We start from the raw sequence: 115,343 nt of genomic DNA, 5'->3' as shown, positions 1-115,343 counted from the left end.
CATCACCAATGTGCAGCCTGATTTTTTCGCTCATACCTGCTGATTCAAAGTTATTTAGCAGCATGGTTTCCATCTCGGCATTCACTTCCAGCGTATCCAGCTTTCCTCCTTCAACAAGGCCTTCGGCAAGGCAAATTGCAGAGTAACCTGTAAAGGCCCCTATCTCTAAAATCCGCTCTGGGCTGATCATTTTGCTCAGCATACTTAACACCCGCCCCTGGTAATGGCCCGAAAGCATATTCGGTTTTAGCACCTTTAAATAAGTTTCGCGATTGATCTTTTTTAGCGCTTCGGGTTCCGATTCGCAATGGGCATCGAGGTAAGCCTGCAATTTTGGATCTAAAATTTCCATAGTGCAAAAATACGGAAGAGAGTCAAGAATCGAGAATCAGGAATCAAGAGGTGGACGCACTATGATTGTCAACTCCCGCATTGTTATATTAACGATAGTGAAATATCTTCCTCGTTTTTTGTTTTGAACCAGAATTTAAGGAATGTGAGAATTCTCAGAATAAATTTTTCTTATCTTCACAATATCGTACTGTCTTTATAAATATCATTTCTTGTGGCGTCAACTATTTAATTATAGTCCGGCCATTGCTTTGTCTTCACTACAAAGCCATCAATTCATTTTCACAAATTTTATAAAGACAATCCTTATGGATCAGCAATACAAAGTCGCCTTATTGGGCGCAACCGGTAAAGCCGGAAAATATATTCTACAAGAACTGCTAAACAGAGGTTATAAGGTAAAAGCACTCGTCCGGAAGCCTTACGAGTATACCATAACTCATCCGTTATTAGAAATTTTACACGGAGATATCAAAAACCAGGAAACGGCACACACGCTGATCGACGGTTGTAATGTGATAATATCTGCCATTGGCCCGAGGAAAGATGAGCCTCTAATTTCAAGCTTATCTACGCAAAATATCTTAAACGCCATGCAAGAGTTTAGCATCAAACGTTACATAACCCTGGCCGGACTAAACCTCGACATTCCCGGCGATTATAAAAGTGAAGCCAACAAAGCCAAGTCCGACTGGATGCGCCAGAATTTTCCTGATGCTGTAGCCGACCGCCAAAAAGCTTATGATATTTTGGTGGAAAGCGAGGTGGATTGGACCATGATCCGCGTCCCTTGGATAGAACAAACCGATGAACGGAGGGGAATAAAGGTTGATTTATACGATTGCCCCGGCGAAAAAATCAGCACTACGGATTTGGCTGATTTTGTGATTAGGGAAATCGAAGATAGAACTTTTTTAAGAGAGTCTCCATTTGTGGTGAGCAGTTAGTATGCTTTTATCTATAATAACGAAGCAGTCTAATTAGACTGCTTCGTTATTTGGTTTTTCTTTTCTTTACATGCATTAATAAATAATTCACCTAATTCAGTAAGTACGTTTTCAGTATTTGAATCTATTCCCACATCTAAATCAACAGTAAGATAAGCCCTATCTTTTTCGCTATCATTAGGAATTTCCAAGGTTTGGCTTTCGGCATAAAATTCTCTAATTTCTTTAACTACGCCAAGCCGGATTAAATTAGATAATTCAAAATCCTTAATACTATTCGTCGGAATCTCTTGAGCCGCTTTAATATTTCTTTCCAATGTTGACTCTTTAAACTGAAGCATTGTTAATTCATGTTCGTTGTGCCTCAACTCTCGCTTAAGGTCGTCGTATTTTTTATACGCTGATAGACTTTCCGGTGAAAGTTTAGTTGAATAACGCGCCTTCGTTTTTTCAAGTTGACTTATATTGCTAACAGGATTATCTAGAAGCTTCGCTTTTAAAGCTGATATAGTTTTTTGCAAATCTGCTTCTATCGTTAGCTTATTAGTTCTATAATAATTGAGTTCGTTAGTCAATCGAATAACATTTTGTGTTTTAGTGTCAAAAACGCTTTCCAATATTAAAAACTCTGTTCTTGATAGCTGACTTAAAATATATGGAAATACATGATTTTCGATATTCTGTTCGGAGTCAACCATGTTAGATAATAATATTGACCACTTTTCTTCTAAAACTTCATCTTCTTCGATCCCAGAATAATCAAGCATAGGGCAAAGTAGTTTTAAGGAGATATGTTTAGGATTTATACCATTCTCTTCAATTATTTTTTTTGCCTTATTAAGCATTTTTATTTGCCCTTTAAATTTAAAAAAGCTCATTTGATCTTTTATCAATAAACCAGCTTCTTCCACTGCTGGCGAAATAAGTTTGGATAAAAGACTTCTTGCTGCATCAAAGGCTTTTTCAAGTACAGTAGACGTAATATCTATTTTCTTTAATGATGGCAAATCACTCATAGCCAAATATACTTAATATGGTTTACTAATCTTTCGATCGGCCAAGATGACATAAGGCCGGAAATGGGGATATATAAGCCTCATTTAAGTTCATTTTCTACAAATACGCCTTCCGCTCCAACCACGATTGCAGCAGTATCGTAGCCGAAATGTTATCAACCAAACCCTTATTTTGCCTTGCCTTTTTGTTGATGCCGCTTTGCAAAATAACGGCGGAGGCCATTTTCGAGGTAAAGCGTTCGTCCACCATATCAATCGGTATTTCCGGGAAGGTTTTGGTTAGCAGATTCACAAATCCCTTTACATGATGGGCTGATTGCGATGGGGTATTATCCATTTGCTTGGGTTCACCAACCACAAAACGTTCTACCTGCTCGGTTTGCAGGTATTTTTTCAGGTAATCAATAATATGCAAGGGGTGGATAGTGTCCAAACTATTAGCAATCATTTGCAAAGGATCTGTTACCGCAATACCGATACGCTTGGTACCATAATCAAAAGCCATTACTCTCATGGTAGATTTGAGATATGAGATTTGAGATATGAGTCCAAGCTCAATCCATCATACCTTAAATAAGATTTGAGATATGGGAGATGAGATTTGAGGCTGGCTCAATCTATCATACCTGCTTCAAAGATAGGCTTATCCATGCGATGTCTCAAATCTCATATCTAACATCTAAAATCTATTTATTACCTTGCACCAATGCAGTTTAAAGAAATAGTTGGACAAGCTGCCGTAAAACAACGGTTGATTAACTCGGTAAAAGAGAACCGGGTTAGTCATGCGCAACTATTTTTGGGGCCGGAAGGCTCGGGAGCTTTGCCTTTGGCCGTCGCCTATGCCCAGTATGTATCATGCGAAGATCAACAGCCTGATGACTCGTGCGGGGTGTGCGCATCGTGTCGGAAGTATCAGAAACTGATGCACCCCGATCTGCATTTTTCTTACCCATTTTTTGCCAAGCATAAAGATGATAACGCCCTTACTTTTATTGAGCAATGGCGCGACGCATTTTTGGCCAACCCTTATTTAAACCTCGATGTGTGGCGTGGTTACCTGGATGCCGAAAACAAACAGGCTAACATTAATATTGCCGAATGCCATCAGATCATCAAAAAGCTGAGTTTTAAACCCTTCGAGTCTGAATATAAGATTCTGATTCTTTGGCTTCCCGAATACCTGGATAAAACCGGTAACGCGTTGCTAAAAATCATCGAAGAACCTCAGCCCAATACATTGTTTTTACTGGTAGCCCAAAATCAGGACCAGATCCTCAATACCATTTTGTCGCGTACTCAGCTTATCAAAGTTCCGTGCTTAAATTACGACGAGGTGAGAGATTACCTGATAGATCATGGCCAACCCAAAAGCTTGGCCGAACAAGCGGCCTACCTGAGTAATGGTAACTTAACCGAAGCCATCCAGATTTTACAGCAGGACACCGACAACCACCATGGCTTGTTTGTGCAATGGTTGCGTATCTGTTTTGGTAACAAGGGTTTAGAGGCCATGAAACTGGTTGACCAATTGGCCAAAATGGGCCGTGAGAACCAAAAGAATTTTTTACGATACGGCATTAGTTTTTTACGCGAGTGCTGCCTGTTACAAGCTGGGGTGCCAAATTTGGTACACCTGCCGCCTGACGAGCTGGAGACGGCCCGGAAAATGGCTGCTGTAATACCCGTAAATTATGCAGAAGCAATAAGCGCCGAATTAGAAAAAGCGCACTATCATATAGAACGCAATGCGAACCCTAAAATTTTGTTTTTAGATGTATCTTTGCAGATTATTAAAATTTTATTTTTTAAAACGATCCCCCGGGGGACTCAATATATAAACAACTAATATGGGATGTGGAAGTTGCTCAACTGGAGGCGGATGTTCTCCTGCGGGCTGCAAAAGTAATGGCTCATGCCTAACCAATGGCTGCAGCAAACTGGATGTTTACGATTGGCTGTCGCATATGGACATGCCCAACAATTACCGCGTATTTCCAATAGTTGAGATCAAATTTAAAGGTTCGCGCAAGGACTTTTACCTCAATACCGACAATATATATTTAGAAGCCGGCGAGCTGGTAGTTACCGAAACTGCCACCGGAGGTTTTGATATAGGCCACGTATCTGTAACCGGCGAGTTGGTTAGGATGCAGATGACCAAACGCCGGGTAAACGAAGCCGACGTTACCAAAAAAATATTCCGCAAAGCTACTTCTGCGGATGTTGATAAGTGGAAAGCCGCCAAAGACCTGGAGTGGGAAACCATGCACAAAGCCCGTAAATTGGCTTTAGAGCTGGGCCTGCAAATGAAGATAAGTGATGTGGATTATCAGGGCGATAAAAGTAAAGCCACTTTTTATTATACCGCAGAAGGCCGCGTAGACTTTCGCGAACTGATTAAACGCATGGCCGAATCTTTTCGCATCCGTATCGAAATGCGCCAGATTGGTATGCGCCAGGAGGCAAGCCGACTTGGTGGTATTGGCTCTTGTGGCCGTGAGCTGTGTTGCTCTACGTGGTTAACCGATTTTAAAACGGTTTCTACAGCGGCGGCACGTTACCAGAATTTATCCTTAAACACATTGAAATTAGCCGGCCAATGCGGTAAGCTAAAATGCTGTTTAAACTACGAGCTGGATACTTATATGGATGCCCTGAAACACATCCCTGATAATGTGAACGTGCTTAAAACAGAAAAAGGCGATGCCCGTTTGCAAAAAACAGACATCTTTAAAAAAATGATGTGGTTTAGTTATCCGGGTGAAGAAAACTGGGTGCCGTTGCCTATTAACCGCGTTAAAGAAATTCAGCAATTAAACCGCGATGGGGTAAAACCAGAGGATCTCGGCGAAATTATTGAAGTAGAAACCAAACCGGTAAAAGTATTGGATTACGAAAACGTAGTTGGTCAGGATAGTTTAACCCGATTAGACGAACGTAACCGCAATAGAAATAATCGTAACAACAGAAATAAAAAACCAAATCAGCCGAACGGTAACCAGCCGCAACAACGCAACAGTAACCAACCAAGGCCACAGCAAAACGCCGGCCCTAAAGATGGTGTAGTTGCTAAACCGCAACAACAGTCGGCTCCTAACGCCGAAGGTGCTAAGCCAGAAGGGCATAGGAATAACCGGCGCAATAACCGCAGGCACAGGCCAAACCGCGGAGGCGGAGGTCAGGGCGGAGGCAACAACAATGGTCCGGCTAATGCACAATAAATAACCCGCAATATTTAGCAGATGAAAATGGCCGTTTACACCCGGTGTTTATTAGCAATAGCTTTTGTTTTTGCAGCCCTCACAAGCTGTACTGATCCCAAATCTGTTTTCGATCAAAACACCGAGATCGCTAACAGAAACTGGTCGTACGTAAATAAAATTAAGTACGATGTAAAGATCGACGACCCCTCGGTTTTGTATAATTTATACCTGAACATCCGGGTGACCGGCGATTATAAATACGCCAACATGTTTGTGCTTATCAGCCAGAAAGATGGCGCTCACCCTAAACCAAAAGTGGTGCGCTACGAATTTAAACTAGCCAATCCCGATGGCGAATGGCTAGGACAAGGCACGGGTAATATTTACGCTTATCAAACGCCGTTTAAAACGCAATACAAATTTCCGGCAGCCGGTACATATCATTTCGAGATTGAACAAAATATGCGCGATAACCCGCTTCACGAGGTTAGCGATATTGGTTTAAGGGTGGAAAAGGTGCAATAAGCGTTTTTTACTCAACCTTTTGTCATTTCTACGATAGGAGAAATCTTCTGCTCTGTGATCGTACTGTAATACAGTATTTCTTCTATCGTCGAAGTGATAACTGTACTATTTAGTTACAGAACCCTTTCTCATTTCATACGTTATTCCTAAAATCTATCGTATGAAAAAGCTCTTCCATCTATTTATAACCACAGCCATAATTTCTTTATCCGCCTGCAATGGCGCCACTCAAAAAACCGGTGGCGAAGCACGTGACTCCAGCGCAAGCCATGGTAATTCCGGTCCAGCTGATAGCAGCATGGCTACGGAATCGGGTTCGCCAGTGGGTGCTTCCACTTCGGGGAGCGATACCAGCACCAATGGAAAATCGACTGCTAATCCAACTGTGGATAGTGGCAAAACTAATAAGCCGTAAGTATCATCTAGCCCCAACTCCCCACTGCGAGGTACAGCCTGTCCCGATGGGTATAGGGAAAGCAATCTCGTAGCTATGTATATCGAATAGATTTACGACGAGATTGCTTCGTACCTCGCAATGACACATCAAATAGAATAACTAATATTTTTATTAAATACTATTTTTAACTACATTCGTTTGCTAAAATTTTTATCAAATGGGTTTAATTGCTTTAGTTGTTTCGGGTGTGCTGTTTATCATTGCTGTTATTTTATTTATTAAAGCGCAGCAGTCAGATAAAGGTATTTCTAATGAAGAACTTATCCGTTTGCAGGACGAAAATAACGGCCTTAGGATAAACCTTGCACGATCGGAAGAAAAATCGCTTTGGATTAATACCGAAAAGGAAAACATTACCTCTATTTATAAAGATGAACAGGCCCGACTAACGCATGATCTTTTACAAGAACGCGAAAAATTAGCCCAGGCTTTGCAGACTATTGAGCGAGCGCAAGCCTACCAGCAATCGCAACAAGAAAAATTACAGGAACAGAAAGCTGAAGTAGAACAAACCCGCCTGCATTTTCAACGCGAGTTTGAAAACATCGCCGAAAAACTGTTAAAAGAGAAATCGAAAGAATTTACAGATGTAAACCGCCATAACCTCGATGTGTTGCTTAACCCACTGAAAGAAAACATCAAAGCTTTTGAGGATAAGGTAGAAAAGGTTTACCATGCCGAAGCAGCGGAGCGTAATACTTTAAAAGGAGTAATTACACAGCTAATGGAGCTGAATAAACAAATAAGCAATGAAGCGCAAAACTTAACCAAAGCACTTAAGGGAGATAATAAAAAGCAAGGCAACTGGGGCGAATTTATTCTGGAAAAAGTGCTGGAACGATCGGGCTTAACTAAAGATCGCGAGTATCGAATGCAGGCCAGTTATCAGTCTGCCGATGGAAACCGCTATCAACCCGACGCGATTATAGACCTCCCAGACGATAAACATCTTATTATTGATGCCAAGGTATCACTTATTGCTTATGAACGCCTGGTGAACGCCGAAACCGAAGAAGAACGCAAATTATACGCCCGCGCACATGTCGAATCTTTACGAAATCATGTGATGGGCCTATCTGCCAAAAATTATCACGATCTGGGTAAGCTCAACTCCCCGGATTTTGTGATGCTGTTTGTACCGATAGAATCTTCTTTCAGCTTTGCGGTGCAAATAGATGCCGATCTGTTTAGCGATGCCTGGGACAGGAGGGTGGTTATTGTTAGCCCTTCAACCTTATTGGCAACTCTGCGCACCATTGCCAGCATGTGGAAACAGGAAAATCAAAACCGCAACGTGTTAGAAATTGCCCGTCTCAGCGGAGAGATGTATGATAAGTTTGTTGGCTTTGTAAACGATCTGGAAGGTATTGGCAAAAGCATCAAATCAACCCAGGATCATTACGATAAAGCATTTAATAAACTGGTTGATGGCCGGGGAAATTTAACGGTTACTGCTGATAAGATTAAAAAGCTAGGGGCCAAAGCAAATAAGCAATTAAGCCCCCCGACCCCCTGAAGGGGGAGGAAGGGAATAAAGAAAGAGTCAAGATTTAAAAAGAAAGGATGAGAAAATTTTCTCATCCTTTCTTTTTAATATTAAATTCGAATTTTCCCTCCCCCTTCAGGGGGTTGGGGGGTTACGTAAAAGCGTTCCAACCCTGCGCAGTCAACGCATGCACTGAACCACCTTTGGAAATCAGGTTTTTGCCGGCGTTGGGTTCTGTAATGTAACCGATAATACTTACATCCACATCATGTTTAATTTTATCGTAGTCTGCTTGCTTAATAGTGAAAAGCAGTTCGTAATCTTCGCCGCCGCTTAGCGCGCACACCGTTGGGTCGAGGCCAAATTCGCGAGCGGTTTCAAATGTCATCGGGTCTATAGGTATTTTTTCTTCGTACAAATTACAGCCTTTGTTGCTTTGCTTACAGATATGCAATAATTCTGAAGCCAAACCATCTGACACGTCTATCATCGAGGTAGGTTTAATTCCTCTCGATTTTAGCAAATCAACCACATCGCGGCGAGCTTCTGGTTTCAGCTGACGCTCTACGATGTAATCTTTCCCTTCCAGGTCTGGCTGTATTTGCGGGTTTTCGAGGTAAACCAATTTTTCGCGTTCCAACAACTGCAAGCCAACATAAGCTCCGCCTAAATCGCCACTTACGCAAATTAAATCGCCTTCTTCTGCAGTATTTCTGTAAGTAATATCTTTTTCATCGGCATATCCTAAAACGGTTACGCTGATAACCAAACCTTGTTTCGATGCTGTTGTATCGCCCCCAATCAGGTCTATATTGTATTGTTCGCAGGCCAGGTAAATGCCTTCATAAAGTTCTTCAATAGCTTCCAACGGAAACTTGCTCGACATACCGATAGACACCGTGATCTGCTCAGGTATGCCATTCATGGCATAAATGTCGCTCAGGTTCACCTGTACCGATTTGTAGCCTAAGTGTTTCAAAGGCGTGTAAGCTAAATCGAAATGTATGCCTTCTAACAACATATCAGTCGATACCAACACCTTTTTATCTTTCGCATCAAGCACAGCTGCATCATCGCCAATGCCTTTAAAAGTAGTTGATTTGCCGATCACAAAATTCTTAGTCAGATGATCTATCAGGCCAAACTCACCTAATTGTTCCAGGTTAGTTCTTTCGGTATTCTCAAAAAGGTCCATTTGGCAAAAATACAAAAAGCTAATTAGCAATAGCTTATTAAAACTTTAAAAGGCAACACCAATTGTATTTTTTATGGCTTCAACAGTTTCAAATAAAAAGGGCTAATAAATATATATCCGCCCTTTTTATTTTTTAGCTAAAACGTTTTAGGTATGGAGGTAAAAATTACAATCCATATTGAGCTGATATCTCCAGCATACGTTCGATAGGTTTTACGGCACGAGCAATAATATCTGCGGGCACACTTATCTCCGGCATTTCATTTTTAAGGCACAGATAAAGCTTTTCTAAAGTGTTTCTTTTCATGTGCGGGCAATCATTACATGCACAGGTATTATTTGGCGGAGCTGGGATAAAAGTCTTGCCAGGATTATCTTTTTCCATTTGGTGTAAGATACCTGCTTCTGTAGCCACAATAAATTCTTTGGCATCGCTTTTAGTGGCGTAGTTTAAGATACCTGTTGTTGAACCAATATAGTCGGCCAGTTCCAGTATATGTTCTTCACACTCAGGATGTGCCAATATTTTAGCGTCGGGATGGCGCTCTTTTAATTTAGTAATTTTCTCTCTCGAAAATATTTCGTGCACCATACAGGCGCCATTCCACAATACCAGGTCTCGCCCGGTTTTCTCGGCCACATAACGACCAAGGTTACGGTCGGGCCCGAAAATAATCTTCTGATCTGCAGGTAAACTATTTACAATCTGTACAGCGTTGCTGGAAGTACAAACAATGTCGCTTAAAGCTTTTAGTTCGGCGGTGCAGTTTACATAAGTGATAACCAGGTGATCTGGGTAGTTTTCTTTAAACTTTTTAAACAGATGCGGTGGGCAACTATCTGCTAATGAACAACCTGCCTTAATATCGGGTAGTAAAACCTTCTTCTCGGGCGATAGGATCTTAGCAGTTTCAGCCATGAAGTGCACACCGGCAAAAACGATAATATCCGCGTCTGTTTTTGCAGCTTGTTGAGATAGGCCAAGGCTGTCGCCAATATAATCGGCAATATCTTGTATATCTCCTTCCTGGTAATAGTGTGCCAGTATAACTGCATTCTTTTCCTTTTTTAACTTTTCAATTTCATCAAAAAGATCGAGCGTCGGATCAACGTATTCGTCGGCGAAACCCTTGATATTTATTTCTTCGAAAGTATTCATTTTTGCACAGATCAATAAAAACAATAAATCTTATTAATATAAATCTTATTGTTTGTTATAGTGTTAGTAATGTGGAATGATGACCGAAAATTTCTTTTGAAAAATGAGTTATCAGCATGTTATCCACATTTATGTTAATTGTTTTGTCATTTAAAGGTCTGATTCTAAAAGCATTTTATAAAACCACATTTTTATTTAAGACCTATTTTGTTAATTATTTGTTGTGTGTATAAATGTTAACGAAACCTTAATTTCTCCTTAAAAGTTTGGGATAAGTTGTGTCGAAAAACCGTTTTTCACAGGGTTATCCACATTTCAATTATTTATTAGCTATTTATCACCGCAAAATTAACATCTTTTAATAGGGTTGTTAACACAAGTATTACTTTTACACATCTATTAGATGAATTATGACAAAAACTGTGGATTTCCTTGTTGTTGGATCGGGTATAGCCGGATTGAGTTTTGCACTTAAGGCTGCGAAACATGGTAAAGTACTGATAGTTACAAAGGCAAATGAAGACGAATCTAACACTAAGTATGCCCAGGGAGGTGTTGCAGTGGTTGTGGATAAAAAAGATGATTCTTTTGAAAAACATATAGAAGACACTTTAATTGCCGGCGACGGCCTTTGTGATCCTGTTGCTGTGGAAGCTGTGGTTACCGAAGGGCCCGCGCGTATCAGGGAAATTATTGATTACGGAACCAATTTCGATAAAACTAACGAGGGTATTTACGACCTGGCTAAAGAGGGTGGCCATTCCGAATTTCGTGTACTACACTATAAGGACATTACGGGTTTCGAAATAGAGCGCGCTTTATTAGATCAGATACATCAAAACCCTAATATTGAGATTATTACGCATTATTTTGCTGTTGATCTGATCACGCAACACCATTTGGGTGAGCTGGTGGGTAAGCAGAGTAATGATATTAAGTGCTTCGGTATCTACGCTTTAAATACGCTTACCGGTAATGTGGATAAGATATTATCTAAAGTTACGGTAATGGCCTCTGGTGGTGCTGGGCATATTTATTCGATAACTACTAATCCTACCATCGCAACCGGTGATGGTGTGGCAATGGTTTATCGTGCCAAAGGTAAAGTAAGGAATATGGAATTTATTCAATTCCACCCAACAGCGTTGTATAATCCGGGAGATTATCCTTCGTTTTTAATTTCGGAAGCGGTACGTGGTTTCGGTGGTATTTTAAAACGGTTGGATGGTACCGAGTTTATGCAGGAGTATGATGCGCGTAAATCATTAGCCCCCCGTGACATCGTTGCGCGTGCCATTGATGCTGAGATAAAAAAATCGGGGGAAGATTACGTTTACCTGGATATTCGCCATCGCAGTAAAGCCGATATACTGAGCCATTTCCCTAATATATATGCCAAGTGTTTAGATATTGGTATCGACATGACTAAGGATATGATCCCCGTTTCGCCGGCCTGTCATTACATGTGCGGTGGTATTATGGTTGATCATTGGGGCCGGTCGTCTATATTAAATTTATATGCCTGCGGCGAATGTTCTTCAACAGGTTTACACGGCGCTAACCGTTTGGCCTCAAACTCATTACTGGAAGCATTGGTATTTGCGCACCGCATTTATGAAGATGCCGTTATTCAGTTCGAAAATAATCCTATACAAGAAAATATACCCGATTGGGATGAGAAAGGTGTACAGCTTTCTAACGAAGACATCCTGGTAACACACAACCTGCGCGAAATGCAGAAGTTAATGAACGACTATGTGGGTATCGTCCGCTCCGATTTCCGTTTGGAAAGGGCCATGCGCCGCTTAGGTTTACTGCACGAAGAAACAGAGTCTTTCTATAAGCAAACCAAACTTTCGGTAAAACTTTGTGAGCTGCGTAATTTAATCCAGGTATCGTATCTGGTAGTAAAATCGGCCATGAAACGTAAAGAGAGTAGGGGATTACATTATACTACAGATTATCCGCAGCATGCGGAAGTTTTGGAGGATACAGTGCTTTAAATATGAGCGGAAAACGGGGCTCGAACCCGCGACCTTCAGTTTGGGAAACTGATGCTCTACCAGCTGAGCTATTTCCGCTTAATTCTATTGACAGTTGTCGGTTATCTGCTGTCAGTATTTAAAACTATAAATTAATTTTGTAATAACCGACAACAGATAACCGACAACACAAATAATTATGCCTTTAATACTACCTGTAAAAGATAAAAAACCATCATGGGGAAGCGATTGTTTCATTGCTGAAAACTGCACCATAGTGGGTGATGTGGTAATGGGTGATAACTGTTCAGTATGGTTTAATGCCGTTGTTAGGGGCGATGTAAATTATATCCACATTGGTAATAATACTAATATTCAGGACGGTGCGGTTATCCATGCCACTTATTTAAGAGCCGCTACAACCATTGGAAGTTATGTATCTATCGGACACAACGCTATTGTGCACGGCTGTACCCTGCACGATCATGTTTTGGTTGGTATGGGCGCTATTGTTATGGATAATGCAGTAGTGAATCCGTATGTGATTATAGGTGCCGGTTCTGTTGTGTTAGAGAATACTGTTTGCGAAACAGGTTATTTATACGCAGGTACCCCGGCCAAAAAAATAAAGCCACTTACTGAAGAGCAAATGGCTTTATTAAACAAGCTTCCCGATAATTATATCCTTTATTCGAGCTGGTTTAAGGAAGCGTAGATTCGCCCGGTATCTCAACAGCTTCTTCTGTTTCCCAGTTGGCTCTTAAGGGTATGTCTTTGTTATACAGCCATATTTTCTCTGGCTGCGTGCCTCGTTTTACCGAACCGCTATCCCAAACACCGTTTTTGTTATTATCATAAATTACCCTTATCCTGTATTTTCCGGTCAGGTAATCCTTTAAAATAATCGAGGTATTTTTACTAAAGGTTACTGTCTTCAGTATCGTTTTATTATTCGTAGCGTTAAAAATCTGCGCTATATAAGATTTTGAAGTATCAGGCACAGTTACTTTTAAAGTTAAAGTCCCGTAGTTCTCTGGCTTGTTTATCGTAAATTTCTTGATCGACTTTTTATTTTTATCACCATAAATGTCCGTAAAAGCCAATTCGTTAATGGTTAGCGCATAATTAGATTTTTGCTTCCATCGGTATTTAAGATTAATCAACTTTAAGTTTGCCGGGTCTTTTTGCATGGTAAAGTTTACCTGTACAGAGTCTTCTGTGAGCATTAATAAACCTGGGTCGAAATTATCTATGGGTAGGTTAGAGATTAACTGCAGATCTTTACCCGGTTGCAATTGGTTGTCGCCGTCGAGATTATATTTAAATTGAATATTCCGCGTAAAAGTTTCTTTTTTGCTTTTGCGTAAATAGATGGTATCTAACGGTTTTTGCTTATCAAAGAAAGCCACGCGAACAGAGTCAAACTCCATATTACGCAAATAAACCATAGCGGTATCCTTGGTAGGGCTGATGTCTACATACTTGGTTTCGTCAATTTCTTTCGGATACGTTATTTTGATGGAAGGATCGCTCAATTGCTTATTGAAAGTGAAAAAAAGCTTACCATCTCCATCAAACCGACGATCTACCAACCTAAATTTCTCTGGTGTTTGTTTAAATAACCTCAGAGATATGTTCGAAGTATCTTTTGTTAAATGAATAGGGTCTTTTAAAAAAGCGATTAGTTCCTGGTCGTTATTATAGATCTTATCCGGACTTGCTTCTTTTAATGCGTAAATACGATAGTTACCGTCGTGTAAGTTATTTAACGTAAAATTACCAGAAGAATCCGTCGACGTAAAAATCGTTGGTTTCTTTTTGCCGAAAATCGCCGTGTCCTGGCTCGCAGGTATCAACATCACTAAAGCTTCCTTCTCTTTCTCCTGGGTGTCGGTATTAGTTACCGTTCCGGATATAGCGAGTGAATCTATATGCGGACCAGTTGAAAATACATAAGTGAAATTTTTAAGCTGATTACTTTCGTTAACATCCTGTATAGCTTTCCCGAAGTTGATTACGTAAGTGGTATTCTTATGTAAGCTGTCCCTAAAATCTATCACCAAACTTTTTTGACGGATTTTATACTCCGGCGATTTTTCCATAGCCGGGCTCACTACAATCTCCGCATACTGATTAGTAAGTTTAAAATATTCGTCAAACTCGAGTGTAATACTTTTGGCTGCAAAATTCCGGGTCATATTTTCAGGAGTTGCTTTCAGCAATTTTGGCGGAGTTCGATCACGAGGTCCGCCCATTGGCCGTTGGACGCTTGCGCAGCCAAAAATTGTTAAAATGAGTAAAATCGTCAGCAAAAATTCTGGCAAAAAGGCCTGTTTTATTTTTAAGGGCATTTTAGGCGTTATAAGCTATTTTTATCTTTTTATGAATCTTGATATTAAAAGTTGAAAATAATTGATCTGAATAGATTTTTTATAATTAACTGATTATCAATATTTTAAATCTATTTTGACATGTGAATCATCAAAACTGAGATATCTGAAGGCGAAACTCCCGAAATTCGGGAAGCCTGGCCTAAAGTTCTCGGTTTTATCTTCATTAGTTTTTCACGTGCTTCTTTCGAAAGTGAAATTAACTGATGATAGTTAAACTCTGGGTTGATCTCATTGTCTTCCATTTTTTTCATACGGGCAACAATGTCCATCTCTTTTTCAAAATAGCTTTCGTATTTAATTTTGATTTCTGCTTGCTCCACGGTGTCTTGATCGTATGCCGATAACAGTTCTGCTAATGAAGTATCAGCTTTAACCAGATCATTAAAGGTTACCTGCGGGCGGCTCAATAATGCAAACATCTTTACATTTTGAGAAAGCGGACTGGTGCCTAATTCTTCCAGCAAGCCATTAACTGTACCTGGCTCTATCGATTTGCTTTTGGTATAAGCAACAATATCGTCGGATTTTTTTACCTTCTGTTTCACCTTTTCCAAACGCTCATCGTTAATCAAACCTAGTTCATGGCCGATAGGGCTCAACCTGATATCTGCATTATCCTGGCGTAATAATAAGCGGTGTTCTGCACGTGAAGTAAACATACGGTATGGCTCTTCGGTGCCTTTGGTTACCAGGTCGTCTATCAATACCCCGATATACGACTCTGATCTTTTCAGTATTAACTCATGCTTATCGTGTACTATTTGGTGTGCATTTATACCAGCTATTAAACCTTGCGATGCAGCTTCTTCATAGCCCGTAGTACCATTGATCTGCCCCGCAAAGAATAGATTTTTAATATTCTTTGTTTGCAGTGTTAGGTCTAATTGGGTAGGGGGGAAGAAGTCGTACTCTATAGCATACCCAGGTCGGAACATTTTCACGTTCTCGAATCCTGGTATTTTGGTTAGCGCACGGTACTGTACATCCTCGGGCAAAGAGGTAGAAAAACCATTTACATAGATCTCAACCGTATTGAAACCTTCCGGTTCTACAAATATCTGGTGACGGTCGCGCTCGGCAAAGCGGTTGATTTTATCTTCTATAGACGGGCAGTATCTTGGGCCTAAGCCTTTAATTCTACCGGTAAACATAGGCGACTTTTCGAACCCTTCTTTTAAGGTTTCATGTACTTCGCTATTAGTATAGGTTATCCAACAGCAGCGTTTTTCTGTTGGCCGTTCTACATCTGTGTAGGAGAAACGGCCGGGATTTTCATCACCCCATTGCTCTTCCATAACACTATAGTTTAAGCTTCTTCCGTCTACACGTGGAGGCGTACCCGTTTTCATTCTACCCGCTTCGAAGCCTAATTCAACTAATTGTTCGGTTAAACCGGTAGCTGCTTTCTCACCCGTGCGGCCACCGCCAAAACGTTTTTCGCCTATATGTATAGTTCCGTTTAAGAATGTACCGTTAGTAAGTACTACCGCTTCGGCTTCTATCTCTACCCCGATGGAGGTTTTAACACCGCAAACTTTATCGCCTTTTACAATAAGGCCGCTTACCATATCCTGCCAAAAGTCCACATTTGGAGTTTGCTCTAAAGCTAAACGCCACTCTTCTGCAAAGCGCATCCGGTCATTTTGAGCGCGTGGGCTCCACATAGCAGGGCCTTTGCTTTGATTAAGCATTCTGAACTGAATGGTAGTTTTATCTGCTATAATGCCCGAATAGCCGCCCAAAGCATCAACCTCGCGTACTATCTGACCTTTAGCCACACCACCCATTGCAGGGTTACAGCTCATCTGTGCGATGGTGCCCATGTTCATGGTTACCAATAGAACCGATGAGCCCATGTTGGCAGCAGCAGCGGCAGCTTCACAGCCCGCATGCCCCGCACCAACTACAATAACATCGTATTTCTTAAACATAACGTTGATGTTCCACGTGGAACATTGATTACAAAATTAACTCTTATCGTCTGATGTTCCACGTGGAACATTGAATAATGACAGTAGAGCGAAACTCGCCCATATAGCCTCTAGTACAATAAAAGGATAAAACTTAATTAATATAGAAGAGATGCAGCAAAGTACTGCACCCAAAAAGTTCATAAAAGTGTATATTTTACTTTGTGCAGGCAGTTTTTTATAAAGGTTGAGCAAGAATGCCACCAGTAATATAATAACGCCGCTCGAAGCTAATATGTCTGATAGTTTCATTTTAATTCTCCGATAATTCCAGCCATTTTAATGATTTCTCATCCAAGCTGCTGGTTAACTGCTGTATTTGCCTTGCCAGAGTGGCTAATTCTTCATGGTTTAATGTACCAGAGTTTAACGTGTCTGTAAGCTGTTTTACTTCAGCCTCCATAGCAGCTATCTCTTTTTCGAGGTCTTCGATGGCTTTTAACTCTTTAAAGCTTTTCTTGTTGCTCTTTGGTTCTTCCTTTTTAACAGGGGTAGGAGCGGGTGCTTTCTTAGCTTCGGCTTTGTTTTCTTCAACCTCAATTCTCCATGAAGAGTAATTGCCGTTATAGATGTTTACCTGTCCACTTCCGTCTAATATAAATAGTTGGTCAACCAGTTTATCTAACAAATACCTGTCGTGTGATACTAATAGCAACACGCCGGTATAACCCATTAAAAACTCTTCGAGTACATTCAGTGTATCGATATCCAAATCGTTGGTAGGCTCATCTAGTATCAGAAAGTTAGGGTTCTGCATCAGGATGCGCATTAATTGCAAGCGTTTCTTTTCTCCTCCGCTTAGGTTAGTTATAAAACCAAACTGCTTGGCAGGAGGAAATAAGAACTGTGTAAGTAACTGCGATGCCGTAATAGTTTTACCATCGGCCATGGTAATATATTCGGCAACATTTTTTACAATGTCAATCACACGCTCATCTTCAGCAAACGTGATACCTCCCTGGTGGAAGTAACCCATTACCGTGGTTTCGCCTTTAGCTACCTCACCAGAATCGGGTAGGATAGAGGCTGTAATTAAATTTAACAACGTAGACTTGCCGCTACCGTTTTTACCTGCAATACCAATGCGGTCGCCCTTTTTAAATACATAGTTAAAATCGTCAATTACCTTACGACCTTGGAACGATTTAGTCAGATGATCTATCTCGATAATCTTATTTCCCTGGCGCGAAGTTTTAAGGCTTAGCTGAACCTTGTCTTTACTTGTACGTTGGGTGCGTTCTTCCAGATCATAAAAAGCATCAATACGCGCTTTAGATTTGGTACCCCTTGCTTGCGGCATACGGCGCATCCACTCCAATTCTTTTTTCAATAACTGGGTGTTCTTTTGAAATGTTGATGCATCGGATGCTTCACGCTCGGCCTTTTTTTCTAAGTAATACTGGTAGTTGCCGTTGTAAGGGAAGAGCTTGCCATTGTCTATCTCGATGATCTCGTTACAAACGTTATCCAGGAAGTACCTGTCGTGCGTAACCATCACAATGGTTTTACCGCTACCGGTTAGAAGTTTTTCCAACCACTCAATGGTATCAATGTCCAAATGGTTGGTAGGCTCATCTAACAAATAAACTTCAGGGTCCTGAATCAACAGCGCGGCTAAGGCCAAACGCTTTTTCTGACCGCCCGATAGGGTATCTATCTTTTGATTTAAGTGATGGATATCTAAACGACCAAGGATCTGTTTGATCTCATATTCATAAGCCCAGGCATCAGCTTCACTTAATTCTTCGGCAAGCTTGTTAATGGCATCCATGTTCTCCGGATCATTCTCTACCAACTCTTCGTACTGTCTGATCAGCTGTTGCTGTTTATTCTCAGAGTTGAAGATGAAATCGCTGATGGTATAGTCCTTTGGAAATTTGGGATCTTGATTAAGATAACTTACATTCAGATCTTTTGCACGTACGGCTTTACCTTCAACCGGAGCTAACTCGCCAGCTAAAATTTTCAATAAGGTAGATTTACCGGCACCGTTAATACCCACTAAGGCAACGCGTCGGCCGCGGTTAATGCCTATGGTAATATTACGGAACAGCCAGCGGTCATGATAGGAATGGCCAAGGTTTTCACCTGATAAGTATGTACTCACGCTAAATTATTAATATGATCTGATGGATGAATAAATAAGCCCGTATCGGACTTTAAAGATTGTTTATACATGGCCCGGGCAACTGTAGCGCCAGGTATGCTTCTATATTTTTTTAAGCTACCTAAAAGCAGCGGGTTAATTACTTTCATAATCTTGGCTACAACCGCCTCCATTGGGCGTGATTCGGTACGCTCCCCTGTTAACGCTGATGGCCGATAGACATGCAGGCAGGGCAGGTTTAAATGCTCCAATGCCTTTTCGGCTTCGCCTTTGTTACGGGTATAAAAATTTGAACTGTTAGGATCGGCCCCAATAGATGAAACGTAGTGAAATTGCTTAATGCCATTGGCTTTGGCTATTTGGCCCAATTGTACGGGATAGTGGTATTCGATTTTACGATATACCCCTTTATCGGGTGTTTTCTTTTGGGTAGTACCTATACAACAGAACACAACATCGCCATTAAAGCTCGCAGCATGCTTATCGAGCTCATCAAAGTCGATAATAACTTCTACAAGCTTTTTATGCTCTACCGGAATTTCTTTGCGGGATATTGAAATAACTTCTTGATAATCAGACGATTCTAAAAGTAAATTCAATAGTTCTCCACCTATTAGTCCGCTTGCGCCTACTATAATAGCCTTTTTCATATAATATATACAAAAGTATGAAAAACATGTGTGGTTTAGGCTAAAGCGCTGGTTAACAAACAAAGTGTATAGCACGATGTTATATCTCCAAGTAATTTTACTATTGAAACCTAAGCGCTCCCGCGTTTGCTTTATGGGATACCGAAGCACGTATATCGCAGTGGATCAATATAATTGAACCAAAACCAAAACCGGTTTACAGTTGTAGAAAGATACTTAAAACACAAAATATTAATGGCAGAACAGGTATTAACCGGATGGAGAAAATGGCTGGTAGGAGTAGGCGACCAGGGCGTATTTTTTTCGAGGTTTGTTAAAAATATATTCTCGGGAGGCTTCGAGTGGTCGGAGTTTGTGAGGCAATGTTATGAGATAGGCTATCGCTCTATTTCTTTGGTAGGCATCACCTCTTTTATTATGGGCTTGGTGCTTATTTTACAGCTAAGACCCACTATGGTATCCTTTGGTGCGGAGAGCATGCTGCCGCATACGCTGTCGGTATCACTTATTCGTGAAATAGGGCCTGTGATAACAGCTATTATCTGTGCGGGCAGAATAGCGTCGAGCATAGGTGCCGAGCTAGGTAGTATGAAAGTAACCGAGCAAATTGATGCCATGGACGTATCGGGAGCCAACCCAGTACAATACCTGGTGGTTACACGTATACTGGCAACCAGTTTTATGGTGCCGCTATTGGCTTTAATGGGCGATGTTATCGGGCTTATTGGTGGTTATATAGCCTTGAACTTTACGGATAAAATCAGTTTTTTCCTGTACTTCAACAAGTGTATAGCCGCGTTGGATTTTACCGATTTTCTGCCTGCCTTTATTAAGACAATTTTTTTCGGCTTCGCCATTGGTTTTGTGGGTTGCTATAAAGGCTTCAACTCTAACAAAGGAACGGAGAGTGTAGGTATTGCAGCTAATTCGGCAGTGGTTACGGCTTCTTTATGGATCTTTTTTATTGATATGATCGTGGTGCAAATCAGTACCATTTTATTTTATAGCAAGTGATGGAAGAAGTAAAAGATCATATCGAAAGCAAAACCAAATCCGGCAAAAAGGGGGAAGTGGTAATTGAAGTTAAAGGACTAAAAAAAGGTTTCGGGGATAAGGAGGTGCTTAAAAACATCAATCTCACCGTTAAGCGCGGCGAAAACGTGGTGGTACTAGGCCGGTCTGGTCAGGGCAAATCTGTTACTATACAGTGCATTGTTGGCATGCTTACACCCGACGAAGGCTCTGTGAAAGTTTTTGGCGAAGAAGTTCCGGAACTGAGCGATGAAGACCTGAAAGAAATGCGTACCAAAATGGGTTTCCTGTTTCAGGGAGCGGCCTTGTTCGATTCGATGACGGTTAAAGAAAACCTCGAATTCCCGCTTACACGCGTATTAAAGTTGAAAGACCAGGCAGATATAGACAAGCGCATAGAAGAAGTCTTAGAGAGCGTAGGATTGCCTGATTCGGGTGATAAGATGCCATCGGACCTATCGGGCGGGATGCGAAAACGTATAGGTCTTGCCCGCACTCTAGTTGTAAACCCTGAAATTATGCTTTACGACGAGCCGACAACTGGCCTTGATCCTATAACCTCACGTGAGATCAGTCAGCTGATACTGGAGGTACAAAAGAAATATAAAACGGCCTCGATCATTATTACCCACGATATGGAATGCGCCAAACTAACTGCAGACCAGGTTTTGGTAATGGACGATGGCGAATATATAGCCGAAGGCACTTTTGAGGAGCTTCAGAAGAGCGATAATGAATTAGTAAAATCCTTTTTTAATGATATAAAATGAGAACCACATCTTCACAGAAAATAAAAATAGGCCTGTTTGTAGTTATCGGACTGGTTATACTATTCTTAGCCATATTTCTGATTGGCAATCAGAAAAGTATGTTCAATTCTACCTTTACCATTAGCGGTACATTTAAAAACGTTAACGGTTTAATGGTTGGTAATAATGTACGTTTTGCGGGTATTAACGTTGGTGTTGTAGAAGACATTAACATCATATCCGATAGCACAGTTAAGGTTGACCTGACGTTGAACAACAAGATAAAAAAATTCGTCAAAAAGGACGCCAAGGTGAGCATCGGCAGCGATGGTTTAATGGGTGATAAACTGATAGTAATAAGCCCCGGAGGCCTAACAAGCCACGAAGAAGTTAAAGATGGCGATGAGCTTGCGGCAGTGAACCCGTTAGATATAGACAAAATTATGGGCAAACTAACCCGGGTTGCTGATAATGCCGAAAAGATAACTGGTAGCTTGAGCAGTATATTTGATGATGTTGCCCAGGGCAAAGGTACGCTTGGTCGTTTAATACATAATGATAAAATGGCTAAGGATTTGGAAAGCACCGTGGCATCGGCTAAGACTACGGTTAAGAACGTGAATGCCAGCACCGTCACCCTGCATGAAGATTTAAAAGCAGCTCAAAGCAATTTCTTACTAAAAGGATTCTTTAAGAAAAAACAGAAAGCAAAACAGGATTCGATTAAGAAGGTACAGCAGCAAGCCAAAAAGGATTCGACCAAGAAAGCTGACGACGCAAAGAAGGCTCAGAAGGAGCAGGAAAAAGCAGATAAACAGAACTAGTAGAATAATTAAACAAAAAGGGTCCCGATAAATTTTATCGGGACCCTTTTTGCAATATAGTATTGTTATAAATTACAATGCGTTGGTAATAGCCGGATCAAGCGGGGTAGTTTGTGAACGGTAGCGATGGATCAGTTTACCGTTTTCGTCGATCAAAAATTTCTCGAAGTTCCATTTAATATCGCCTGTAAAATCAGGGTTTGGAGCAGTAGTTAAGTACTGGAATAAAGGATCAATATCTAAACCTAAAACGCTAACCTTACCGCTCATCGGGAAGGTAACGTTGAAGTTATCATGGCAAAATGTTTTGATATCCTGCTCTGTGCCAGGTTCCTGACCGCCAAAGTTGTTAGCAGGGAAACCAACTACTACCAGTTTATCTTTATATTTCTCTGATAATGTCTCCAGATCTTTGTATTGTTTGGTAAAGCCACATTTAGAAGCTGTGTTAACAATAAGGATTTTTTTGCCTTTGTATTTTGCCAATGACATTTTATCGCCATCGATACTTTTTAGTTTAAAAGTATAAATAGAGGCGGGAGCTGTTACAAACAGCAAAGCAAAAATTAGTGCTAATGTTTTCATCGTTTTTAATAGTTAGTTTGTTGGGTATTAGATTTTCTGTATTACAATTAGTAATACAAATTAAACTATTTAAAAGGTTACTTTATTCAGATAAAAGTCTTCTTTTTCGGTCATTAGCTTTTTATCTGCAGGCTTTTTATCGGCGTATCCCACCAGGTGCAGAGCCCCGTGTATAACCACCCGTTGCAGTTCGCGCATTTTGCTAACTTTAAACTTCTCGGCGTTTTCCCAAATACGCTCGATAGAGATAAAAATATCGCCTACAATTTTGCCCGGTGTTTCGGAATTATCGAAGGTTATGATATCAGTAAGGGTATCGTGATCTAAATATTGCTGATTCATTTGCAGCAGGTACTGGTCAGAGCAAAAGATGTAGTTAAGCTCTTGTAGCTTGTATCCCTCGGCCATAATAGCTTCGGTTATCCATTTCTTTAATTTCAGCTTATCTGTTAATTTAAAGCTTACATCTTCCTGAAAAAAATTGATAGCGGGCATTAGATCTTAAAGTGTAATTCAACTTCGTTGCCATTGGCATTGAAAATACATTGATCTGAGAGTTGTTTAACTATAAAAACACCACGGCCTGTTAAGTTTTCCAAGTTTGCTTCTGCGGTAGGGTCGGGCAGATTATTGTAGTCAAAACCAGCCCCCTCATCGGTTACCGTCCAGATAACACGTTTGCCTTCTATCTCAGCATTGACGATAACCTTTTTGTTTTCATCAAGCTTGTTGCCATGCACAATAGCGTTCATCACCACTTCGTTTAAGCACGTCATCATATTGGCAAAGGTGTCGTCGCTCACCTCGTAAGTATCTGCTATATCTTCAATTAAATTCTCCAACTCCACTATACTTTCCGGTTTCGACGGTAATTGTAAAGTATAAAGTTTGGTGTCTCCTACGTTGGCCTCTTGCATATTATTTACCATTTAATTGGTCAAAATATTTTTTAACTTTTTGTTTATAGTACAAATTCAGTTCCGGTGAAACAGTTTTAAGCTGTTCGGTCTGTTTTACTTTAAGCTGCTGATAATCTTGCAATGCCTTAATATAACCCGGAGGGGTGTCTTTACCTGCCTGGCTTTGACGTTGCTTATCCTGCTCACGTTCCTGTTCTGCCTTTTCAGCCTCAAGTAGTCGGGTCTGGATCTGTTGTTGTCTTTTTAATGATTCCTCACTAATACGTCTGTTTACGAGATCATTTTCGGTTTGTTCCATTTGTTTTGCAATTTTATCCAAATTGCCTGCCCCATTTTTTCCATCTTTCAGCTCATTTCTATTGTACTGTTCCAGCGCCTGCCGTATCATTTGCTGTTGCCTGGCCATACGTGCTAACTGCTCGCTTTGGCCTTGCTGACCCTGCTGTGCACTCTGCCCTTTATTGCCCTGCTGCATCTGCTCACGCATTTTTTGCATGTTATTGTTCAGCTGCTGCTGCATTTGGCTCAATTGCGCCATGCTTTGTTTTTGTTTCCCTTTGCCGCCCTTTGCATTCTTCATCGCATTCTGCAACTGGTCTAATACTTCGTTCAACATCAGTGCCAAATTATTCATGGCCGTCATGGCATACTGCTGATTTTTATTTGCCTCTGCAGTTCTTCGGTCGCCTAAGTTATCAATTGCTTTGCTAATATGATCATTAATTGAGCTAATTTCCTGATTAACTGTAGATTGTATTTGCGGAACGCGTTTACTTAACGAATATAATGTGTCTTCGGCGGTTTTTAAATTGTCTTTAATATCTTTTTGTTGCTGAGAGTAAGCTACGTAATTTGGGTCTGATGGGTTTGTTGCCTTAAACGTTTGCATCAGTTTTTCTTGCTGAAACGAACTATTTACCAAACTTTTGAGCAGCTCACGTAATTGCTGAGCGTTAACGCTTTCTTCGTCGCCCTGCTGATCTTCGCTATCTTTTTTCAATTTGCGGCCCAGTTGCTGCATTTGTTGAGCGGCTGATTGTTGTGATTTGGAAGCCTTCTTCATGTCATTCTTGCTCAACTCTTCGGCACTTTTATCCATTTGCTGGTCTATCTGCTGCTCATCTTTGGCAGTGTCGTCCATTTTGGGCTGATTTTCCATTTGCTCAGCCGATTTTTTCAGTTCATCCAAAGATTTTTTTACATCCTGAAAATCCTGCTTTATTTTGTCCTGCTGTTGTTGCAAGTCTTGTTTATTTGCGCCCTGCTGCTGTGCTTGGTCGGCCAGTTTTTGTTGCTGATCTGCCAGTTGATCTAACTGGTTAATGTTTTGATTCATTTTCTGATCAAACTCCATTTTTTTATAGAGCTCCAGCATGCGGTCGAGTTCTTTTTTCAAAGATTTGTTATCCGTTTGCATTTTGCTCAGCTCGTCGCGCGTGGCATCTTTTTGTTCCTGCTGTAACAATTGTTGTAACTGTTGCAGCATTTCTTTGGTTTGTGGGTCGAGTAGGTCTTGCAGCAATTTGTCCATCTGGTTCTGCATTTCGGTTACCTGCGGGCTTTGTTTCTGATTTTGCTGACGATTATAAGAGTTCTTTTTATTATCGTCCTGAACCTCTTTTACCAAAGCATCCAGGTCTTTCCTTTTTTGCAGTAAGTCTTCCACCTGTTTCTTTTCGTCGAAACTAAGCGAGCTTTTGTTTAGCAGGTTTTGGTTAAGGCGTTGTGCCTCACGCTCTAACTGCGCTGCCAGTTTAGCGGCCGATTCCATTTTTTGCTTAACCTGCTGGGTACCGTTATTTAGTTCGGTAGCAATTTGCTGTTCGGTTGGCATATCCAATTCACGTTCGGGAGTACGGGCGGTTTTGGGGCCTGCAACAGCATCGTTATCTGCCACCTCAAAATAGTAGCTGATATGGTCGCCCGGCTGGGCCTTCAAATCCTTAATATTCCAGAAATAAAAGAAATCGGATTCGGTACGGCCAAGATCAGCCTTAACCGGTTGTGAATACGAAATAGCCTTGCTTTTTTGGTCGGCTGATTTTACGGTATAATGAAAACGCAAAGAACTGAAGCCATGATCGTCCTGTATTTTGCCGTTGAAGTAAAGCGCTTTCATGCTAACCGAATCTTCTTTTTCTACAGCGTTTATAACAGGCATTTCATCAGCAATAACGTTGATCTGGTAAGAGGCCGAATCGGTATGGCTAACTTGCTTGCTTAATGGTTTCAATAAATAGGCCGACGGTTTGACGATACGTTCGCTGTAATTAAACTCATCATCAGCAGAAGGATCCAGCTGATGGCGGCGGCCATTTACCTCAAGTAGTAATTGATCGGCATGTTGCGTGTGCAGTTTCCAGTTAACCACTGTCCCGGCCGGAATGTTAAGATCGCCGGCATTGCTTATCGTCTCATTACGTTTGTGCAAATATGCTGGATAAGTTAGGGCAGCATCAAAATGTAATAAAGAAGGGCGGGCATTAATTACCACCAAATATTTATCGGAGGTAAATCCGCCGCCGCTTAACCTAAATGTGGTATTCTTTTGCAAATTGGTAAACTGATAGCTGAAACTGCTTACACCATGCTTTTCGAGTTTAAAAGTATGATCGTCGGTTTCGATGTAAAGCGAAGTGGGCAACTGGTCGCCTTTTAGCTTAATGTCCAATTTAAAATCGTCGCCTTGGGTAGCACTTAACTTGCCGTTAAGTACAACAAACTTAAACGGCGCAACCGGTGCAAAATATTGATTGTGTTTAATAAGCCGGCGGGTGCCTTCGGTTAAAATGGCGGGCGCAATAATTGCAAGCAACAATATCAGGGTAACAGGTATTACAACCCATTTTAATTGCTTAACATTTTCGCGGAGGTTTACCGCTGTTGGGAAACGCACCGGACGCAGTGTTTCTATCTTTTGATCGATACTTGCCTCAATGAGTTGACTATGCTGCGGGTTTTGGCTAACAAGCGCTTTAAGCTGCAGGGTGTTTAATAACTTGTCTTGCACTTCGCTAAAATGCTGGCCAATAATTTCGGCCGCTTGTTGGTGGCTTATAGTGTTGCCTAGCTTTAAATATGCCAATAGCGGTGGTAAAACCAACCGGGCTATGATTACAAGGTTAAGCAGAATGAAGCTGTAGAAAATAAGGGTGCGAAAGAAAGCCGTAAAATGACCGAGATACTCGCTTAATGTTGCAACTATATAACCCGTAAACAGAACCGCGCCCCAGAAAATTAAACCACGCAGCAATTTATTGATGTAATATCTTCGGATAAATACATCAATCTTCTCTATCAATAATTGGTAGTTGCCGCCGGGATACATGTATCGAAAAAAATAAAAATACTAAATTTTGTTAAAACGTATGGCTATACACATCAATTGTAGCTATAGCCTTTAGTTGTAAGCAGTATATTTGCAGGCTATATGAAAAACACCATTTTAATACTTGCAGCGGGTGTGGGCCTAAGTATGGCCATCGCATCATGCAAACAATCGGCAAATACAGCAGCTACAACCAACAAAAGTGTGGCGAAAAAAGATTCGGTTGTGAGAAAAGACAGCACACATTTAATTGGTGTATGGCTTGATGGAGATATTAAAACCGAAAAAGGCGAAAATGTTGCTTATGAGCTGGTGAGCCAAGGGACGAAGACTTACATACAGGTAATTACCTTTACCGAGAAAAAGCTGAATATCGACGAAAACCCTGCTATTTCGCCTTCGGCAATGGAATTAAAGAAAAGCGGCAACAAGTATATCAGCCTCGAACGCGCCAATGAAATATATATGGTAAACGCTGCAGGAGAGTTGAACATTTATGACGAAACCGGCATTATTGCTACCTGCAAAAGAATGCTATAAACTACTTTTTAAGGCTATGCTTACGAATCATTTTTCGATAGGCCAGCTTTTTAAAAATATAGGGTTTGTGTTGAAGGTTTAAGAAACGCTTAAACAGATGCTTTTTATCTGCCGACATTTGATCTTTATAAAGCAGATAAAATTTGCGGACTGTGTTGAACTCAGAGCGCATGAAGTGGCTTCGGTCTTTAATGGCGACAAGTATCTGCTTAAAAAGAGCCTTATACCGCGACTTAGGTTTTACGTCGCCGCTAACACTCGCATTATTATCATGCTTTCGATACCGCACAAGCGACTCGGCCAGATGTTCTGCCTTGCCGAAGGTTAATGATACTAAGGCCATCCAGACGTCATGGTACGAAATATCATCTGGAAAATCTGCGAACCGCCGGGCAAGCTCAGGGTTAAACAATGTTGTGCAACCACTCACAAAACTATTGAACATTAACGACTCGAGGTTAAGCTCGTAATGCTGCTGCCCGCGTTCGTTACGGAAAGAAGGATTTATTAAGGAACCGTCGGCATTAACCCAAAACAAATCGGTATGAACCATGCAGGGTATACTACTGTCGTTAATGCATTGTAACAATGCCGCAGATTTTTCGAGTTTTTCGGGCAGCCATTCATCGTCCTGATCTGATAGGGCTACATAGTTTTCAGGCGAAGCCAGGGATACTGCTTTTTTAAAATTGCGTACATACCCCAGTCTCTCTTCGTTTATAAAATATTTTAGCCTTTGCTGCTGCTGATATTTTTCTAAAATGGCAACAGTGCCGTCGGTAGAGCGGTCGTCGCAAACGATGATCTCAACTGGTTTTAGCGTTTGGTTGAGAATAGAAAGAATCTGCTGTTCCAGATACTTTGCGCCGTTATAGGTAGTCATTACCACAGAGATCCTCATCACGCTTGTACTTTAGAAAATTTAGCTTTCACAAAGTTCAGAATTTCGAAAACGAAAGGATTTCTGAAAATCAGTAGCTGTAATAGCAGATACATCAAACCACAAACAGCAACCGAGCTGGCAACCATATATATTAATGGCATAGACAGTTGACGGGCAAAATAAATAATGGGTATAAATATCAGTACTGCTATCAGGGCTTTTAAAATAAGCCACCAGTTGTAGCTGAACCTATAGTACTTTCGGATAAAATAAACATACAATAGCGTAACCACAGCTTCTGAGCAAATGTTGGCAATGGACGAACCGATAGCCTTAAAGTGCGGAACCAGTAAAATATTTAAAATAAGGCTCGTCGCCATTCCGCCCAGCACACACGAAAACATTTCGCGATTCTTACCCGCAGGCACCAACACCAGGTATAAGAACATATGCCCAAAACCGATAATTAGCGGCAGCAGCGATAAAATTTGCATACTGGTGGTGGCGGGTAAAAACTCTTTTCCCGAAAAAAGCATAATAAACTCGGGCGCTAACAAAGCGAGGCCAAATACAACGGGTATGGCAAAAAACACCAGAAAGTTAAATGTTTTGCTCAATGTGTCCTGAATTTCCTGCATGCTATCGTCGGCAAATTGCTTGGCAACTTTGGGCATCAGAATAACACCCATAGAGGTTACAAAGGGTAGGGTGATCTTACTTAATTTTACCGCTGCTGTATATAATCCTACTGTTTTACTATTTGATAAAAAGCCTAGTATAACCGTATCCATATCGGTATACATACTAGCCGCCAGCGTTGTGCCCAGTATAAAAAATAGCGGTTTAAGATGCTTGCGCAACTGCAGATTAGAAAATACAGGTTTAACCTTATCCCTGGTCATAAATAAACTGAGCACGTTGTTACCCATAAAAGAAAAGATCATGATGTAGAGATATACTCTGAAATCGCTGCGATCGCGGACAAATAAGTACAGCAGGCCCAGGCCAATTATTTTAAATAAAACCGAACGCAAAGCTATCGACCGGAACTGCTCCATACCGCTGTAAAGCCACTCGATATAAGTAAAGCCCATTAAGATCAACAAAACTGCTGCAAGGTGCATATCTCTGTTGTCAGCAAAATATGGAAACGTAAATATAACCCCCAAATAAATTACCGATAACGAAAAACAGGCCAGAAAGTGAATAGTGATCAGTTCTGAAAAGACCTGCGAACGGGCCTGGAAATCGTTTTTATGCCGGGCAATTTCCTTTAGCCCGTAAATGGGCACCCCAATATTGGCAATAATGGCAAAGTACTGTGCAAACGAAAACGCAAACTGAACTTTCCCAATCCCCTCCGGACCAATCATCCGCGAAACATAAGGGAAGCTTAATATTGGGAACAATAAATTAGCGAGTGTAAGTAATAAATTATAGAGGTAGTTTTTGGCCATGTTTCAGAATCGGCAGTATTGCTTTAACAAACTAAGCATCGAAGATAGAGTTTTAGTTTTTATTCTGCTTCAACGACGCTTTTAGCGAGCCATGATGCCAAGCTTACAACGTTGTTTTTACTCGAAAAATTATTTTAAATTAGCCCTTAGGCAACAAATCAACGAAGTATGAAACCGTTATTACCAGTGCGCTTTCTGATACCGATAGGTCTTTTGATAATTTCCGCAAGTTTTGTGGTAAAGCATTTTGCAGCCGTCCCGGATTTTGCCGACGGTTTCTTAAAAGGAATAGGCATTGGTATCCTGGTGCTGTCGTTGATCTTTTTGTCGAGGTCTAAGCAAACAGTATAAATATAAACGCCGCTTTAATTAGGATTTAGGTTTCTGCCGAAGGAGATCAATTAATATCCCTATTGCAACCCCTACGGTATAACATAACAGATCACTCCACAAAAAGCCTTCGCCCAAAACCAGTCTTCCGAAAAGGGTATGCCTCAGCTCGTTTATCCACGGGGCTTTATATAGCTGGCTAAACTCAATTGCATAGCAAAACAGCAGGCTGATAATCCCCGCAAATTTTATTGGCTTGCTGCTAAACAGGAAACGGACAATAAAGTAAACCATTAGTGCCCATAAAATATCACCAATAAACAAGGGTATAAATGTGTAATGGCGGGAGATTAAGCCGGCAAATATAGTTACTACAACAAGTACAGAATAAAGCAATCGTGTTTTGCGCACCGGGAGATTTGAGTTGTTCAAATATATGTAGGTTGACGAACAAACACGCGTTTGATTTTAGGGAAATCAACAAAAAATTATATTTGCATTATCAACTCTTTTCGGGATGTAGCGTAGCCCGGTATCGCGCCAGCATGGGGTGCTGGAGGTCGTGGGTTCGAATCCCGCCATCCCGACAAAACCTTTCTTTTACAGAAAACGTCATACTGCAAGCAAAGCCTTTCTACAATAACTTTTTTCCCTCAAACGCGCGGACGGAATTCGCTAAATACCCTCTATGATAACGGCCTATACAAAAGGGATGTATGTCCGAAAAATTGATACTTTTGACGTTTCCAATTCCAAATAACTTATGAATGTTAAATAAGTGTATTAGATTAAAAACAGGTATGCTTATTTTATGCCACTTAACCTTATAACATCGACTTCGCCATATCTATGAAATTCAGGAATGATATACAGGGCTTACGAGCAATTGCCGTATTGCTGGTTTTAATATTTCATCTAAACTCTAGTTACTTACCTGGCGGGTTTATAGGAGTAGACATCTTCTTCGTAATATCAGGGTATTTGGTATCAAGCATAATAATTGATAAAAAAGGAAAGGATTCTTTTAATTTATCCGGATTTTACATCGGAAGAGTAAAGCGAATAGTACCAGCTTATTTGTGCTTTCTGATTATTATTTTTTTGTTGGGTTGTTTTGTTTATTTCCCGATGGATATCGGCGGCTTAAGAAAAAACATCTTTTATGCTGCCATTTTTAACTCGAACAACTACCTGGCATCTCTGGATACCTACTTTGGTGCTTCAAGTAGTGAAAACCCTCTTCTTCATACCTGGACTTTGGCTATAGAGATGCAGTTTTATTTCATATTGCCTCTTTTTTTAATGCTCGTAAACAGAAAATATTATGCCCCAGTCCTTATATTTTTGATAATAGCTTTGTTTGGGTATTCCTATTATAACAGCACATTTTTAAGTAACAAAAGTGGGATGTATTTTTCCTTAGCCGCAAGGATGCCTGAATTTCTTATTGGAACACTCATGGCTGTTAAGGGGAGCTTATTAGAGGTAAAACAGCCCAGGTTTAAAAACTTATGTTCTTTAGGGGCACTAATAACTATCGTAATAACTGCACTTTTACTTAATGAGAAAAGTAATTTTCCAGGTGTTATAGTACTGGTTCCTTGTATTTCTGTAGCCTTTATATTAATCAATTCGGATAGTGTTCTTAATAAATCAATCTTATCGAATAAAGTACTGGTTTATATAGGCGAGTTATCTTATTCGATATATCTCTGGCATTGGGGTTTGATGGCTTTGTTAAGGTATTCCAATCTCAGGTATCAATTTACCTTATCGGAAGTAGCCTTGTTAATGATCGTGATTGGTGTATTTTCTTACTTGTCATATAAATACATTGAATCTTATTTCAGAAAAATACAAACTAATAACCTTATTAAAGTTATTTCTGCGTCATTGGCTATTTTGTGTATTACCGCATATCTTGCACCTAAGGTTAACAACGCAATTTATCCAATCCCCAAGAAATATAGTTACGCTACTTTTGGACTAGATTCTCACTCTGACACATTTAAATTCCCAGAAAGGTTTGGCGATTTAAATAAGAAGAAAGATTCAATTTTATTAATCGGAGATAGCTTCGCATTAATGTATAAACCGGTGTTAGATTATATCGGAAAAAGGCATGGGTTTAACTTTTTAACGGTAACAAACGATGGCACCCCGTTAATACCAGGAATTGCCCGCGAAGATTTTTCAAATAATAGTTTGTTTACCAGATACCAAAAGCTTTCTAAACAAAGCAGTGCGCTAATAAAACAAAGTAATTTGATACTTATTTCATCATCGTGGCGCCACGAAATTACCTCTCTGCCTCAGGCATTTGGTGCTTTTGCTAAATTATTGAGGCCAAATCAAACGGTGATAATTTTATCAAACTTTCCCTCACTAAATAAAAATCCGATAAAAGTTAACAGAGGCGTTGTGAGAAATGTTAGTGTGGATAATAATTACGTTTTGAAAACAAGGCAAATACCCGATGAAATTATAAGGATTTAAAAAAAATATCCTAACATACATGTAATGGATAGCATAAAATACGCGAGTTTTCGGAAAGAAATACCGTTTAACAGGCATACAATTATGTATTATGATGAAAACCATCTGAATATTTATGGAACGGAATTCTTTTCAAGAAAAATAGAAAATGAATTTGTACAACAATGGGATTCAATTTTGAAAAAGTAATTGCGCGGGGTTCCATTGTATCGCCGTTAATTTCGGAGGGGTTATTGTATTACAACACGAAGGATGCTATGATATTAATGCGCCGCATCACCGGTTGTTTATTAAAATAGCAGGTGTAACTTTTGATTATCTTCATGTAAATTAGCCAATCGAATTAATAGTATGAACTACCTTAATAAATCTATAGGCAATATTGTAAGCCTTGGAAAAGAAAAGCACGATGAGTATGTTAATGCTTCGCCATTTCCGAATATTGTAATTGATAATTTTTTTGATGAGGAAATGCTAAGTAAGGTGGCGGATGAATTTCCGGACCTTTCTAAACTAAAAGATGTAAAAGCCTACGATAATCAAAACGAAAAAAAGTTAGAGGGAAAAGGGGAGCGTCATTTTAGCGAAACAGGCAGGCTATTGGCACACTATCTTAATTCGGAGCCGGTGCTTCAGTTTTTGCAGGAGCTAACCGGAATTAAAGAAACCCTGTTGCCAGATCCATACTTCGATGGTGGTGGTTACCACGAAATTAAACCAGGAGGCCTATTGAAAGTACACGCAGATTTCAATAAGCATCAAAGCACTATGCTCGATCGCCGCATAAACCTTTTAGTGTACCTTAATAAAGACTGGGAAGAGAGTTTCGGCGGCCATTTTGAGCTTTGGGATAAGGAAATGACCAGCGCACATCGTAAAGTATTACCGATATTTAACCGGGTGGCCATTTTCTCCACAACTGATTATTCTTTTCACGGTCATCCTAATCCTTTAACTTGTCCGGAAGATCGCAGCCGGAAGTCGATGGCTTTATATTACTATACTAACGGACGTCCTAAAAGCGAGCTGAACCCAAAAGCACATGCCACGTTGTTTAAGGGCAGGGCCGGTGTTGCGAATGATGTTAGTAAAGAACCGGTAACCTTTAAAGAAATTGTGGTTGATTTGGTACCTCCTATTTTGATTAAAGCTGCGAAAAAAATATTAAGGTAACGTTTTTCGGCACCCTTATTTAGGAATTGATCAATAAAGAAGATTGTTGCATAGCGTTTCTGCCTTGAGCAATCATTCTTATTCCATATAAAGAGGTGGCTATGGCGCAGCCAGTGCTAACCAGCGCAATCACTTCAAAACCGGCAAGATGTTGTTTAATCAAGATCATGCCGGTAAAAGCTACAACACAGGTCCAGATCCCCATAAAATAATCGAACGATCTTTTGAATATGTATCCTAGTGGAAAAAAGTGAAGCCCTACAATAAGCGCCATTGCCGGAACAAAATAGTTGAAAAGCTTAATGTTGATCAGCACATTGGCAGTTAAAAATATAGCAAGGCCTTCTAAGGCGCCAATTATCATAAACCACTTATCTTTTTTCTTTTCATCCGCGCTTTTCACACCGGGAAAATCACTTGCCAAAGTTTTGGCGGCATTGCTAAATTTAAGATAGTAGCTTATAAATACCGAAACAATTACCACGAATACAATACCCAAAGCTGCGTAATCTCTGCCATTTAGGTTATACTCAGCCAAAGCAATCAATCCGGCCGTAAAAATGCTCATTAGAAATAAGCCGCCAGCCATGCTGTCGAGCGTGGTTTTTAAATTGATTGTCATTTGCGTTAGGGGTATTAGGGGTTAGAAAGTTAGGCCAATTTAACGAATAGCGGGATTCGTTTCAAAAAAATTCGAGCAGTCTACTTTTTCCGAGGGCATTGACTACCGCATAAATAAGAATAATGGTATTATTGCAACAATAACCAATTTATAAACCTGTCACAATAATTGGCGTTTTTGAGCATTATTTGGCGAGGTGTAAAACAATTACGATTGCAATGCCATGATGCAGCGCCTGTTTAACAGAACCATACCGTTCTGCTTCTTTTTCTTCTTTCTATATAACACCACTGTTCGAGGTCAGGAGCGGGTTGCTATTGACGGTAGTACCCAGGAACACGTTTTTACATTCAATGAGATACAATGGTTAGAAGATCCGCAAAGCACTTTCACCATAAACCAGGTAAAATCGGCAGCATTTGAAAAGCGGTTTCGGCAAAATACCGATCTGTATCCTAAAAACGTTAATAGCAGCTCTGTTTATTGGTGTAAGATTAAAGTTAGGCTGGATAGCTTGCCAGCCGATAAAGAAAGCCTTATCGAATTTTTTGATCAAACTACAGATGATATCAGCGCTTATATCCCGGGTAGAGATGGGTATTATAAAGAATCGAATGCCGGTGCTGCCCATAGCTTTGATAAACGACTTTTTAAGCACAAAAACTTTGAGTTTAAGCTGTTGAATAAGCAAAAGGGTGAGTATACCTATTATTTCCGGCTGAGATCGCGCGAGCGGGTAAATGTTATTATTGTTTACCGTACAGTTGCCCGCTTTATACATTATGCGTTAACTGAATACCTGTGCTACGGGATATTTTACGGCATGATTCTGATCTTCTGCCTCCACAACCTGTTAATGTTTATGGCGGTAAAAAAGCTGCAGCATCTTTTTTACGTACTATATATCTTGAGTGTTGGTTTTTATGAGTTGAGTGTGGATGGCATTGCGTTTCAATACATCTGGCCCGACTCGCCAAACTGGAACCAGTATGCCTATGGTACGTTTTTGTTTTTAATCAGCGTGTTTGCGCTGGAGTTTACCAAGGCGCTGTTGCGTGTGAAAGAGAAAGCCTTGCCGCTTTATAAACTTATTAATATTGTTATAGCGCTCCGTACGGTTTACTACCTGTATTGCTTCTTTTTCGATAAAAACCTATTCATTTATAAGTTTATTGATTTTGTGCCACTTACCATAGCCTTTGGTACCGGTATCTGGATCTGGGTTAACGGGTTTAAACCAGCCCGGTTCTTTGTGGTGGGGTATACATTTTTGTTTCTGAGTTTTTTACTGAAGTCGGCTACGGCATTGGGGGTAAATTACCTCGTTGGTCGTATTATCGGGCATTATAGCCTCAGTATTGGTTTCGTGTTCGAAATGGTATTCCTGTCATTTTCAATTGGCGACCAGGTGCGGTTGCTGCGAAAAGAAAAGGATAAAGCCCAGGAAGAAATCATCAATCAAATGGCGATAAATGTGGCACTGAAAGATTCGATAAATCGTGATCTGGAAGAACAGGTGAGGATCCGCACAGCCGAAGTGGTAAGGCAGTCTAATGAGATCATCGAACAATCTACCTTAATCGAATCGCAAAACGAAGAGTTGATGGCTCAAAACCACCAGTTGGAGATGCAAGCCGAAGAAATTTCGAGGATGAACGTGTTGCTCGAAAAAGACAACATTAAGCTTAAAACTAAGATAGAAAAGGTTACAGACGACCGGGCCATGTCTACCGAACTAAGTTTTGAAGAGTTTAGCGCAAAATATCCAGATCAGGAAACCTGCTACAAATTTTTATCCGAACTTAAATGGAGCGAAGACTACAAATGTTTGCGTTGCGAAAACACCAATTATTGCGCCGGCCGTATGCCTTACAGCAGGCGGTGCACCAAGTGTAGTTATGAAGAATCTGTTTTGCAGCGTACCATATTTCATAACAACCGTATACCTATCAATAAAGCATTTTACATCGTTTACCTGCTATACTCAAGTAAGGGAACCATCTCATCACATCAGCTTTCAGAAAAATTGGGCATCAGGCAAAGCACCTGCTGGTCTTACGCGATCCGCATTAAAAAGGTAATGCTCGAGCGTAAAAAGGAAGTTAAAAAGGGCGGGAAACAGGGATGGAGCCGACTGGTTATTGCAGAGCAGACTTCCTGAAACTTACGCCGAATAGCGTCACGCCGTTCTTAATCCGCTTTCATTCTTTATTAAAAATGGCCCCACCGGGGCCATTTTTGTATCTCCAATCTATTTTTTTTAGTTGTTCATTAAGCGTATCAAAGCGCGCTTTGCTTATTTCCTCAATTGAGTGTCCCTGGTACGCCGATGCCCATTTACAACGTTTTCGTAACTTGTGTTTTAATCGTATCAAATTACTCATAACTTATTAATTATTAGGTGTTTATGATAAATTTTTCTTGCTTTTTAGCTTAAAAGCGCGCTAAATTAGCCCTCACCAATTGATACAAAACACACCCACTTACTAAACTGTACCGGCTAAATGACAGAATAAAATTTCTGGACAGAAGCATCTGTCTATGCGATGGAATTAACCAGGTTTATTTCGCGCAATTATTTTCAGCAGTAGTCACTGCCTAACCAACAAATCAACTCTAACAACAAATTATGATCAAAAAAATTACTTTACTAATTACGTTCTTACTGGCCATCTGTACTTTTTCGTATGGGCAAAACCATACGGTAAAAGGCACAGTTTCGGATAGTAAAGGATTGCCTGTACCCGGCGTTACCGTTAAAGCTAAAGGCACAAGCAATGCTGTAGCGACGGATGCAAAAGGAAACTACAGTTTATCTGTAACCAATAACACAATACTTGTTTTCAGCAGCGTAGGATACGCCACGCAAGAACAACCAGTAAACAGCAAAACATCGATAAACGTTACGATATTAGATGATACCAAACAGCTGAATGATGTTGTGGTAATTGGGTATGGTACCCGCCGCCAAAAAGATGTTACCGGCGCCATCTCAACCGTTAAAGCAGAACAACTCGAAAACGAAAACCCCAACAGCGTAACCGACCTGTTGAAGGGCAACGTAGCGGGTATTAGCGTGGGCATGACTGCAACTGCCAAAGGCGGCGGCAGCGGCGATCTGTTAGTACGTGGTAAAACCACACTTTCGGCAAATACGGCACCGCTTATCATTTTGGATGGGGTTATCTACCAGGGCCAGCTTGCCGATATCAACCCGAACGATATCGAAACCATAGACGTATTGAAAGATGCAAGTTCACTTGCTGTTTACGGGTCAAAGGCAGCAACTGGTGTAGTTGCCATTACCACCAAAAAAGGGAATTCTGTAAACGGAGCCCCAATCATTACCTTAAATGCTAACGTTGGTGTGGCTCAATTAGAGCATAATCAAAAGGTTTATGACGGCCCCGGATTTTTAAACTGGCGTTCTGACGTGCAGCGTGCAAATAACACTACACTTCCTTATTATCAATTTTCAGATCCTCGCAATTTGCCCGCAGGTGTTACTGTAGCGCAATGGATGGCATTAACCGGCGCCACCGGCGATCCTGTTGATCAATGGTTACAACGCCTGGGCCTTGTTGCCAACGAGCGTACCAACTACTTCGCCGGTAAAACAGAAGACTGGGCGAAGGATGTTTTCCGTAATGGATTGCGTCAGGATTATACCGCGAGTCTTTCGGGTAAAAAAGAGGGGATGAGCTACTACATGTCTACCAACTATACCGACAACCAAAACATCATAGAAGGTGCGCAATACAAAAACTATCGTTTCCGTGTGAACCTGGAAGGGGAGGCTTCGAAGTTTTTAACCTTTGGTGTTAACGCGCAGTTTGCATCGAGAGATGAGAGTCCTATAGCCGCCGATTGGACACAAATAGTAAACAATTCTCCCTATGGCGATTTTTATAACCCGGATGGTAGCCTAAGACGTATCCCAACCGATGATAACGGCTTAAATGCACGTAATCCCTTATTAGCTCACCAATACGATGAGCGCATGGCAGTACAGAACACATTGTTTGCAAACTTATACGCCAAGGTGAAATTGCCTTTCGGTATCAAATACCAGTTCAACTTTGCTCCTGATATTGAATCCTACAGAAACTTCTACCATAATTCATCGCTGAATCCTAACGTAACTACGCCAGGTGGTTCGGCAACCCGCTCTATGGAAAACAGGTACAAATACACCATCGATAACTTGTTAACCTGGAACAAAACCTTTGGTGTACATAGCATTGATGTAACCTTATTGGCGGAAGGAGAAAAATACCAAACCTGGTATGATAACGACGGCAACCAGGGTTTCAGCCCGACAGACGACCTGAGTTTCCATAATATTGGCTCGGGTAATTTACCAACTGTAAGTAGCGATGACCGTGTTTATACTGCCAGCGGCTTAATGGCTCGCGTAAATTATTCGTTGTTGGGCCGTTATATATTAACAGGTTCCGTTCGTAAAGATGGTTATTCTGCCTTTGGCCAAAATAATCCTTATGCTACTTTCCCGGCGGGCGCATTTGCATGGATATTTACGGATGAAAACTTTGTAAAGTCGAGCAAGGCATTAAGCTGGTTAAACTACGGTAAGTTACGTGTAAGCTACGGCGTAAATGGTAACCGCGACCTGCAAACCGACGGAACTGTTGACCCTACTATCGCGTTTGCGTTATTAGGCTCGAACAAATACCCAGTTATCAGCGGAGGAACAGCTACAGCAGGAAATGCGTCATTTGTAAACAATATTGCAAACCCCGACCTCAGATGGGAACAAACCGCATCCCTAAACTTTGGTTTGGACTTTGCCGTGCTCAACAACCGGTTGAGCGGTAGCATAGATGTTTATCACAAAAAAACCAGCGACCTTTTAGTTAAGAGAAGCATCCCGCAGGTAATGGGATATAATCAAACTACCGTAATTTCAAACATTGGACAGTTAGACAATAACGGTGTCGAGGTGTCTTTGAGCAGTAAGAACATCAGAAGTGCAAACTTTAACTGGAGCTCTTCGGCCACATTCTCATTAAACCGCAACACATTGAAGCACCTTTACGGACCAACAACGGTAACAGATGCCAATGGTAATACTACTACCACCGAAGCCAATGACCCGGCAAACAACTGGTTTATTGGAAAAGATGTTAACGTAATATGGGATTACAAAGTAATAGGTGTATGGCAAACTGCCGAAAAAACACAGGCAGCACTATATGGTGCGGTACCGGGCGATTTTAAATTGCAAAAACTCGTTAATGATGGCCCTAACCAATACAAGTATACCGATGCCGATAAACAATTTATCGGGTATACCAGTCCTCGCTATAACTGGTCGTTGCGAAATGATTTCAACTTCCTGAAGAACTTCGATTTTTCATTCCTCTTGGTATCGAGCATGGGGCAGTTAAACCAATTTAATCAGGCCAAAAATAGTCCGGGCAGCGTGGGTAATCAACGTCAAAGCTCTTACGTATACCCATACTGGACAGCCGACAACCCAATTAATGATTATGCACGTTTGAACTCGGGCTCAAGCGGTACCTCTTTCAATATATGGCGTAGCTCGTCATTTGTGCGTTTAAACACCATTTCATTCGCTTACACCTTGCCAAAAAACCTGGTGCACAGCATGCACATGCAAAATCTAAAAGTTTTTGCGAATTCGAACAATACCTATGTGTATGCTCCTAACTGGCATTACTGGGATCCGCAAAATACCACCGATGATGGAAGGCCTGGTCCTACTCCAAGAATTATTTCAATTGGTGTAAACGCAACTTTTTAAGAGGGATTTAAAAGATAGAATAACATGAAAACTATAAATAAAAAAGGAATAGCAGCTTTATCATTAGCCGTGATATTGCTAAGTGAGGGGTGTAGTAAAAGTTTCCTCCAGCCAGAATCACTGTCTAAGTTTACTCCGGATGTTTCGTTAACAACCCCGGCTGCAATGCAAACGGCATTAGAAGGCTGTAATACCATAAACAGAAGCGAGTTTTTTGGCGATTCGGCCCCCATGCTTACCGAATCTATTTTCTCTGATGTTGCCGTAGAGGGTACAACAGATAAGACCACACCGGCGCAAGACTTAAACATCAGGATAACCCCGACAGCTAACCTTAACAGCGACGACTATAACAAAATTGGCTGGTACTGGCAGCAATGGTTTAAAGGCGTTCACTATGCCAACACCATTATATCTCGCATAGACAACGTGAAATGGGCTTCCCCTGCAGATCGTAACTCGGTACTTGGCCAGGCATATTTTCAGCGAGCATACGCTTATTACCGTTTATGCAATGAGTTTGGTGACGTGCCATTGATTTTGAAAGAAGAAACAACGGCTAATACAGCATACTACAGCACCAAACGTGAAGTAATTCTGGATAAAATGAGAACCGACCTGGAGTTTGCCCTGGCAAATGTAACCGACAACGGTGCTAAAGGCGAAGTAACCAAAGGCGCGATTGGCCACCTGCTTACCAAAATTTATTTAGAGCTGGGCAAGTTTGATGAGGCCGTTACTACATCTTCGGGCGTAATTAACGGCGGCAAGTATCGCCTGATGACGGCCCGTTTTGGCAGCACTGGTGGCGACGCGACCAAAAACGTAATCTGGGATTTACATCGCCCGGATAATAAAGCAATTGCTACCAATACCGAAGCACTATACCTGGTACTCGACCGTGAAACATTGGATGGAGCAACAGCCCTTGGCTCGCAATTAATGCGTAATACCACGCCGTTTTATGCCAACGCCAACGTAATATTAACGCCTAACAAAAAAACAGGTATTACAGATGCGGTTACCGCCGAAATTCCGCTTTCGCTTTATTACGGCCGTGGCATTGGCCGCTACCGCGGTACACCATATAGTACCAAATACATTTGGACCGATAATACCGACCTTCGCCACGCCCCGGGCATGTGGATGAATATGACCGACCTAGTGTACAACGCGCCGGCATTAAAAACATCGGATCCTACCTGGTATGGTAAAAACCTGGTGCAGTACACTAAAGACAATGTGAACACCATGTTCTTAAACGGCGCTAAAGACACCATCCGTTGCTGGTTTGGCTGGCCACACTACAAAGTGTTCATCAGCTCAACTAATATCGCGGTAGATAAATACTGGAGCCCACCGCGCGGTACAAACACCGACTGGTATGTTTTCCGTTTAGCCGAAACCTATTTATTGCGTGCCGAAGCTTACGTATGGAAAGGCGACCTGGCATCGGCAATGGCTGATCTGAATGCGGTACGCGCTCGCGCCAAAGCAACTTTGTTTACAGACCCAAGTAAGATCAACATCGGTACTGTGCTCGACGAGCGCGCCCGCGAACTATATTGGGAGGAACCGCGCAAAACGGAGTTGACTCGTATCGCATTTATTTATGCGCTTACAGGAAAACCGTCGTATGCTGGCAAATCTTATAATGTGGCCAACTTCGCTACGGCTAACTTCTTCTACGATCGTATTATCGAGAAAAACGATTTTTACAACAAGGGCGTCGTTACCAATTCGGGCAATACGTTTACTATTTCGCCTTACCATGTGTTATGGCCAATACCTAACAACGATATTTTGCTGAATATAAACGGGCATATTAATCAAAATAAAGGCTACAGCGGTTCGGAAACCAATGTGCCGCCACTTGATAAATTGCCGCAATAAGCATACCTACATCTACCTGCAAAGGGGTGTTTCGGGAAATCTCGAAATGCCCCTTTTTTCTATGAACAGAACCTCAAAAGCGGACGATCAGGAAAAAAGTCAAAAAAATGAAAATATAGTTTTAAAAAATGATCTAAGATTATATCTTTGCAGCCCATTCGGGATGTAGCGTAGCCCGGTATCGCGCCACATTTGGGATGTGGAGGCCGCAGGTTCGAATCCTGCCATCCCGACAAAAAGCGATACCAATAAGTATCAAAACCCTCTAAACGAAAAATTTAGAGGGTTTTTTTATGGTGTTTCAAATTCTAGTCTCACTCGCTAACGAAATAAAATGAAAGAGCAATATTCAGTATGTGCCTTTCAGGATTCGAACCTGCCCGCTTACGCGGTTTCACCGGCGAAGTATCACACACTTACGGCATCTTTTATTATGTCTTTTTTTTAAAAGGGCAAAAAGCAACCGATGTTTTTTTTACTGAGCTACTATGCGAAATAAATCGCCGGGTGGATTTGAACCACCGGCCTTCCCTCTCGGGATGCTCTAACCGAAGTATCACCAATTTACGGCACCTTTTAAGGTTTAGGTATTAATAAATTAAAAGAAGAGAAATGGCTAATCAGCGTGTGATTTGGCGTTTCAGGCGAAGTAACACTGATTTAACGGCATCTTCTCTATTTTTTTAAGGGCAATGGAGCAATACGTGCATTTACTGCTCTACCAACTGAGCTACGATGGATTTCCCAAAGGGCGGGATCGAACCGACGACACGATGTAGCACATATTTACGGCACCTTAATATTTTAGGTTCTTAAAAAAGGGTTATAGGCAAGGAGTGTCTTGCTCTCTACGTTTTAACCATCTCAACTACCCTTACGGGGCCGGACTCGAACCGGCGACCTTAGCTTTGGATTGAAGTAACACTCATTTACGACACCTTTTTTATTTTCAATTTTTTCAAAAAGAAGGGTTAAAAGCAATAAGCCATTCTGCACTGTGCTCTATCCAATTGAGCTACCCTTTCGGGGACGGATTCGAACCGCCAACCCCAGCGTCCAAAACGAAGTAAGACTTATTTACGACACCTTCTTTTATATTTTATAAGGAGCAACAGGCGAACGCGGGATGGGGGACCGCTTAGGGACTCGAACCCTCCCACCACAATGCGGCACTGCCCTCCCCCTCCAGTGTGAGCGAAGTACCCCGTTTCTACGGCATCCTTAAGCCCCCCAGCCCCCTAAAGGAGGAGTTGGGCATTCCCTTTGTTCCCCCTTTAGGGGGTTAGGGGGATATTATTAATAGCATCTAATGCTGAGCCTCCGTTTTCTAAGGCAGCTAACACCTCGAAAACTTTATCGCTCCAGCCTGCTATCAGGTATACATTGTTATGCAATAGCTGCAATGGCGCTTGGCCGTAACCTTTCAGATCAAACAGGTAGAGTTTCGCGTTCGGCGATACCTCTGCCTTGTAGCGTAACCATAAGGTTTGGATATGGTCGGCGGTGTTGTTGCTGTTCCATAACTGTGCATCGGTAAATAATAACACTTTGTCCATTTGTACCCTACGGGATAATATATCTTTGATAACAAGGTAGCCATTGGTGGCATAACCCACCTCGCCCTCGCGGCGATAAAACTCCTGTACGTTACCCAATATATTGTTGCGTGGCACGGTGATGGTTTTCCATCTATCGCCAAACATACCTACCTCCACGTTTTTGCAGCGGCTTTGCAGCAGCATAGCCAGCATCAAACCAACATCGTACAACAAGATTTTACTCTTAGCAGATACTGGTGTTTGCATCGAGCCCGAAACATCGCACGCTAACAGCACACGAGTTTCGTAACCGAAGCCTTTTATGTTGGCGGCGCTTGCCTGTACCGCTTTTTCCAAAGCATCCAGCAATTCGCCAGTGTAACCTTTGTTTTGGCCTTGCATTAAAGCGGTCAGCTTTTTAACCAGGCTTTGCGCAGGCACTTTGGTTACCGCAGGGTTGATCAGCTCGCGGTAAGCTGCCAAATAACGGAACGGAAACTGTTTTGCCTTAGCAACCTCATCAGCATTTGCTAAACGGGCGCATACTTTTTCGAAGTGTGCATAACTAACACCCGCTTCCTGTATGTTGCGCAGGTTACGCAAAAGTGCCATATAGCCCAGCTTGCCGCTGTCAATCAATTCTTCCCATTTAGCGCGGAACGCTATTGCCCTGGCCTCATCGCTATCAAAACCAATTTGGCCTAATGCAGATAGTTCTGTTTCCCAGGTATAAGGAGTCTGTAAATCGCCGTTCACTATTTTGTTGAACAATATTTGCTGCAACTGGTCCTTCGCTTTAGGGTGAACTAAAAACAAAGCGTCGCGTAATTTAATAGCACCATCCCGGTTGTATTTAGCAAACTGATATTCATCGAAACGGTTAAACGCTGTACTCAAACCCTTTTGCATTTGTTTTGATAAACGGTTCAGCTTTTTAGTACCGGTACGCTTGTTCAGCAATTCATAGCAGGCCAATAGCTCGGTGATCTCATCTGCACGGCCAACTACGCCATCAGTAACCCGAGCGACCAAATTGTCGCCCGAGTGCAGCCTTGCCAATTCGGTAACCAATACCAGCGGAACCGAACGCATATACATTTTTGTGCGGGCATAAACAGCCAGCTTGCCGATAAATACCGGATCGCACTTAGTAATCAGTACTTGCAGGCGTTTTAAGCGTGTCTCATCTTTTTCGTAAAAGGAATCGTTTAAGCTCCAGGTAACCACTGCGGTATATAGCTCCATTTCTGGCGTTAGCGTAAATGCTTTAGCGCCGGCGTGGTTAACCGTTTGGTTTCTTGTTTTGCTTAACAGGTTGAATTTCATTGTGAACCTCCTTTTTTTGTTTTGTTGATACAAAGATTGGGAGGTGCTGCGCGGTGTATTTGCGCAGATGGAATAATTTTAAAAAAAGTTTAATTATTTTTCACAAGGACGGCTTAATCAGTTTCCAGTTTCCTTCAGAAATAACTTCAATCGTGTCATCTACCATTTTAATAGCAGTTTGATCGTCAATGGCGTAGGAGGGGACGGATAAAGTAGCTGCCTGTTTTTCGATGTTGGCCAGCGTATTGTTTGTAAATCCCGGATAATCCAGGTGGGGATGGATGGCGAAGTCGACGAAATTCAATGATTTGGGGCTTTCTGTCGGCAGTATATGATTTCCGTAAGTGGTGCCATAGCTGGTCATGATCATACTGCCCGCGCTCAGGCCTACATACACTATTTTGTTCAGCAGCGATGGCAATAGATCTGCTAGGCCCGACTGCTGCATCCAATAACAGAGATACTGGCAGTCGCCGCCACCAACCAGTAGCGCGTCGGTTTCCTGCAGTAGGGGAACCCAAAGTTCCTGTTTGATAGTCGGCAAGGCAGTAAGTTCAAGCAATCCTAACGACTTCCAACCCATTTCGCAAAAAGGATCGCCCAGGGTACCATTAATCACCCTTCGCACAATGTCGCCACCGTTTGGTATACCATATATAGCTGTAGGGACGAAAAGTGCAGTGGACTCGGCAACAGGTTTGCCGAGCATTTCTACCAGTGCATTATGGATGCTGGGGTTGCTGATACCTGCGGAAGTAAGAAGAAGCTTCATAAAACCAACCCTTAATTATTACGACAAATGTTATCTGATAAATATACAATGGAATATACAACATTGTAAAGCGCTGCAAACCAATGGCAAGTTAAGCTAATTTAGTTTAACCAATTAGCGCAGAGCGACCTATTCGCCATGAAAAAAACAGCTCAAATATTATCTGTGGTAATGCTATTGTTCGGCATTGCTTGTAAAAAAGAACAGAACATACCCACTCCTGTAACTCCTGATAAGGTAGAGATGGCGGCTTCTGACCTGACAATAACACAACAATATCCGGTCACCCTTATTGCGGGCGGGTCCTATTTCGACGGACCTAGTTTTTTGGATGGAAAGGGTGCCGCGGCGCGATTTGGCTCGGCACCGGGTGGCATTTTTGAAACAGAGGCAGGCGTGCTTTATTTTGCGGATACCTATAACCATGCCATCCGCAAAATAACTACCGACGGTAATGTAACCACGCTTCAACTGCCAACATCTTTAGGGCTTTACTTACCCAATGACGTTTACCGAAGCAAGCAGGGTACACTTTACATTGCTTACATTAAAACGGACTTTCAGTTTTACCTTGGTAAGGTTGATGCTGCCGGAAAAGCAAGCTATGCCACTATTCCCAACAATAAAACCGAGCGCTTTTTAGACCTTGAAGATGACCGGGCAAATGGCTCTTTACTGGCCGCCACCTATCCTAACTTCTATAAATTTGCGGACAGTAGCCCCGAGGGAACGCCAATACATCTTCAATCAGGCTACTTTGCCACCGACGATTATGATTTGCGGACTAGCCCAACCATAGAAGCCCTAGCCACCAGCCAAACGGGCGATAGGTATTTTACGAGCACCTATGGGAAGCACATTTATCTCAAAGATTCCCTAAACAACTTTAAGGGTGTGTTTAAAAATTTCAATTACACCAATATTACCAGTATTGCGGTATCGGCAGATGGAAAAGAAATTTACATAGCCGATGATGGTAGCATCAAAAAAATATCTGCCACCACTAATTCTATTGTTACCCTCGTAAAAAAGGTTGTGGGTAATACACCAGAGGCTGCCTCTGGCACGGGGGTTAAACCAATGGACAGCCACGTGCCTTTGATAGCCTACGCCAATCATTTAACCATTTCGCACGATGGCAATTACCTGTATTTTACCAGTATTGCCGACTTTTCGACCACGATTAATAAAGTGAAGATACATTGATTGCTTTTATTTGAATACAAGTATTAACAAAGCTCTAATATTTGCCTCAAAACCGATCTCGCAGTATGTCTCTCTTAATTATAGCAAGGGCCATTAAGCTGACTGTGCTTCTGCGGCTGCCCTTTAAAAAAAAGCGTGTGTTTACCGAACGGCTTAAACACCGGCATCAAACGTTTTGGGACGATCCGCGTGCCGAAAGCTTCCGTAACACCCCACTAAAAAGCTTTGCTTCTGTAGAACTATTATACCGGGAGCCCCATTGGCAGCGCTTGCTTAGCAATAAAGCCAATGCAATGCACTTCGCGGAACTGAACGGCTGTAGCGTTCCGGAGGTATATTGGCAGGGTAGGGATGTTAGTGAGATTCCATTTGATAAGTTACCCCCTCAATTTGTGTTGAAACCAACCATCGGTCACTCGTGTCAAAACGTGTTTTTGATGGTAAATGGCGTTAACCTGATGGATAAGAAGCCTTACAGCAATAATCAACTCATCCACATTATGCAAGAGGTGCTGTTGCAGGTGCCGCATAATGAGTTTTTGGTGGAAGAATTTTTAATGTCTGAAGACGGGGAATACCGCATACCAACCGATTATAAGCTGCACACGTTTAACGGCGAAATTGCACGCATTGAAGCCATCCACCGCTTTAGCGCCAATAAGGGTATAGTAAGGGTTTTTGATGCAGACTGGAACCGGCAGGAAAACATCGGCGAAAAGTATAAGGACAAAGAAAAAATTACCGATGCGCCACCGGCCTGCCTGCCCGAAATTATAAACCAAGCCAAAAAGCTAAGCCGGCTTTATCAGATTTACGTACGCATAGATTTTTACGCCACAAACCGCGGCGCCGTGTTCGGCGAGTTTACACCCACACCGGGCATCGGTATAGGCTTCACCAAAAACGCTAACCATTTATTTGCCAGCTATTGGGACAGGCATTGTTATGGAATGATATAATGGGTTAACAGATTGCGGTATCGATAGAGCATCTTCGGCAGGCAAAGTCTGCGGGCATATTAGTCCGTAGTCGGGAGGCTACGGGCAGCGAGGGGTGATTAAAATGCTATCGAATTTTCCTTCTCTCTCTCAACATATGCTCCTTCCCTATAATTAAAACATATATAAAAACGGGCCCAATAATTGCGCTCAAATAAAGTTCGGTGGCGGGTGCCAGGTAGGCGCATAGTAGCATGGCAACTACAACGCTAATGAGGATACAGATATTGAAGTTTCTTTTTGACCGTCGTTTCCGATTCGCTTTTATTAAGGCTTCAAGTTCAGCTTGTTTTAAACTTTCATTTTTAACCTGCCATTCTTGTCTTATAGCTTCAGTTTTTATCTTAAATTCCGCTTGTTTCTGCTTTAGAGATACTTCTATCCGTTCGTTAATTTCGGCCCAGTTGTTATAATTTGTAAAAGCAAATTGGGCGTATATAGATAAAAAGTCGATAACATCTTCTTCTAATTCCTTAGAATCAGCAAATGCATAATCATCAAACGAATAGATAAAACTCAGTTCGAAATCTGTAAGTGTAATGCGCCAGTCCAAATTCCAAAGCATTCTGAGGGCATCATCAACATTTAACAGGTTATTACCGTCAGTTAGTTTTTTATACAATAAACCCATTAGCACCCTTGTGCCTATAAGGCTTTCGTTTTCATCAACATACGCACCAATTACCTCAATTAAATTATTTGTAGTGGTACATAACGATACCTCAATAAAAAGGTACCCTGGTTCATCAGTATTCAGTATGATCTCATCAGCCCATGATGTTACATCGTTTTTAGAAACCAAATCAAGTATTAGTCCCCTGCGAAATACTTCGAGCAGTAACAGAAAATCAGCTGGCTTAGGTGATTGCATATTTATTGTAAGGTAATCGTTATTTTATAATTCTCAATCCTCCGGCTTCTCCCTGGCATCGGCCATTCTCACAATTCTTGGCTCAAATTTGGCGAGTACTTCAACCAAATCGTTTTGTGCGGCCATAACCGTGTAGATGTCTTTGTAGGCCATCGGAGCTTCGTCAATATCGCTACCCATTAGGGTAATGCGCTTGTCTATTAAATTGGCAGCAATGGCGGCTTTGTCCAGCGTTTTAAAGGCGGCGGTACGGCTCATGGCACGGCCTGCGCCGTGGCTGGCCGAATTAATGCTGCTTGCATTCCCTTTGCCACGCACTACAAAACCAGGGGTGCTCATACTACCGGGAATGATCCCTAACACGCCTTCGCCGGCTGGGGTAGCACCTTTACGATGAACCATCACTTCGGTACCGTCCGCGAGTTGCTCTTTCCAGGCAAAATTATGGTGGTTCTCTACCATGCTGATGGGTTTAACACCCAAGGCTCGGGCTATTTTATTATGGATTTCGTGATGGTTGGCGCTGGCGTATTCGCCGGCCAGGTTCATGGCAATCCAGTATTCCTGTCCTTCGTCTTTATCCAAATCCAACCAGGCCAAATGTTTGGCCTCGGCAGGGAGCTTGGTTTTGGTCATGGCAATTTTGCTGTAGTAGTCGGCCACTGTGCCACCAAAACCGCGTGAACCCGAATGCGAAAGCAAAGCCAGATATTTGCCGGCCGGGATATCGGCCAGGGCACCTTCGGCCAGGGTTAATTCGCCCCACTCTACAAAATGGTTACCGGTTCCGCTGGTACCTAATTGTGCATAGGCCTTGTCTTTTAACGAGCGGATCACTTTAGTTTCGCCCCAGGTTTTGCTATCAAATAAAGAACTATCAAAGTGCGATTTAGTGGTGCATCCCATACCGAAGTAGGTGTTATCAACCAATATATTCTTCAACTTGTCGGTTTGGGTATCAATAGCTTCAGCGGGCAAATCGAAAATACTTAAACACATTCGGCAGGCAATATCAACCCCAACTGCAAATGGGATAATGGTGTTTGCACTGGTGGCCAGCACGCCACCAATAGGCAGGCCGTAGCCTTGGTGTGCATCGGGCATCAGGGCGCCCGCAACAGCAATGGGCAATTGCACGGCTGTTCGCATTTGCGTAAGGGCGCCCACCTCAATATTTTCCAAACCCCACACCGGGAAATCGGCGATCTCTTCCTTCAGTTTAAAATTGCTGCGCGATTGTTTTACAAATTTGCCTTCCTTACGCAGGGCGATAACGTCTTCAGCAAGATTTTTGAACTTACCGCCTTTTTTTAAAGCGTAGGGCATCGGGTCGTCAATCAGGGCTTCTAAACTGGCCAGTATGTCTGGTTTGGCCATTACATTATATTTTAACAAACCGTTGGCCACGCGGCTAAAGTTTACCAATATCTCTATATCGTTAATACCTAATGCCTTTAATTCGTTGTTGCTTATTTTTTCCTTTTGCTCGCCAGCCTCGTGAAGAGGGAGTGGCGGTGTTGTATTTTGCTTTCTCATAAACCTGAGCTTGTAATTTAATATTTAAAATGTCTCCGGGCTTTGAACCCCCGCTCCGGATTGAGCGGGGGGCGTTTATGAACGCGTTCAGCCTTTCGACAGTACAAAGAGAAATATCAAGTGCGCAATCTATTTGCGCAGTTAAAAAATATTTTTAATTTCGTTTTAACCCGAATTTATAGAATTATGAAATGATCATAATTAAGGGTTAATCAAAACTTATACAATTCGGGCAATTCATTAATTCTTAAAATTCAAGTTCAGACAAACCTATGCCTGTAAACCGCAATGCCCTTATCCGCTACCGTACCATTGACCAATGCCTACAAAACAGGCGAAGGAAATGGACGCTCGACGACCTGATCGAAGCCTGTAGCGAAGCCATTTACGAGTATCAGGGTATTACTACCGGCGTAAGCCGCCGCACCGTACAGGCCGATATGGAAATGATGCGCAGCAACAAACTGGGCTACGAAGCACCTATTGTGGTGGTCGGCAAAAAGTATTATACCTATAGCGATAAAAATTATAGCATTACCAACATCCCGCTAAACCAGCAGGATATGGAGGTGCTGAGCGAAGTATCGGACTTGTTAAAGCAGTTTAAGGGCTTTAACCATTTTACCGACCTGAATGAAATGGTAAGCAAACTGGAAGATAAGATCTATTCACAAAAAACGCATAATACACCTGTAATTGATTTTGAGAAGAACGATAACCTGAAAGGGCTGGAGTGGATAGAGGTGATCCGCAAGGCTATTGTGGCTAAAAAAACGATTTGCATAACCTATCAATCATTCAAGGCAAGAGATGCCAGCACGTTTTGCTTTAGTGGCTACTTGCTTAAAGAATATCGCAATAGATGGTTTGTTTTAGGGCAAGCCCATAAGCGTAGTTCGCCATTGTTAACCCTGGCTTTAGATAGAATTCAGGCTGTTGAAGAATATACCGATGATTACCGCGCAAACAAGCAAATTGATTTAACCACCTATTACGAGAATGTGATAGGCGTTACCAAAACCATTAATCAACGGGATAACGAAGTGATTTTTTGGGCGGATAAGGATACCGCGCCTTATATCATAACAAAACCGCTGCACCCAACACAAAAGTTGTTAAAAGAAGAAGAGGATGGAAAAATATTCAGTATCCGTGTGGTTTTAAATTTTGAATTGGAACGAGAACTGTTGGGTTTTGGCGCCAGGATTAAAGTATTGGGCCCGCGCATATTGGTTAAGCAAATTAAGGTAAACCTAAATAAAGCGTTGAATAATTATAAACCTTTAACTAATGAGGTAGAATAAAAGAAAGGGCCTTAAAATTAAATTTAAGGCCCTTTGTAAATAAAATATTTTCCAGGCCTAATTGGCTGCCATTTTATTGTCAACTGGTTTTGCATCCTTTACACAGCGGAAACCGATGTGATTGGAGGCCGAGCGGTAATCGCCTTTGCCTCGGGTGCCCACCATGTAGCGGGTGCAATACTGGTCGGTGCATAAGAAAGAGCCACCGCGTTGTACTTTCTTTTTAACTCCGGGTTCGGCTGGATCGTATGAATCTGATGGGCCTTTGGGGTTCTTGGTTACTTTGTTGCCAGATACCGTGTTATAATAGTCGGACCGGTACCAATCGGCACACCATTCCCAAACGTTGCCAGCAATATCATACAGACCATAACCATTAGCCGGGAATTGTTTTACCGGCGCAATGCCCTTAAAACCATCAACGCCCAGATCCTTATCTGGGAAAGAGCCCTCGAAGATATTGGCCATCCACTTTCCTTTGGGCTGTAACTGGTTGCCCCAGCTATAAAGTTTGCCTGCTTCGCCACCGCGGGCGGCATATTCCCATTCTGCCTCGGTAGGCAGGCGTTTGCCCGCCCATTTAGCATATGCGGCTGCATCTTCCCAGGCAATTTGTACAACAGGGTAATTGTCTTTGCCTTTAATATTGGTTTGAGGCCCTTCAGGGTGGCGCCAGTCGGCTCCTTTAACGTACGACCACCATTGCATATAGTCATTAAGTGGTACTTTATTGGCTGGCGGGGTAAACACAACCGAGCCCGCAACAAGATTCTCTTCAGGCGCGTCCGGAAATTCTTCGCGGGTTGGCTTTTGCTCCGCAACAGTGATATAGCCGGTAGCTTTTACAAAGGCGGCAAATTGTTTATTGGTTACTTCGCTGGCATCCATAAAAAAGGGATTAACCTCTACGCGGTGAACAGGGCGGGCGTCGTTCATCATTTCCTTGCCGCCATCATTCATGCCAACAGGGTTTACTCCGCCCATGCTATATTCGCCGCCATTAATAAACACCATACCGGCGGGTATTGGCCCGGTGGCCATCGGTTTATCAAACAGGGTCTCCTTAAACTCACGGCCGCCACCTTCCATAAACGTAGCGCTGTCTGACCGGCTAAAACCACTCGGATGGCACATTGCGGGTTCCCTGCCCGGAAAATTAATCCGCTTAACAAAATGCTCTTCTTTGGCAGCTTCCACTTTCGGGGTATCTGCCTGTTGCGCTATTTTGTTGCCAGACTGCTTGCAGGCTGTGATCAGCAACAAAGCAGTTGCCGGCATTAACATGATCCCTTTCTTCATAGCTGTAGTCATTGGTTCACTTAAGTAAAGTACGTAATATTTAACTGCTTATTATCACTTATTTAGGGGTAAGTTTAATCGTTATTTTTCGGCTGGATAAATCACCTTCCAGTCGTTTTTCATATCGGCTATGGCCCATTTCTTGGCAGTAGCTTCGTCGAGGCCTTTATCCAGTGTGCCCACGTGCGATTTGCGGTCGTATGCCCATTCGCGTGCCGAGTCGGTGTGATGCACGTAGAGTTCGAAGTTTCTTAGTTTGTTAGAGGCCGTCCATTGTAGCATCTCCAAATCACCGTCAGAATTACCTGCGGCGAACACAGGTTTACGACCGATAAATTTTTGAATACCTACAGGTTTACCCGCATGGTCGTCAATAAAATCAAGCTCTGGTAATTTGGTTATGGTCGGTTTTCCGTTGTTGTAATCGTACTTGGCCTTAATGCTGCTGCCAACTATCTGGTCTTTCGGGATGCCGTAAACATCTTCTGCCCAGGCGCGCATAAAGTCTATACCACCACCCGAAACAATAAACACTTTGAATTTATTGGCCTGTAAATATTTAACCAACTCCAGCATTGGCTGAAATACAAGGTCTTTGTACAATTTCTTTTTAATGGGATGTTTGGCTGTATCTATCCATTGCCTTACGCTGGTATCAAATTCGTCGGTAGTCATTCCCGAATGCGTTGTGGCAACAATTTGCAGTAAAGCTTTTTCGCCCTGTTTCATCAACTCGGGCATGTTGTTTTCCAGCAAAGCCTTATATGGTTGCGTTGTCTTCCATTCGGGGTGTTTGGGCGCCATGGCCTTAATCTGGTCAACGGCGTAAAAGAACTGAAAATAGATAGGCTGCTCAGACCAAAGAGTGCCATCATTATCAAAGGTGGCAATGCGGTCGGCAATCGGGATAAAAGTTTCGCTGCCGGTGTCGGTTGCCGCTTTTACATAATCAATAATACTTGTTTTAACGGGGCCATTATTCCACGAAGGAAGCGGGTTAGAGCTGGTATCGGCTGAAGCGGCGCCCTGACTGGCGTCGGTTGTTTTAGGGGTATTAGAATTACATGCTATACTGAAGCAAATAAATGCATAAATGACTGTCAGCGTTAATTTCGACATGGTAGTTTGTTTTTGAAAGTAAGCGTTAGTACCCAAAAGTAATTTAGGTAGCTTAACCAAAAGATAGATTTAATGGGAAAATGGGTTCATCTTAAAAAATGCAACATGTTTATTTGCCGCAAAACCCTTGTTCTGAAGGTTGAGCCGGTTTTCGCCTGTTACAGATACTTAGTAGCGAGAAGTCAAATGATTGCGGCCTTTATGTTTATCTTCGGCGCACCAAATAAAGCTTAGAACATATTAGCCATAAGTATGTTGATTATGTACCACAGGACTTTTTCGGCATTTTACACCAATTTTAAATGAATAATGAGCAAAGGTTGAGCAGCAACCAGTTGTTGGAGGTACTATCCTTATCAAAAAATGCCACCGCTATTTACACAACACACGATATTATAATTGAAACGGCCAATGATGCCATGATTGCGTTTTGGGGCAAAGACAGAGCCGTTATCGGCAAACCGTTAGAGGAAGCTGTGCCCGAATTGAAAGGGCAACCGTTTATAGGCATGCTGCAAAAGGTGCTGAATACGGGTATTACTGAGGCCGGTGAAGGTATTGCTGCTGAATTATTAATAGAGGGGAAGCTGCGAACTTCTTATTATGATTTTGAATACCGTGCTATAAAAAATAGCGCGGGAGAAACCTATTGCATATTGCACACTGCTGCCGATGTTACTGCAAGAGTTTTAGGGGAAATGGCGATAGAAAATGCCCGCGAGCAGAAAGAAGCCTTAGAAAGCGAACAGGCACTTAACGAGGAGCTTGCCGCCGCCAATGAGGAACTAAACTCTATAAACCGCGAACTGCATCAAACGGAGGAAAGCCTGCGGCAATTAAATATAGAATTAGAAGATCGCGTGGCTGAGCGAACCCGCGAGCTCACTAAAAACGAAGCACGCTTGCGCTATCTGCTGGCCGATGCTCCGGTTGCGATGGCCGTGTTTACAGGGCGCGAGCTCATTATAGAAGCTGCCAACAAAAAAGTATTAGAAGCCTGGGGTAAAACTCCCGAAATTATTGGGATGCCATTGCATATCGCTATACCAGAATTGGTGGGTCAGGAGTTTTTGGGCATTCTGGATAATGTATACACCAGCGGCGAACCCTATTATGGTAATGAGGTAAAAGCGCTGCTGGAGCAAAACGGGATTATTGAAGAAGTATATTCAAACTTTGTTTATCATCCACTAAAAAATGCATCAGGCAAAACCGATAGCATTATGCTTGCTGCAAATATTGTGACCGAGCAGGTAAAAGCGAGAAAACAGATAGAGGCCAGCGAAAAACGATTTAGGTTTATGTTAAATGCCATACCGCAGCAAGTGTGGACAGCATTACCAAACGGAGCGCTTGATTATGTTAACCAGGTGGTATGTGATGATTTTGGCGACGGTTTCCCCGCAATAGTTGGGCATGGCTGGCAAAAATATATTCACCCGGATGATTTGCCGCTTGCCTTAACCAATTGGGTTACATCGTTAGAAACAGGCGAGGAGTACGTTGTGGAGTTCAGGCTGCTTTTCAACGACGGTGTGTACCGCTGGCACATGGCGCGTGCTCTGCCTTTTATAGAGGAGGGGCAAATTAAATTGTGGTTGGGCACCAACACCAATATAGATGACCGAAAAAGTAACGAGCAGAAAAAAGATGAGTTTTTATCGATAGCCAGTCACGAGTTGAAAACGCCACTAACTAGCATTAAAGCGTTTAACCAACTGATGAAGCGTACCAGCAATGCCGAGAAACAGGAAAGCTTCATAAACAAGTCGTCGGAGCATATTGTCCGGCTGGAGAAGCTGATCAACGACCTGTTAGATGTTACCCGCATCAATGCGGGTAAAATGGAGTACTCTATGGAGCCCTTTAGCTTTAAGATGCTGTTAGCGGATACTGTTGAAAGCGTACAGCATATTTCGCCCACTCACAACATTATTTTAGAGACTGTTGCAGATGTTACCTATGTTGGCGATCAATACCGTTTGGAGCAGGTAGTGAATAACTTTTTAACCAATGCCGTTAAATATTCGCCGGGTGCAGAAAAGGTGCTTGTTAACAGCAAAATTGACCATAATAATCTCATTGTATCCGTTAAGGATTTTGGTATTGGTATAGCGGAGCAGGATCTTGACCATTTGTTCGACAGGTACTACCGCGTTGACAGTACCTCCATGCGTTTTGAAGGATTAGGGCTGGGGCTTTTTATTTCTTCGCAGATAATAAAAGGGCATAAAGGCAGCTTCTGGATTGATAGTGAAGAGGGTAAGGGATCTACTTTTTACTTCAAGTTACCACTTAACGCATCAGGTAAAAGTGCAGCGTAACAGGACGTCCAAAAAAAGAAATTATTCAAAAAAGAAGTACATAATAGCCTGTTAAACAGCGCGTTGTTTCTTAATAATTTAAAAACATTCTTATGACTCAAATGAATAAAATGAATTTCGAAAAATCGTATACAAAGAACATCTGTTAATAAAAAATTTACGTTTTTTGCCAATAGTAAGTGCATCGCGCTTGCTATTGTGATAAGGTTTAGGTTGAAGTCCCCAAGCAGCGAGTGCAAGGGGGCTTCTTTTTTATGGGAATGATTATTGTATGGCATTAGTATTAAAATAAAAATAGCCGATATGAAACCCACTGAAATAGTGATACAAACTTATGAGCAATTAAAAGCTGAGATAACCGGAAAGCTGAGCCATCAGGGCTATCTGCCGGTGCATGATCAGCATGATGACCCACTCTTCTTCAGCCGTTATATGATATGGTCTAATAACGAGGAGGCCCTGCGTTTAACCTGGGATGGTAAAGAGCAATGGTTTGCTCTGGAGGTTACTCAAGACCTGCCCCTTAAAGCGCTATCGGCATGGTCGCAGATTATGGTGGTGCCTTATGATGTGAAAAATAAACAACAGGCGTATTCGGACGATGTTATCCACAAAATAATGGGTAGCCTCGAATAGCTTTGTAAAAAGCACCAATCCTTTAGGTTCGTTTACTAACTGATATCGATGTTTTTAGTATAACCATCACGGTTATTGGCTAGGCATTGGCGTGCTTTTAGCATATATATTTCTTTCATAGGCCGAAAATAATAAGCGGCATAAATTTTTATGAAGCTTTAATTTACAACCCGTTATCTGTGCGTTTTTATAAATGTTTCTGTTAAATTTGACAATCAATTTCTAAATTCATAAATCACAGTTTTAAGGGAAGTGCTCTAAATGGATAAAATCAATATAAAAATACTGGCCAAAGAATTGAATTTATCTACCTCTACCATTTCAAGGGCTTTTAACGGCAGTTCGGACATAAATAAGGATACCAAAGAACGTATCCTCTCCATTGCACGCGAACACAGTTTTTTACCCAACCATTACGCCAGTAACCTGCGGGATAAAAAGACCAAAACCCTTGCCGTTATCGTACCCGAAATTGCCAACGATTTTTTTGCCCAGGCCATAAATGGCATAGAAGAAGTGGCCCGTAAACATGGTTTCTATATACTGCTTTACCGCACCGACGATATTTTTGAGAAAGAGGTTTCGTTTGTAAATTACCTCAACAACGGTAAAGCCGATGGTATTATCATGTCGGTATCTGGCGAGGGTAATGACCACCAGTACTTAAACAACCTGCGCCAGAAAAACATCCCGGTAGTATTTTTTGACCGCGTGTATGAAGATATCGAGGCAGCTACCGTTACCACTAACGACTATGATAGTAGCTTTGCCGCCACCGAACATTTGCTAAAAAGCGGCTGCCGCAAAATAGCTTACCTGGTGGTAAACAAAAGCATCTCTATTGGTAAAACGCGTATGCAAGGTTATGTAGATGCATTGGCTAAACACAAAGTGCCGTTTAATGATGAGCTCGTAATAGATTGCAGTAACGACGAAAAAGTAAACACTAAGATACTTACCAAGGTGCTGCAGGAAATTAAACCCGATGGCATTTTTAGCTCGGTAGAGCGTTTGGCATTTGCAACTTACCATGTTTGCAATACGCTGGGGGTATCGATACCAAATCAGTTAAAAGTGATCAGCTTCTCGAGCCTGAATATTGCGCCATTGCTTAGCCCGGCACTATCAACTATTACCCAACCCGCGTTTGAGATGGGGGTAAAGGCAGCGACCCTATTTTTCGAAGCCCTGGAAAATAAGGATACCAATTTCCCGAAACGTCAACACGTGCTAAAATCAAAGCTGTTTATCCGTAAATCGGCAGAATAACATAAACAGAAAAGGCGCCGATTAAGCGCCTTTCTTATTTATAATGCCTCGCGGCTTGGATAACTTGTAATTATACGTTTACAAAAAGCTCTTCGGCTGGTTTGCGCACTTTAACAAAGTTTGCAGTAGCATCTTCTGCAGAACGGTAACCAATAGTTACGATAACAGAAGTTGTTAAACCTTTTTCCTTCAAGCCTAAAATTTCATCAAATTGAGCTGGATTAAAACCTTCCATTGGGCAGCTGTCAATATCAAGTTCGGCAGCGGCAGAAACTAATACGCCTAAGCCAATGTAAGCCTGTTTGTGTGCCCAAGCAATTTTTTGCTCAGTTGTTTGGCCATTTACAGAACCTAACATCATGCCTTTATAGCCTTCAAGGCTGTCGTGAGGTATTTGTCTTACTTTAACAATCTCGTCTACATATTTATTTACATATGCTTCGTCGATGTTAGTTTCAGCAGCGAAAACAATTAATTGAGATGCATCTGTAATTTGAGTTTGGCCATAAGCAGCAGCTTTTAATTGCTCGCGCACTTCAGGGTTTTCAACCACAATAACTTTGTAGTGATGTAAACCCAATGACGATGGAGCTAAACGAACGGTTGCAAGCAATTGCTCTAATTTATCGGCAGCTATCTTTTTATTTGCGTCGAATTTTTTAGTGGCATAGCGCCAGCTAAGTTTATCAATTAATGACATGTTGTATTTATTTTAAATGTTAAACAAAAATAGATGTTTAAACATTTAAAATGGTCACAGCAGGGTAAACTATAATAGGCCCCTTTCGTGGAGTAATTTACGGCGTTCTTTTTCCAGCCGCTTTTGCTCCTTTTTTTGATCTTTAAGTCGCTGTTTATTCAGTTCGGCGGTGTCAACGGTCTCTGTTTTGGTAGTGTCTTTTTTACCGCCACCAAATAAGCGCTTAAAGAACCCTGGTTTTTTTTCTTCCTCAGGCGCCGGTTCAACAGGAATCGGAACAATGCCGGTTTGGTCATCGTCGCCGGTCTGTTTCATTAAGCTATCAACAACAGCAGGATTAGTATCAACAGAAGGGGCCGGGCGAAGGCTTTCTTTTAAACGTACGGTATAAAACCCGTAGGCGCTGGTGTCGGGATTAGTTAAGCCATTCTTAGCCATTAAGCGGCCAATGAGGTTAAAGTAGCCATGTAAGCGAGGGTTAAGCGAACCGTCGGACAGGAATGCATACAAGCCCTTTTTAGGGTTAGGTACAATGCTGGCCAAGTAAATACTCTCGCCTAGTGTTAACTGTGAGGGGCTCTTAGCGAAGTAGTAATGCGATGCCTCGCCGATACCATAAACATTACGGCCCCATTCAATAATATTAAAGTATACCTCCAGCATCCGGTTCTTGGTCATAATGCCGGTATTCTCTATGGTCCACACTATTAGCGTTTCTTCTATCTTACGTGCCAGCGTTTTTTGGCGACTCAAGAACGCGTTTTTAACCAGCTGCATAGATATGGTACTACCACCGCGTTTAAACTTCTTCTCCTTAAAATCGGTAACGATAGATTTGCGAAGAGATTCTTCCACAAAACCATGATTGCGATAGAAAGAAGGGTCTTCCGCTGTCATAACGGCATTTCGCAAATCGGGCGAAATGTTTTCTAATGGCGTGTAGTTAGAATTTGATGGGCCAATGGTGCGCGAAGGCATTGGCTGACCTTTTTCGTAAGGGGTATAAACAAACTCGTGATTAAGCTTATCGAAATCGGTCTTTCCGTAAGCCAGTATCTTAAAGTTATCCTTATCGAGCCTCGAGTCGAATATCAGATCATCGGGCTTGGTAGCATCTAAATAGAAGTTGAGTTTGTAGTTGAGTTTACCCGAAACCTTCATGCCCTCAAGCGATTCAAACATGCCTTGAGGAAAAGAGTTCCAGATATTTTGAGCGTCGATCCATCCTGTGTGCAATTTTAGCTCGTAAATTTTATTAGGACGAAGCGTGTATTTGATGTAAGGATTAGCCACAATATCCTTCAACCGGATTACCGACGAGCTATCGACAGAAACATAATTTTCACCCACAAATAAATTGGCATCCATGCTAGCTTGCGGCACCACAATATTGTTTGATGATAAAGCCGGGTGGTTAATCAGCATGTTGCGAACAGAGGTATAAGCGTAAATCTTTGTTTCGCCACTGCTGTGCTCAACTTTTACCAGCTTGGTGGTAAGAGTGTCGAAATTAAATTTCAGCCTAAACTTCTTTTCAATAAATGGCAGCTCCACCTTTTTGCCATCGGCGTATAAGCGGATGTCGATATTTTTATCAGATGGGTGCATTTTACCATCAAAATGCCAGATAGATTCGTTGTTGTTGATGTTGAAGGTGGATTTGAGATCACCATCTTTAATAATTGCCGTTGGTATAACCACCCTTACATTATTACTGTCGTCGGCAAATGTGGTGGCGAAGTTTTTAAGATTAAGGTTGTCCGGAATCTTATAGAGCACCTCATTAACCAGGTTATTAGATAATTCGGCAAGGTCTATTTTTGATTTGGTAGAGGTCGAATCCTTTTTCTTTTTAAACAGAAAATCGAAGTTGCGAACGCCTTTTTTACTGGTAAGATTAAGGTGCCCGTCCTGAAGGTTTACATCGGCCAGTTTTACATTGCCAAAAATAAGCGGAAGTAGTTTAACACTTACACCAAATGTTTTGATAGTCAGCAAACTATCGCGTTGCTCGGGCACTACTGTTATATCTGTAAAAGCAACGGTACTGAAGCCCGTAAAATGGGCCGAGCCTATTTTTACATCTAAATTATAATCAGTCTTGGCTTTTGACTTAGCTTTGCTAATCACTTTTTGCAACAACGCCTCGCGCTTGGAGTAGGCAACTGCTCCGCCAATAATCAAAACTATTAGCAGTGAAACAAAAACAATAACGGCGATACGGATATATTTTGGATTGAGGCGATGCATTTGTGAAATTTAACCAAACATAAAACTAAATCTTATCCGTGCAAAACGGTTTTAAGTAAAGTTTATTTCCCTAACAAACCCAAGCACGCCCTGTTTTTATAAATTTGCGCTGATTAAAAAAAAATGACAATAACTCACGAACAAGTACTACACGCCCTGGGCCATGTAGAAGAGCCGGATTTAAAAAAGGACCTGGTTACACTTAACATGATACAGGACATTAAGATAGATGGAACCAAGCTTAATTTTTCTGTTGTATTAACCACGCCGGCCTGCCCGTTAAAAGGGTTAATAGAGAATGCCTGCCGTAACGCCATCAGTCATTTCATCAGCCCTGAAATTGAGGTAAGCATTAACATGACCTCGCAGGTTACTGCACAAAAAAACACCGGTGTGCCGGGTGTTAAAAATATTATAGCCGTTGCATCCGGCAAAGGCGGGGTTGGTAAATCAACCGTAGCCGCTAACCTGGCCTTAGGGCTTGCGCAAAAGGGCGCTAAGGTTGGTTTAATAGACGCGGACATTTATGGCCCATCTGTGCCTATTATGTTTGGTTTAGAGGGCGCACGCCCAATGGCCAGCCAGGTAAATGGTAAAACGCGCATAGAGCCGATAGAGAAATATGGTATTAAATTACTGTCGATAGGGTTCTTTACAGACCCTAACCAGCCGGTGCCATGGCGTGGGCCGATGGTATCAACTGCGGTAAAACAGTTATTTAATGATGCCGATTGGGGAGAGCTTGATTACCTGGTAGTTGACTTGCCACCGGGTACCGGCGACATTCACATCACCGTAACCCAAAGCTTCCCGATTGCCGGGGCGGTTATTGTTACCACGCCGCAAAACGTAGCGCTTGCAGATGCCCGTAAAGGTATAGGCATGTTTATGATGGATGCTATTAATGTACCGGTGTTGGGGGTTATCGAAAACATGTCGTACTTTACACCTGCCGAACTGCCCGAAAACAAATATTACATTTTTGGACAAGGCGGCGGACAAAAGCTGGCAGAGCAAATAGAAGCACCATTTTTGGGCGAAATACCTTTGGTAAAGAGCATCAGCGAATCGGGCGACTCCGGACAGCCGTTGGTGCTGCAGGATAATAACCCAATGACGCAGGCGTTTTTAAACATTGCCGAGCGGGTTGCACAACAGGTTGCTATTTGTAATGCAGGCATTTCAAATAAAATAATTAATTGATTACCTTTACATTTATAAATAAGTATAAATGAGTTTAATAGATCAGGTAGAGGCAGCACTGGATACCATTCGTCCATATCTGGAAGCTGATGGCGGGAATGTTTCTATTGAGGAGATTACTCCTGAAAACGTTGTGAAGCTTAAATTATTAGGATCATGTGGTTCGTGCCCAATGAGCATCATGACACTTAAAGCAGGTATTGAGCAGGCTATTAAAAGAGCTGTGCCCGAAATTACCTCCATTGAAGCCATTAACCTAACAGATATCGACGACCCGAACGCGGTGTTGCCCGAGAATTTGAGATAGTTGTTAAGTTATGTTAAAAATGCAGCTGCATCATATGCAACGCTGTATTTTTGCGTTTTAACAAAACCAATTTAAACTATTGATAGTATTTAATTAGGGTGATTAGTAAGGCAATGAAGCGTTTAGCAGGCATATTATTTTTTTTGATGTTTACCGGGCTTACCGTATGGGCGCAGGAAAAGGAGCAACCATTGGTACAGTTTACCGGCGTTATACACAATGCCGATAGCACCAAAATTATTGTGCCTTACGTAAACATCACTAATCTGTCATACCATAACCAGCTCAACATGTCTAACTACCAGGGGTATTTCTCTTTTGTAGTGCATGAGTTGGATACCCTGCGTTTTACCAGTGTGGGTTATTTGCCGCAAACTATTGTGGTGCCGGCGGGAGGAACAAAAAGCTATACCTTACAGGTTCAATTAAAGCCACAAACCATCAATTTGCCTGTAGTACGCGTATTTCCATGGGCTACTACCGATGAGTTTCGTAAGGATTTTATCAGCATGAAAATTGCAGATGACGATTTAGAGATTGCCCGTAAAAACATCATACGCAGTATATCAGACATTGGCAGAAGTACCCTCGCCCGAGATGCGCAGGAAATACAATCAGCCAATGCCCAGGATATGCACATGCAGTTAATGAACCAGCATTCGCTTACCCCAAACCCATTGTTAAACCCAATAGCCTGGGGTACGCTCATCAAACAGATTGCTGACGGGGACTTTGCCCGCGGTACAGGTAATTAACGGCCTTTTTTAACCGCCGGGAACTTCATCTTGTAATCCACTTTTACCATCCCTCTCGAAATATCATTCAGTCGTTTTTCGATAAGGCGTTTGCGGAGCGGGCTTAGCTTGTCGGTAAACAGCTTGCCCTCTATATGGTCGTATTCGTGCTGAATAACGCGTGCAGCCAGACCTTTGTAGGTTTCTTCGTGGTGCTGCCAGTTTTCGTCGTAGTAGCTTATTCTAACCGTATCCTTGCGGTAAACATCTTCGCGGATATCGGGAATGCTTAAACAACCCTCGTTAAAAGCCCACTCTTCGCCGGTTTCTTCAATTATCTGTGCGTTAATAAAAGCTTTTTTAAACTTAGCCAGTTCTGGCTCATCGTCATCAAACGGCGATGCATCAATTACGAAGAGACGTTTCAAAATACCAACTTGTGGGGCTGCCAGGCCAACGCCGTGGGCCGCGTACATGGTTTCAAACATATCATCAACCAGTTTTTTCAGGTCAGCTTCGTCTTTTTCGATATCACTGGCCTTTTTTCTTAAAACCGGATCACCATACGCTACGATAGGAAGTTTCATAATTGCAAAAATACTGATTTAATCTATTGGCTCAAATAACAGCGTTGTCATCTGTTTATTATCCAGTATCTGGTTGCTTATTTCCAGCACATCATCGGCTGTTACTGCGTTAATTTTTGCGATAACATCTTCCAACGAGTCGATATGATTAAAATCCATCAGGCTTTTGGCCATAGAAATAATGAGGCCCATACGGCCTTCTTCGGCCAAAGCAATCTGCCCGTTAAACTTCTGTTTGGCCTGATGTAATTGTAACGTGCCTAGCTTATTGTCACGTAGTTTCTTTAGCTCTTTATTAACCAGTCGCATGGCGCGATCTGCCTTTTCTACATCTGTTCCGAAGTAGATGTTAAATATGCCGGTGTCAGTTAGCGGGGTATAGCTCGATTCAATAGTATAAGCGATTCCATATTTCTCCCTGATCTCGAGATTTAGTCTGCTGCTCATGCCCATACCGCCAAGAAGGTTATTAACTAATAGTAACCCGCTCTTATAAGGATGCGATGACGGATAGGCCTGCATGCCCATTACGCAATGGGTTTGCGATATCGACTTTTCTGCTTTTACAAACTCTGGTAAATTAACGACCGGTTTAATTCGGTTTTTAACAGCATTGTTTGCCGGTACGCTGCCCAAATGTTTATCAGCCAGTTTAACCAGTTTTTTAAAGTCGTATTCGCCGGCAACACCCAGGATAATCTGCGAAGTATTATAGTTCTGATTAATAAAGCCTCGAACATCGGGCTTATTAATTTTACTAACCGTTTCGGGCGTGCCCAAAATATTGCCGCCTAAAATATGGCCTTTAAACAGCAGCCCTTCAAAGTCGTCCTGAATGGCTTCTTCAGGTTGATCAAGGTAAGAGGCGATTTCATCCAGAATTACACCGCGTTCTTTTTCAATCTCGGCTTGCGGAAAGGTAGAGTGAAAAACGATGTCTTCGAACAAGTCTATTGTGCGCTCCAAATGCTCTTTTAAAAAAGAGGCATGGATGCAAGTATATTCTTTAGTAGTATAAGCATTTAAGTCGGCGCCAACCAGCTCCAGGCGATTCAGAATTTGCGAGGTATTACGGCGCTCGGTTTCTTTAAATAATAAGTGCTCTATAAAATGGGCAAGGCCTTCCTGCTCGGGCTGCTCATCGCGCGAACCGGCGTTTATAATTAAACAACAGTGGGCAATGGCTGATTTTACGGGGTGGTGTAATATACGTATGCCGTTTGATAGGGTATAAACCTGATATTCCATATTTCTGTGACAAAGATACTGTTATTTAGCACGATAACTTTTAAGCTTATTAGGTAGCTTTGTAGCATGAACGTAAAAGTTGCCGACCTGAAGTTTGAACCTCTGATAGAAGAGGACACTATAAAACAAAGAATCGCCGTGCTTGGTGAGCAAATTAGTAAAGAGTACGAAGGCAAGTTGCCGGTATTTTTAGGCGTGCTGAACGGAAGCTTTCTATTCATTGCCGACTTGGTAAGAGAAGTAACAACACCATGCGAGGTTACCTTCACCAAACTGGCCTCTTACTTTGGCGGCACCGTGAGCAGTCTTACAGTTAGAAGCGACATTGAATTGAGTATAGATATCAGTAACCGCGACGTAATTATTGTGGAGGATATTATAGATTCGGGTAATACCCTGGCTTACCTGATAGAGCGCCTGAAGGTTTTTAACCCGGCATCTCTTAAAGTTTGCACGCTACTATCGAAAACGGACGCTATAGAGATCCATATGCCCGAGCTTACCTATATCGGCTTTGAAATAGCAAACGAGTTTGTGGTAGGTTATGGTTTAGACTATAAAGAGCAAGGCCGCAACCTAAAAAGCATTTATCGTATGGTAGGCGAGTAGTTAGCTAACTACTTCGCCGCTCATTTCATTCAACAGCTCTACAGCGCGTTCTATAGTGCCTACACCTTCTATGCTGATACGCAGGGTGTTTTTCACTTCTTTCAGATTAACCTTGCGCGGGTTGTATTGCACGTATTGCAACACCTGCCTAAAAGCGTCGGTCTCAAAATATGGCGATTGCTGGTTGCTGATAAAATAGCCCCGCAGTACATTCTTTTTAAGCGAGATCTTTTCAAACCCGATGGTTTTACCCAACCATTGCAAACGCATGGTGTTCATCAGGTCGTTTACCTGCGGAGGAATTGGGCCAAAACGATCTGCAAGCTGTTTTTCGAATGCTAATAGCTCTACTTCGTTTTCCAGTTTAGATAGTTCGGTGTAGAGGTTGTACCGTTCGGCAATGTTGGTTACGTATTCGTCGGGTATTAATATTTCGAGATCAGTATCTATTTGTGTGAACGAGATAAACGGCCGCGGCTTCTCATCCTGGAAAAGGTCTTTAAACTCATCATCTTTCAGCTCTTGGATAGCCTCGTCCAGAATTTTGTGATACATGTCGAAGCCAATTTCGGCAATAAAGCCGCTTTGCTCAGCTCCCAACAAATTACCACTGCCGCGGATATCCAAATCGCGCATGGCCACGTTAAAGCCGCTGCCAAGTTCAGAAAACTCTTCGATAGCGCTTAGTCGTTTACGGGCTTCTGGAGTCAATGTAGATAAAGGTGGACTAAGCAAATAGCAGAAAGCCTTTTTATTACTTCTACCCACACGGCCACGCATCTGGTGCAAATCGCTGAGGCCGAACATGTGGGCGTGGTTGATGATGATGGTATTGGCGTTCGGTATATCCAAACCAGCCTCAATAATGGTGGTGGCAACCAGCACATCATACTCGTGGCCAACAAATTTCAGCATCACATCTTCCAGATCGTCGCCTTCTAACTGGCCGTGTGCAATGCCAATGCGAGCCTTGGGAACGAGTTTGCGGATCATACCGCCTAGCTGCATCAGATCGGCCACGCGGTTATGGATAAAAAAGATCTGCCCGCCGCGGTCTATTTCAAATTCTACAGCTTCTTTAATCAGCTTGTCGTTAAACACATGCAGTTCGGTAACTACTGGCTGACGGTTAGGCGGAGGCGTTGATATAATTGAAAGATCGCGCGCCCCCATTAATGAGAAGTGTAGCGTACGCGGTATAGGCGTTGCAGTTAAGGTCAGGGTGTCCACGTTAACGCGCATCTGTTTCAGCTTCTCTTTAGTAGATACGCCAAACTTTTGCTCCTCGTCGATGATCATTAAACCAAGATCCTTAAACTTTACATCCTTGCTCACCAAGCGATGCGTGCCGATAATGATATCCACCTTGCCCTCGGCTAGTTTAGCCAGGGTATCTTTAATCTGCTTGCTGGTTTTAAATCGGTTAATGTAATCGATATTGCAAGGAAAGCCTTTAAGGCGATCTGTAAATGTTTTGTGGTGCTGCGCCGCTAAAATGGTAGTAGGTACCAATACAGCAACTTGCTTACTATCTGCCACGGCCTTAAATGCAGCGCGGATAGCTACCTCTGTTTTGCCGAAACCTACGTCGCCGCAAATGAGGCGGTCCATCGGGTGGGGCGATTCCATGTCTTTTTTGAAATCGGCAGTTGCTTTTTCCTGGTCCGGGGTATCCTCGTAAATAAAGGAAGCTTCTAACTCAGTTTGCAGATAGCTATCGGGGTGGAATGCCGTTCCCTGTTGCGCTTTACGTACAGCGTAAAGTTTAATAAGGTCACGGGCTATGTCCTTAACTTTTTTTTTTGTGGTTTTTTTCAGCCGCTCCCAGGTATCGGTACCCAGTTTATTCATTTTGGGTACCATACCCTCTTTACCGCTAAATTTAGAGATACGGTTAAGCGAGTTGATGTTGACATACAATAAATCGTTGTCTGCATATATCAGCCTGATCATTTCCTGCATTTTGCCGTTAACCTCCACTTTTTCCAGGCCGGCATATTTGCCAATGCCGTGATCAATGTGGGTAACATAGTCACCGGGTTTAAGGTCGCGAAGTTCCTTCAGGGTGATGGCTTGCGTGCGCTGATAACCTTTGCGTAGTTTGTATTTATAATAACGATCGAAGATTTGATGATCGGTATAGCAGGCAATTTTCTGCTCGCGGTCAACAAAGCCTTCACGTACGGAAATATTTATCGGCGTAAACTGTACCGTTTTATCCAGGTCATCAAAAATGGCATATAAACGCTCCACCTGTTTAGGCGAATCGGTGAAAATGCAATTCTCAATTTTTTCGGCCTCGTTATTTTTTATGTTGTGGATCAGCAGGCTGAAATCTTTATTGAACGATGGCTGAGGGCGGATATCGAAGTTAAAAGCATTGGTGCCATCGTAAAAAAACTGCTTGCCAAACTCTACAACAGCAAAGTCGTAAAGCTGATCTGCAATCAATTTATCGTCGGTAAAACCAAACTTAGGGTCAATCCAATCCGGGTTTTGGTTTTTTTCATCTGCCGATAGCGCCTTCCAAAGCTGGGTGGCTTTTTTGAAGCCGTCGCGGATAATGTCCAGCGTAAACTGTACATCTTTGATCCATACCTGCGTGCCGGCCTCGGCATATTCGAGCAAAGAAATGTTATTCTCCGTCAAAAACTTCGACTGCACGTTAGGTACAATGGTAATGGTTTTAATCTGCTCAACAGAAAGCTGGCTTTCTACCTCGAAGGTGCGGATAGATTCGATATAATCCCCGAAAAATTCGATGCGGTAAGGCAGGTCGTGCGAGAAAGAAAAGATATCTACAATACCACCTCGTACAGAAAACTGGCCAGGTTCGTATACAAATTCAACACGTTCAAAATCGTATTCGATCAAAAACTCGTTGATAAATTCGATGCTAAGGTTGTTTTGAACAGCTATTTCAAGCGTATTTTTCTCCAGCGATTTACGATCAATCACCTTCTCGGCCATGGCCTCGGGGTAGGTGACGATTAGGCGACCCACATTTGAAGTATGATTCAAGTCGTTCAATACCTCGGCACGAGCCAATACATTGCTGCTATCCGGCTGGGTAAACTCAAATGGTTTACGATACGAGGATGGGAAAAGTAAAACTTCCTGACCGGTAAGATTTTCCAGATCGGCCTGCATATAACTTGCTTCTTCGCGATCTGGCAGCACAAATATCATGTGCCTGTGATGCAAAAACCACAAAGCTACGGCCACTATGGCATCGCTGGATCCAACGAGCCCACGCAGCTGTATACGGGGATTTTTTGAGGCGTTAAGTGCTTTCGCCACTTCCTGCACCCGGCTGTCGCCCTTGTATCGGTCTAATATGTCGCGGATATTCAAAACGTTGCAAATATAAGCAAAAACGAGGCCTAAAAATAAGAGCCTCACCTAAATCCTCTCCAGAGGAGAGGACTTTAAACCCGAAAGTTGCTCCCTCTCCCATGGAGAGGGCGGGGTGAGGCTCTTAAACAAAAATCAAATGTTAAAACAAACAAACTGCTGACAAAAATCCTTTTATGAGTAGCCGAGACAATCGGTGTCATTCTGTAAACTTTAACCAGACATTATATCATGAAAAATGCATTTCAATCAGGTTTAATCATCGGCATACTTAGCGGCTTATGGCTGTTTATTATGCGTTGGGCCGGTTATACTACTTTCAACGACCAGGTTTCACCAATAGAATATATCTCTATTTTGATTCCGATTTTCGGGCTGTATTTTGGCGTTCGCAGCTATCGCGATAAAGAGCTAAAAGGGAATATGGGATTTTTGGAAGCCTTGGTACAAAGCTTTAAGATTTTAATTGTTGGGGGCGTAATTGCTGTATTTGTAGGGATTGTTTATATCAACTATATCGCAGCCGAAAGCAACTTCCGCGATTTTTCGGGCAGAATATTTGGCGCATTGCTTATCGGTTTGTTATCTTCATTAGCGGTATCGCTATTGTTAATGACGAAGCCCGAAAAAGTAGACTAATGTGCTGAAAAAGAACTTCGAATTAATATTTTGGATAATGGCTATCGTGGCCCTGGGTGTATGCAACCCGGCCGCAGATAGCCATTTTACGTTATGCCCGCTCAAGTTAATGGGTTTTAAGTGGTGCCCGGGCTGCGGCATAGGCCATGCAATAGCTTTTGCTTTGCATGGCGAATTCAGGAAATCGTTTAATGCGCATTGGCTGGGTATACCTGCCGTGGTTATAATTTTACATCGCATCTGTAACTTAATTCAAGTTAAAACATCTAAATTTAAAACACACAAACCTTTTGATTATGAGCGTTAACCCATTCACCACGCTACCCGGAGCTACTTACGAAGAGATTAACTTTTTGCAGCACATCACAACCGGGCTTAGTGATACCCAGATGCAAAGCTTTTTAAACATCTATTACGGGAGGCGTAAAAGTCCGCAGGATATAATGATATTTATTTTGTTAGGCTTTGTTGGCATTGCCGGCGTGCATAAGTTTTTAACAGGCCAGATAGTGATGGGTATACTCTACCTTTTTAGCGCCGGTTTTTGCTTTGTGATGACGATTATAGATCTCATTAACTATAAAAACCTGACTAATGAATACAACGAGAAAATGGCTTTCGAAAGTGTAAATATTGCGAGGCTAAACCCTTAAATGAAAGTTGTTTTTTTTACGCTCCTGCTTTGCTATTGTTGCCTAAACCTTAAAGCCCAGCAGGACATCTCTTATAGCCCGGAGCATTTATATCCGGCCGATACTTTACGTAAAGACTTGGCATTTTTAAAAAGCGTACTCGAAGAGGCGCACCCGAGTTTGTACCGGTACACGCCCAAAGATTCTTTAGAGAAGTACTTCGCCGAGGCCGACGGTAAACTTACCGGCCCGATGACCGATGTAGCATTTTGGAAAATTGCGGCTCCACTGGTATCGGCTATACGGTCGGGACATACAGTTCTAATGCCATCCAATGCATTTGTAAACTGGTGCAATAATCAAATGATTGATAGGATGCCATTATCTGTACTTGAAAAAAATGGACATATTTATGCTGCGAGCTTTCCCGGAATACCCAAACCTTTATTTCCGGGTGCCGAAATTATGAGTATCGACGGGCATCCTGCAGCTATGATACTAGCGGAGCTACAAAAGCTCTTGCCAACCGAAGGATATAGCGAGCAATTTCATAGCGAATTGATGGAGAGTAACTACTTCGACAGATTTTACGGCTTGCTTTGGGGGTTTAAACCACAGTACAATATTATTTATAAAGATAGCGCCGGATTAGCGCAAACAACAATCTTAAAGGCTAAAAAAGCGATATACGGAACAAGCCTAGATCAAAATAAGGCTATGCGTAATGGCAAAATTGATGATATTAAAGAATCTGTCGGGGTAACTTATTGCGAAGGCTTGCCCGCAACAGCGATGCTGAAAATATCGCAGTTTGCCTACGTGAACTATTACGAGAGTTTTGACGAGAATTTTTTTAAACAACTTAAGGCCGATAAAATAAAACATTTGATTATCGACATCCGTGGAAACGGAGGCGGGTCTATGGCAATTGGCACCGACATAATGCAATACCTTATTAAAGGGTTTTGCTCCCAAACGGACGGTGTAACGGCGAGGGCAAGAAAATTTTCATTTGCCTCCAATATTATAAAAGATGGCAGCGATGATATAACCGTGTTTAGGCTTATTAATGTGGGCCATCATAAGTATGCCTGGAAAAATGCTGATGGAAAGTGTTACAGTTATCCAGAATACAATTTTAACCAGGATGTTTATCTTTTGGTAGATAAAGGCACATTTTCTGCTGCGGCGTTGTTTGCGGCTAATCTTAAATCGCAACGTAAAATAACTGTTTTGGGAGAAGAAACTGGCGGCGGCGAGGCGGGAACCGACGGCTGGGGATTTGCAATTGTAACGTTACCCCAAACGCATTTGTTATTGCAACTGCCCGAATTTTGGGTGAAAAGCACCTTCGAACATAAAAATAACGGGCATGGTGTAATACCGGATATTGTGGTTTCGCCCACCATTGCCGACAGGGTAAACAACAACGATGTGGTTTTAAAAAAAACGTTTGAAGTGATCAGGAGTAAAACCAAGCCAAATTAATTTACTTTGCTATATATGAAGTTAGCAGAACTCACCAACTACCTCGAAAGCCTTGCGCCACTGGCTTACCAGGAAGACTATGATAATTCGGGCCTTATTGTGGGCCACCCGGAGCAGGAAGTTAGCCAGGCACTGATCTCGCTCGACTGTACAGAAGCAGTAGTAGACGAAGCTATTGCCAAGCATTGTCAGGTAATTATATCGCACCACCCGATTGTTTTTAAAGGCCTTAAAAAGTTCAACGGAAAAACCTACGTAGAGCGCGTGGTAGAGAAAGCCATTAGGCACAACATCGCACTTTATGCTATACATACCAACCTCGATAATGTAACCGGCGGCGTTAACGCACGGATTTGCCAGACCCTCGGGCTGCAGAATTGCCATATCCTTTCGCCGAAGCCCAACTTGTTAAAAAAACTGGTTACTTACGTACCCCAGGCTCAGGCAGAAGAAGTTCGGGCGGCTTTGTTTAAAGCAGGGGCGGGCAACATCGGCAATTACAGCGAATGCAGTTTTAACGCTGATGGTACTGGCACCTTTAAAGGAGGCGCCGGAACCAATCCTTATGTTGGGCAGGTTGGCCAACAGCATCAGGAGCAGGAAGTTAGGATAGAAACGATATATCCCGCACAATCGGAAAGCAAAATACTGATGGCCTTGTTTTTGGCCCATCCTTATGAAGAGGTAGCATACGACCTTTACCACTTAACCAACCAATACAAACAAGTTGGATCTGGTATGGTGGGCGAACTGCCATCGGCTATGAGTGAGAATGAGTTTTTACGCCATGTAAAATATAATATGAAAGCCGAGGTTATACGCCATACAGAACTGCGTGGCAAGGCCGTTAAAAAGGTAGCTGTTTGTGGTGGCTCGGGTGGCTTTTTACTGAAGCAGGCGATAGCCGCCGGCGCCGATGTTTTTATCACGGCAGATTATAAGTACCATGAGTTTTTTGATGCCGAAAAAAAGATTATAATTGCAGACATCGGACATTTTGAAAGTGAGCAGTTTACGCAGCATTTATTATATGAAAATATTCAAAAAAAATTCGCTAACTTTGCCGTCCGTTTAACAGAAATTAATACAAACCCCATAAAATATTTTATTTGATGGAACAAACCGTAGAACAGAAGCTTAAAGCTTTATACGAACTACAAACTATCCATACCAAAATCGACAGAATACGCCAGGTAAGAGGTGAGCTGCCAATGGAAGTTGCAGACCTTGAAGATGACGTAGCTCAGCTTGAGACCCGTATACAAAAGATCAAAGCAGAGCTTGACGATCTTGAAGATGATATCGTAACCCGTAAAAACCTGATCAAAGATGCTCAGGCGAACATCAAGAAATATGAAGGCCAGCTTAGCGATGTGAAAAACAACCGCGAGTATGAGGCAATCTCTAAAGAGGTTGAGATTCAGGGTCTTGATATTCAGGTAAGCGAGAAAAAAATCAGAGAGTTTGAGTACGAGATCGGTAACAAAACCCAGATCTACGAAAAAGCTGCTGCTGATTTAGAAAGCCGTAAAAGCGACCTTGATGCTAAAAAAGCAGAACTAGGTACTATTACTGCCGAAACTCAGAAAGAAGAAGAAGAACTGACTTCACAAGCAGAAAAAGCAAAAGAAAACATCGAACCACGTTTATTAACTGCTTACAGCCGTTTACGCGGTAATGCTAAAAATGGTTTAGCAGTTGTAACTATTCAGCGTGATTCTTGCTCTGGTTGCTTTAACCAAATCCCGCCACAGCGCCAGTCGGACATCCGTCAGCGTAAAAAAATCATTGTTTGCGAACATTGTGGCCGTATTTTGGTTGATGAGCAAACAGCGCTCGAAACCGAAACTGCTTAATCAGTTTTATAATGATATTACCAAGGCGCCCGCAAGGCGCCTTTTTTTGTTATGATCAGAAAATTATTTGTATTAATTACCCTTTTATTTTGCTTTGGCCAGGCCCATGCCAACTTCGATTTTAATAGCAATTGCGTGCAGGCCTACAACAGTTTGCTTAGCTTAAAACTAAAGCGCGCACGCACATTAATAGATCAGGAGAAGGCCGCGCATCCAGATAACGCCATTGCCATATTACTGGATAACTACTACGATTATTTCTGGCTGTTAACCAACGACAGCAAAGCCGACTATGACCGCCTGAAGGATAACAAAAGCAAACGCATTAACTTACTGGAAGACGAGGACGATAAATCGCCCTACTATAATTTTGCTATAGCACAGGTTAATTTACAGTGGGCGCTTATCCATAGCCGTTTTGGTGAAAACACGTCGGCTGGGTTTGAGATTAACAAGGCCTACAAACTGCTCCAGTCTAACTCTAAAAAATTCCCTGGCTTTTTGCCGGATGATATCCCGTTGGGTATGGTGAATGTGCTGCTCGGTTCTATCCCAGATGGTGCATTGAAAAGCACGCTAAGCTTTTTCGGCGTGAAAGGAAACACCAATACGGGCATAAACATGCTGCAGCAGTTAACTGTTAAACTGCCGCACTCGGGCTATGCCATGTATTATGATGAGCTGGTGTTTTATTTAACCTATATACAGGCTTATATTATAAACGATACTGCGGCTTATCAGAAAATGCAGCAATATGTAGCATCGATAGACAACGGTAGCCTTAACAAGGCCTATATTAAGGCTTTTGTGGCAATAAGAACGGGCCATAGTGGCGAGGCCATAGATTATCTGGAACATCGCCCTGCGGGCAGCGAATACCCTTCTTACCCGTACCTGGACTATTTGATGGCCAACGCCAAAATGAACCGCCTGGATACTACTGCCGACGACTACTTCAAAAAGTTTATCAACGAAAGCAAGGGAGTGAGTTATATTAAAGACGCCTACCTGCATTTAGCCTGGAACGCGCTGCTGAATGGCGACGAACACAAATATCAAAGCTACATTCAGCTGGTGAAAACAAAGGGTTACCAGTATAACGATAAAGACAAACAAGCGCTTACCGAGGCCAATAACCCCACACCTAATCCCGACCTGCTTAGAGCACGCTTGTTATTTGATGGCGGCTTTTACGACAAGGCTCTAAAGATCCTTCAGGACAAGAACCCGGCCGGCTTAACGCAGGTGCAGGATAAAACAGAATACTATTACCGCCTCGGTCGTGTGTACGATGCTATGGATAAAGACGACGATGCCTTGCGCAATTATCAACTTACCATTAATGCTGGCAAAGGGACATCGTATTACTACGCACCTACTGCCGCATTAAAAATGGGCAATATCTACGAACGACAAAAAAATAAAACCGAGGCCGTGCATTGGTACAACACAGCCATCGCCTTCAAAAACCATCAGTACGAAAACAGTATTGAGCAGAAAGCCAAAGAGGGGATTAAGCGGCTGGGATATTAGTAAAGGGAGTCAAGAATCAGGATAAGTTCACCACAATGTCATTGCGAGGTACGAAGCAACCTCGTCGCTATTCTTAAAAAGAGGATTACGACGAGGTTGCCGCGCTATCGCTCGCAATGACACAAAAGAGAACCTTTTAAAACAAACTCGTTTGCCTACCACTCTTTGGGGTAAACAAAGTCAAATCATAGCCCGGCATTTCCCTGCCGGCTAGAAAACGGGTGCAAGCCATGCGGTAAAGCTGGTGGATAGACTCGGCTATATTACCATCGCCCGACATGCGGCGACCAAATTCGCTGTCGTTTATCTTTCCGCCGTGGCAGCTTGCTATCATGTTTAAAACCTTATCGGCCTTGTTGGGGAAGGCTTTATAAATCCAATCTGTAAAGATATCGCCAACGGCGCCATTAAGGCGTACAAGGGTAAAGCCTGCATCAACTGCCCCACGGTTGGCTGCAGCGCGAATAATATCGGGAATTTCGTTGCTGTTTAGGCCGGGGATAATAGGTGCTGTCATCACCCGCACCGGGATGCCCGCAGCAGACAGTTTCTCTATTGTGGATAACCTGCCCGAAGCCGTGACTGTGCGGGGCTCCAGCTTTTGGCGCAACTGCTCGTCTAAAGAGGTAATAGAAACATTTACATGTACCAGGTTGAGCTTTGCCAGTTCTATTAAAATATCCAGATCGCGGGTTACGAGGTTGTTTTTGGTGATGATGCTTACCGGGTTACGATACTGCAAAAAAACTTCCAGAAGTTTGCGGGTTATCTCGAGTTTACGTTCAACCGGTTGGTAGCAATCTGTATTGCCCGAGAGCATAATGGGCACCGGGCTGTAGCCGCGTTTGTTAAAGTATTTTTCGAGCAGTTCGGGAGCGTTATGTTTAATGATGATTTTTCGCTCAAAATCCAACCCGGCGCTAAAACCATAATATTCGTGGCTGTTACGGGCGTAGCAATAGATGCAGCCATGTTCGCATCCCTGATAGGGATTAATAGAGTACATGTGGCTGAGGTCGGGGCTGTTAGATTCGCTTACAATCTTTTTGGCGTTCTCGTTATAAAACTGGGTTGCCTCGTTTTCGAGCAATGGTTCGTCAAGCGCCTCGATGTGATCGAGTACATATTTGTTTTTTAGAAATTTGTTGTGGGTGTTTACCTGCGCCCCCCGTCCCTTAAAATATTCGGGATTGTCTTCAAATGGCATACAACAAATTTGCTAATTATTTTAGCAAACTACAATTGTATTAAATTATTTTTTATAGCGTATAACACCAGCCCAACACGGCTTTTGATCTGTAATTTATCAAACAGCTGATCGCGGTAACCATCAACCGTGCGTGCGCTAATGCACATTTGATCGGCAATTTCTTTATAGGTGAGTTCGGTACCTGCGAGGCGCAAAAACTCTATTTCGCGGTTGTTGAGTTTAATATCTTCTTTATGGTGCAGGTTTTTTACCAGGTGGTCGGTTACAAAAGGTGGGTAGTAAAGGTCGTTGTTGGCAACGGTTTTTAAAGCCACTTCAAACTCATCTGGTTCGGAGTCTTTTAACAGATAGCCATTTACACCTAGTTTTACCATGGTAAGTACCTTGTCGGCATCCTGAAACATGGATAAGATGATGATCTTAACACCGGGGTGGTGTTTTTTAAGCCATTGGGTGGTGCCGAAACCATCCATCTCGGGCATATTAATATCGAGAAGGATAATATCGGGTTTTTGGCCGGCGTTTATTTTTTCGATAAGTTCATTGCCGTTTCCGGCCTCGAATAATACCTGATACTCCGGGAACTGATCTATTAATGAAGCAATTCCGCTTCTGAACAGTCGATGATCATCAACTAAGGCTATTTGAATAAGTTCCGTCGGCATACGCGTTTTCTAAAAGCGGATCGAGTGCGATCGAAACTGTACAGCCGTTACCCGGCGAACTTTCTATTGTAGCTACAGCGCCAATTAACGACGCCCTGTTTTGCAGGTTTTTTAAACCAGAACCACGATGCTCATCTATTATGCTGGTCGAGAATCCATCACCATCATCCGCGATGGTCAAATTAAACACTTTTGCCGAATATAGCAACTGGATTTTAAGCTCGCGGGCATTTGCGTGCTTAAGTGCGTTATTTACAGTCTCCTGAAAAATGCGGAAAATTACCAGCTCATTCTTTTCACCCAACGAATACTCATTGCCCTCAACATTAAACGTTGCCTTTACCAGCCCACTTTTATTAATGCGTTCTATTTCCAGCCTGATGGTTTTGGTTAGTCCTGCGGCTTTGATGGTATCAAAGCTCATACTTTTAGATAAATCGCGCAGGTCATTAATAGCTTGCGACAGCAGCTCCCGGCTTTCGGTAATTTTGTTTTGCGCCTGTACCGGATCTTTGGCACTTACACCCAATGAGAGTTTAACAAAGGAGAGTACCTGGGTTATATTATCATGAATCTCACGGCTCACATACGTAAGCGTTTGATCCTGAACTTCGATCTGGGTTTTCAAGATCTCCTGCTTCAGGTTTTGCTCAATGGCAGTGATCTTTTTCTGATGCTCGAAGGTTCTGCGCTGGTAAATAAACAGAATAGTGATAATAAATAATACAAATAGTATCAGGATACCAATAGCTACTGTTAGTAAAACCCAGAAATCAAAACCGTCAGACACTTGCTTTTATATGCTTTTTTGGAACCACCACACTTTTAACAAGTGCTACAAAAATGCATAAATATAAAAGGATATTAGTTAAAAACAATAAAGGTCTAACAGCAGTCCATTGTTTTGAAGCATACATTTGCGCATTTTGGGGATTTAACATTACCGACAGTGATATATGATGCCTCTCCGAATAATTTATGAGGTATAACTCCGATAGGAAATATATAATGCTGAAAGAATAATAAAACAATAAAGCGCCTGCTACCATCAACGTGTAGACGTTTAGCTTTTTGTAATGTGTTATCTGATTAAATATGTTAAAAATATATGCAATAGACCAGATTACAATCCAAAAGCTTTTGGTTGCTACTACGTAATCCAATATCGTTTTAGCAGCCAGCGGTTTTAACTTTAAAAAGAAATAAAGATATCCGCTAACAAATGCCAGGAATATAACAATACTTACTTTAATGAGGGCTTTAATCACCTTAAAGTCAACGTTGATATAAAAGAACCATGCGAAACAGGCATACTCTAAGGGGTTGAAAATAAAACCGGTGAATAGACCATTTTTATTTTTAACAGAAAAATATTCTCCTATCAGCTCTTCAATTATAGAAACAGTAGCTGCTAAAGCGATTGGATACAACTTTGTATCCAATCGCTTTGCAAATAATAAAGATAGGCCCAATATTGAATCTAATAATATTAAGGCAAGAGCAATGTAGTATAGTGATTTCAAATTTATAATGTATATGAATCACCATCACAGCCAGGAGGGCATATGCTTAGATCTTCGTAAACCTGGGTTGCGTCATCGTCAAGCGTAATGTTGGCATTAGTACTGTCCGCACCGATTACTACTAACGAGTGTCCTTGAGGCAAGCCCTGTGCTTGTGCTTTCGGATCTACTACAGCCAAATAAAACCTTACAAACTGGCAATCTGGTTGATCTAAAATTTTTCGTAAATAATCTGCATTAATGGTTAGGGACCGGATATCTGTGTCCGTGCATGCTTTGGCATACGTTTCTACCATTTCTCTGGCCTCGGCCATAGTGATTCTGCGTCCTGCTGATGAAGGATCTTGTGTTACTGACATTTGTGTTTAATTAGGGAGCGAATATAATAATTAGAAGGAATCGCCATCATTACATGTTGGCGGGCAATGCGTAAAATCTTCATAAACTTCACTGTCCGCCTCTCCCTGCAACATAGCTTTATTTTGCGAATCAACACCCACGGCAACTAATGAGTGTGCATTATCAATACCCGCCGATGCGGCACCGTCTTTTAAGCATACATGAAAACGAACGTGTTCGCATCCGGGCTGGTCGATAATTTTTCTTAGATGGTCTGCGCTGATGGTTAATGAGCGGAGATGATGGGGTTGAGCCTTGCCTTTGTAATCTGCGATCATTTTTCTGGCCTCGCTCAATTTAATCTTACGGCCGTGTGGTGCCGGATCTTTTGCTGTTGACATTGTTTTGGTTTAAGAGGTTAATGATAGTTTAATAGCAAGGGCAAAAAATGCGGATATAATAATATTCGCATGCTACAATAATACATTTACCCATCGAATTTAAAAAACGTGTTTTCACGGTATTTTGACGTAATTCAGCAAAAAATACACGCATGGGGTCTCAAATTGCGGAGTATTAAAACACAACGTATTTTGGCGGTGTTTAAAAGCCATGCGTCGTTTCCTTCAAAAATTACTATCCAGGCCAATTATCAGGTTGTCAGACAAATACTCATCAAAACCGAACCACAGGCGGGTGTTTAGTTCGCTTACCTTATTGCGGAAGAAAATAATTAATCCGAAAAGTAACCGTGGAATAGTAATACCGTTTGATAGTGCCGAAGGTCGGTTCATCGTCTTGTCCGACCAGCATAAGGGTGCCCGTGATAACTCTGACGATTTTGCATTGGCGGAGAAAAACTATCTCGCGGCATTGGACTATTATGATCAGGAGCGGTTTACCTATATTAATCTTGGTGATAGTGAGGAGCTATGGGAAAACCTGTTTCTGACAGTTAAGCACCATAATAAGGCTACGTTTGAAGCAGAGAAGAAATTTTTAGACCGCGATGCGTTTGTGAAGATCTTTGGTAATCACGATCTCTATTGGGATAATGACCCGCTGGCGCCCATAAGTTTGTATCAGATTTACAGTAAAAAATTCAAGGTTTATGAGGGGATAATTCTGCAAACAACAATTAACAAAAAGCCGTTGGATATTTACATGACGCACGGTCATCAGGGCGATTTGCAATGCGATGGCAACTGGTTTAGCAAATGGTTTGTATCTAATGTGTGGGCGCCGGTACAGTCGTACCTGTGCATAAACCTCAACACCCCGGCCAACAACAACGACCTGAAGACGGCCCATAATCAGATGATGTACGAGTGGAGCTCGAGGCAAAATAACACCTTGCTGATAACCGGGCATACACATCAACCAGTATTTCAATCGTTAACGCATATCGAAAGTCTATATATTCAGCGAGCGCGGGCCGAAAAAAATAACGATGTAAACGAGATCAACAAACTGAACGTGGAGATAACCAAGCGGCATCTGGAAAATGATAGTTCGCTCGATTTTACAGGTTACCGCCCAACTTATTTTAATAGCGGTTGCTGTTGTTTTGACGATGGTGATATAACCGGGATAGAAATTGCAGACGGCTTTGTCCGCCTGATAAAATGGGAATACGACACACAGGGGAATAGCGGGCGAATTATTTTAGAGGAACGCGACCTTGCGAGCCTTATTAACGAGTTAGAAACTAAAGTTTAAGCTTAGCCATCCAGCAAAAACACATACAATTCTTTGGGGCCGTGCGCTCCCAGCACCAGCGTTTTCTCGATATCGGCTGTGCGGCTTGGGCCGGTTACAACTGATAGCATAGATGGGATTTGCCCCTCATATTTTTGTTTAACGATATTAAATCCATCTTTAAGATCTACCACCAGTTGTGAAGTATAAGCCAGCACAATATGTATAGGTGGATAAATACTCAATCGGCGACCGGCGGCTTCGGCGTTGGAGATCAAGATACTGCCATTGCGGGCAATTAACGCTTCGCATAGGGTAAAACCCACTTCGGCCTGTTCAAAATCTTTATCGGTAGCGTAATAGGGGTATTCGTAACGTTCTAATACCGCTTGCAGGGCTGGTTCCCAGCAGTATATTTTACGCCAGTTACGTTCTTCGGCAAGGGTAAGCAGGTTCTCAATAAATTGCACTTCGTCTTCACAAAATACAAACTGGCCGGCAGCCGCGGTAAATTGCTCGGCAAACATCACTTCGGGCATATCTTCTGCAGGCGGATACATAGGCATCTCCTCGAGATTTGGATATGGGTTATCCCTTTTCTCGAGCAATGCCTTGCGGATCTTTTTAAGCAGGCGCTCTTTAGGCGTGATGTTCTGACTCATTTTATAAAAGTATAAAAATAAAAAAAGCCATTATACCTAAGCATAATGGCTTTTTGAAAAAAAATTAAATTTTATGATTCGCTGCTCGCGCCTTCAATGCGATCAACTTGTGGGTTGGTCACAGATTCGGGGATAGCGTTGTTATCAACTTCCGGGTTAAGAGCAGCTTCGCCGTTCACAAATTTATCGTAAGCGGTGCGGTTCTCAAACGGGCGTTTGCCTAACAGCTCTTCCAGGTCAGATTGGAACAATACTTCTTTCTCCAATAACTTGGCAGCCAGCAATTCCAGTCCTGCACGTTTTTCGTTCAATAGGTCTTTAGTGCGTTGGTAAACTGAATCAACAAGTGCGCGTACTTCGGCATCAATCAGTTCGGCAGTAGTATCAGAGTAAGGTTTGTTAAACTGATATTCGCCTTGCGGATCGTAGAACGAAAGGTTACCCACTTTACCATTCATACCGTAGATTTTAACCATGGCATAAGCCAATTTGGTAATGCGTTCTAAATCGCTCAAGGCACCGGTAGATATTTTACCGAACACAATGTCTTCCGCAACACGGCCACCCATTGATACTACCATCTCGTCGGTCAACTGCTCGGTAGTATGTAAAAACTGCTCCCTCGGTAAATACTGGGCGTAACCTAAAGCGGCAACACCACGAGGAACGATAGATACTTTAACCAACGGATCGGCATGCTCCAGGAACCAGCCTGCAATAGCGTGGCCGGCTTCGTGGTAAGCCACAATGCGTTTCTCTTCCGGCGAAATGATCTTGTTTTTCTTTTCCAGACCACCAATAACACGGTCAATAGCATCTTGAAAATCCTGCATATCAACCGCAGGTTTGTCGCGGCGGGCTGCAATCAGGGCAGCCTCGTTACAAACGTTGGCAATCTCTGCACCCGCAAAACCTGGGGTTTGTGCAGATAGTTTTTTAGCATCAACCTCTTCGGCCAGTTTTAATGGGCCCAGGTGAACTTTGAAAATTTGCTCACGACCAACCAAATCCGGTTTGTCGATAGAAATTTGTCTGTCGAAACGTCCCGGGCGTAATAGCGCAGAATCCAGTACGTCAGGACGGTTGGTTGCAGCAAGGATAATAATGCCCGAGTCGGTACCGAAACCATCCATCTCAACCAGTAACTGGTTCAGCGTGTTTTCGCGCTCATCATTACCACCTACAATATTGTTTTTACCACGGGCACGGCCGATAGCATCAATCTCATCAATAAAGATGATACAAGGAGCTTTGTCTTTAGCCTGGCGGAACAAGTCGCGCACACGTGATGCACCCACACCCACAAACATCTCCACAAAATCAGAACCTGATAGGGAGAAGAATGGTACTTGCGCTTCACCCGCAACGGCTTTAGCCATTAAGGTTTTACCGGTACCCGGCGAACCTACCAATAAAGCACCTTTAGGGATCTTACCACCCAGATTGGTATATTTTTTAGGGTTTTTCAGGAAATCAACAATTTCCATAACCTCTTCTTTAGCTTCCTGTAAGCCGGCAACGTCGTTGAATGTAACGTTGATCTGGGCTTCTTTATCAAACAGCGTAGCTTTTGATTTGCCGATGCTGAAGATCTGACCGCCCGGGCCGCCGCCTGCACCACCGCTCATGCGGCGCATAATGTATAACCATACCACGGCAAACAATACCATAATAATTACGCCCTGAACTAACCAGTTAGATAGTAGGCTTTCGTGCTGCTCAAACTGGATAGAGGTTTTTTGCGAATCTGGCAGGTCTTTTTCAACAACGCCAACGGTTTGCTTTAAACTTTCGTAAGAAGCATCGGTGAAGGTATATTGAGGGCCGGTTTGTACATTAAATGAACGCTGATCGCGGATGTCGTTATAAGTAGGCTTACGCAAGCTGTCTTTTTTAATGTAAACATCTGCAATTACCAGGTCGCCATTTTTATAGGCAACAATGTGGTCAACGTCACGAGGTTTTAGCATTTCATTTTGGAAACGCTGTGCAGTGATAGGTTTACCACTGTTGCCGTTAATAAGGTACGACACCACAATTAAACCTAATATTAATACGGCGTACAGCCACACTATGTTAAACTTAGGCGGCTTTGGTGTAATTTTTTTATTGGAGATTTTACGAATAGTCTTAGGCTTTTCGGATCGATTATCTTTCATGTTTTATATTTCAGCTCAAACGATGTAATCTATAAATAATTAATAAGGGAGAATGGTAAACGGTAGATAACTGTTTAAGCGCTTTGATAGAATTTTATTTCAGCATCACCCCACAGATCTTCCACGCCATAAAATTCACGTTTATCTGTTCTGAAGATGTGTACTACTACATCAATATAATCCAGTAGTATCCACTCGCTGTGTATAAGCCCTTCCTTACGCCAAGGTTCCTGTTGCGTGGCCTTAAAAATTTCCTCTTCTACGCTATTTGCAATTGCTTTAACCTGGGTACTTGAATCAGCATGGCAGATCACAAAGTAATCCGATACCGAACTGAATATATTACGGAGATCTAATCTAACAATTTCATTTCCCTTCTTTTCCTGCATGCCATGAATAGCAAGTTCAGAAATGTAAGCGGATTCTTTTATCGCTTTGTTTTTTACCATCAAAAAGGATTAGTTTTGAACGATTTGATTTAATAAGTTAATAACGTTTATACTTTGCAAAATAACATATTTTCGGGATTATTTATCGGACAAAATTTAGTCACCCTGAAAGAAGTTGATTCTACAAACACTTTTCTCAAAAATTTAGTGTCAAATTCCAAGCCATTACCCGAAGGAACGGTCATTATGGCAGAAGATCAATACGCAGGCCGGGGCCAACAATTGAACCGCTGGTTTACAGAAGCGGGCAAAAACCTCACTTTCAGTATTTTACTTAAGCCCACTTTTTTACTTTTAAATGATCAATTTGCGCTAACGCAGGCTATCAGTTTAGGAGTCGCTAAAGCCCTGTCAGATGTTACAGGCGGAGGCATAAAAATTAAGTGGCCGAACGATATTTATCACAACAACCGCAAACTGGGCGGAATATTGATAGAAAACATGGTGCAGGGGACGCAGATTAACCAATCGGTTATAGGTATTGGGTTAAACATTAACCAGCAGCAATTTCCGGAGCATTTGCCGCACGCCACTTCGGTGAGGCAAATCTTACAAAAGGATTATGATTTGAAAGCTTTATTATCAGAAATTTGCAGCCAAATAGAAGCCCTGTATTTGCAACTGAAAGCCGGAAAGGCTGATGAAATAAATGCAGCATACTTGTCGTTTTTGTTCGGGTTAAACGAAACCCGCAATTTCCGGTCGAACGGGGAGGTGTTTGAAGGTAAAATTACGGGTGTAACAAGCCGCGGTTTGCTTAAAATAGCCCAGGCCGGAGCTGAGCACGAGTATAATTTAAAAGAAGTAGAATTTTTAATAGACTAAAATATATGAAGAAGTTATTATCAGCCTTATTAGTGGTGTTTTTATACACCAGCGTGCAAGCACAAATTTTAACCCCTGTAAAATGGAGTTACGCTGCCAAAAGGATTAGCGCCACAGAGGCTGTAGTTTTTATTAAAGCCACTATTGATAACGGCTGGCACATTTACTCGCAAAATGTAAAAGATGGCGGCCCGGTTAAAACCGAAATTAAATTTACACCCGCAAAAACTTACAAGCTGATTGGTAAAACTACCGAACCAACCCCGGTAACCAAGTTTGAGAACGCGTTTAAAATGAATGTAAGCTACTTCGAAAGAGAAGTGATTTTTCAACAAAAAGTTAAACTTACCTCGCCTAATGCTACCGTTGTAAAAGGCCAGCTAGAGTATATGAGCTGTAACGACCACCAGTGCTTGCCACCGGAAGACGTTGATTTTACCGTTACCATTGCTAAATAAGATTTCGCCTCAGCACCTTCATCATGAAAAATTCGTTTAAGCGTTTGCTTAATAAAAGTATTATTCCGGCGCTTATTGTTACGCTTGTTTTAAGTTTAGGATTTAGCAGCCGGTTGCGTGCTGCGCAAGCCGATACCAGCGGGGTGGTTTTTACCTCTGCGCCAACTGCGGCAGATAGTGTTTCCGCTCAGCAAAAAGTAGAAAAACCTACGGCTGTTAAAGCAGCCGGTGCCACTGTTGTAAAGAGTGAAGAAAAGCCGCAAACGCTATGGCAGATCTTTATAGGTGGGCTATTAGGTGGTTTCGCTGCCTTAATTATGCCTTGTATTTATCCTTTGTTGCCGTTAACGGTTAGCTTTTTTACCAAAAAGGCTGGCAGTAGGCAAAAGGCAGTTTTCCAATCTTTAATATATGGCTTATCGATCATCGTTATTTATGTATCGTTAGGCTTTATCATTACCCTTTTATTCGGGTCTGATGCGTTGAATTCGCTGGCTACGAACGGCATTTTTAACTTCTTTTTCTTTTTGCTGCTGGTTGCATTTGGAGCCTCGTTTTTGGGAGCTTTTGAACTGCAACTGCCAAGCAAATTGGCTAACAAGCTGGACGAGAACTCGGACAAAGGCGGTATGACCGGTATTTTCTTTATGGCAGCCACCCTGGTTGTGGTTTCATTCTCGTGTACCGGCCCTATTATAGGTAGTTTGCTGGTAAGCGCAGCTACTAAGGGCGAAAGATTAGGCCCTGCTGTAGGCATGCTGGGCTTCTCGGCAGCGCTGGCCATCCCGTTTACCATTTTTGCTCTTTTCCCATCGCTGTTAAAATCACTACCAAAATCGGGCGGTTGGTTAAACAGTGTAAAGGTTGTGCTGGGTTTCTTAGAATTGGCGTTCGCACTGAAGTTCCTTTCGAACGTGGATCTGGCTTATCATTGGAACTGGCTGGGGCGTGAAGTGTTCCTGTCGTTATGGATTGCTATTGGCTTGCTGTTGGGCTTATACCTTATTGGCAAGATCCGCTTTTCGCACGATAGCCCGGTTGAGCATTTATCGGTATTTCGCACGTTTATTGCACTGGTTGTATTTGCGTTTACGTTTTATATGATCCCCGGTTTATGGGGCGCGCCTCTAAAAGTGATTAGCGGATTTTTACCTCCGCCGGCCACGCAAGATTTTTACCTCAGCAATAATGCAGGCAGCGGCGGAGATGCGCCAGCCCAAAACGTTTCTATCAAAGAAAAAAAATACGAGAAGCTTTTTAAAAACGGAAGGCACGCCGGTTTGAATGAATGGTACGATTATAACCAGGCTTTACAGGTATCTAAAGAATTAAAAAAACCAATACTGATAGATTTTACTGGCTGGAACTGCGCTAACTGCCGTAAAATGGAGCAGGAGGTATGGTCTAACGCCGAAGTTCATAAGCGTTTGCAGAACGATTTCGTGTTATTAGAGCTTTATGTTGATGAAAAACAAGAGCTTCCGGCGCAGGAACAATATGTGTCGACTTTTAGCGGAAAGAAGATAAAAACCATAGGGAATAAAAATAGTGATTACGAGGCTTCAAAATTTAATGTAAATTCGCAGCCTTATTACGTTATCATCAATGCACGCGGTGATGTATTGGTGCCACCGCAAGGTGCATACTATAGCGTTGACAACTATATTAAATATTTAGACAGCGGCAAAGCTGCCTTCCAGAATAACAATGGCTCAAATTAAAAACGTAGGTGTTTACACATCAGGAGGCGATTCGCCAGGCATGAATGCTGCCATCAGGGCAGTGGTACGTACAGCATTATACTATAACTTAGAAGTAACCGGTATACGCCGCGGCTACGAGGGCATGATCAATGGCGATCTGTTCCCGATGGACCGCAAATCGGTTGCTAATATTATTCAACGCGGTGGTACTATTTTAAAAACCGCCCGCAGCGAACAATTTAAAACTGTTGAAGGCCGCCAGCAAGCTTATGATAACCTTAAAAAGCATAAGGTTGATGCTTTGGTTGCCATTGGTGGCGATGGTACTTTTACAGGTGCAAAAGCTTTCGGTAAAGAACACGACATTCCGGTTGTGGGTTTACCGGGTACTATTGATAACGATTTGATCGGTACCGACTTTACCATCGGTTATGATACAGCTATTAATACCGTTATTGACGCGGTTGATAAAATTCGCGACACAGCAGAATCGCATGATCGTTTATTTATTGTGGAAGTAATGGGTCGCGACTCAGGCTTAATTGCCCTGCGTACTGGTATTGCAGCCGGTGCAGAGGCTATCCTGATTCCCGAAACCAAAACAGATCTTAACGCACTTTACCATAAATTGGAGCAGGGCCGCAGAGATAAATCGTCAAAAATTGTAATTGTTGCCGAAGGCGAAGATGCAGGTGGTGCTTTTGAAGTAGGCCGTTTAATTAAAGACCGTTTCCCTAATTACGATACCCGGGTATCGGTACTGGGTCACATCCAGCGTGGTGGTCGCCCAAGCTGCCAGGATCGTGTGTTGGCCAGCCGTGTAGGTGTTGCCGCCATAGAAGGTCTATTGGCCGGTCACCGTAACGAAATGGTGGGTATTATTAATGGCGAAGTTGCATTTACGCCATTCGAGAATGCGATCAAACACTTCGTGGAGATCAACCCGAACTTTTTGAAGATAATGGATATCCTGTCCCTGTAAGGTAATTTGGGAATTTGCTGATTTGGCAATTTGTCAATGATTATAAAGTGTAGATTCTGGCAATTCTTTAATTCTAAGAATTCTGGTTCAAGATAAAGCAAAAGGCGATATGCGAAAGCATATCGCCTTTTGCTTTATCATTCCGTTTGTCATTCAGAACGACAGTGAAGAATCTTCTTCCATTAATAAGTCTGCATTATTCCTATCCTGCGTTCATGTCGCGTGTATAAGATTCTCGCCATCGCTCGAAATGGCATGGTAGAATAAAAAGAATAAGTCAAGCCCCTTAAAACTAAATACTTGACAATCATTTCTGAAATTAAAATATATTATTTACCTTTGCAGCCCCGCAGAATATACTCCGGGGACATGTTGAATACATAAACACAAACAATGGCAACTAAAATTAGACTGCAAAGACACGGTAAAAAGGGCAAACCTTTTTATTACATCGTAGTAGCAGACGCCCGCGCTCCACGCGACGGTCGTTTCATTGAGCGTATCGGTTCTTACAACCCAAACACCAATCCAGCTACAATCGACATTAACTTCGACAAAACTTTAGACTGGGTTAACAGTGGTGCACAACCAACTGATACCTGCCGTGCTATCCTTTCATACAAAGGTGTACTTTACCGCAAGCACTTACAAGGTGGTGTAGCTAAAGGCGCTTTAACTGCTGAGCAAGCTGACGAGAAATTCCAGGCTTGGTTAGATCAGAAAGAAGGAAAGATCACTGGCAAAAAAACTGGTTTAACTAACGCAAAAGAAGAAGCCCGCAAAGCTGCTTTAGCTGCAGAAACCAAGAAAAATGCTGACAGAGCTGCTGCAATTGCTGCAAAAAATGCTCCTGTTGCAGAAGAAGCTGAAGCTCCGGCTGAAGAAGAAGCTCCTGAAACTGACGCACCAGCGGCAGAATCGGCAGAAGAAACAGCAGAATAATTTATTCCGCTTAAATAATTTAATAGCGAAGTTCTTAACAGTTCTTCGCTATTGTTTTTTAATACGTTTTGATCATGAAGATAGAAGATACCTTCCGGATAGGCAGCATACTGAAAACCCGCGGGTTAAAGGGCGAGTTTCAGTTTTATGTTGATTTTGACGGCCTGGAAGACATAGATTTTGATGCCGTATTTATTGACGTAGCGGGCAAGTTGGTACCGTTTTTTGTGAAGTCGATCAAATATCCGCTTCCGAACACGGCCTACCTTAACCTGGATGGCATAGATACCATTGAAGCCGCTGCAAAGCTGGTTAAAAAAGATGTGTACCTGCCCAACAAGTTAATGCCGGAAGTTGACGAAGAAGAGTTTACCCTGATGGACCTCGAGGGCTTTTTGGCCATCGACGAAAAACACGGCGAACTGGGCGAGATACTGGAGGTGAATGAATATCCGCAGCAGATTATAGCCTCGGTGCACTATAACAACAAAGAGGTGCTTTTCCCGCTTAATGCGGCCACCATTAAAGGCATCGACATAGAAGGCGGTGAAGTATATCTGGACTTGCCCGAAGGCTTGCTGGAGGTGTATATGGAGTAGGAAGGAATGAGGAATCGAGAGTCAAGAATCGGGACCTCTTTTCGGTTCCGTAGCTTTCCAGTTTGTCATTGCGAGCGATAGCGCGGCAACCTCGTCGCCAATGTAGCTTCGATCTGTATGCTACGAGGTTGCCGCGTCGTTCCTCCTCGCAATGACAAAATTTATAAAAAACTATCTTTGCCCGGTCTCTTGTGTCTAACCTCTTGTATCTAAAAATAAAATGATCCGTTTCGATATCCTTACCGTTTTACCTGGCCTGCTCGAGAGCCCGTTTGCGCATTCGATATTGCATCGTGCGCAGAAGAAAGGGCTTACAGAGATCCATGTGCATAACCTGCGCGATTACTCTACCCACAAGCATAAAAGTGTGGACGATTATCCGTATGGTGGTGGCAGCGGTATGGTGATGATGATTGAGCCTTTTGCCAATTGTATAGAGAAGCTTAAAAGCGAACGGGAATACGACGAGGTGATCTTTATGACACCCGACGGCGTTACGCTTAACCAGGGGTTGGCAAATCAACTTTCGAGCGTTAAGAACATCATGATCTTATGCGGGCATTACAAAGGCATAGATCAGCGCATACGCGATCTTTATGTTACCCGCGAAATGTCGGTAGGAGATTACGTATTATCCGGCGGAGAGCTTCCCGCGGCCATTTTGGTTGACGCGGTAGTTAGGTTGATACCTGGGGTGCTTTCGGATGAAACCTCGGCGCTTTCAGACTCGTTCCAAGGCGAGTTGTTAGATGCCCCGGTATATACCCGCCCCGCAGATTGGAATGGCCACAAGGTGCCCGAAATACTGTTGAGCGGCAATACACCGCTAATAGAGAAGTGGCGATTCGAGCAATCGGTAGAGCGTACCCGTATACGCAGGCCCGATTTGCTTGATGAATAGTTGCTGGTTACTGAGTCGAACAGGTTGATTGAGTTAAGAAGTTATAAAACCCAATCAACTTAATACACTCAATCAACCAATAACTTAACCACAAAATGTTAATTACTTAAATAATGTGGAAAATTTTCAAAACAACTTTTTATTTTGGAAAATTATCCCTATAATTGCAATCCGATTTTTACGGGTTAAAAATCGCTTTAAGAGCTAAGAATCATGGATTTAGTAAAATTTGTTGAAGAGCAGTCAGTAGAAAAAAAGCAGGTTCCTGTGTTTAAAGCAGGTGATACTGTCAGCGTGCACTATAAAATTAGAGAGGGTAACAAAGAGCGTATCCAGGTTTACCAAGGCGTATGTATACAACGTAACAGCGCTGGTACAACTGAAACCTTTACCGTACGTAAAGTATCAAACGGTATCGGTGTAGAACGGATCTTCCCATTAAACTCACCTAACATCGATAAAATTGATGTTAACAGCCACGGTAAAGTGCGTCGTGCTAAACTATACTATCTGCGCGCCCTTACCGGTAAAGCAGCTCGTATTAAATCAAAAAGAGTATAAGTTAACCACATTATATCTTACAAGAGCCTTTCTGTTTTTACAGAAGGGCTTTTTGTTTTGGTTTGTTCCCATCAAATTCTGGCGATCCTCGTCAAGTAGGCATTCGAAGCCCCTGCTTACAAAGCCACTCTGCATAGTTGAACAGCGCGGTCTGGGATTGCATCGTCGTACCTTCTCGCAATGGCGCGTAGGGGGCTGGGAGCGCGTTATTAAGCATCACGAGGAAATGCTCCCACTCTGAGATTCGTCGGGACTCGCAACGGAAGCATGGGCTGAATTTCCTGGAACGCTAACCCACCAATAACGATCTATGACCACTATAAAATGACTTGAAAGTCGGCAAAAGTGGTGCATCGATATTGTTTAAAACTGCGCGCTGTTTAGCAATTGGTTATATATCAGCTGATTAAATTTTCACATAAAACAAAATGACTTTTAAGTAGGAACACAGTGGTGCATGTGGAACTTTGCACCACTGCACCACCGTTCGGTAAAATACCGAAACAAAAAAGCCTTCCGAAATATCGAAAGGCTTTCATTTAAGATCTTAAAACGAGATGCTATTAAGCAGCTTTTTTAACTTCTTCGGTTTTCTTTACCGTTTTGGTCGAAGTCTCTTTAGTTGTTTTTTTGCCGCAAGATTTACCCGGGGTGCACTTCATGCCTTTGTCTTTATCTGCCTGTGCAAATGAGCTTGTGGCGGCTAAAGAAAAAACTAAAGCCATTGCTAAAGTAAGTTTTCTCATCGTTTGGTTTTATTGGTTGTTAAAAGCCCTAATTAAGCGGTTAGTTCGGCAAGCACGGTACGGCCGCCTTTTACTACTTCGCCAAGGTTTACATTAACCTTAGTACCTAAAGGTAAAAAAATATCTACTCTCGAACCAAATTTTATGAAGCCAAATTGTTGACCCTGATCAACTTTATCGCCCTCTTTTACATACCATACAATTCGGCGTGCCATCGCACCCGCAATTTGGCGGAATAATACCGATGTACCTTTGCTGTTTTCGATCACAATGGTGGTACGCTCATTCTCGGTTGACGATTTTGGGTGCCATGCCACCAGATATTTACCCGGGTGATATTTAAAATATTTTACCACGCCACCAATTGGGTTACGGTTTACGTGTACGTTAACCGGCGACATAAATACCGAAATCTGGATGCGTTTGTCTTTAAATACTTCGCCTTCTTCGGTTTCTTCAATTACAACCACTTTGCCATCTGCCGGGCACAACACCGTTTTTTCGTCGGCATTGATCTCAAAGCTTGGGCTGCGGAAAAACTGAACAATGATAATGAACAGCAGTGCCGATAAAATGTAAATAAACCATTTAAGGGCAAAGGCTTGCGGATAGTAAAATTGTATTACTGCGTTTAATACAAAGATAAACAGTACGCATAGCGCAAGGGAGGTATATCCTTCTTTATGAAAAGTCATCTAAAACTAATTTTCTGCGAAATTACTAATTTGTTATGAAGTACAGGTAAGTATATACAATTGGCGCCGAAAGCAACAAGCCGTCGAAGCGATCGAGCAGGCCGCCATGGCCCGGAAGTATGCCGCCGCTGTCTTTAATATTGAGGCTGCGTTTAAACATAGACTCTACCAGATCGCCCGTTGTGCCTACACAGCCAATGATGATGGCTATCGAAACCCATTGCCGCCATTGCAATTCTTGAAAATAAATGCTGATGATAAAACCAACCAGGGCAGCTATGGCTACGCCGCCAAAAAAACCTTCCCATGTTTTCTTGGGCGAATGGCGTTCAAAAAGCTTGGTGCGGCCCAACCAGCGGCCGGTTAAATAGGCCCCTGTATCATTAGCCCAGAGCATCAACAAAAATGCCATTGGGTAATGCCCGTTAAATGAGGTACCGATAAAGCCCAATGCATGGAAAAAGCAAAAAGGCACCACGGCGAATATCAAACCCAGGTAAGTGAAGCCAATATTGGTAAAAGGTGTTTCTGATTTTTTATAAAGCTCGGTAGCAAATACCAAACACGATGTTATGGTAATGAGCAGTAACAATTTGTGGCTAACTGGCGGCTGCAAATAAAAAGTTAAGGCTACAGCTATAAAAATATACACCCCGTTGAGCAAACCTACTGGCAAATTGGGGCTAAGGTTGCTTTGGCGAAGAAGTTTATAAAATTCGTGCAGGCATAAAATGCTTAGCAACAAATAAAAGCTGGTAAATACATAAGGCCCCAATAAAACGGAGGCCAGCATAACAATGATGAAGAAAAAGCCTGTAATGGCGCGTGTTTTCATATATTAATTTGATTCAGGATCATAATTTCTACCGCTTGCGCGAAGTCGCCATTATGGATGTAGACCTCGATATTGCCAAAGTTACGGTGCGATGAATCCTGCTTATTGAGGAGTACGGCGTCGATATGGTTTTCTATCAGCATTTGCTTAACCATTTCCGACTGAAAAAAATTAGTGGAGGTAAAAATTTTAATCCAGTTCTGTTCCATCAGATGTAATGTTGCTGCGTGCAGCAAGTGCAATGTTGCGGTAATTAATTAACAAAAGTACGGTAATAATTATGCTAAACACATAACCCACCAAACTAAATACATGGGTATCGTCTGGGCTTACTTTAATTGTTTTATGCTGGTACAAATAGGTAATAACAACCGCAGTGCCGTTGTTAACAAAATGCGCCCATACCGATGTCCAGATGCTGCCACTCCAATATACAAAATAGCCGAAAAATATTCCAAGCATCAAACGCGGTAAAAAACCGAAAAACTCCATGTGAAAAGCACTAAATAAAGCTGCCGTTATCCATATTGCGGCATGTGGATTTTGTGTCCATCGAATAAAAATGGTTTGCAGTACACCGCGGAACATGAGCTCTTCTACCAGCGCCGTGAGCCCCCCAACAAACAAAACGGCCTTAATCAGGTCCCAAACATTGTCCATTTTAAGTAAAATGTTTGTCGCTTTTTCTGCCTGATGCTCGGCTGCGCGCATCCAGTCTTCAACTCCTTTTAAAAAAGGTGGTAATACCAGGCGCTCGTTGATGTTGCTTAATTGCTCCATTATCGGCATCGACATAAACATTATAAAAAACACAAGCACCAATAATTGCGGCGAAAATTTGGTGGTTAATTTGAGATATGGTTGCGGTTCTTTTACCACTACATAGGCGTAAAAAACGGGTATAACCAATATAGGCAGGGTTGTGCTTACAAATTGCATTACCCATAAGCCGCTTATTTCGGCTGGTGTGTTAATGTTAAGCTGGCCAATGTTCAGTACTGTATCTGTGCCGTAAATTAAAGCTACAACTCCCATCCCAATCAGTGCGCCAACTAATAATGTGACTAAGGTAACTGCAATAAATAGTAGAAATTGAAAACTTGGTCGCATTTGGCTGTAGCCCGAATCTGTCATATTGGTTAATAAATTTGTATTTTTGTAGCGCTTAAAGATAAGCCATGTCTGTACAAATAGGAAATATAGATTTAGGGGAGTTCCCGCTGCTGCTGGCACCGATGGAGGATGTGAGTGATCCGCCGTTCCGTTATGTGTGTAAGCAAAACGGTGCGGATATGATGTATACCGAGTTTATCTCTTCGGAGGGCTTGATCCGTGATGCGGCAAAAAGCCGTCAGAAACTGGATATTTTTGAGTACGAGCGTCCGATTGGTATCCAGATTTTCGGCAGTGATATTAACAGTATGCGCGAAGCAACGGAGATTGCCACATTGGCAGGCCCCGACCTGATGGATATTAACTATGGTTGCCCTGTTAAACAAGTTGCCTGCCGTGGCGCGGGTGCTAGTTTACTGCAAGACATTGATAAAATGGTGGCCATGACCAAAGCCGTTGTGAACGCTACTCATTTACCTGTTACCGTAAAAACCCGCTTAGGCTGGGACGATAATACTAAAAACGTTTACGAAGTAGCCGAAAGGCTGCAGGATATCGGCATTAAGGCTTTAACTATACATGGCCGCACCCGCGCGCAAATGTACAAAGGCGAAGCCGATTGGTCGTTAATACGCGATATAAAGAAGAATCCACGAATTCAGATACCGATATTTGGTAATGGGGACATAGATTCGCCCGAAAAAGCAGCCGCCTGGCGTATGGAATACGAAGTTGACGGTATGATGATCGGTCGTGCAGCAATTGGTTACCCTTGGATTTTCCGCGAGATTAAACATTATTTTAAAACCGGCGAACATCTGGAAGGCCCTACAATTGCCGAGCGTATAAAGGTGTGCCGTACCCACTTAGAGAAATCTGTTGCCTGGAAAGGCCCTAAAACAGGGATTTTTGAAATGCGCCGCCACTATGCGAGCTATTTCAAAGGCATTGAAAATTTCAAGGAATTTCGCATGAGATTGGTTAAAGCTCCCGACATGGCGGAGGTTGAAGAAATTTTAGGGCAAATTCATGACACATATGCTACAGAGATGGCTTGATTATTGATTGAGGATCAATACATTTGAGCGCTAACACTTTACGGACATGGTTACCACAATTACAGATGGTGTAAAAGTTTCTGTAGAAACACAATATCAACCAGAATATTCGAACCCGGCAAGCGACCATTATATGTTTGCCTACAAAATAAACATCGAGAACTTAGGTGATACGACTGTACAGTTGCTGCGCCGCCATTGGGAAATCTTTGACTCGAACGGCGAACACCGTGAAGTAGAAGGGGAGGGCGTAGTAGGGGAACAACCTGTTATAGAACCAGGCAGTTCGCATGAATACATTTCGGGCTGTAACCTTAAAAGTGATATGGGTAGCATGAAAGGCGAATATCAAATGGTGCGTTTGCTCGACAATTCGTTGTTCGATGTGCAGATACCACAATTTTATATGGTTGCACCATACCGAATGAACTAACAGAAGAAATTCGATCGATATTAAAAAGCCCCCGATTTTTATCGGGGGCTTTTTGCTTAAGAGCCAACACTTATTTCTTCAACGTAGTGTCGAACAGGTTAAGAATGCGTTTATATTCATCCGTCCAGCTGCTGGGTTGTACAAAACCGTGATCTTCTACCGGGTAAGGGGCAAGCGACCAGTTTTCTTTGTGTAATTCTATTAAACGCTGGGTTAAACGAACAATATCCTGAAAATTTACATTTTGATCTACCATGCCGTGCGCCATCAGCAGGTTGCCTTTTAAGCCGTTGGCGAAATAGATCGGCGAACTTGCTTTGTAGGCTTTCTCGTCATTATAAGGCTCGTTCAAAATATTGTCGGTATAGCCGTGGTTATAGTGCGCCCAGTCGGTAACCGAACGCAGGGCACCGCCGGCCGCAAATACATCCGGTTCGGTAAACATGGCCATCAGGGTAATAAAACCACCGTATGACCCACCGTATAAGCCCACGTGTTTAGGATTTACGCCATATTTTTCAACCAATAGTTTCACGCCATCAACCTGATCGGTCAAGTCTTTGCCTCCCATGTGGCGATAGATGCCGGTGCGCCAGTCGCGGCCATAGCCCGAGCTGCCGGTGTAATCAATATCTAATACGGTATAACCTTGCTCGGCCAACAAGTTGTTAAACATATACTCCCGGAAATAGGAACTCCAGTAGTAATGCACATTTTGTAAATAACCCGCACCGTGCACAAATACTACTGCGGGCTTAGCCGGATCGGCATTTGTTGGCACGTACAAACGCGCATAAACGTCGCTGCCATAACGGTTCTTAAAACTGATAACCTGTGGATCGCGCCAAGGATAAACCTTAAATTCTGCACTTGTTGAATTGGTTACCTGCACGGGTTTTGCCCCGGCTTTATTGGGTTGGAGATATAATTCCCAAGGTTTGTTAGAATAAGAGTAACGTATGGCCAGCCATTTTTCGTCGGGCGAAAGTTCTACCTCATTACCACCTTTCATGGTTGTTAATTTTACCGGGGTGCCTCCTGTAACCGGGATGCGGTAATAATTAGTAATGCCAGGATGTTCGATATTGGCTATAAAATAAAAGGTCTTTTTGTCGTTCGATAAATCGAGCGATTGTACCTCCCATTTGCCGCTGGTTAACTGTTTTTTTGCGCCGGTAGCAACATCAACTATGTAGATGTGCGAATAGCCGCTGGCCTCGCTCTGGTAGTAAAAGTGAGTGTTATCTACCCAACCCACATTACCGCCAGAGTAACCACCGCCGCCAATCCCTGGGCCACCAATCCAGGCTTCGTCGCGCTGGCGGTCTAATATGCTGAGCTTGCCGGTTTCCGGATCCAGTTTCATAATCCAGCGATCTTTGTTATCCTGGGCCGTTACAACCACGATAGCGTTTTTGGCATCCTCGCTCCAGTACGGGCCGTGCACGTTTACCTTGCGGTCCTCGTTGCGTTTGGTGCGTTCTTCCAGTTGTTTTGGATAATCCTTTACATAATCGGGCAGATCCTTTATGCCAGGGATGTCGGTGGTGCCGATCGCGTAAGCCGAATCGCGCTGCGTATCGAATACGAACGTTTGTGAGGTTGGCTGTGGGGCACCTACTTTAGTGCGGTTAGCAATATCTTCTGTATAACCCGATGCCGTTACATAGTTTGGTACAATAGTGGTCTTGGTGCCTTCGGGTTGCTTTATAAGTCGGTAAGTAATATAGCGGCTGTTCGGACTTAATTGTACCGAAGATACCACCTGATCGCCAACGGCAATGTCCTTTAGTTTTTTTGGTTGAGAGGCTTTTCGGTCTGCTGCATCTTCTTTATCTAGTTTATCCTTTTCTTTAATTACGTCAAAAAGTTCAACCTGCTCGACTTTTAGCCAACGGTCTTGCTGGGTTGCGCCAGTTTGCGCCGTTGCTGCGCCACCCTGGGTTGGCCCTCCTCCGCGCCGCCCTCCGGCGACTGTTGCTGTAGCTGCGCCTGCTGCATGTGTAAAATTGGTAAGTTGGGCAAGTTCGCCAGTTCCCAGTTTAACCGAGTATAGGTTATCTCCTTTTATAAATAGTATCCGGCTTTCGTCTCCGCTAAAAACGGGATTAGCTTCGCGGTCGGTGGTATTGGTAAGCTGAAGTGTTTTACCTGTTTTAACATCCGAAAAAAAGATATCGCCATTACGTTCAAAAGCTTTTGCGGTATGTTTTTTATTCCAGGTGCCGTTACCGGGCAACGAAGTTTTACGCTCTTCAAGGCTTACTTTCTGTGGCTTAAGGTCGCCTGTCGTGATGCTGTACAACTGGTCGCGATCTGTGTTTTCGGGGTTCCAGGTAAAGTATATTTTTTTACCATCATCGCTCCAGCGGACGTTAGATGGCGAGGTGCCCATCCACTTAGGGTCGCGCATTATTTTTTCTACTGTTAGCTTCTCTGTGGTTTGCGCATAAGTGCTACCACAAGCCGCTAAAAGCAATAAAGTAAAGAGTTTTTTCATATAGCCCGTATTAATTAGAGATGCAAGTTAAAGAGTTAGCCAATATCATTACTTTTAACCATTTAATTGTTACAAATGCTTATCGAAGGCTCCAAATTCACCATCCGCACCTGGAAAAAAACCGACATGGCAGCTTTACAAAAGCATGCCGATAACAGAAACGTTTCGGGGTTTTTGTTAGATCGTTTTCCGCACCCTTATACCCTGGCGGATGCCGGCGCTTTTATCAATAGTAAGCTTAGCCAAAACCCAGTGGTAAATTTTGCCATCGAAATTAATGGTGAAGTGGCCGGAGGGATTGGCCTAGAATTTCGGCAGGATGTTTATCGCAAAACCCCGCTGATTGGCTATTGGCTTAGCGAGCAGCATTGGGGGCAGGGCATTATGCCCGAAGCCGTGCAGCTAATCACCAACTATGCTTTTGAGCAATTAGATGTAATCTGCATCCTGGCATTTGTGCTGAGCCGAAACCCCAAATCTATGCGCGTGTTGGAGAAAGCCGGTTTTGAACAGCAAGGGATCATTAAGCAATCTGTTATTAAAGATGGCGTGGTGATGGATGAGCATGTTTATGGGATTAACAAAGAATCAAGAGTCTAGAATCAGGAATCAAGGTGATAGGTGGGCTTGTAATTGGTAGAAAGCAATTTCCAATTTATGAAAGTTTGTGCTAGCTAAACCGTGCTTGCTAATATTAAAGGCAGTCTGCTCATAGCCGCAGGGGCTTAGTTCCTTTTGGCTTGACCCAAAAGGGGCCAAAAAAACAAGACAGAAAAAAGCTCCACCGCACAGTCTAATGCTCGGCCCCGCTTTTCTGTCTGGGCCACCGCTCGTTAAAATCGAAGGCAGATTCATATCTTTTACATAACAATATGGTATAGCTTTTAGCCGAAGCTGTTTGCCAGCTAAACGAGAGAAGGTAAAAAGCAAATAGGAAGCTTGCGTTAGGGATAGGAGCGGATACAGGCCATGTGGCTAATGCCTGTGCAGTATGAGCGGATAGCCCGGCCAAAGGCAACGCCCAGATATTTTATATACAGAATAACCTTATTTACTGGGGATGGCCTTATTTATACATTTCACTTCTTAAACCTTTTGCAAAACATCCAGGTACTATGCTTTAATAACTACTTTCAATGGCCTTAAAAGCCTATTACCCCCGAAATGACCTACAAATGAAACAAAGCCATTACAATATCCGGCGGGGTGGTTGTTTTTCACTTGGCATTGCATATATTTGCGCTGCTTAAAATATCATATTTTTAGATCATAATGAGAGAACTACAGTTCAGAGAAGCGCTTCGTGAAGCAATGAACGAAGAAATGCGCAAGGATGATAAAATATACCTGATGGGTGAAGAAGTTGCCGAATATAACGGTGCTTACAAAGTTAGTCAGGGTATGCTTGATGAGTTTGGTGCTAAACGAGTAATCGATACGCCAATTTCTGAATTAGGCTTTGCCGGTATCGGTATTGGTTCGGCTATGAACGGCCTGCGCCCGATCATCGAATTCATGACGTTTAACTTTTCACTGGTGGCTATCGACCAGATCATCAATGCTGCGGCAAAGATCCACTCGATGAGCGGTGGCCAGTTCTCGGTTCCAATTGTGTTCCGTGGCCCAACTGGTAATGCAGGTATGCTAAGCTCGCAACACAGCCAGTGTTTCGAAAACTGGTATGCTAACTGCCCTGGTTTAAAAGTGGTTGTGCCATCAAACCCGGCAGATGCTAAAGGTTTATTAAAATCAGCTATCCTTGATCCGGATCCGGTTATCTTTATGGAGTCGGAATTAATGTATGGCGATAAAGGTATGGTGCCAGATGGCGAATACTATATTGAAATTGGTAAAGCCGATGTAACCAAACAAGGTACTGATGTAACTTTAGTAGGTTTTGGTAAAATTATGAAAGTGGTTAACGCTGCTGCTGCCGAACTTGAAAAAGAAGGCATCAGCGCAGAGGTTATCGACTTACGTACCGTGCGCCCTATCGACTACGCTACCGTTATCAATTCTGTTAAGAAAACTAACCGTTTGGTATTGGTAGAAGAAAGCTGGCCTTTAGGTTCTATCGCAACAGAGGTAGCATTTAAAGTACAAAAAGATGCATTTGATTATTTAGATGCACCTATCCTGCGTATTATGGGTGGCGACGTGCCATTGCCTTACGCACCAACTTTAATACAAGAATACCTGCCAAATGCAGAACGCGTAATTAAAGCGGTTAAAGAAGTAATGTACGTTACTAAGTAATTAGGAACTTGCTGATATTAAAAAGGCTCCCGGTTTACCGGGAGCCTTTTTTGCTAATTGCCTATAGTTCTTTCAATGGTTTGCTTCAGCCTATTTGTTAGTAAGTTGACGTACAGCGGCTTGAATTTGCTGGTTATTCCAGTGAATTTAAAATATTTGCTATTTTTGAAGAAAGCCTTATCACAAATGCTAATTCAACCAAGCCGACTCTCATTTTTTGGCGTTATTTTAATTGCAATCTCATTTGCATTGTCTATATCAACGGGTTGCAAAAAAGATTCTATAGATTCACCAATAGATGAAAGTGCGATATTTCCAACATCGAAGATTAAAAGCATTTCTTATAAGGACATTATAGAGCCAACCTGGAATCGTTTTACTGACGGAATAGATATCCCTTTCGAAGCTGATTCTATGAGGTTGAGCTACGATTCACAGGGTCATCTAACAAAAAAGCTTGGTTTGTGGCTTTCGCTTTCCTCAGCCACAGGATATTCAGGTGCTTTTTTTATTAAAAAACTTGGAGATACTTTAGACTATTCAAAAAATTCGGTTGTAGTTTCTAAAAAAAATTTCGGAGATCCTTTTTGGGGCACGCCGCAACAAGATCCTGCAACATTGACCTTCTCCGGGAAGAAATTGGTAAAGGTTACTACTTATAGCTCGGGTGTCAAAGTGCCTTTAGATACTACTGTGTTTACCTACGATAGCAAAGGTATATTACAAAAGAGCGTAACTAAGATTTTTTGGAGAGGGACTCAAACTTTACTGTACAAATTTACGCAGGGCAACCTTACCGAAATTGACGGCCGGGTGGTAAATTATGACGGATCTGAATTCGGCACCAGCACGGAGTTGTTTTGGGATTATGATACGGCTCCCAATCCTTTATATGGATTTTGTTTGTTACCGGAAACATTTTATCGTTCACTGTCGCAGAATAATTTCAGAAAATATAGCATAACAATCAAAAACGCGAGTTCGCAAGTTGTATTTTCAAGTGAGCATTGGTTTTATTTGGCTTATGACAAGAGTGGTAATTGGGTTGTGAGCAAATAATTTTATTTGGGCGGTTAAGGGTCTCCCGGTAAAAAAACACATTTTCGGATAGCTACATACCCCGGCACATCCATTAAATAGAAAATTGAGCAGCCAATATTTTTTTCTTTGGTACTTTCTTTTTTGAGAGAAAAAAGAAAGTACATCCACTGGCTAACATAAAACTCCGGCACCTGTCCTAGTGAAAACTGATTATTATTTATGTTGAGAAATGCTTGCCTGGCTCAATAAACTTACATGATCTGGTATATCAACAACAATCTTCACCATAAATAAATCACCCAGGAGCCCCTTGCATATTGCATAATATCCTTATATTCAATTACCTGAATATTATGGAAGCAACCCTAACCACCGCAGTTAAACAACGGATCCGGTCGATAGATACCCTTCGGGGTATAATCATGGTGATCATGGCGCTCGACCACGTGCGTGATTTTTATACCAATGTGCCCTTTGATCCGCTCGATTTGAGTAAAACCACACCCTGGCTTTTTCTTACCCGGTGGATAACGCATTTCTGCGCTCCGACGTTTGTTTTTTTATCGGGAACAAGTGCCTTCCTGTCATTATCCCGGCGAACTAATAAAAATGCTGCTGCGGGCTTTTTACTTAGGCGGGGCCTGTGGTTGTTGTTGTTAGAGTTTACTATTATCGAATTTGGATGGACTTTAGATGTTGGTTTCCATATGCTGTTTGCACAGGTAATATGGGCTATCGCGTGCAGCATGCTGTTTTTAGCTTTCTTGATATGGCTCAACCTCAAACCCGGTACTATTGCCATAATTGGCTTGATACTCATCTTCGGGCATAATTCACTGGATAGTATTAAGTCGAGCTCCCTTGGCCATTTCCAATTAGTGTGGTTGATACTGCACGAGCAGGGCTTTTATCAGATCAATCAATACGAAGGTGCTTTCTTGCTCTATCCAATTGTTCCGTGGATTGGCGTAATGGCTGCTGGCTACGGGTTCGGCACCTTCTTTAAACTGGAGCCTCATGCAAGGCAGGCTTTGTTTGTAAAAATAGGATTAGGCTGCCTGGCACTTTTTCTGGTGCTGCGCGTGTTTAACATTTATGGCGACCCTTTCCCTTGGGAGCAGCAGCATGTATGGTGGAAAAACATACTGGCGGTAATTAAATGCCAGAAATACCCGCCATCGCTGCTTTATCTGCTCATGACGCTTGGTATCTCCATACTAGCACTTGCGGGCTTAGAGTATACCAACAATTGGCTTACTCGAATCTTTACGGTATACGGCCGTGTGCCGTTCTTTTACTATGTGCCGCATATTTACCTGGTACATGTATCGCAGGTTATAGTTGCGTTATCTCTGGGCTTCACGGTAAAACAATTACAAGAGGCGGGCATGAGTGTCCCTAAAGGTTGGGGTTTCGATTTGCCAGTGATCTATTTGATATGGATCATCATTGTGTTTATTCTATACTTCCCTTGCCGCTGGTTTATGAAAGTGAAGGAGCGACGGAAGGATTGGTGGTTGAGTTATTTGTAGAGGAAAGTTCTTACAACCGCCAGTTTAAGCGTCTACGCTTAAACTTTTATACCAGGAGCATCCACCATATGGGTTGCAAACCTTACGTCCCAATCAACTAAACGCCTGCCTAAAAGCAACCATTATCGCCAAATAAGTATCTCGGTCTAAATCAAAATCTTTCGGTTTGTCGGGTCGGATGGCTACATCATTTTTAAACTCTACGGGGAAGAGCGCTATAAAATCAGGCAAAGAAATCTCATCGGGTATCCAGCTCGAGTTGTTGTAGATATCCGTGAGCTTCATTTCATACATTCGTTGTGCGTACTGATCCATTGATGGCAAAGATAAGATTGGTTATCCGTTGTCGCTTGTCTGTTGTCAGAAAATAAGCTCGAACTTTACAGTTTTTTACTGGCAACTGATAGCAGACAACCGACAACCATGGGGACAACCCTTCCCACTATTTTAACGTAAAAATAATTTTGACTTCTGTACTTATACGCCCAACTTTGCATTTTTTAAAATTGACCCCAAATGTTAGATCATCATATTAAGATAGCGCAAGAACTTTCTATTTCCTCTAAACAGGTGGCCACTACGGTTGGATTGCTTGACGAGGGCGCTACAGTACCATTTATTTCGCGTTACCGTAAAGAGCTTACCGGCAGCCTCGATGAGGTGCAGGTGGCTACCATCCGCGACCGTGTGCTGCAATTGCGCGAGCTCGATAAACGCCGCGAAGCCATCCTTAAATCGTTGACCGAACTGGGCAAGCTTACACCGGAGCTAGAGAAACTCGTGAACGAGGCCGAAACGATGGTGGCTCTGGAAGATATTTATCTGCCATATCGCCCTAAACGTAAAACCCGCGCTAGCGTGGCCCGCGAAAAAGGTTTACAACCTTTAGCTGATTTACTATTGGCGCAAGGTAAAGGTGATCCGGAACTGGACGCTGCGACTTATATCGATGCCGAGAAAGGCGTAAACAACAGCGCAGAGGCATTAGCGGGCGCAAGGGATATCATTGCCGAGGTGATCAGCGAAAACGCAGAGGCACGCGCCAAAATGCGTGAGCTGTTTTTAAACAAAGGAACTTTCCAGTCAAAGGTTATTCCGGGTAAAGAAGAAGCCGGTATTAAATACAAAGATTATTTCGACTGGACCGAGCCATTGTCGGCCGCGCCATCGCACCGTGTACTGGCTATGCGTCGTGCCGAGAAGGAAGAGATCCTGTATCTCGATATTCAGCCACAGGAAGAGGATGCTATCTATTTATTAGAGAACGCATTTGTAACGGGCAATAACGCCGCATCAACCCAGGTTAAGTTGGCTGTTGGCGATAGCTATAAACGCCTGCTAAAACCATCAATGGAGACAGAGATTCGCCTGCTTACTAAAAAGAAAGCCGACGAAGAAGCTATCCGCGTATTTGCCGAGAATGCACGTCAGTTACTACTGGCTGCACCACTAGGGCAGAAACGATTAATTGCCATTGACCCGGGTTTCCGTACGGGGTGCAAAGTAGTTGTATTGAACGAGCAGGGAATGCTGCTGGAGTATACTGCAATATTTCCGCACACGGGCGCCGGCCAGCAGAAGGAAGCCGAGAAAACATTGCGTCACTTGGTAGAGAAATATCAAACCGAGGCCATCGCAATAGGCAATGGAACAGCCGGCCGCGAAACAGAGCTTTTTGTAAAGAACCTGAACCTAAGCGGCATCACCATGGTAATGGTAAATGAAAGCGGCGCTTCTATTTACTCTGCCTCTGATGTGGCCCGTGAGGAATTTCCTGAGCAGGATGTTACCGTACGGGGTGCGGTGTCAATCGGTCGAAGATTAATGGATCCGTTGGCAGAGCTGGTAAAGATAGATCCCAAATCGATAGGTGTTGGCCAATACCAACACGATGTTGATCAGAATAAATTGCAAACATCTTTGGATGACACCGTGATCAGTTGCGTTAACGCAGTAGGTGTTGAATTGAATACCGCTTCTAAGCAGATCCTGGCCTACGTATCGGGACTTGGCCCACAACTGGCGCAAAATATTGTAGACTACCGTAATCAGAACGGAGCATTTAAAAAACGGGAGCAACTGAAAAAAGTAGCCCGCTTGGGTGATAAGGCTTACGAACAGGCTGCAGGCTTCCTGCGCATTCGCCACGCGGAAAACCCGCTCGACGCAAGCGCTGTTCACCCTGAGCGTTATGCTTTGGTTGAGCAAATGGCTAAGGATATGAAATGTTCTGTAAGCGATTTAATGAGCGATAGTAAATTACGCGCCAGCATCCCGCTTAAACAGTACATTACAGAAACCGTAGGTTTGCCAACCCTAAATGATATTATAGCCGAGTTGGCCAAACCGGGATTAGACCCCCGTGAGAAGTTTGAAGCCTTCAGCTTTACCGAAGGCGTCAATACTATAAATGATTTAAAAACAGGAATGAAGCTGCCGGGCATCGTAACCAATATTACCAACTTTGGAGCCTTTGTTGATATCGGCGTTCACCAGGATGGGTTGGTACACCTGAGCCAGATTACCAACCGTTTTATAAAAGATCCTAACGAAGTATTAAAAGTACATCAGCAAGTAATGGTAACGGTTACCGAGGTTGATGTAAATCGTAAAAGGATCTCATTATCAATGAAATCTGCAGAACCATCAGAAAACAGACCGAAAAAAGCATCACAGCCCCAGGCTAAACCACAACAAAGGGAGCCTGAGATGGATATGCAAAGTAAGCTTGCAGCGTTAAAAAATAAATTCAGGTAGGTTAGTCTAAACTAATCTGCCTTTTTACGCTTTCTTCTAAAGAGATAAAGGTTTCGGTACGTTGTATACCAGGTACGCTTTGTATACGCTCGTTTAATACTTCGCGCAGGTGGGTGGTATCATGGCAAACAATTTTGGCAAAGATACTCCAGCTGCCCGTGGTATAATAAAGTTCAACAATTTCCTTAATTTCTTTAAGGCGTTTAACGGCTTCATTGTATTGCGAGCCTTTTTCCAGGTATATACCTAAGAAGGCCGTAATGTCAAAACCCAGTTTCTGAGGATCAACTTCGAGGCTGGCACCTTTAATTACACCCATCTCCTCCAATTTCTTCATCCGCACGTGGATGGTGCCACCCGATACAATTAACTCCTTTGCAATCTCCGTGTATGGAGTTGTCGCATTGTTCATCAATATTGATAAAATCTGAATATCGAGATTATCAATTTCTAAATTTTGAGCTTTTTTGTGGGGCATAAATTTTGAATTCATTATTTAATCACAAGTCTAATTAAATTTTAGATAAAAATAAAATATTTTTGTTGAAATATTTGCAAGAAATCATTCTTGCAGTTAAATTTGTATCAAGCAAGTCGGAAATGACAGCTCGTTCTTAAAACAAAAATACAATGTTGGGTGGTGAAATTTTTGGCAGACACACCTCCTTGTCCCGGTGGCGGAGAATTTGGGAAATCAGTTTCGGCTGACTAACCACTCTGTGAAGGTTCGAATCCTTCCCCAACAGCTCTTCTCATAATTTAGGTTTATAATTGGTTAGTAAAAGTCCCCTGCCCATCAGGGGCTTTGCTGTATATAGGGGTTTTTGTTTGGGTGAATGACGCCCCGAGAAGAACCTAAATCGTTTGCTTCCCTTAAAATAGGTTGTTTCAGTCAGAATTTATAGAACGCACTTAATTTTCGCTGTGATTTGAAACCAAAACGAGAAATGTTGTAAAATGGAATGCGAATTTGTTTGATTGAAGTGATTCAAATAAGCTTGTTTACTAAAGCCAACAATAAATAGGCTTACTGAGGAATTGCAAGAGCTGCCATTCACTAATTCGCAACTCACTCCTTCAAAACTAATTATTGATCCAGATCTATTTCATCAGGCCCGCTTAGTTTGCTCACATGGCATGAGCATGGTCCGCCCGAAACTTTGTAGTCCACTTTAACAACGCGGTCGTCTTTCCGGATTACCTGTAACTGTAGATCGGCACCTTTTTCGGGAAAATCGCGGCGGTGGCCATCGTCGGCTACAATAACCGTGTTGGGGTTTGTTTTGCCTGCCCAGCCAGTGTTTTTGAGTTCCTTGCCGGTAGCCAGGTTAATTACTTTGTAGGTTTTAAATTCTATTGCGCTGCTTTTGGTAGCAATTACATTAACGGGGATCATCACAAACTCGTTGGTGCAAATTACGCTGCCGCATTTAACACGGGTTTCTTTTTGAGACTTGCAAGCTGTAAGGGCCAGCGCAATTACCAGCACAGGAACAATTTTCATAAGGTTAAAAATTATCGTGAATATAAGTAATCACCCGAGCCATTTCGTCGCGAATAGTTCGGGTACTATCAATATAATTATTATTCATGAAACTATAAGCAAGCCTGCGGCCCTTGCGGGTTACTACATAGCCGCTTTGGTTATAGTTGTTTGATAAAGAGCCAGTTTTACTCCAAACAAAGGGCTGGCCATTATCCGTTTTATAGGCCGACTTCAATGTGCCTGTAACGCCGCCGGCAGGCAGCATACTATGCAATAACTGCTCGTCTTTTACTTCGCTCAATATTTTATTCAACAACACGATAATGCTTCTTGGTGTAAAAAGATTTAATCTTGATAGGCCCGATCCATCATTCCATTGCGGTTTATCAGGCAGATCGGCCAGATAGTTTCGAACGGAATACTCTCTTACCGAGTCAGAATTCAGATACCCGAACTTCTTTGCCGAGCATACGAGTAACAATTGTTCGGCAATAAAATTGTCGCTGGGTTGCAGCATGTGACGGTAAACTGTATCGGCATTTGTGTTGTAGATAGTTTTGGCATCGGCAGGTAAAGGCTTCTTAAACCATTCTACGGTTTTGTGCAAGGTGTCTTCCAACAGCTCTCTTGTTAAACCCGGGCTCGTTTGCCAGGGCACAGATTGCCTAAACCCTTTCGGAGCAGGCATTGCCGGGTAGATAAGTGTGTTGTGCAAAAAATCTCGTTTTATTTTGTAACGAAAGGGGTGGTAGTTGCTGTCTAAGGTTAAAAACTGTTTAAAGCGGCTGGGACTTGTTTGCAACTTTCCATCGGCGTCGGTATAAATATTAACGAGGTTATCTTCGATTGGTAATTCGCTAATCTCGGCTTGGTAGTAGTCATTGTAATCGTCCCAGGCCCAGCCGGCACCGTAAACATCGTTTTGATATTGGCCTGAGCAGAAGAACAATTTTTTGTTTGAATTTTTTAAGAGAGCGTAAGCGTTAGTACCTTTTAAATCGGAGTGCAAAAAAGATGGGTCGCCTGTTCCCCAAAAAAACAGGGAGTCGCCCTGAGTTGCGTAGCGTAAAGCGGGGATCGAATCGCCAAGCATCTTTAAGCAAGTATAAAACGTAAACAGTTTAGTATTAGATGCCGGGGTAAAATAATGATCGGCATTTAGTTCATAAATTGTTTTTTGATCATCAATATCATATAAGGCAAAGCCGGTAAAGTGAGTATTAAATAAGGCAGACTGTTTAAAAAGCTTTTTGATCTTGCGTTTCTTGATACCACCAGCATAACAGATGTTTAGCGTAAGGCAAATGAAAAAGGTAAGCGTCAGCCATTTAAGCGGTTTTTGCAGCATATAATATTTGTTATTAAGGTATATGTTTATGTAATTTTAACTTCCAATTATAACCATAAATTGTTATTTAACCTTTGTAATATATCGCGTCTGCGGGCCTGTATGCTTGTTTTAGTTTTTGCCATTAGCATAGCAGGAGCCAAAGCGCAATTCTTTGAACTGCCGGCCAACAAGAAAAAAATAAGCGTACCATTTAAAATGATACGCAATATGGTGGTGGTAAAAACCACCATTGATGGTAAAGGGCCCTACAATTTTATTATAGATAGCGGGGTTGGCATCATCATTATTACCGACCCTTCCCTTGCCGATTCTATTGGCTTGCAAAGCAAGCGTCTCATTAAACTATCGGGCCTGGGTACTGGCGACGATTTTGATGCAACGGTAAGTTCGGGGCTTAACTTTAATATCAACGGAATAAAAGGACAAAACCTCTCGGCAGCGATACTGAAGAAAGATCATTTTGGGCTGTCTAATTACGCCGGTATGTCTATACAGGGACTTATTGGCTATGATTTTTTCAATGGCCTTGCAGTTAAGTTTAACTTTTTCGACAGCACCATGACGGTTGCCCGCCCGGGTTATTTAAAAGAATTTAAACGCGGATATAAAATCCCCATTACCATTGAGGAGGGGAAGCCCTATATGCAAACGTGGGTTAAGCTGGCTGATAACACTGAGAAGAAGGCCAAGTTGATTATAGATCTCGGCGCCGGGCATCCGCTTATGCTCGAAAACATGGTAAAAAATAATACACTACCGCAAAAATTTATAGTCGGTAATCTGGGCGTGGGCTTAACAGGGCCAGTCACGGGCCTTATAAGCAGGGTTGATAGGATTGACATTGGCAAATACTCCTTTAAAAATGTAGTCACATCATTTACTCTGACGGACACATCAAAAAATGAACCCAGACTTGTGCCAAGGGATGGCAACCTAGGCTTGGGTATTTTAAAACGCTTTACGCTGATTATTGATTATACAAATAGTGCTATGTATGTAAAGCCCGGTAACGACTTTGGCAAAGCCTTCGAACACGATATGAGTGGCCTCGAATATTTTGCCGCGGGCGACGATCTGAAGGCCATCATTATTAATCGTGTAGAGCCAGGGTCGGCGGGGGATATGGCCGGATTGCAAAGAGATGATGCCATATTGGCGATTAATTTTAGACCCGTGGCCGAAATGCGCATACAAGACATAGACAATATGTTTAAATCGGGTGCCGACAGAAGCTTGATCCTCGATATATTTCGAAATAACAAACGCTACCGCTATATCATCACTCTGAAGCGCCGCATTTGAAAAAAGATTGTTACATAAAACTTTATTGAGTAGCTCTGTAGTAACAAGTCTTTCCAAATCTATATTTTTAGCCTTCCAGATTAATTTAAACAACTCTAATGAACAAGAAACTAAATCAGGGTGTGTACGCATCTTTGATCGCTGCGGCCGTTTTTGCGGCCTCATGCGCATCAAAAAAGCATGCTACCCAACAAGTAACTCTAAAAACCACATCTACTCCCGGCGGTTCTACCGCTGTAGCTACCTTAGGTGGCGGCCCTAAAAAAGAGGGGATCAAAAAATTCGGCGATATTATTACCGGTAAGGTAAAAGGCGATAAAGGTTTATTTACCACTTACAAAGTAGACGGAAAATATTATTATGAGATTCCCGACTCGTTAATAAACCGCGAAATGTTGGTAGTAACCCGTTTTGTTAAAACACCGGCGCGTTTAAAAACTTTCGGATCGCAATACGGAGGCGAAGAGGTTAACGACCAGGTTTGGAAATGGGAGCGCCACGATAAGCAGATTATGATCCGCGTACCGAGCTACAGCATCAAAGCAGATAGTACAACCGATATGTACGATGCTGTTAAGAACTCAAACATCGATGCTGTTTTGGCTTCGTTCGATGTTAAAGCCTACAACAAAGACACCACCGGTGTATTGATCGATGTTACCGATTTTTATAACGGAGATATTGCTGCTACAGGTATTCCTGATCAAATTAAAAAAGCATACAAAATTACCGCGGTTGATGCCAGCCGTTCGTACATCGATACTATAAAAAGCTTCCCGATAAATACAGAGGTGCGTACGCTTAAAACATACAGATCAATGGAGTCGCCTACGGATAACTCTACTGCTGCCATTACCTTCGAATTGAACACTTCGATGTTGTTATTGCCTAAAACCCCAATGAAAGCACGCTTGATGGATGCCCGTGTTGGATTTTTTGGTCAAAGACAAACAGATTTCGGTACCGAAGCGCACAAATCTGAAGTTACAGCATACATACACCGTTGGAGATTGGAGCCTAAAGATCCGGCTGCTTACGCCCGCGGCGAACTGGTAGAACCTAAAAAACAGATTGTATATTACATCGATCCGGCTACCCCTAAAAAATGGGTGCCTTACCTGATAATGGGTATCAACGATTGGAACAAAGCTTTTGAGGCCGCTGGTTTTAAAAATGCAATTGTTGGTAAACCCGCTCCAACTGCAAAGGAAGATCCGGAGTTTAGTACAGAAGATGCACGCTACAGCGTTGTACGTTATTTTGCATCGGATGTGCAAAATGCTTACGGCCCGCATATTTCGGATCCCCGTACTGGCGAGATATTGGAGAGCCATGTAGGTTGGTATCATAACGTAATGAGCCTGGTGCATGATTGGTTTATGGTGCAAACAGCAGCCATTAATCCTAACGCCCGCGCTCCTAAATTCACAGACGAGCAAATGGGCCAGCTGATCCGCTTTGTGTCATCACATGAAATCGGTCATACCTTGGGTTTACCACACAACTTTGGTTCGAGCTACGCTTACCCGGTTGATTCATTAAGATCAAAGAAGTTTACGGACAAACATGGTACCGCGCCGTCAATAATGGACTATGCTCGTTTTAACTACATTGCGCAACCTGGCGACGGTGTAACCCACCTGTACCCACAAATTGGCGAATACGATGATTGGGCTATTAAATGGGGATATACCTGGTTTCCGGGTAATAAAACTGTAGAGCAGGAAAAAGAAGCTTTAAATGTTTGGACTAAAGAACGCGCCGGTAACCCACTGTACTACTACGGCCGTCAAGGCACCAGCATTGACCCTCGTTTGCAAAATGAAGATTTGGGCGACAATGCCATGAAAGCAAGCACTTATGGTATTGCTAACTTAAAACGCATATTACCAAACCTAGAGAAATGGACTTTCCAAAAGGGTGAAGATTACGATGACCTACAGGAAATGTACACCCAGATCTTAACTCAATACAACCGCTACATGGGCCATGTAACCACTAACATTGGCGGTATGAGTGAGAACTTTAAAACATACGATCAAAAAGGCGCTGTTTATACGTTTATACCTAAAAGCCTGCAACATGATGCGGTTGTCTTTTTAAACCAGCAACTGTTTACCACGCCAACCTGGTTAATTAACAACGAAGAGCTCAGCAAATTTGATAATGGTGTAATGCTTAACCGCATTAAAGCTGTGCAGGTAAGCACGCTATCTGCTGTGTTATCGTCAAATCGTTTAGCGCGCATGTTTGATAACGAGAATAAAAACGGAGCAGCCGCTTATTCTGTGGCTGGTTTGTTTGATGATCTGCGTGTTGGAATCTTCCCGGCAGGTAAACCTGATGCATTTAAACGAAACTTGCAACGTGGCTACATTGAACAATTGAAGGGTTTATTGAACGAAGATGCAGGCAGAAGCTTCCCGGGTGCATCACCAGCGCAATTAGCCTCTATGGGTTTAACTCCAATTAATACAGCACTATCTGATATTAAACCAATGGTTCGTGCCGAACTTAAACGTATTGACGCAAGCCTGCCAAAAGGTGGCGACGCTATTACTGCGGCACACTATGCTGATTTGCATGTTCGTATTAAAGAAACGCTGAACCCAACTCAACCTGTAATAAACATGCCGGCTGCAATGCCGATGCGTGGTGTGCAGGATGCAGAGCAGCCTTCTGAAACAGAGTTTTAATAAACAAACGCTCCAAATAAGTAACCCCTGTAGCCTTAATAGCTACAGGGGTTTATTTTTGACTTGTTAAATAACATACATAGCTATATGCCTCTGCTTTCACAAGCAAATACGGCAACACTTTTAATAGGCTATTTTAACTCACTAAGATTTTCAAAAAAAGCGCACTGCAAATCGAGGAGCGAACGAACTTTCATTTTTTCGCCATAGGTATCAAAGCATAAAAATTTTGCTTTTTCTGGTGCTTCATTGTTAAGCTCCTCTATAAAATTAAAGGTCTTGAAGAAGTAATGTTTGGTGGTGGTGTTTTTTTTACTGTTAACATCCGACCTATTGAGGCGAAAACCAACCGTGTCTATCCAGGTGTGCACTTTTGAGTGCAAAGAAGCGCGTATCTTATTCATAAGGTAATGCTTTAGAGTTGTAACAAAAAGAAAATCAGGGAGTTTTAAAAAATTAAATCAGTTCTGTTTTTCGAAATAGTCGCAAGTAAACATTATATCATGGAGCGCGGTGATTTATAAATATAACGGTATAAATGAACAGATTGTATTCTACAGGAATAAAAATTTTCACGAAGGTTAAAAGCGCCCTCATCAGGGCATAATAGTTTATTATCCTTTTAATATTAACAGCAATCGCGGGGCGTAAAAAATATGCATTAAAGTATATAATATGTAACAATCCTATGTAAATAAACCATATATAATAAACTAATTGAACCTTTGTAGTCAAACTGTTGTATTAACAAAACCCCTAACAATTTTACGTGCAGTAATATATGAAACGAATACCCTTATTACTTTTAATTATCTTTTCAACAATAATACATGCGTATGCCCAAACCCACGAGGTGAGGGGTACCATTATTGATACAACCAAGGCAACACTGCCAGGGAGTGTTATTACCCTTGTTACAGACAAAGGCGACAGCGTGAATACTGCAGCTAATGTCGACGGAAAATTTGTATTCCAAAACGTAAACGGACTAAAGCTCACACTTACCATCAAATCAATAGGATACGAGTCGATAAAAAAACACTATGCTTTAACTGAAGATCCAAAACCGGTTGACCTAGGTTCGATAATGCTGCGTGCATCCAGCACCGTGCTTAACGAGGTTAAGATTGTAGGCGTTAACCCGGTTGTGGTTAAAGAAGATACCGTTGAATATAAAGTAAGCGCTTTGAATGTGCGCCCAAATGCTACACTTGAAGACGCTTTGAAAAAGGCACCGGGTGTGGATGTCGACCCTTCTACCGGAGCCGTAACAGCACAGGGCCAATCGGTAACTAAAGTGCGTATCAATGGTAAAGATTACATGGGCGGAGACGTTACTTCGCTTACCAAAAATATCCCTGCCGATCTGCTTGAAAATATCCAGATTGTAGATGATTATGGCGACCAGGCCAACCTTACCGGTATTAAAACAGGCGATCCAACCAAGGTATTAAACGTAACCATCCGCAAGGACAAAAACTTTGGTTACTCCTTACAGGCTACCGGTGGCGGTGGCGGCGATATTTTGCCAGCCCCTCAAGAAAACGACGGCCGTTATTTAGGCTCATTAAACTTATTTGATTTTAAAGGCGACAGGCAAGTGTCTGTTTTAGGGAGCATCAACAATACTAACGTTAACACTTTCTCTTTCGGTAGCACCGGTGGCGGCGGTTTTGGCGGCGGTGGCGCAGGTGGTAACTTCGGCGGTGGCGGCGGCGGTGGCCGTGGCAATGCTGCGAGGGCTACGGCTGGCGGTTTAACCAGCAACCAAAACGGTATTACAGATGCCCACTCTATCGGTGCTAACTTCCGCGACCAGTGGGGCAAGCATTTAGCAGTATATGGCAGTTATAGCTTTGCAGATAATACTACATCTACACAAAGTACTTCTAACCAGGTAAACACGTCGCAATATCCAAGTAGTACAGATCAAAACAGTAATGAAAAAGATAACACCATTAACCACCGCTTTACGTGGAATATGGAGTACAAACCAGATACAGTTAACTATTTAAAAGTAACCCCAACATTCTCTTATTCAAAAACGCTTACTAATGCTAGCGATGATGTTGTTAACAAATTAACATCGCATACAACAGGTGATCTATATACCAATACGGCTTATACGTCATCAACCTACGCAAACTCGTCGTCGCCAAACTTGGGCTTAACGGCCTTATATAACCACCGGTTTAACGGGCATGGCCGTAACTTAAGTATTAACGTTAACTTAAGTACTACCAAAAATGATCAGTCGCAAAACCCGATCTATAATTACACTGCGGGAACGCCATTGGCGCCACTTAACCAGCTGATTATTACAAATAGTAAAACCAACACCGTTGGTGCTACATTCTCATACATAGAGCCCATAAGCAAAGTATCCTTCCTGGAGTTTAACTATGCTTACAACCATTCTTATACAACGAGCGACAAAGCAACAGATACACTTACCTTGGGCGAAAAT

The 115,343-nt window shown here is 42.5% G+C and carries 103 protein-coding genes and 5 tRNA genes (2 of these 108 running past the window's edge); 57 read left to right on the top strand and 51 right to left on the bottom strand.

Annotated elements, in window-relative coordinates; genetic code table 11:
• Positions 1–352, bottom strand: the 5' portion of a protein-coding gene (locus GSY63_RS08580; protein WP_166585378.1) for an O-methyltransferase. The gene continues 287 nt to the left of window position 1, outside the view; 352 of the gene's 639 nt are visible here — the first part of the coding sequence; its start codon is at positions 350–352; its stop codon lies off the left edge, out of view.
• 307 nt (positions 353–659) lie between these two features.
• On the opposite strand from GSY63_RS08580, the gene GSY63_RS08575 reads away from it, so the two are divergent.
• Positions 660–1,298 carry an NAD(P)-dependent oxidoreductase gene (locus GSY63_RS08575; protein WP_166585377.1) on the top strand — a complete coding sequence of 213 codons (639 nt, stop codon included), beginning with the start codon at positions 660–662 and terminating at the stop codon, positions 1,296–1,298.
• 29 nt (positions 1,299–1,327) lie between these two features.
• Here the strand turns inward: GSY63_RS08575 and GSY63_RS08570 are convergent, their stop codons facing one another.
• Both GSY63_RS08570 and ruvX read right to left on the bottom strand, forming a co-directional pair.
• Positions 1,328–2,314, bottom strand: a complete 987-nt coding sequence (locus GSY63_RS08570) for an Abi-alpha family protein (RefSeq protein ID WP_166585376.1) — start codon at positions 2,312–2,314, stop codon at positions 1,328–1,330.
• A 97-nt stretch (positions 2,315–2,411) separates the two neighbouring features.
• Positions 2,412–2,828 carry a Holliday junction resolvase RuvX gene (ruvX, locus tag GSY63_RS08565; protein WP_166585375.1) on the bottom strand — a complete coding sequence of 139 codons (417 nt, stop codon included), beginning with the start codon at positions 2,826–2,828 and terminating at the stop codon, positions 2,412–2,414.
• 192 nt (positions 2,829–3,020) lie between these two features.
• Here ruvX and GSY63_RS08560 point away from each other — a divergent pair, with 192 nt between their 5' ends.
• The 5 genes from GSY63_RS08560 to rmuC all read left to right on the top strand — a co-directional run bounded on the left by GSY63_RS08560 (position 3,021) and on the right by rmuC (position 8,018).
• Entirely contained in the window at positions 3,021–4,163 is a 1,143-nt protein-coding gene (locus tag GSY63_RS08560; protein ID WP_166585374.1) for a DNA polymerase III subunit, read from the top strand.
• A gap of 1 nt (position 4,164) precedes the next feature.
• The gene (locus GSY63_RS08555) at positions 4,165–5,538 is read left to right on the top strand and encodes a PSP1 domain-containing protein (RefSeq protein WP_166585373.1); all 1,374 of its coding nucleotides are present in this window, start codon (positions 4,165–4,167) and stop codon (positions 5,536–5,538) included.
• A 21-nt stretch (positions 5,539–5,559) separates the two neighbouring features.
• A complete protein-coding gene (locus GSY63_RS08550) occupies positions 5,560–6,045 on the top strand; it encodes a gliding motility lipoprotein GldH (RefSeq protein WP_166585372.1) in 486 nt (161 codons plus the stop codon).
• A gap of 160 nt (positions 6,046–6,205) precedes the next feature.
• Positions 6,206–6,460 (top strand): hypothetical protein, encoded by a 255-nt coding sequence (locus tag GSY63_RS08545; RefSeq protein WP_166585371.1) that lies wholly within the window; start codon positions 6,206–6,208, stop codon positions 6,458–6,460.
• 199 nt (positions 6,461–6,659) lie between these two features.
• Positions 6,660–8,018: a DNA recombination protein RmuC gene (gene rmuC / locus GSY63_RS08540; protein ID WP_166585370.1), complete on the top strand. Its 1,359-nt coding sequence runs from the start codon at positions 6,660–6,662 to the stop codon at positions 8,016–8,018.
• A 121-nt stretch (positions 8,019–8,139) separates the two neighbouring features.
• On the opposite strand, the gene thiL is transcribed toward rmuC, so the two are convergent.
• On the bottom strand, positions 8,140–9,183 hold the full coding sequence (thiL, locus tag GSY63_RS08535) for a thiamine-phosphate kinase (protein ID WP_166585369.1): 1,044 nt from the start codon (positions 9,181–9,183) through the stop codon (positions 8,140–8,142).
• A gap of 166 nt (positions 9,184–9,349) precedes the next feature.
• Positions 9,350–10,342 (bottom strand): quinolinate synthase NadA, encoded by a 993-nt coding sequence (nadA, locus tag GSY63_RS08530; RefSeq protein WP_166585368.1) that lies wholly within the window; start codon positions 10,340–10,342, stop codon positions 9,350–9,352.
• 410 nt (positions 10,343–10,752) lie between these two features.
• Between nadA and nadB the strand changes: the two genes are divergently transcribed.
• Positions 10,753–12,345: an L-aspartate oxidase gene (nadB, locus tag GSY63_RS08525; protein WP_166585367.1), complete on the top strand. Its 1,593-nt coding sequence runs from the start codon at positions 10,753–10,755 to the stop codon at positions 12,343–12,345.
• Positions 12,346–12,350: 5 nt separating this feature from the next.
• Here nadB and GSY63_RS08520 read toward each other — a convergent pair.
• Positions 12,351–12,423, bottom strand: a tRNA-Gly gene (locus GSY63_RS08520).
• A gap of 100 nt (positions 12,424–12,523) precedes the next feature.
• Here GSY63_RS08520 and GSY63_RS08515 point away from each other — a divergent pair.
• Positions 12,524–13,039, top strand: a complete 516-nt coding sequence (locus GSY63_RS08515) for a gamma carbonic anhydrase family protein (RefSeq protein WP_166585366.1) — start codon at positions 12,524–12,526, stop codon at positions 13,037–13,039.
• Here the strand turns inward: GSY63_RS08515 and GSY63_RS08510 are convergent.
• The 5 genes from GSY63_RS08510 to GSY63_RS08490 all read right to left on the bottom strand — a co-directional run bounded on the left by GSY63_RS08510 (position 13,026) and on the right by GSY63_RS08490 (position 19,444).
• Positions 13,026–14,579, bottom strand: a complete 1,554-nt coding sequence (locus tag GSY63_RS08510; RefSeq protein WP_262887352.1) for an Ig-like domain-containing domain — start codon at positions 14,577–14,579, stop codon at positions 13,026–13,028. The two genes, GSY63_RS08515 and GSY63_RS08510, sit on opposite strands and share 14 nt — an antisense overlap.
• Before the next feature lie 206 nt (positions 14,580–14,785).
• A complete protein-coding gene (gene mnmG, locus GSY63_RS08505) occupies positions 14,786–16,648 on the bottom strand; it encodes a tRNA uridine-5-carboxymethylaminomethyl(34) synthesis enzyme MnmG (protein WP_166585364.1) in 1,863 nt (620 codons plus the stop codon).
• 36 nt (positions 16,649–16,684) lie between these two features.
• Entirely contained in the window at positions 16,685–16,939 is a 255-nt protein-coding gene (locus GSY63_RS08500) for a CBU_0592 family membrane protein (protein WP_208094495.1), read from the bottom strand.
• Position 16,940: 1 nt separating this feature from the next.
• Positions 16,941–18,794, bottom strand: a complete 1,854-nt coding sequence (locus GSY63_RS08495) for an ABC-F family ATP-binding cassette domain-containing protein (protein WP_166585363.1) — start codon at positions 18,792–18,794, stop codon at positions 16,941–16,943.
• Positions 18,791–19,444 carry an NAD(P)H-binding protein gene (locus GSY63_RS08490; RefSeq protein ID WP_166585362.1) on the bottom strand — a complete coding sequence of 218 codons (654 nt, stop codon included), beginning with the start codon at positions 19,442–19,444 and terminating at the stop codon, positions 18,791–18,793. Before GSY63_RS08490 ends, GSY63_RS08495 begins: the two co-directional genes overlap by 4 nt.
• Positions 19,445–19,678: 234 nt before the next feature.
• Between GSY63_RS08490 and GSY63_RS08485 the strand changes: the two genes are divergently transcribed.
• From GSY63_RS08485 to GSY63_RS08475, 3 genes are read left to right on the top strand one after another with little or no spacing between them, the layout of a single operon-like run.
• Entirely contained in the window at positions 19,679–20,458 is a 780-nt protein-coding gene (locus tag GSY63_RS08485) for an MlaE family ABC transporter permease (RefSeq protein WP_166585361.1), read from the top strand.
• Positions 20,458–21,246 (top strand): ABC transporter ATP-binding protein, encoded by a 789-nt coding sequence (locus tag GSY63_RS08480; protein ID WP_166585360.1) that lies wholly within the window; start codon positions 20,458–20,460, stop codon positions 21,244–21,246. Before GSY63_RS08485 ends, GSY63_RS08480 begins: the two co-directional genes overlap by 1 nt.
• The gene (locus tag GSY63_RS08475) at positions 21,243–22,049 is read left to right on the top strand and encodes an MlaD family protein (RefSeq protein WP_166585359.1); all 807 of its coding nucleotides are present in this window, start codon (positions 21,243–21,245) and stop codon (positions 22,047–22,049) included. Before GSY63_RS08480 ends, GSY63_RS08475 begins: the two co-directional genes overlap by 4 nt.
• A gap of 72 nt (positions 22,050–22,121) precedes the next feature.
• On the opposite strand, the gene GSY63_RS08470 is transcribed toward GSY63_RS08475, so the two are convergent.
• From GSY63_RS08470 to GSY63_RS08455, 4 genes are all read right to left on the bottom strand, one after another.
• A complete protein-coding gene (locus tag GSY63_RS08470) occupies positions 22,122–22,634 on the bottom strand; it encodes a glutathione peroxidase (RefSeq protein ID WP_166585358.1) in 513 nt (170 codons plus the stop codon).
• Between the two features lie 69 nt (positions 22,635–22,703).
• On the bottom strand, positions 22,704–23,129 hold the full coding sequence (gene ybeY / locus GSY63_RS08465; protein WP_166585357.1) for an rRNA maturation RNase YbeY: 426 nt from the start codon (positions 23,127–23,129) through the stop codon (positions 22,704–22,706).
• A complete protein-coding gene (locus tag GSY63_RS08460) occupies positions 23,129–23,563 on the bottom strand; it encodes an ATP-binding protein (protein ID WP_243749187.1) in 435 nt (144 codons plus the stop codon). The genes ybeY and GSY63_RS08460 overlap by 1 nt, the downstream gene beginning before the upstream one ends.
• Complete coding sequence (locus GSY63_RS08455) at positions 23,553–26,882, bottom strand: DUF4175 family protein (RefSeq protein ID WP_166585356.1); 3,330 nt, start codon at positions 26,880–26,882, stop codon at positions 23,553–23,555. Before GSY63_RS08455 ends, GSY63_RS08460 begins: the two co-directional genes overlap by 11 nt.
• A 102-nt stretch (positions 26,883–26,984) precedes the next feature.
• Here GSY63_RS08455 and GSY63_RS08450 point away from each other — a divergent pair, with 102 nt between their 5' ends.
• Positions 26,985–27,422 carry a hypothetical protein gene (locus GSY63_RS08450; RefSeq protein WP_166585355.1) on the top strand — a complete coding sequence of 146 codons (438 nt, stop codon included), beginning with the start codon at positions 26,985–26,987 and terminating at the stop codon, positions 27,420–27,422.
• Position 27,423: 1 nt separating this feature from the next.
• Here the strand turns inward: GSY63_RS08450 and GSY63_RS08445 are convergent, their stop codons facing one another.
• Positions 27,424–28,323 (bottom strand): glycosyltransferase family 2 protein, encoded by a 900-nt coding sequence (locus tag GSY63_RS08445; RefSeq protein ID WP_166585354.1) that lies wholly within the window; start codon positions 28,321–28,323, stop codon positions 27,424–27,426.
• Positions 28,323–29,762 carry a flippase gene (locus tag GSY63_RS08440; protein WP_166585353.1) on the bottom strand — a complete coding sequence of 480 codons (1,440 nt, stop codon included), beginning with the start codon at positions 29,760–29,762 and terminating at the stop codon, positions 28,323–28,325. Before GSY63_RS08440 ends, GSY63_RS08445 begins: the two co-directional genes overlap by 1 nt.
• Before the next feature lie 168 nt (positions 29,763–29,930).
• Here GSY63_RS08440 and GSY63_RS08435 point away from each other — a divergent pair, with 168 nt between their 5' ends.
• On the top strand, positions 29,931–30,113 hold the full coding sequence (locus tag GSY63_RS08435; RefSeq protein ID WP_166585352.1) for a hypothetical protein: 183 nt from the start codon (positions 29,931–29,933) through the stop codon (positions 30,111–30,113).
• A gap of 18 nt (positions 30,114–30,131) precedes the next feature.
• On the opposite strand, the gene GSY63_RS08430 is transcribed toward GSY63_RS08435, so the two are convergent.
• The gene (locus GSY63_RS08430; protein ID WP_208094494.1) at positions 30,132–30,524 is read right to left on the bottom strand and encodes a ribosomal maturation YjgA family protein; all 393 of its coding nucleotides are present in this window, start codon (positions 30,522–30,524) and stop codon (positions 30,132–30,134) included.
• A gap of 81 nt (positions 30,525–30,605) precedes the next feature.
• Here GSY63_RS08430 and GSY63_RS08425 point away from each other — a divergent pair.
• The 3 genes from GSY63_RS08425 (at position 30,606) to GSY63_RS08415 (ending at position 33,761) form a co-directional block, all read left to right on the top strand.
• A tRNA-Pro gene (locus GSY63_RS08425) sits at positions 30,606–30,679 on the top strand.
• Positions 30,680–30,941: 262 nt separating this feature from the next.
• On the top strand, positions 30,942–32,588 hold the full coding sequence (locus tag GSY63_RS08420) for an acyltransferase family protein (protein WP_166585351.1): 1,647 nt from the start codon (positions 30,942–30,944) through the stop codon (positions 32,586–32,588).
• A 351-nt stretch (positions 32,589–32,939) separates the two neighbouring features.
• Positions 32,940–33,761: a 2OG-Fe(II) oxygenase gene (locus GSY63_RS08415; protein ID WP_208094493.1), complete on the top strand. Its 822-nt coding sequence runs from the start codon at positions 32,940–32,942 to the stop codon at positions 33,759–33,761.
• 19 nt (positions 33,762–33,780) lie between these two features.
• Here GSY63_RS08415 and GSY63_RS08410 read toward each other — a convergent pair whose 3' ends face one another.
• A complete protein-coding gene (locus GSY63_RS08410) occupies positions 33,781–34,383 on the bottom strand; it encodes a long-chain fatty acid--CoA ligase (protein ID WP_166585350.1) in 603 nt (200 codons plus the stop codon).
• A 223-nt stretch (positions 34,384–34,606) separates the two neighbouring features.
• Here GSY63_RS08410 and GSY63_RS08405 point away from each other — a divergent pair, with 223 nt between their 5' ends.
• The 4 genes from GSY63_RS08405 to GSY63_RS08390 all read left to right on the top strand — a co-directional run bounded on the left by GSY63_RS08405 (position 34,607) and on the right by GSY63_RS08390 (position 42,294).
• A complete protein-coding gene (locus tag GSY63_RS08405) occupies positions 34,607–36,544 on the top strand; it encodes a 7TM diverse intracellular signaling domain-containing protein (RefSeq protein WP_243749186.1) in 1,938 nt (645 codons plus the stop codon).
• Positions 36,545–37,012: 468 nt separating this feature from the next.
• Positions 37,013–40,168 (top strand): SusC/RagA family TonB-linked outer membrane protein, encoded by a 3,156-nt coding sequence (locus tag GSY63_RS08400; protein ID WP_166585349.1) that lies wholly within the window; start codon positions 37,013–37,015, stop codon positions 40,166–40,168.
• Between the two features lie 24 nt (positions 40,169–40,192).
• Positions 40,193–42,061: a RagB/SusD family nutrient uptake outer membrane protein gene (locus tag GSY63_RS08395; RefSeq protein ID WP_166585348.1), complete on the top strand. Its 1,869-nt coding sequence runs from the start codon at positions 40,193–40,195 to the stop codon at positions 42,059–42,061.
• A gap of 159 nt (positions 42,062–42,220) precedes the next feature.
• Positions 42,221–42,294, top strand: a tRNA-Pro gene (locus GSY63_RS08390).
• A gap of 643 nt (positions 42,295–42,937) precedes the next feature.
• On the opposite strand, the gene GSY63_RS08385 is transcribed toward GSY63_RS08390, so the two are convergent.
• The 3 genes from GSY63_RS08385 to GSY63_RS08375 form a co-directional block, all read right to left on the bottom strand.
• A tRNA-OTHER gene (locus GSY63_RS08385) sits at positions 42,938–43,085 on the bottom strand.
• A gap of 250 nt (positions 43,086–43,335) precedes the next feature.
• On the bottom strand, positions 43,336–44,925 hold the full coding sequence (locus GSY63_RS08380) for a TROVE domain-containing protein (protein ID WP_166585347.1): 1,590 nt from the start codon (positions 44,923–44,925) through the stop codon (positions 43,336–43,338).
• Positions 44,926–45,025: 100 nt separating this feature from the next.
• The gene (locus GSY63_RS08375; protein ID WP_166585346.1) at positions 45,026–45,697 is read right to left on the bottom strand and encodes a Type 1 glutamine amidotransferase-like domain-containing protein; all 672 of its coding nucleotides are present in this window, start codon (positions 45,695–45,697) and stop codon (positions 45,026–45,028) included.
• A gap of 138 nt (positions 45,698–45,835) precedes the next feature.
• Here GSY63_RS08375 and GSY63_RS08370 point away from each other — a divergent pair, with 138 nt between their 5' ends.
• Positions 45,836–46,903, top strand: coding sequence for an NHL repeat-containing protein (locus GSY63_RS08370; protein WP_166585345.1), 1,068 nt, complete (start codon positions 45,836–45,838; stop codon positions 46,901–46,903).
• A gap of 65 nt (positions 46,904–46,968) precedes the next feature.
• Positions 46,969–47,862 carry an ATP-grasp fold amidoligase family protein gene (locus GSY63_RS08365; protein WP_166585344.1) on the top strand — a complete coding sequence of 298 codons (894 nt, stop codon included), beginning with the start codon at positions 46,969–46,971 and terminating at the stop codon, positions 47,860–47,862.
• Between the two features lie 106 nt (positions 47,863–47,968).
• Here the strand turns inward: GSY63_RS08365 and GSY63_RS08360 are convergent, their stop codons facing one another.
• Positions 47,969–48,772, bottom strand: coding sequence for a hypothetical protein (locus GSY63_RS08360; RefSeq protein WP_166585343.1), 804 nt, complete (start codon positions 48,770–48,772; stop codon positions 47,969–47,971).
• A 33-nt stretch (positions 48,773–48,805) separates the two neighbouring features.
• Positions 48,806–50,308, bottom strand: a complete 1,503-nt coding sequence (locus tag GSY63_RS08355; protein ID WP_166585342.1) for an RtcB family protein — start codon at positions 50,306–50,308, stop codon at positions 48,806–48,808.
• A gap of 272 nt (positions 50,309–50,580) precedes the next feature.
• Here GSY63_RS08355 and GSY63_RS08350 point away from each other — a divergent pair, with 272 nt between their 5' ends.
• Positions 50,581–51,612 (top strand): helix-turn-helix transcriptional regulator, encoded by a 1,032-nt coding sequence (locus GSY63_RS08350; RefSeq protein ID WP_166585341.1) that lies wholly within the window; start codon positions 50,581–50,583, stop codon positions 51,610–51,612.
• 57 nt (positions 51,613–51,669) lie between these two features.
• Here the strand turns inward: GSY63_RS08350 and GSY63_RS08345 are convergent, their stop codons facing one another.
• Together GSY63_RS08345 and GSY63_RS08340 are read right to left on the bottom strand one after the other, a co-directional pair.
• A complete protein-coding gene (locus GSY63_RS08345) occupies positions 51,670–52,911 on the bottom strand; it encodes a formylglycine-generating enzyme family protein (RefSeq protein ID WP_243749185.1) in 1,242 nt (413 codons plus the stop codon).
• A gap of 81 nt (positions 52,912–52,992) precedes the next feature.
• Positions 52,993–54,030, bottom strand: a complete 1,038-nt coding sequence (locus GSY63_RS08340) for an HAD family hydrolase (RefSeq protein WP_166585340.1) — start codon at positions 54,028–54,030, stop codon at positions 52,993–52,995.
• Positions 54,031–54,332: 302 nt separating this feature from the next.
• Between GSY63_RS08340 and GSY63_RS08335 the strand changes: the two genes are divergently transcribed.
• From GSY63_RS08335 to GSY63_RS08325, 3 genes are all read left to right on the top strand, one after another.
• Positions 54,333–56,354: an ATP-binding protein gene (locus GSY63_RS08335; protein WP_166585339.1), complete on the top strand. Its 2,022-nt coding sequence runs from the start codon at positions 54,333–54,335 to the stop codon at positions 56,352–56,354.
• Positions 56,355–56,657: 303 nt separating this feature from the next.
• Entirely contained in the window at positions 56,658–56,990 is a 333-nt protein-coding gene (locus tag GSY63_RS08330) for a hypothetical protein (RefSeq protein ID WP_166585338.1), read from the top strand.
• A 261-nt stretch (positions 56,991–57,251) separates the two neighbouring features.
• Positions 57,252–58,259 (top strand): LacI family DNA-binding transcriptional regulator, encoded by a 1,008-nt coding sequence (locus GSY63_RS08325; RefSeq protein WP_166585337.1) that lies wholly within the window; start codon positions 57,252–57,254, stop codon positions 58,257–58,259.
• A 70-nt stretch (positions 58,260–58,329) separates the two neighbouring features.
• Here GSY63_RS08325 and GSY63_RS08320 read toward each other — a convergent pair whose 3' ends face one another.
• Both GSY63_RS08320 and GSY63_RS08315 read right to left on the bottom strand, forming a co-directional pair.
• Positions 58,330–58,959 carry an NAD(P)H-dependent oxidoreductase gene (locus tag GSY63_RS08320; protein WP_166585336.1) on the bottom strand — a complete coding sequence of 210 codons (630 nt, stop codon included), beginning with the start codon at positions 58,957–58,959 and terminating at the stop codon, positions 58,330–58,332.
• Between the two features lie 69 nt (positions 58,960–59,028).
• Positions 59,029–61,209, bottom strand: coding sequence for a biosynthetic peptidoglycan transglycosylase (locus GSY63_RS08315; RefSeq protein WP_166585335.1), 2,181 nt, complete (start codon positions 61,207–61,209; stop codon positions 59,029–59,031).
• 123 nt (positions 61,210–61,332) lie between these two features.
• On the opposite strand from GSY63_RS08315, the gene GSY63_RS08310 reads away from it, so the two are divergent.
• From GSY63_RS08310 to GSY63_RS08300, 3 genes are all read left to right on the top strand, one after another.
• A complete protein-coding gene (locus GSY63_RS08310; protein WP_166585334.1) occupies positions 61,333–62,412 on the top strand; it encodes an Mrp/NBP35 family ATP-binding protein in 1,080 nt (359 codons plus the stop codon).
• Between the two features lie 28 nt (positions 62,413–62,440).
• The gene (locus GSY63_RS08305; protein ID WP_166585333.1) at positions 62,441–62,719 is read left to right on the top strand and encodes a NifU family protein; all 279 of its coding nucleotides are present in this window, start codon (positions 62,441–62,443) and stop codon (positions 62,717–62,719) included.
• A 113-nt stretch (positions 62,720–62,832) separates the two neighbouring features.
• A complete protein-coding gene (locus GSY63_RS08300; protein WP_166585332.1) occupies positions 62,833–63,474 on the top strand; it encodes a carboxypeptidase-like regulatory domain-containing protein in 642 nt (213 codons plus the stop codon).
• Here GSY63_RS08300 and def read toward each other — a convergent pair.
• Complete coding sequence (gene def / locus GSY63_RS08295) at positions 63,471–64,040, bottom strand: peptide deformylase (protein ID WP_166585331.1); 570 nt, start codon at positions 64,038–64,040, stop codon at positions 63,471–63,473. The two genes, GSY63_RS08300 and def, sit on opposite strands and share 4 nt — an antisense overlap.
• A gap of 18 nt (positions 64,041–64,058) precedes the next feature.
• The gene (locus GSY63_RS08290; RefSeq protein ID WP_166585330.1) at positions 64,059–65,288 is read right to left on the bottom strand and encodes a M16 family metallopeptidase; all 1,230 of its coding nucleotides are present in this window, start codon (positions 65,286–65,288) and stop codon (positions 64,059–64,061) included.
• A 66-nt stretch (positions 65,289–65,354) separates the two neighbouring features.
• Here GSY63_RS08290 and hpt point away from each other — a divergent pair, with 66 nt between their 5' ends.
• On the top strand, positions 65,355–65,897 hold the full coding sequence (hpt, locus tag GSY63_RS08285) for a hypoxanthine phosphoribosyltransferase (RefSeq protein ID WP_166585329.1): 543 nt from the start codon (positions 65,355–65,357) through the stop codon (positions 65,895–65,897).
• Here the strand turns inward: hpt and mfd are convergent, their stop codons facing one another.
• Positions 65,898–69,251: a transcription-repair coupling factor gene (mfd, locus tag GSY63_RS08280; RefSeq protein WP_166585328.1), complete on the bottom strand. Its 3,354-nt coding sequence runs from the start codon at positions 69,249–69,251 to the stop codon at positions 65,898–65,900. It abuts the gene before it with no gap.
• A gap of 231 nt (positions 69,252–69,482) precedes the next feature.
• On the opposite strand from mfd, the gene GSY63_RS08275 reads away from it, so the two are divergent.
• The 7 genes from GSY63_RS08275 to GSY63_RS08245 are packed head-to-tail and all read left to right on the top strand — an operon-like array spanning position 69,483 to position 75,399.
• Positions 69,483–69,890, top strand: coding sequence for a DUF4199 domain-containing protein (locus GSY63_RS08275; RefSeq protein WP_166585327.1), 408 nt, complete (start codon positions 69,483–69,485; stop codon positions 69,888–69,890).
• Between the two features lie 37 nt (positions 69,891–69,927).
• Positions 69,928–70,197: a DUF2752 domain-containing protein gene (locus GSY63_RS08270; RefSeq protein ID WP_166585638.1), complete on the top strand. Its 270-nt coding sequence runs from the start codon at positions 69,928–69,930 to the stop codon at positions 70,195–70,197.
• On the top strand, positions 70,187–70,543 hold the full coding sequence (locus GSY63_RS08265; protein WP_166585326.1) for a TM2 domain-containing protein: 357 nt from the start codon (positions 70,187–70,189) through the stop codon (positions 70,541–70,543). The genes GSY63_RS08270 and GSY63_RS08265 overlap by 11 nt, the downstream gene beginning before the upstream one ends.
• Positions 70,544–72,010 carry a S41 family peptidase gene (locus tag GSY63_RS08260; RefSeq protein ID WP_166585325.1) on the top strand — a complete coding sequence of 489 codons (1,467 nt, stop codon included), beginning with the start codon at positions 70,544–70,546 and terminating at the stop codon, positions 72,008–72,010.
• A gap of 15 nt (positions 72,011–72,025) precedes the next feature.
• Positions 72,026–73,123, top strand: coding sequence for a Nif3-like dinuclear metal center hexameric protein (locus tag GSY63_RS08255; protein WP_166585324.1), 1,098 nt, complete (start codon positions 72,026–72,028; stop codon positions 73,121–73,123).
• On the top strand, positions 73,123–73,866 hold the full coding sequence (locus GSY63_RS08250; protein ID WP_166585323.1) for a zinc ribbon domain-containing protein: 744 nt from the start codon (positions 73,123–73,125) through the stop codon (positions 73,864–73,866). Before GSY63_RS08255 ends, GSY63_RS08250 begins: the two co-directional genes overlap by 1 nt.
• A 51-nt stretch (positions 73,867–73,917) precedes the next feature.
• The gene (locus tag GSY63_RS08245; RefSeq protein WP_166585322.1) at positions 73,918–75,399 is read left to right on the top strand and encodes a tetratricopeptide repeat protein; all 1,482 of its coding nucleotides are present in this window, start codon (positions 73,918–73,920) and stop codon (positions 75,397–75,399) included.
• Between the two features lie 136 nt (positions 75,400–75,535).
• Here the strand turns inward: GSY63_RS08245 and GSY63_RS08240 are convergent, their stop codons facing one another.
• Genes GSY63_RS08240 through GSY63_RS08215 form a run of 6 tightly spaced genes read right to left on the bottom strand, consistent with a single transcriptional unit; the run spans position 75,536 to position 79,537 of the window.
• Positions 75,536–76,606 (bottom strand): PA0069 family radical SAM protein, encoded by a 1,071-nt coding sequence (locus tag GSY63_RS08240; RefSeq protein ID WP_166585321.1) that lies wholly within the window; start codon positions 76,604–76,606, stop codon positions 75,536–75,538.
• A 29-nt stretch (positions 76,607–76,635) separates the two neighbouring features.
• Positions 76,636–77,274 carry a response regulator transcription factor gene (locus GSY63_RS08235; protein ID WP_166585320.1) on the bottom strand — a complete coding sequence of 213 codons (639 nt, stop codon included), beginning with the start codon at positions 77,272–77,274 and terminating at the stop codon, positions 76,636–76,638.
• Entirely contained in the window at positions 77,240–78,064 is an 825-nt protein-coding gene (locus GSY63_RS08230; protein WP_166585319.1) for a sensor histidine kinase, read from the bottom strand. Before GSY63_RS08230 ends, GSY63_RS08235 begins: the two co-directional genes overlap by 35 nt.
• The gene (locus tag GSY63_RS08225) at positions 78,057–78,797 is read right to left on the bottom strand and encodes a hypothetical protein (RefSeq protein WP_166585318.1); all 741 of its coding nucleotides are present in this window, start codon (positions 78,795–78,797) and stop codon (positions 78,057–78,059) included. The genes GSY63_RS08230 and GSY63_RS08225 overlap by 8 nt, the downstream gene beginning before the upstream one ends.
• 2 nt (positions 78,798–78,799) lie before the next feature.
• Entirely contained in the window at positions 78,800–79,156 is a 357-nt protein-coding gene (locus GSY63_RS08220) for a hypothetical protein (protein ID WP_166585317.1), read from the bottom strand.
• Positions 79,157–79,186: 30 nt separating this feature from the next.
• Positions 79,187–79,537, bottom strand: a complete 351-nt coding sequence (locus tag GSY63_RS08215; protein WP_166585316.1) for a hypothetical protein — start codon at positions 79,535–79,537, stop codon at positions 79,187–79,189.
• A 211-nt stretch (positions 79,538–79,748) separates the two neighbouring features.
• Here GSY63_RS08215 and GSY63_RS08210 point away from each other — a divergent pair, with 211 nt between their 5' ends.
• Positions 79,749–80,855 (top strand): metallophosphoesterase, encoded by a 1,107-nt coding sequence (locus GSY63_RS08210; RefSeq protein WP_166585315.1) that lies wholly within the window; start codon positions 79,749–79,751, stop codon positions 80,853–80,855.
• A gap of 2 nt (positions 80,856–80,857) precedes the next feature.
• On the opposite strand, the gene GSY63_RS08205 is transcribed toward GSY63_RS08210, so the two are convergent.
• From GSY63_RS08205 to rsfS, 3 genes are all read right to left on the bottom strand, one after another.
• Positions 80,858–81,496 carry a LutC/YkgG family protein gene (locus GSY63_RS08205; protein WP_166585314.1) on the bottom strand — a complete coding sequence of 213 codons (639 nt, stop codon included), beginning with the start codon at positions 81,494–81,496 and terminating at the stop codon, positions 80,858–80,860.
• Between the two features lie 71 nt (positions 81,497–81,567).
• Positions 81,568–83,655: an ATP-dependent zinc metalloprotease FtsH gene (gene ftsH, locus GSY63_RS08200; protein ID WP_166585313.1), complete on the bottom strand. Its 2,088-nt coding sequence runs from the start codon at positions 83,653–83,655 to the stop codon at positions 81,568–81,570.
• 74 nt (positions 83,656–83,729) lie between these two features.
• A complete protein-coding gene (gene rsfS, locus GSY63_RS08195; RefSeq protein WP_166585312.1) occupies positions 83,730–84,104 on the bottom strand; it encodes a ribosome silencing factor in 375 nt (124 codons plus the stop codon).
• Positions 84,105–84,158: 54 nt separating this feature from the next.
• Here rsfS and GSY63_RS08190 point away from each other — a divergent pair, with 54 nt between their 5' ends.
• From GSY63_RS08190 to rplS, 8 genes are all read left to right on the top strand, one after another.
• Complete coding sequence (locus tag GSY63_RS08190) at positions 84,159–84,929, top strand: biotin--[acetyl-CoA-carboxylase] ligase (RefSeq protein ID WP_166585311.1); 771 nt, start codon at positions 84,159–84,161, stop codon at positions 84,927–84,929.
• A gap of 5 nt (positions 84,930–84,934) precedes the next feature.
• Complete coding sequence (locus GSY63_RS08185; RefSeq protein ID WP_166585310.1) at positions 84,935–85,387, top strand: protein-disulfide reductase DsbD domain-containing protein; 453 nt, start codon at positions 84,935–84,937, stop codon at positions 85,385–85,387.
• A gap of 23 nt (positions 85,388–85,410) precedes the next feature.
• Positions 85,411–87,108, top strand: a complete 1,698-nt coding sequence (locus GSY63_RS08180) for a protein-disulfide reductase DsbD family protein (protein ID WP_166585309.1) — start codon at positions 85,411–85,413, stop codon at positions 87,106–87,108.
• Complete coding sequence (gene pfkA / locus GSY63_RS08175) at positions 87,095–88,072, top strand: 6-phosphofructokinase (protein WP_166585308.1); 978 nt, start codon at positions 87,095–87,097, stop codon at positions 88,070–88,072. The genes GSY63_RS08180 and pfkA overlap by 14 nt, the downstream gene beginning before the upstream one ends.
• A gap of 393 nt (positions 88,073–88,465) precedes the next feature.
• Positions 88,466–89,014: a 30S ribosomal protein S16 gene (locus GSY63_RS08170; protein WP_166585307.1), complete on the top strand. Its 549-nt coding sequence runs from the start codon at positions 88,466–88,468 to the stop codon at positions 89,012–89,014.
• Positions 89,015–89,088: 74 nt separating this feature from the next.
• A complete protein-coding gene (gene rimM / locus GSY63_RS08165; protein ID WP_166585306.1) occupies positions 89,089–89,613 on the top strand; it encodes a ribosome maturation factor RimM in 525 nt (174 codons plus the stop codon).
• A gap of 223 nt (positions 89,614–89,836) precedes the next feature.
• A complete protein-coding gene (gene trmD, locus GSY63_RS08160) occupies positions 89,837–90,514 on the top strand; it encodes a tRNA (guanosine(37)-N1)-methyltransferase TrmD (RefSeq protein ID WP_166585637.1) in 678 nt (225 codons plus the stop codon).
• A gap of 213 nt (positions 90,515–90,727) precedes the next feature.
• On the top strand, positions 90,728–91,075 hold the full coding sequence (rplS, locus tag GSY63_RS08155; RefSeq protein WP_166585305.1) for a 50S ribosomal protein L19: 348 nt from the start codon (positions 90,728–90,730) through the stop codon (positions 91,073–91,075).
• 563 nt (positions 91,076–91,638) lie between these two features.
• On the opposite strand, the gene GSY63_RS08150 is transcribed toward rplS, so the two are convergent.
• The 5 genes from GSY63_RS08150 to GSY63_RS08130 are packed head-to-tail and all read right to left on the bottom strand — an operon-like array spanning position 91,639 to position 94,485.
• The gene (locus GSY63_RS08150) at positions 91,639–91,821 is read right to left on the bottom strand and encodes a hypothetical protein (protein ID WP_166585304.1); all 183 of its coding nucleotides are present in this window, start codon (positions 91,819–91,821) and stop codon (positions 91,639–91,641) included.
• Between the two features lie 32 nt (positions 91,822–91,853).
• Positions 91,854–92,516, bottom strand: a complete 663-nt coding sequence (locus tag GSY63_RS08145; RefSeq protein WP_166585303.1) for a phosphatidylserine decarboxylase family protein — start codon at positions 92,514–92,516, stop codon at positions 91,854–91,856.
• A 25-nt stretch (positions 92,517–92,541) separates the two neighbouring features.
• Complete coding sequence (locus tag GSY63_RS08140; protein ID WP_166585302.1) at positions 92,542–93,351, bottom strand: phosphatidate cytidylyltransferase; 810 nt, start codon at positions 93,349–93,351, stop codon at positions 92,542–92,544.
• Positions 93,348–93,560: a putative signal transducing protein gene (locus tag GSY63_RS08135; RefSeq protein ID WP_166585301.1), complete on the bottom strand. Its 213-nt coding sequence runs from the start codon at positions 93,558–93,560 to the stop codon at positions 93,348–93,350. Before GSY63_RS08135 ends, GSY63_RS08140 begins: the two co-directional genes overlap by 4 nt.
• Positions 93,541–94,485 carry a CPBP family intramembrane glutamic endopeptidase gene (locus tag GSY63_RS08130; RefSeq protein ID WP_166585300.1) on the bottom strand — a complete coding sequence of 315 codons (945 nt, stop codon included), beginning with the start codon at positions 94,483–94,485 and terminating at the stop codon, positions 93,541–93,543. The genes GSY63_RS08135 and GSY63_RS08130 overlap by 20 nt, the downstream gene beginning before the upstream one ends.
• A gap of 44 nt (positions 94,486–94,529) precedes the next feature.
• Between GSY63_RS08130 and dusB the strand changes: the two genes are divergently transcribed.
• Entirely contained in the window at positions 94,530–95,522 is a 993-nt protein-coding gene (gene dusB, locus GSY63_RS08125; protein ID WP_166585299.1) for a tRNA dihydrouridine synthase DusB, read from the top strand.
• Positions 95,523–95,568: 46 nt separating this feature from the next.
• Entirely contained in the window at positions 95,569–95,955 is a 387-nt protein-coding gene (apaG, locus tag GSY63_RS08120; protein WP_166585298.1) for a Co2+/Mg2+ efflux protein ApaG, read from the top strand.
• A gap of 70 nt (positions 95,956–96,025) precedes the next feature.
• Here the strand turns inward: apaG and GSY63_RS08115 are convergent, their stop codons facing one another.
• Positions 96,026–98,455 (bottom strand): prolyl oligopeptidase family serine peptidase, encoded by a 2,430-nt coding sequence (locus GSY63_RS08115; RefSeq protein ID WP_166585297.1) that lies wholly within the window; start codon positions 98,453–98,455, stop codon positions 96,026–96,028.
• Positions 98,456–98,530: 75 nt separating this feature from the next.
• Here GSY63_RS08115 and GSY63_RS08110 point away from each other — a divergent pair, with 75 nt between their 5' ends.
• The 4 genes from GSY63_RS08110 (at position 98,531) to GSY63_RS08095 (ending at position 103,284) form a co-directional block, all read left to right on the top strand.
• The gene (locus GSY63_RS08110) at positions 98,531–99,055 is read left to right on the top strand and encodes a GNAT family N-acetyltransferase (protein ID WP_166585296.1); all 525 of its coding nucleotides are present in this window, start codon (positions 98,531–98,533) and stop codon (positions 99,053–99,055) included.
• Between the two features lie 672 nt (positions 99,056–99,727).
• Positions 99,728–100,711: a pyruvate dehydrogenase complex E1 component subunit beta gene (locus GSY63_RS08105; protein ID WP_166585295.1), complete on the top strand. Its 984-nt coding sequence runs from the start codon at positions 99,728–99,730 to the stop codon at positions 100,709–100,711.
• A gap of 120 nt (positions 100,712–100,831) precedes the next feature.
• Positions 100,832–101,770 (top strand): hypothetical protein, encoded by a 939-nt coding sequence (locus GSY63_RS08100; protein ID WP_208094491.1) that lies wholly within the window; start codon positions 100,832–100,834, stop codon positions 101,768–101,770.
• A 335-nt stretch (positions 101,771–102,105) separates the two neighbouring features.
• A complete protein-coding gene (locus GSY63_RS08095; protein WP_166585293.1) occupies positions 102,106–103,284 on the top strand; it encodes a DUF1624 domain-containing protein in 1,179 nt (392 codons plus the stop codon).
• Positions 103,285–103,377: 93 nt separating this feature from the next.
• On the opposite strand, the gene GSY63_RS08090 is transcribed toward GSY63_RS08095, so the two are convergent.
• Positions 103,378–103,599 (bottom strand): hypothetical protein, encoded by a 222-nt coding sequence (locus GSY63_RS08090; protein WP_166585292.1) that lies wholly within the window; start codon positions 103,597–103,599, stop codon positions 103,378–103,380.
• Positions 103,600–103,800: 201 nt separating this feature from the next.
• On the opposite strand from GSY63_RS08090, the gene GSY63_RS08085 reads away from it, so the two are divergent.
• Positions 103,801–106,041, top strand: a complete 2,241-nt coding sequence (locus tag GSY63_RS08085) for a Tex family protein (RefSeq protein WP_166585291.1) — start codon at positions 103,801–103,803, stop codon at positions 106,039–106,041.
• A 1-nt stretch (position 106,042) separates the two neighbouring features.
• Here GSY63_RS08085 and GSY63_RS08080 read toward each other — a convergent pair whose 3' ends face one another.
• The gene (locus tag GSY63_RS08080; protein ID WP_166585636.1) at positions 106,043–106,519 is read right to left on the bottom strand and encodes an Lrp/AsnC ligand binding domain-containing protein; all 477 of its coding nucleotides are present in this window, start codon (positions 106,517–106,519) and stop codon (positions 106,043–106,045) included.
• Positions 106,520–106,672: 153 nt separating this feature from the next.
• Between GSY63_RS08080 and GSY63_RS08075 the strand changes: the two genes are divergently transcribed.
• Positions 106,673–106,787 (top strand) — tRNA-Asp (locus GSY63_RS08075).
• A 341-nt stretch (positions 106,788–107,128) separates the two neighbouring features.
• Here the strand turns inward: GSY63_RS08075 and GSY63_RS08070 are convergent.
• Positions 107,129–107,545: a hypothetical protein gene (locus GSY63_RS08070; RefSeq protein WP_166585290.1), complete on the bottom strand. Its 417-nt coding sequence runs from the start codon at positions 107,543–107,545 to the stop codon at positions 107,129–107,131.
• 4 nt (positions 107,546–107,549) lie between these two features.
• On the bottom strand, positions 107,550–108,875 hold the full coding sequence (locus GSY63_RS08065) for a D-alanyl-D-alanine carboxypeptidase/D-alanyl-D-alanine-endopeptidase (RefSeq protein WP_166585289.1): 1,326 nt from the start codon (positions 108,873–108,875) through the stop codon (positions 107,550–107,552).
• Between the two features lie 102 nt (positions 108,876–108,977).
• On the opposite strand from GSY63_RS08065, the gene GSY63_RS08060 reads away from it, so the two are divergent.
• On the top strand, positions 108,978–110,180 hold the full coding sequence (locus GSY63_RS08060; protein ID WP_166585288.1) for an aspartyl protease family protein: 1,203 nt from the start codon (positions 108,978–108,980) through the stop codon (positions 110,178–110,180).
• Positions 110,181–110,278: 98 nt separating this feature from the next.
• The gene (locus GSY63_RS08055; RefSeq protein WP_166585287.1) at positions 110,279–112,876 is read left to right on the top strand and encodes a zinc-dependent metalloprotease; all 2,598 of its coding nucleotides are present in this window, start codon (positions 110,279–110,281) and stop codon (positions 112,874–112,876) included.
• 131 nt (positions 112,877–113,007) lie between these two features.
• Here the strand turns inward: GSY63_RS08055 and GSY63_RS08050 are convergent, their stop codons facing one another.
• The gene (locus GSY63_RS08050; RefSeq protein WP_166585286.1) at positions 113,008–113,280 is read right to left on the bottom strand and encodes a hypothetical protein; all 273 of its coding nucleotides are present in this window, start codon (positions 113,278–113,280) and stop codon (positions 113,008–113,010) included.
• Between the two features lie 377 nt (positions 113,281–113,657).
• Between GSY63_RS08050 and GSY63_RS08045 the strand changes: the two genes are divergently transcribed.
• Positions 113,658–115,343 carry the 5' portion of an outer membrane beta-barrel protein gene (locus GSY63_RS08045; protein ID WP_166585285.1) on the top strand. Its footprint extends 1,305 nt past the window's final position, so the window shows 1,686 of its 2,991 coding nt (coding positions 1–1,686); its start codon is at positions 113,658–113,660; its stop codon lies beyond the right edge, outside the window.

The sequence above is a fragment of the Mucilaginibacter agri genome (genome assembly GCF_009928685.1).
Lineage (GTDB): Bacteria > Bacteroidota > Bacteroidia > Sphingobacteriales > Sphingobacteriaceae > Mucilaginibacter > Mucilaginibacter agri.
Note: the sequence above shows the minus strand (reverse complement) of the source record. Positions and strands in the feature narration are given on the sequence as shown.

Coding starts and splice junctions, on each gene's coding strand:
- GSY63_RS08575 (WP_166585377.1), top strand. CDS start 660: ATGGATCAGCAATACAAAGTCGCCTTATTGGGCGCAACCGGTAAAGCC.
- GSY63_RS08570 (WP_166585376.1), bottom strand. CDS start 2,314: ATGAGTGATTTGCCATCATTAAAGAAAATAGATATTACGTCTACTGTA.
- ruvX (WP_166585375.1), bottom strand. CDS start 2,828: ATGAGAGTAATGGCTTTTGATTATGGTACCAAGCGTATCGGTATTGCG.
- GSY63_RS08560 (WP_166585374.1), top strand. CDS start 3,021: ATGCAGTTTAAAGAAATAGTTGGACAAGCTGCCGTAAAACAACGGTTG.
- GSY63_RS08555 (WP_166585373.1), top strand. CDS start 4,165: ATGGGATGTGGAAGTTGCTCAACTGGAGGCGGATGTTCTCCTGCGGGC.
- GSY63_RS08550 (WP_166585372.1), top strand. CDS start 5,560: ATGAAAATGGCCGTTTACACCCGGTGTTTATTAGCAATAGCTTTTGTT.
- GSY63_RS08545 (WP_166585371.1), top strand. CDS start 6,206: ATGAAAAAGCTCTTCCATCTATTTATAACCACAGCCATAATTTCTTTA.
- rmuC (WP_166585370.1), top strand. CDS start 6,660: ATGGGTTTAATTGCTTTAGTTGTTTCGGGTGTGCTGTTTATCATTGCT.
- thiL (WP_166585369.1), bottom strand. CDS start 9,183: ATGGACCTTTTTGAGAATACCGAAAGAACTAACCTGGAACAATTAGGT.
- nadA (WP_166585368.1), bottom strand. CDS start 10,342: ATGAATACTTTCGAAGAAATAAATATCAAGGGTTTCGCCGACGAATAC.
- nadB (WP_166585367.1), top strand. CDS start 10,753: ATGACAAAAACTGTGGATTTCCTTGTTGTTGGATCGGGTATAGCCGGA.
- GSY63_RS08515 (WP_166585366.1), top strand. CDS start 12,524: ATGCCTTTAATACTACCTGTAAAAGATAAAAAACCATCATGGGGAAGC.
- GSY63_RS08510 (WP_262887352.1), bottom strand. CDS start 14,579: ATGGGCGGACCTCGTGATCGAACTCCGCCAAAATTGCTGAAAGCAACT.
- mnmG (WP_166585364.1), bottom strand. CDS start 16,648: ATGTTTAAGAAATACGATGTTATTGTAGTTGGTGCGGGGCATGCGGGC.
- GSY63_RS08500 (WP_208094495.1), bottom strand. CDS start 16,939: ATGAAACTATCAGACATATTAGCTTCGAGCGGCGTTATTATATTACTG.
- GSY63_RS08490 (WP_166585362.1), bottom strand. CDS start 19,444: ATGAAAAAGGCTATTATAGTAGGCGCAAGCGGACTAATAGGTGGAGAA.
- GSY63_RS08485 (WP_166585361.1), top strand. CDS start 19,679: ATGGCAGAACAGGTATTAACCGGATGGAGAAAATGGCTGGTAGGAGTA.
- GSY63_RS08480 (WP_166585360.1), top strand. CDS start 20,458: ATGGAAGAAGTAAAAGATCATATCGAAAGCAAAACCAAATCCGGCAAA.
- GSY63_RS08475 (WP_166585359.1), top strand. CDS start 21,243: ATGAGAACCACATCTTCACAGAAAATAAAAATAGGCCTGTTTGTAGTT.
- GSY63_RS08470 (WP_166585358.1), bottom strand. CDS start 22,634: ATGAAAACATTAGCACTAATTTTTGCTTTGCTGTTTGTAACAGCTCCC.
- ybeY (WP_166585357.1), bottom strand. CDS start 23,129: ATGCCCGCTATCAATTTTTTTCAGGAAGATGTAAGCTTTAAATTAACA.
- GSY63_RS08460 (WP_243749187.1), bottom strand. CDS start 23,563: ATGGTAAATAATATGCAAGAGGCCAACGTAGGAGACACCAAACTTTAT.
- GSY63_RS08455 (WP_166585356.1), bottom strand. CDS start 26,882: ATGTATCCCGGCGGCAACTACCAATTATTGATAGAGAAGATTGATGTA.
- GSY63_RS08450 (WP_166585355.1), top strand. CDS start 26,985: ATGAAAAACACCATTTTAATACTTGCAGCGGGTGTGGGCCTAAGTATG.
- GSY63_RS08445 (WP_166585354.1), bottom strand. CDS start 28,323: ATGAGGATCTCTGTGGTAATGACTACCTATAACGGCGCAAAGTATCTG.
- GSY63_RS08440 (WP_166585353.1), bottom strand. CDS start 29,762: ATGGCCAAAAACTACCTCTATAATTTATTACTTACACTCGCTAATTTA.
- GSY63_RS08435 (WP_166585352.1), top strand. CDS start 29,931: ATGAAACCGTTATTACCAGTGCGCTTTCTGATACCGATAGGTCTTTTG.
- GSY63_RS08420 (WP_166585351.1), top strand. CDS start 30,942: ATGAAATTCAGGAATGATATACAGGGCTTACGAGCAATTGCCGTATTG.
- GSY63_RS08415 (WP_208094493.1), top strand. CDS start 32,940: ATGAACTACCTTAATAAATCTATAGGCAATATTGTAAGCCTTGGAAAA.
- GSY63_RS08410 (WP_166585350.1), bottom strand. CDS start 34,383: ATGACAATCAATTTAAAAACCACGCTCGACAGCATGGCTGGCGGCTTA.
- GSY63_RS08405 (WP_243749186.1), top strand. CDS start 34,607: ATGATGCAGCGCCTGTTTAACAGAACCATACCGTTCTGCTTCTTTTTC.
- GSY63_RS08400 (WP_166585349.1), top strand. CDS start 37,013: ATGATCAAAAAAATTACTTTACTAATTACGTTCTTACTGGCCATCTGT.
- GSY63_RS08395 (WP_166585348.1), top strand. CDS start 40,193: ATGAAAACTATAAATAAAAAAGGAATAGCAGCTTTATCATTAGCCGTG.
- GSY63_RS08380 (WP_166585347.1), bottom strand. CDS start 44,925: ATGAAATTCAACCTGTTAAGCAAAACAAGAAACCAAACGGTTAACCAC.
- GSY63_RS08375 (WP_166585346.1), bottom strand. CDS start 45,697: ATGAAGCTTCTTCTTACTTCCGCAGGTATCAGCAACCCCAGCATCCAT.
- GSY63_RS08370 (WP_166585345.1), top strand. CDS start 45,836: ATGAAAAAAACAGCTCAAATATTATCTGTGGTAATGCTATTGTTCGGC.
- GSY63_RS08365 (WP_166585344.1), top strand. CDS start 46,969: ATGTCTCTCTTAATTATAGCAAGGGCCATTAAGCTGACTGTGCTTCTG.
- GSY63_RS08360 (WP_166585343.1), bottom strand. CDS start 48,772: ATGCAATCACCTAAGCCAGCTGATTTTCTGTTACTGCTCGAAGTATTT.
- GSY63_RS08355 (WP_166585342.1), bottom strand. CDS start 50,308: ATGAGAAAGCAAAATACAACACCGCCACTCCCTCTTCACGAGGCTGGC.
- GSY63_RS08350 (WP_166585341.1), top strand. CDS start 50,581: ATGCCTGTAAACCGCAATGCCCTTATCCGCTACCGTACCATTGACCAA.
- GSY63_RS08345 (WP_243749185.1), bottom strand. CDS start 52,911: ATGAAGAAAGGGATCATGTTAATGCCGGCAACTGCTTTGTTGCTGATC.
- GSY63_RS08340 (WP_166585340.1), bottom strand. CDS start 54,030: ATGTCGAAATTAACGCTGACAGTCATTTATGCATTTATTTGCTTCAGT.
- GSY63_RS08335 (WP_166585339.1), top strand. CDS start 54,333: ATGAATAATGAGCAAAGGTTGAGCAGCAACCAGTTGTTGGAGGTACTA.
- GSY63_RS08330 (WP_166585338.1), top strand. CDS start 56,658: ATGAAACCCACTGAAATAGTGATACAAACTTATGAGCAATTAAAAGCT.
- GSY63_RS08325 (WP_166585337.1), top strand. CDS start 57,252: ATGGATAAAATCAATATAAAAATACTGGCCAAAGAATTGAATTTATCT.
- GSY63_RS08320 (WP_166585336.1), bottom strand. CDS start 58,959: ATGTCATTAATTGATAAACTTAGCTGGCGCTATGCCACTAAAAAATTC.
- GSY63_RS08315 (WP_166585335.1), bottom strand. CDS start 61,209: ATGCATCGCCTCAATCCAAAATATATCCGTATCGCCGTTATTGTTTTT.
- GSY63_RS08310 (WP_166585334.1), top strand. CDS start 61,333: ATGACAATAACTCACGAACAAGTACTACACGCCCTGGGCCATGTAGAA.
- GSY63_RS08305 (WP_166585333.1), top strand. CDS start 62,441: ATGAGTTTAATAGATCAGGTAGAGGCAGCACTGGATACCATTCGTCCA.
- GSY63_RS08300 (WP_166585332.1), top strand. CDS start 62,833: ATGAAGCGTTTAGCAGGCATATTATTTTTTTTGATGTTTACCGGGCTT.
- def (WP_166585331.1), bottom strand. CDS start 64,040: ATGAAACTTCCTATCGTAGCGTATGGTGATCCGGTTTTAAGAAAAAAG.
- GSY63_RS08290 (WP_166585330.1), bottom strand. CDS start 65,288: ATGGAATATCAGGTTTATACCCTATCAAACGGCATACGTATATTACAC.
- hpt (WP_166585329.1), top strand. CDS start 65,355: ATGAACGTAAAAGTTGCCGACCTGAAGTTTGAACCTCTGATAGAAGAG.
- GSY63_RS08275 (WP_166585327.1), top strand. CDS start 69,483: ATGAAAAATGCATTTCAATCAGGTTTAATCATCGGCATACTTAGCGGC.
- GSY63_RS08270 (WP_166585638.1), top strand. CDS start 69,928: ATGGCTATCGTGGCCCTGGGTGTATGCAACCCGGCCGCAGATAGCCAT.
- GSY63_RS08265 (WP_166585326.1), top strand. CDS start 70,187: ATGAGCGTTAACCCATTCACCACGCTACCCGGAGCTACTTACGAAGAG.
- GSY63_RS08260 (WP_166585325.1), top strand. CDS start 70,544: ATGAAAGTTGTTTTTTTTACGCTCCTGCTTTGCTATTGTTGCCTAAAC.
- GSY63_RS08255 (WP_166585324.1), top strand. CDS start 72,026: ATGAAGTTAGCAGAACTCACCAACTACCTCGAAAGCCTTGCGCCACTG.
- GSY63_RS08250 (WP_166585323.1), top strand. CDS start 73,123: ATGGAACAAACCGTAGAACAGAAGCTTAAAGCTTTATACGAACTACAA.
- GSY63_RS08245 (WP_166585322.1), top strand. CDS start 73,918: ATGATCAGAAAATTATTTGTATTAATTACCCTTTTATTTTGCTTTGGC.
- GSY63_RS08240 (WP_166585321.1), bottom strand. CDS start 76,606: ATGCCATTTGAAGACAATCCCGAATATTTTAAGGGACGGGGGGCGCAG.
- GSY63_RS08235 (WP_166585320.1), bottom strand. CDS start 77,274: ATGCCGACGGAACTTATTCAAATAGCCTTAGTTGATGATCATCGACTG.
- GSY63_RS08220 (WP_166585317.1), bottom strand. CDS start 79,156: ATGTCAGTAACACAAGATCCTTCATCAGCAGGACGCAGAATCACTATG.
- GSY63_RS08215 (WP_166585316.1), bottom strand. CDS start 79,537: ATGTCAACAGCAAAAGATCCGGCACCACACGGCCGTAAGATTAAATTG.
- GSY63_RS08210 (WP_166585315.1), top strand. CDS start 79,749: ATGCGTCGTTTCCTTCAAAAATTACTATCCAGGCCAATTATCAGGTTG.
- GSY63_RS08205 (WP_166585314.1), bottom strand. CDS start 81,496: ATGAGTCAGAACATCACGCCTAAAGAGCGCCTGCTTAAAAAGATCCGC.
- ftsH (WP_166585313.1), bottom strand. CDS start 83,655: ATGAAAGATAATCGATCCGAAAAGCCTAAGACTATTCGTAAAATCTCC.
- rsfS (WP_166585312.1), bottom strand. CDS start 84,104: ATGGTAAAAAACAAAGCGATAAAAGAATCCGCTTACATTTCTGAACTT.
- GSY63_RS08185 (WP_166585310.1), top strand. CDS start 84,935: ATGAAGAAGTTATTATCAGCCTTATTAGTGGTGTTTTTATACACCAGC.
- GSY63_RS08180 (WP_166585309.1), top strand. CDS start 85,411: ATGAAAAATTCGTTTAAGCGTTTGCTTAATAAAAGTATTATTCCGGCG.
- pfkA (WP_166585308.1), top strand. CDS start 87,095: ATGGCTCAAATTAAAAACGTAGGTGTTTACACATCAGGAGGCGATTCG.
- GSY63_RS08170 (WP_166585307.1), top strand. CDS start 88,466: ATGGCAACTAAAATTAGACTGCAAAGACACGGTAAAAAGGGCAAACCT.
- rimM (WP_166585306.1), top strand. CDS start 89,089: ATGAAGATAGAAGATACCTTCCGGATAGGCAGCATACTGAAAACCCGC.
- rplS (WP_166585305.1), top strand. CDS start 90,728: ATGGATTTAGTAAAATTTGTTGAAGAGCAGTCAGTAGAAAAAAAGCAG.
- GSY63_RS08150 (WP_166585304.1), bottom strand. CDS start 91,821: ATGAGAAAACTTACTTTAGCAATGGCTTTAGTTTTTTCTTTAGCCGCC.
- GSY63_RS08145 (WP_166585303.1), bottom strand. CDS start 92,516: ATGACTTTTCATAAAGAAGGATATACCTCCCTTGCGCTATGCGTACTG.
- GSY63_RS08140 (WP_166585302.1), bottom strand. CDS start 93,351: ATGAAAACACGCGCCATTACAGGCTTTTTCTTCATCATTGTTATGCTG.
- GSY63_RS08135 (WP_166585301.1), bottom strand. CDS start 93,560: ATGGAACAGAACTGGATTAAAATTTTTACCTCCACTAATTTTTTTCAG.
- GSY63_RS08130 (WP_166585300.1), bottom strand. CDS start 94,485: ATGACAGATTCGGGCTACAGCCAAATGCGACCAAGTTTTCAATTTCTA.
- dusB (WP_166585299.1), top strand. CDS start 94,530: ATGTCTGTACAAATAGGAAATATAGATTTAGGGGAGTTCCCGCTGCTG.
- apaG (WP_166585298.1), top strand. CDS start 95,569: ATGGTTACCACAATTACAGATGGTGTAAAAGTTTCTGTAGAAACACAA.
- GSY63_RS08115 (WP_166585297.1), bottom strand. CDS start 98,455: ATGAAAAAACTCTTTACTTTATTGCTTTTAGCGGCTTGTGGTAGCACT.
- GSY63_RS08110 (WP_166585296.1), top strand. CDS start 98,531: ATGCTTATCGAAGGCTCCAAATTCACCATCCGCACCTGGAAAAAAACC.
- GSY63_RS08105 (WP_166585295.1), top strand. CDS start 99,728: ATGAGAGAACTACAGTTCAGAGAAGCGCTTCGTGAAGCAATGAACGAA.
- GSY63_RS08095 (WP_166585293.1), top strand. CDS start 102,106: ATGGAAGCAACCCTAACCACCGCAGTTAAACAACGGATCCGGTCGATA.
- GSY63_RS08090 (WP_166585292.1), bottom strand. CDS start 103,599: ATGGATCAGTACGCACAACGAATGTATGAAATGAAGCTCACGGATATC.
- GSY63_RS08085 (WP_166585291.1), top strand. CDS start 103,801: ATGTTAGATCATCATATTAAGATAGCGCAAGAACTTTCTATTTCCTCT.
- GSY63_RS08080 (WP_166585636.1), bottom strand. CDS start 106,519: ATGCCCCACAAAAAAGCTCAAAATTTAGAAATTGATAATCTCGATATT.
- GSY63_RS08070 (WP_166585290.1), bottom strand. CDS start 107,545: ATGAAAATTGTTCCTGTGCTGGTAATTGCGCTGGCCCTTACAGCTTGC.
- GSY63_RS08065 (WP_166585289.1), bottom strand. CDS start 108,875: ATGCTGCAAAAACCGCTTAAATGGCTGACGCTTACCTTTTTCATTTGC.
- GSY63_RS08060 (WP_166585288.1), top strand. CDS start 108,978: ATGCTTGTTTTAGTTTTTGCCATTAGCATAGCAGGAGCCAAAGCGCAA.
- GSY63_RS08055 (WP_166585287.1), top strand. CDS start 110,279: ATGAACAAGAAACTAAATCAGGGTGTGTACGCATCTTTGATCGCTGCG.
- GSY63_RS08050 (WP_166585286.1), bottom strand. CDS start 113,280: ATGAATAAGATACGCGCTTCTTTGCACTCAAAAGTGCACACCTGGATA.